The sequence below is a fragment of the Bradyrhizobium sp. LB14.3 genome (genome assembly GCF_040547985.1).
Lineage (GTDB): Bacteria > Pseudomonadota > Alphaproteobacteria > Rhizobiales > Xanthobacteraceae > Bradyrhizobium.
The window spans coordinates 1-112651 of record NZ_JBEPQT010000015.1; the positions used below are offsets into that span (position 1 = coordinate 1).

Annotated in this window: 104 protein-coding genes, 1 tRNA gene and 4 pseudogenes (1 of these 109 cut by a window edge); 57 read left to right on the forward strand and 52 right to left on the reverse strand. The window is 63.5% G+C overall.

The annotated features are described in order from the left end of the window. Both ABIB00_RS24445 and panE read left to right on the forward strand, forming a co-directional pair. Positions 1–186, forward strand: a 186-nt coding sequence (locus ABIB00_RS24445; protein ID WP_354106131.1) for a hypothetical protein, incomplete at its 5' end; no start/stop codon positions are given. Beyond that, on the forward strand, positions 183–1112 hold the full coding sequence (panE, locus tag ABIB00_RS24450; protein WP_354106132.1) for a 2-dehydropantoate 2-reductase: 930 nt from the start codon (positions 183–185) through the stop codon (positions 1110–1112). The genes ABIB00_RS24445 and panE, both read left to right, overlap by 4 nt. On the opposite strand, the gene recG is transcribed toward panE, so the two are convergent. Further along, positions 1109–3217 carry an ATP-dependent DNA helicase RecG gene (recG, locus tag ABIB00_RS24455; protein ID WP_354106133.1) on the reverse strand — a complete coding sequence of 703 codons (2109 nt, stop codon included), beginning with the start codon at positions 3215–3217 and terminating at the stop codon, positions 1109–1111. The two genes, panE and recG, sit on opposite strands and share 4 nt — an antisense overlap. Before the next feature lie 184 nt (positions 3218–3401). Between recG and ABIB00_RS24460 the strand changes: the two genes are divergently transcribed. From ABIB00_RS24460 to ABIB00_RS24480, 5 genes are all read left to right on the forward strand, one after another. Next, complete coding sequence (locus ABIB00_RS24460) at positions 3402–3692, forward strand: FAD assembly factor SdhE (RefSeq protein ID WP_354106134.1); 291 nt, start codon at positions 3402–3404, stop codon at positions 3690–3692. Beyond that, the gene (gene mfd, locus ABIB00_RS24465) at positions 3689–7207 is read left to right on the forward strand and encodes a transcription-repair coupling factor (RefSeq protein ID WP_247444386.1); all 3519 of its coding nucleotides are present in this window, start codon (positions 3689–3691) and stop codon (positions 7205–7207) included. The genes ABIB00_RS24460 and mfd overlap by 4 nt, the downstream gene beginning before the upstream one ends. A 249-nt stretch (positions 7208–7456) precedes the next feature. Next, the gene (locus ABIB00_RS24470) at positions 7457–7666 is read left to right on the forward strand and encodes a cold-shock protein (RefSeq protein WP_247346851.1); all 210 of its coding nucleotides are present in this window, start codon (positions 7457–7459) and stop codon (positions 7664–7666) included. A 216-nt stretch (positions 7667–7882) separates the two neighbouring features. Next, the gene (locus tag ABIB00_RS24475) at positions 7883–8011 is read left to right on the forward strand and encodes a hypothetical protein (RefSeq protein ID WP_256467602.1); all 129 of its coding nucleotides are present in this window, start codon (positions 7883–7885) and stop codon (positions 8009–8011) included. A gap of 76 nt (positions 8012–8087) precedes the next feature. Next, on the forward strand, positions 8088–8324 hold the full coding sequence (locus ABIB00_RS24480; RefSeq protein WP_247346852.1) for a hypothetical protein: 237 nt from the start codon (positions 8088–8090) through the stop codon (positions 8322–8324). A gap of 67 nt (positions 8325–8391) precedes the next feature. Here the strand turns inward: ABIB00_RS24480 and ABIB00_RS24485 are convergent, their stop codons facing one another. From ABIB00_RS24485 to ABIB00_RS24495, 3 genes are all read right to left on the reverse strand, one after another. Next, complete coding sequence (locus ABIB00_RS24485) at positions 8392–9615, reverse strand: GGDEF domain-containing protein (protein ID WP_354106135.1); 1224 nt, start codon at positions 9613–9615, stop codon at positions 8392–8394. Between the two features lie 85 nt (positions 9616–9700). Beyond that, on the reverse strand, positions 9701–11203 hold the full coding sequence (locus ABIB00_RS24490) for an AMP-binding protein (protein WP_354106136.1): 1503 nt from the start codon (positions 11201–11203) through the stop codon (positions 9701–9703). A 4-nt stretch (positions 11204–11207) separates the two neighbouring features. Further along, entirely contained in the window at positions 11208–13070 is a 1863-nt protein-coding gene (locus ABIB00_RS24495; RefSeq protein WP_354106137.1) for an extracellular solute-binding protein, read from the reverse strand. A 268-nt stretch (positions 13071–13338) separates the two neighbouring features. Between ABIB00_RS24495 and ABIB00_RS24500 the strand changes: the two genes are divergently transcribed. After that, positions 13339–14157: an invasion associated locus B family protein gene (locus ABIB00_RS24500; protein ID WP_354106138.1), complete on the forward strand. Its 819-nt coding sequence runs from the start codon at positions 13339–13341 to the stop codon at positions 14155–14157. A 103-nt stretch (positions 14158–14260) separates the two neighbouring features. On the opposite strand, the gene hspQ is transcribed toward ABIB00_RS24500, so the two are convergent. After that, positions 14261–14593, reverse strand: coding sequence for a heat shock protein HspQ (gene hspQ, locus ABIB00_RS24505; protein ID WP_247346858.1), 333 nt, complete (start codon positions 14591–14593; stop codon positions 14261–14263). 106 nt (positions 14594–14699) lie between these two features. Here hspQ and ABIB00_RS24510 point away from each other — a divergent pair, with 106 nt between their 5' ends. Continuing rightward, complete coding sequence (locus tag ABIB00_RS24510; protein WP_247346931.1) at positions 14700–15653, forward strand: AEC family transporter; 954 nt, start codon at positions 14700–14702, stop codon at positions 15651–15653. Between the two features lie 3 nt (positions 15654–15656). Here ABIB00_RS24510 and ABIB00_RS24515 read toward each other — a convergent pair whose 3' ends face one another. Next, positions 15657–16841 carry a UbiH/UbiF family hydroxylase gene (locus ABIB00_RS24515; protein ID WP_354106139.1) on the reverse strand — a complete coding sequence of 395 codons (1185 nt, stop codon included), beginning with the start codon at positions 16839–16841 and terminating at the stop codon, positions 15657–15659. A gap of 87 nt (positions 16842–16928) precedes the next feature. Between ABIB00_RS24515 and pcsA the strand changes: the two genes are divergently transcribed. The 3 genes from pcsA (at position 16929) to ABIB00_RS24530 (ending at position 19477) form a co-directional block, all read left to right on the forward strand. Next, positions 16929–17696: a phosphatidylcholine synthase gene (pcsA, locus tag ABIB00_RS24520; protein WP_456663119.1), complete on the forward strand. Its 768-nt coding sequence runs from the start codon at positions 16929–16931 to the stop codon at positions 17694–17696. After that, positions 17693–18427, forward strand: coding sequence for a TerC family protein (locus tag ABIB00_RS24525; protein ID WP_354106140.1), 735 nt, complete (start codon positions 17693–17695; stop codon positions 18425–18427). The genes pcsA and ABIB00_RS24525 overlap by 4 nt, the downstream gene beginning before the upstream one ends. Before the next feature lie 75 nt (positions 18428–18502). After that, positions 18503–19477, forward strand: a complete 975-nt coding sequence (locus tag ABIB00_RS24530) for a quinone oxidoreductase family protein (RefSeq protein WP_247346867.1) — start codon at positions 18503–18505, stop codon at positions 19475–19477. An 88-nt stretch (positions 19478–19565) separates the two neighbouring features. Here the strand turns inward: ABIB00_RS24530 and ABIB00_RS24535 are convergent, their stop codons facing one another. Next, on the reverse strand, positions 19566–20756 hold the full coding sequence (locus tag ABIB00_RS24535; RefSeq protein WP_354106141.1) for an acetylornithine transaminase: 1191 nt from the start codon (positions 20754–20756) through the stop codon (positions 19566–19568). A gap of 522 nt (positions 20757–21278) precedes the next feature. On the opposite strand from ABIB00_RS24535, the gene ABIB00_RS24540 reads away from it, so the two are divergent. Then, the gene (locus ABIB00_RS24540; RefSeq protein ID WP_354106142.1) at positions 21279–22220 is read left to right on the forward strand and encodes a hypothetical protein; all 942 of its coding nucleotides are present in this window, start codon (positions 21279–21281) and stop codon (positions 22218–22220) included. A 10-nt stretch (positions 22221–22230) separates the two neighbouring features. Here the strand turns inward: ABIB00_RS24540 and rimO are convergent, their stop codons facing one another. Next, positions 22231–23556, reverse strand: a complete 1326-nt coding sequence (gene rimO, locus ABIB00_RS24545) for a 30S ribosomal protein S12 methylthiotransferase RimO (RefSeq protein ID WP_354106143.1) — start codon at positions 23554–23556, stop codon at positions 22231–22233. A gap of 111 nt (positions 23557–23667) precedes the next feature. Here rimO and ABIB00_RS24550 point away from each other — a divergent pair, with 111 nt between their 5' ends. The 5 genes from ABIB00_RS24550 (at position 23668) to ABIB00_RS24570 (ending at position 29494) form a co-directional block, all read left to right on the forward strand. Then, positions 23668–24258 carry an ANTAR domain-containing response regulator gene (locus ABIB00_RS24550; protein WP_247346876.1) on the forward strand — a complete coding sequence of 197 codons (591 nt, stop codon included), beginning with the start codon at positions 23668–23670 and terminating at the stop codon, positions 24256–24258. After that, a complete protein-coding gene (locus tag ABIB00_RS24555) occupies positions 24255–25418 on the forward strand; it encodes a CmpA/NrtA family ABC transporter substrate-binding protein (RefSeq protein WP_354106144.1) in 1164 nt (387 codons plus the stop codon). Before ABIB00_RS24550 ends, ABIB00_RS24555 begins: the two co-directional genes overlap by 4 nt. A 329-nt stretch (positions 25419–25747) precedes the next feature. Beyond that, positions 25748–27526, forward strand: a complete 1779-nt coding sequence (locus ABIB00_RS24560; protein WP_354106145.1) for a NirA family protein — start codon at positions 25748–25750, stop codon at positions 27524–27526. Next, positions 27523–29136, forward strand: a complete 1614-nt coding sequence (locus ABIB00_RS24565; RefSeq protein WP_354106146.1) for a sulfite reductase subunit alpha — start codon at positions 27523–27525, stop codon at positions 29134–29136. The genes ABIB00_RS24560 and ABIB00_RS24565 overlap by 4 nt, the downstream gene beginning before the upstream one ends. A 205-nt stretch (positions 29137–29341) precedes the next feature. Next, on the forward strand, positions 29342–29494 hold the full coding sequence (locus ABIB00_RS24570) for a hypothetical protein (RefSeq protein ID WP_247346884.1): 153 nt from the start codon (positions 29342–29344) through the stop codon (positions 29492–29494). On the opposite strand, the gene ABIB00_RS24575 is transcribed toward ABIB00_RS24570, so the two are convergent. Genes ABIB00_RS24575 through pxpB form a run of 3 tightly spaced genes read right to left on the reverse strand, consistent with a single transcriptional unit; the run spans position 29495 to position 32061 of the window. Continuing rightward, on the reverse strand, positions 29495–30265 hold the full coding sequence (locus ABIB00_RS24575; RefSeq protein ID WP_354106147.1) for a LamB/YcsF family protein: 771 nt from the start codon (positions 30263–30265) through the stop codon (positions 29495–29497). It abuts the gene before it with no gap. Positions 30266–30295: 30 nt separating this feature from the next. Continuing rightward, complete coding sequence (locus tag ABIB00_RS24580; protein ID WP_354106148.1) at positions 30296–31333, reverse strand: 5-oxoprolinase subunit C family protein; 1038 nt, start codon at positions 31331–31333, stop codon at positions 30296–30298. After that, positions 31330–32061, reverse strand: coding sequence for a 5-oxoprolinase subunit PxpB (gene pxpB, locus ABIB00_RS24585; RefSeq protein WP_354106149.1), 732 nt, complete (start codon positions 32059–32061; stop codon positions 31330–31332). Before pxpB ends, ABIB00_RS24580 begins: the two co-directional genes overlap by 4 nt. Before the next feature lie 247 nt (positions 32062–32308). Here pxpB and ABIB00_RS24590 point away from each other — a divergent pair, with 247 nt between their 5' ends. After that, a complete protein-coding gene (locus ABIB00_RS24590) occupies positions 32309–33007 on the forward strand; it encodes a ribonuclease activity regulator RraA (protein ID WP_247346892.1) in 699 nt (232 codons plus the stop codon). A 23-nt stretch (positions 33008–33030) separates the two neighbouring features. Next, entirely contained in the window at positions 33031–33435 is a 405-nt protein-coding gene (locus ABIB00_RS24595) for a (R)-mandelonitrile lyase (protein ID WP_279667380.1), read from the forward strand. Positions 33436–33503: 68 nt separating this feature from the next. Here the strand turns inward: ABIB00_RS24595 and ABIB00_RS24600 are convergent, their stop codons facing one another. From ABIB00_RS24600 to ABIB00_RS24610, 3 genes are all read right to left on the reverse strand, one after another. Beyond that, a complete protein-coding gene (locus ABIB00_RS24600; protein ID WP_354106150.1) occupies positions 33504–33854 on the reverse strand; it encodes a hypothetical protein in 351 nt (116 codons plus the stop codon). A 181-nt stretch (positions 33855–34035) separates the two neighbouring features. Beyond that, the gene (locus ABIB00_RS24605) at positions 34036–34932 is read right to left on the reverse strand and encodes a DUF2147 domain-containing protein (protein ID WP_354106151.1); all 897 of its coding nucleotides are present in this window, start codon (positions 34930–34932) and stop codon (positions 34036–34038) included. 170 nt (positions 34933–35102) lie between these two features. Further along, on the reverse strand, positions 35103–35885 hold the full coding sequence (locus ABIB00_RS24610; protein ID WP_354106152.1) for a transporter substrate-binding domain-containing protein: 783 nt from the start codon (positions 35883–35885) through the stop codon (positions 35103–35105). A gap of 126 nt (positions 35886–36011) precedes the next feature. Here ABIB00_RS24610 and ABIB00_RS24615 point away from each other — a divergent pair, with 126 nt between their 5' ends. Further along, positions 36012–36509, forward strand: a complete 498-nt coding sequence (locus tag ABIB00_RS24615; protein ID WP_354106242.1) for a DUF1993 domain-containing protein — start codon at positions 36012–36014, stop codon at positions 36507–36509. A gap of 2 nt (positions 36510–36511) precedes the next feature. Here ABIB00_RS24615 and ABIB00_RS24620 read toward each other — a convergent pair whose 3' ends face one another. The 6 genes from ABIB00_RS24620 to ABIB00_RS24645 form a co-directional block, all read right to left on the reverse strand. Beyond that, a complete protein-coding gene (locus tag ABIB00_RS24620; RefSeq protein WP_354106153.1) occupies positions 36512–36991 on the reverse strand; it encodes a hypothetical protein in 480 nt (159 codons plus the stop codon). Positions 36992–37161: 170 nt separating this feature from the next. After that, positions 37162–38151, reverse strand: coding sequence for a hydroxyacid dehydrogenase (locus tag ABIB00_RS24625; RefSeq protein ID WP_354106154.1), 990 nt, complete (start codon positions 38149–38151; stop codon positions 37162–37164). A 34-nt stretch (positions 38152–38185) separates the two neighbouring features. Then, a complete protein-coding gene (locus tag ABIB00_RS24630) occupies positions 38186–39286 on the reverse strand; it encodes an ABC transporter ATP-binding protein (protein WP_247444367.1) in 1101 nt (366 codons plus the stop codon). Positions 39287–39306: 20 nt separating this feature from the next. Next, entirely contained in the window at positions 39307–40218 is a 912-nt protein-coding gene (locus tag ABIB00_RS24635; protein WP_247346911.1) for a carbohydrate ABC transporter permease, read from the reverse strand. Next, positions 40218–41156, reverse strand: a complete 939-nt coding sequence (locus tag ABIB00_RS24640; RefSeq protein ID WP_354106155.1) for a carbohydrate ABC transporter permease — start codon at positions 41154–41156, stop codon at positions 40218–40220. Before ABIB00_RS24640 ends, ABIB00_RS24635 begins: the two co-directional genes overlap by 1 nt. A gap of 147 nt (positions 41157–41303) precedes the next feature. Next, complete coding sequence (locus tag ABIB00_RS24645) at positions 41304–42644, reverse strand: ABC transporter substrate-binding protein (protein ID WP_247346913.1); 1341 nt, start codon at positions 42642–42644, stop codon at positions 41304–41306. A gap of 462 nt (positions 42645–43106) precedes the next feature. Here ABIB00_RS24645 and ABIB00_RS24650 point away from each other — a divergent pair, with 462 nt between their 5' ends. After that, entirely contained in the window at positions 43107–43886 is a 780-nt protein-coding gene (locus ABIB00_RS24650) for a Spy/CpxP family protein refolding chaperone (protein ID WP_354106156.1), read from the forward strand. Between the two features lie 111 nt (positions 43887–43997). Further along, the gene (locus ABIB00_RS24655) at positions 43998–44375 is read left to right on the forward strand and encodes a response regulator (RefSeq protein WP_354106157.1); all 378 of its coding nucleotides are present in this window, start codon (positions 43998–44000) and stop codon (positions 44373–44375) included. A 61-nt stretch (positions 44376–44436) separates the two neighbouring features. Here the strand turns inward: ABIB00_RS24655 and ABIB00_RS24660 are convergent, their stop codons facing one another. The 3 genes from ABIB00_RS24660 to glk form a co-directional block, all read right to left on the reverse strand. Continuing rightward, positions 44437–44592, reverse strand: coding sequence for a hypothetical protein (locus tag ABIB00_RS24660; RefSeq protein WP_247346923.1), 156 nt, complete (start codon positions 44590–44592; stop codon positions 44437–44439). A gap of 141 nt (positions 44593–44733) precedes the next feature. Continuing rightward, on the reverse strand, positions 44734–44937 hold the full coding sequence (locus ABIB00_RS24665) for a hypothetical protein (protein ID WP_247346925.1): 204 nt from the start codon (positions 44935–44937) through the stop codon (positions 44734–44736). Between the two features lie 133 nt (positions 44938–45070). Further along, a complete protein-coding gene (glk, locus tag ABIB00_RS24670) occupies positions 45071–46042 on the reverse strand; it encodes a glucokinase (protein WP_354106158.1) in 972 nt (323 codons plus the stop codon). Between the two features lie 245 nt (positions 46043–46287). Between glk and pncA the strand changes: the two genes are divergently transcribed. The 8 genes from pncA (at position 46288) to ABIB00_RS24710 (ending at position 56177) form a co-directional block, all read left to right on the forward strand. Then, positions 46288–46926: a bifunctional nicotinamidase/pyrazinamidase gene (gene pncA / locus ABIB00_RS24675; protein ID WP_354106159.1), complete on the forward strand. Its 639-nt coding sequence runs from the start codon at positions 46288–46290 to the stop codon at positions 46924–46926. A gap of 16 nt (positions 46927–46942) precedes the next feature. After that, positions 46943–48058, forward strand: coding sequence for an alpha/beta fold hydrolase (locus tag ABIB00_RS24680; protein ID WP_354106160.1), 1116 nt, complete (start codon positions 46943–46945; stop codon positions 48056–48058). A gap of 155 nt (positions 48059–48213) precedes the next feature. Then, the gene (locus ABIB00_RS24685) at positions 48214–50247 is read left to right on the forward strand and encodes an NAD(+) synthase (protein ID WP_247444389.1); all 2034 of its coding nucleotides are present in this window, start codon (positions 48214–48216) and stop codon (positions 50245–50247) included. A 505-nt stretch (positions 50248–50752) separates the two neighbouring features. After that, entirely contained in the window at positions 50753–52603 is a 1851-nt protein-coding gene (gene ilvD / locus ABIB00_RS24690; RefSeq protein WP_247343467.1) for a dihydroxy-acid dehydratase, read from the forward strand. A gap of 238 nt (positions 52604–52841) precedes the next feature. Continuing rightward, on the forward strand, positions 52842–53165 hold the full coding sequence (locus ABIB00_RS24695; protein WP_247343463.1) for a hypothetical protein: 324 nt from the start codon (positions 52842–52844) through the stop codon (positions 53163–53165). Between the two features lie 288 nt (positions 53166–53453). After that, positions 53454–53543, forward strand: a tRNA-Ser gene (locus ABIB00_RS24700). Positions 53544–53699: 156 nt separating this feature from the next. Next, positions 53700–54902, forward strand: a complete 1203-nt coding sequence (locus ABIB00_RS24705) for a tyrosine-type recombinase/integrase (RefSeq protein ID WP_354106161.1) — start codon at positions 53700–53702, stop codon at positions 54900–54902. A 342-nt stretch (positions 54903–55244) separates the two neighbouring features. Then, positions 55245–56177, forward strand: a complete 933-nt coding sequence (locus ABIB00_RS24710; protein ID WP_354106162.1) for a hypothetical protein — start codon at positions 55245–55247, stop codon at positions 56175–56177. Between the two features lie 1999 nt (positions 56178–58176). Here the strand turns inward: ABIB00_RS24710 and ABIB00_RS24715 are convergent. The 5 genes from ABIB00_RS24715 to ABIB00_RS24735 all read right to left on the reverse strand — a co-directional run bounded on the left by ABIB00_RS24715 (position 58177) and on the right by ABIB00_RS24735 (position 61167). Beyond that, the gene (locus ABIB00_RS24715) at positions 58177–58767 is read right to left on the reverse strand and encodes a hypothetical protein (RefSeq protein ID WP_354106163.1); all 591 of its coding nucleotides are present in this window, start codon (positions 58765–58767) and stop codon (positions 58177–58179) included. A 130-nt stretch (positions 58768–58897) separates the two neighbouring features. After that, complete coding sequence (locus tag ABIB00_RS24720) at positions 58898–59260, reverse strand: hypothetical protein (RefSeq protein WP_354106164.1); 363 nt, start codon at positions 59258–59260, stop codon at positions 58898–58900. Next, positions 59257–59706: a hypothetical protein gene (locus ABIB00_RS24725; protein WP_354106165.1), complete on the reverse strand. Its 450-nt coding sequence runs from the start codon at positions 59704–59706 to the stop codon at positions 59257–59259. The genes ABIB00_RS24720 and ABIB00_RS24725 overlap by 4 nt, the downstream gene beginning before the upstream one ends. A gap of 189 nt (positions 59707–59895) precedes the next feature. Further along, the gene (locus tag ABIB00_RS24730; RefSeq protein ID WP_354106166.1) at positions 59896–60591 is read right to left on the reverse strand and encodes a hypothetical protein; all 696 of its coding nucleotides are present in this window, start codon (positions 60589–60591) and stop codon (positions 59896–59898) included. Positions 60592–60876: 285 nt separating this feature from the next. Beyond that, complete coding sequence (locus tag ABIB00_RS24735; protein ID WP_354106167.1) at positions 60877–61167, reverse strand: hypothetical protein; 291 nt, start codon at positions 61165–61167, stop codon at positions 60877–60879. 126 nt (positions 61168–61293) lie between these two features. Between ABIB00_RS24735 and ABIB00_RS24740 the strand changes: the two genes are divergently transcribed. Continuing rightward, entirely contained in the window at positions 61294–62097 is an 804-nt protein-coding gene (locus ABIB00_RS24740; RefSeq protein ID WP_354106168.1) for a hypothetical protein, read from the forward strand. 1039 nt (positions 62098–63136) lie between these two features. On the opposite strand, the gene ABIB00_RS24745 is transcribed toward ABIB00_RS24740, so the two are convergent. Both ABIB00_RS24745 and ABIB00_RS24750 read right to left on the reverse strand, forming a co-directional pair. After that, positions 63137–63307, reverse strand: coding sequence for a hypothetical protein (locus ABIB00_RS24745; RefSeq protein ID WP_354106169.1), 171 nt, complete (start codon positions 63305–63307; stop codon positions 63137–63139). Next, on the reverse strand, positions 63304–63534 hold the full coding sequence (locus ABIB00_RS24750) for a helix-turn-helix domain-containing protein (RefSeq protein WP_354106170.1): 231 nt from the start codon (positions 63532–63534) through the stop codon (positions 63304–63306). Before ABIB00_RS24750 ends, ABIB00_RS24745 begins: the two co-directional genes overlap by 4 nt. A 402-nt stretch (positions 63535–63936) precedes the next feature. On the opposite strand from ABIB00_RS24750, the gene ABIB00_RS24755 reads away from it, so the two are divergent. Next, complete coding sequence (locus ABIB00_RS24755) at positions 63937–64977, forward strand: ATP-binding protein (RefSeq protein WP_354106171.1); 1041 nt, start codon at positions 63937–63939, stop codon at positions 64975–64977. A gap of 217 nt (positions 64978–65194) precedes the next feature. Here ABIB00_RS24755 and ABIB00_RS24760 read toward each other — a convergent pair whose 3' ends face one another. Then, complete coding sequence (locus ABIB00_RS24760; RefSeq protein ID WP_247353321.1) at positions 65195–66709, reverse strand: arylsulfatase; 1515 nt, start codon at positions 66707–66709, stop codon at positions 65195–65197. A gap of 323 nt (positions 66710–67032) precedes the next feature. On the opposite strand from ABIB00_RS24760, the gene ABIB00_RS24765 reads away from it, so the two are divergent. Both ABIB00_RS24765 and ABIB00_RS24770 read left to right on the forward strand, forming a co-directional pair. Further along, positions 67033–67350, forward strand: coding sequence for a hypothetical protein (locus tag ABIB00_RS24765; RefSeq protein WP_247353323.1), 318 nt, complete (start codon positions 67033–67035; stop codon positions 67348–67350). A gap of 1081 nt (positions 67351–68431) precedes the next feature. Beyond that, positions 68432–69175 (forward strand): DUF7168 domain-containing protein, encoded by a 744-nt coding sequence (locus ABIB00_RS24770; protein WP_354106172.1) that lies wholly within the window; start codon positions 68432–68434, stop codon positions 69173–69175. A 144-nt stretch (positions 69176–69319) separates the two neighbouring features. On the opposite strand, the gene ABIB00_RS24775 is transcribed toward ABIB00_RS24770, so the two are convergent. Continuing rightward, the gene (locus ABIB00_RS24775; RefSeq protein WP_354106173.1) at positions 69320–69778 is read right to left on the reverse strand and encodes a hypothetical protein; all 459 of its coding nucleotides are present in this window, start codon (positions 69776–69778) and stop codon (positions 69320–69322) included. A gap of 273 nt (positions 69779–70051) precedes the next feature. Between ABIB00_RS24775 and ABIB00_RS24780 the strand changes: the two genes are divergently transcribed. The 3 genes from ABIB00_RS24780 (at position 70052) to ABIB00_RS24790 (ending at position 73235) form a co-directional block, all read left to right on the forward strand. Further along, complete coding sequence (locus tag ABIB00_RS24780; protein WP_354106174.1) at positions 70052–72085, forward strand: VTT domain-containing protein; 2034 nt, start codon at positions 70052–70054, stop codon at positions 72083–72085. Continuing rightward, positions 72085–72765, forward strand: a complete 681-nt coding sequence (locus tag ABIB00_RS24785) for an endonuclease/exonuclease/phosphatase family protein (RefSeq protein ID WP_354050481.1) — start codon at positions 72085–72087, stop codon at positions 72763–72765. The genes ABIB00_RS24780 and ABIB00_RS24785 overlap by 1 nt, the downstream gene beginning before the upstream one ends. Before the next feature lie 278 nt (positions 72766–73043). Beyond that, positions 73044–73235: a hypothetical protein gene (locus tag ABIB00_RS24790; protein ID WP_247353488.1), complete on the forward strand. Its 192-nt coding sequence runs from the start codon at positions 73044–73046 to the stop codon at positions 73233–73235. 48 nt (positions 73236–73283) lie between these two features. On the opposite strand, the gene ABIB00_RS24795 is transcribed toward ABIB00_RS24790, so the two are convergent. After that, positions 73284–73508 carry a hypothetical protein gene (locus ABIB00_RS24795; RefSeq protein WP_247353331.1) on the reverse strand — a complete coding sequence of 75 codons (225 nt, stop codon included), beginning with the start codon at positions 73506–73508 and terminating at the stop codon, positions 73284–73286. A gap of 258 nt (positions 73509–73766) precedes the next feature. Here ABIB00_RS24795 and ABIB00_RS24800 point away from each other — a divergent pair, with 258 nt between their 5' ends. After that, positions 73767–74084, forward strand: coding sequence for a DUF1476 domain-containing protein (locus tag ABIB00_RS24800; RefSeq protein WP_354106175.1), 318 nt, complete (start codon positions 73767–73769; stop codon positions 74082–74084). A gap of 14 nt (positions 74085–74098) precedes the next feature. Here ABIB00_RS24800 and ABIB00_RS24805 read toward each other — a convergent pair. Next, positions 74099–74179, reverse strand: a pseudogene (locus ABIB00_RS24805) (YqhA family protein); the annotation flags it as partial. A gap of 52 nt (positions 74180–74231) precedes the next feature. Here ABIB00_RS24805 and ABIB00_RS24810 point away from each other — a divergent pair. After that, a complete protein-coding gene (locus tag ABIB00_RS24810; protein ID WP_354106176.1) occupies positions 74232–74522 on the forward strand; it encodes a hypothetical protein in 291 nt (96 codons plus the stop codon). Positions 74523–75250: 728 nt separating this feature from the next. Continuing rightward, entirely contained in the window at positions 75251–76168 is a 918-nt protein-coding gene (locus ABIB00_RS24815; RefSeq protein ID WP_354106177.1) for a septal ring lytic transglycosylase RlpA family protein, read from the forward strand. Here ABIB00_RS24815 and ABIB00_RS24820 read toward each other — a convergent pair. Beyond that, a complete protein-coding gene (locus ABIB00_RS24820) occupies positions 76165–77118 on the reverse strand; it encodes an alpha/beta fold hydrolase (protein ID WP_354106178.1) in 954 nt (317 codons plus the stop codon). The two genes, ABIB00_RS24815 and ABIB00_RS24820, sit on opposite strands and share 4 nt — an antisense overlap. 153 nt (positions 77119–77271) lie before the next feature. Between ABIB00_RS24820 and ABIB00_RS24825 the strand changes: the two genes are divergently transcribed. The 9 genes from ABIB00_RS24825 to ABIB00_RS24865 all read left to right on the forward strand — a co-directional run bounded on the left by ABIB00_RS24825 (position 77272) and on the right by ABIB00_RS24865 (position 87050). After that, positions 77272–78534, forward strand: a complete 1263-nt coding sequence (locus tag ABIB00_RS24825) for a D-alanyl-D-alanine carboxypeptidase family protein (protein WP_354106179.1) — start codon at positions 77272–77274, stop codon at positions 78532–78534. Positions 78535–78536: 2 nt separating this feature from the next. Then, complete coding sequence (gene tmk, locus ABIB00_RS24830) at positions 78537–79223, forward strand: dTMP kinase (protein ID WP_247445720.1); 687 nt, start codon at positions 78537–78539, stop codon at positions 79221–79223. Beyond that, complete coding sequence (locus tag ABIB00_RS24835) at positions 79220–80266, forward strand: DNA polymerase III subunit delta' (RefSeq protein WP_354106180.1); 1047 nt, start codon at positions 79220–79222, stop codon at positions 80264–80266. The genes tmk and ABIB00_RS24835 overlap by 4 nt, the downstream gene beginning before the upstream one ends. 47 nt (positions 80267–80313) lie before the next feature. Beyond that, positions 80314–82359 carry a methionine--tRNA ligase gene (gene metG, locus ABIB00_RS24840; protein WP_354106181.1) on the forward strand — a complete coding sequence of 682 codons (2046 nt, stop codon included), beginning with the start codon at positions 80314–80316 and terminating at the stop codon, positions 82357–82359. Between the two features lie 13 nt (positions 82360–82372). Beyond that, complete coding sequence (locus ABIB00_RS24845) at positions 82373–83149, forward strand: TatD family hydrolase (protein ID WP_354106182.1); 777 nt, start codon at positions 82373–82375, stop codon at positions 83147–83149. A 13-nt stretch (positions 83150–83162) separates the two neighbouring features. Continuing rightward, positions 83163–83960 (forward strand): MBL fold metallo-hydrolase, encoded by a 798-nt coding sequence (locus tag ABIB00_RS24850; protein WP_354106183.1) that lies wholly within the window; start codon positions 83163–83165, stop codon positions 83958–83960. A 165-nt stretch (positions 83961–84125) separates the two neighbouring features. After that, the gene (locus tag ABIB00_RS24855) at positions 84126–84719 is read left to right on the forward strand and encodes a TRAP transporter small permease (protein ID WP_247353350.1); all 594 of its coding nucleotides are present in this window, start codon (positions 84126–84128) and stop codon (positions 84717–84719) included. Between the two features lie 2 nt (positions 84720–84721). Next, entirely contained in the window at positions 84722–86035 is a 1314-nt protein-coding gene (locus ABIB00_RS24860; protein ID WP_247353352.1) for a TRAP transporter large permease, read from the forward strand. Positions 86036–86072: 37 nt separating this feature from the next. Beyond that, positions 86073–87050, forward strand: a complete 978-nt coding sequence (locus tag ABIB00_RS24865; protein ID WP_247353354.1) for a TRAP transporter substrate-binding protein — start codon at positions 86073–86075, stop codon at positions 87048–87050. A gap of 59 nt (positions 87051–87109) precedes the next feature. On the opposite strand, the gene ABIB00_RS24870 is transcribed toward ABIB00_RS24865, so the two are convergent. From ABIB00_RS24870 to ABIB00_RS24880, 3 genes are read right to left on the reverse strand one after another with little or no spacing between them, the layout of a single operon-like run. Continuing rightward, the gene (locus ABIB00_RS24870; RefSeq protein WP_354106184.1) at positions 87110–88759 is read right to left on the reverse strand and encodes an acyl-CoA synthetase; all 1650 of its coding nucleotides are present in this window, start codon (positions 88757–88759) and stop codon (positions 87110–87112) included. A 23-nt stretch (positions 88760–88782) separates the two neighbouring features. Beyond that, the gene (locus tag ABIB00_RS24875) at positions 88783–90672 is read right to left on the reverse strand and encodes a TRAP transporter large permease (RefSeq protein ID WP_354106185.1); all 1890 of its coding nucleotides are present in this window, start codon (positions 90670–90672) and stop codon (positions 88783–88785) included. Positions 90673–90687: 15 nt separating this feature from the next. Next, positions 90688–91707 (reverse strand): TRAP transporter substrate-binding protein, encoded by a 1020-nt coding sequence (locus ABIB00_RS24880; RefSeq protein ID WP_354050506.1) that lies wholly within the window; start codon positions 91705–91707, stop codon positions 90688–90690. 454 nt (positions 91708–92161) lie between these two features. Here ABIB00_RS24880 and ABIB00_RS24885 point away from each other — a divergent pair, with 454 nt between their 5' ends. After that, positions 92162–93358: a M24 family metallopeptidase gene (locus ABIB00_RS24885; RefSeq protein ID WP_354106186.1), complete on the forward strand. Its 1197-nt coding sequence runs from the start codon at positions 92162–92164 to the stop codon at positions 93356–93358. Here the strand turns inward: ABIB00_RS24885 and ABIB00_RS24890 are convergent. Beyond that, positions 93355–93998, reverse strand: a pseudogene (locus ABIB00_RS24890) (hypothetical protein); the annotation flags it as partial. The gene ABIB00_RS24885 and the pseudogene ABIB00_RS24890 sit on opposite strands and share 4 nt — an antisense overlap. A 35-nt stretch (positions 93999–94033) precedes the next feature. After that, positions 94034–94157, reverse strand: a pseudogene (locus tag ABIB00_RS24895) (LysR family transcriptional regulator); the annotation flags it as partial. 117 nt (positions 94158–94274) lie between these two features. On the opposite strand from ABIB00_RS24895, the gene ABIB00_RS24900 reads away from it, so the two are divergent. Continuing rightward, a complete protein-coding gene (locus tag ABIB00_RS24900; RefSeq protein ID WP_354106187.1) occupies positions 94275–95024 on the forward strand; it encodes an SDR family NAD(P)-dependent oxidoreductase in 750 nt (249 codons plus the stop codon). 78 nt (positions 95025–95102) lie between these two features. Here the strand turns inward: ABIB00_RS24900 and ABIB00_RS24905 are convergent, their stop codons facing one another. From ABIB00_RS24905 to ABIB00_RS24925, 5 genes and pseudogenes are all read right to left on the reverse strand, one after another. Then, a complete protein-coding gene (locus tag ABIB00_RS24905; protein ID WP_354106188.1) occupies positions 95103–95768 on the reverse strand; it encodes a methionine ABC transporter permease in 666 nt (221 codons plus the stop codon). Continuing rightward, positions 95758–96924, reverse strand: a complete 1167-nt coding sequence (locus tag ABIB00_RS24910) for a methionine ABC transporter ATP-binding protein (protein WP_354106189.1) — start codon at positions 96922–96924, stop codon at positions 95758–95760. The genes ABIB00_RS24905 and ABIB00_RS24910 overlap by 11 nt, the downstream gene beginning before the upstream one ends. Before the next feature lie 240 nt (positions 96925–97164). Then, positions 97165–98637 (reverse strand): annotated as a pseudogene (locus tag ABIB00_RS24915) (DASS family sodium-coupled anion symporter). A 113-nt stretch (positions 98638–98750) separates the two neighbouring features. Beyond that, positions 98751–99557: an enoyl-CoA hydratase/isomerase family protein gene (locus ABIB00_RS24920; RefSeq protein ID WP_354106190.1), complete on the reverse strand. Its 807-nt coding sequence runs from the start codon at positions 99555–99557 to the stop codon at positions 98751–98753. A gap of 33 nt (positions 99558–99590) precedes the next feature. Continuing rightward, positions 99591–100349, reverse strand: a complete 759-nt coding sequence (locus tag ABIB00_RS24925) for a PA4824 family protein (RefSeq protein WP_354106191.1) — start codon at positions 100347–100349, stop codon at positions 99591–99593. Positions 100350–100411: 62 nt separating this feature from the next. On the opposite strand from ABIB00_RS24925, the gene nthA reads away from it, so the two are divergent. The 3 genes from nthA to ABIB00_RS24940 are packed head-to-tail and all read left to right on the forward strand — an operon-like array spanning position 100412 to position 102071. After that, a complete protein-coding gene (gene nthA / locus ABIB00_RS24930) occupies positions 100412–101038 on the forward strand; it encodes a nitrile hydratase subunit alpha (RefSeq protein WP_354106192.1) in 627 nt (208 codons plus the stop codon). Beyond that, positions 101035–101694, forward strand: a complete 660-nt coding sequence (nthB, locus tag ABIB00_RS24935) for a nitrile hydratase subunit beta (RefSeq protein ID WP_354106193.1) — start codon at positions 101035–101037, stop codon at positions 101692–101694. The genes nthA and nthB overlap by 4 nt, the downstream gene beginning before the upstream one ends. Beyond that, a complete protein-coding gene (locus tag ABIB00_RS24940; protein WP_354050519.1) occupies positions 101694–102071 on the forward strand; it encodes a nitrile hydratase accessory protein in 378 nt (125 codons plus the stop codon). Before nthB ends, ABIB00_RS24940 begins: the two co-directional genes overlap by 1 nt. A gap of 184 nt (positions 102072–102255) precedes the next feature. On the opposite strand, the gene queC is transcribed toward ABIB00_RS24940, so the two are convergent. Next, positions 102256–102969, reverse strand: a complete 714-nt coding sequence (gene queC / locus ABIB00_RS24945; protein ID WP_354106194.1) for a 7-cyano-7-deazaguanine synthase QueC — start codon at positions 102967–102969, stop codon at positions 102256–102258. Between the two features lie 126 nt (positions 102970–103095). On the opposite strand from queC, the gene mazG reads away from it, so the two are divergent. After that, positions 103096–103947 (forward strand): nucleoside triphosphate pyrophosphohydrolase, encoded by an 852-nt coding sequence (mazG, locus tag ABIB00_RS24950; protein ID WP_354106195.1) that lies wholly within the window; start codon positions 103096–103098, stop codon positions 103945–103947. Positions 103948–104085: 138 nt separating this feature from the next. Here the strand turns inward: mazG and hflX are convergent, their stop codons facing one another. From hflX to ABIB00_RS24970, 4 genes are all read right to left on the reverse strand, one after another. Next, positions 104086–105465, reverse strand: a complete 1380-nt coding sequence (hflX, locus tag ABIB00_RS24955) for a GTPase HflX (protein ID WP_354106196.1) — start codon at positions 105463–105465, stop codon at positions 104086–104088. A gap of 11 nt (positions 105466–105476) precedes the next feature. Further along, positions 105477–105722 carry an RNA chaperone Hfq gene (gene hfq / locus ABIB00_RS24960; protein WP_247353387.1) on the reverse strand — a complete coding sequence of 82 codons (246 nt, stop codon included), beginning with the start codon at positions 105720–105722 and terminating at the stop codon, positions 105477–105479. A 236-nt stretch (positions 105723–105958) separates the two neighbouring features. Beyond that, positions 105959–107329: a nitrogen assimilation response regulator NtrX gene (gene ntrX, locus ABIB00_RS24965; RefSeq protein WP_247353389.1), complete on the reverse strand. Its 1371-nt coding sequence runs from the start codon at positions 107327–107329 to the stop codon at positions 105959–105961. 17 nt (positions 107330–107346) lie between these two features. Further along, complete coding sequence (locus ABIB00_RS24970) at positions 107347–109740, reverse strand: sensor histidine kinase (protein WP_354106197.1); 2394 nt, start codon at positions 109738–109740, stop codon at positions 107347–107349. Positions 109741–109923: 183 nt separating this feature from the next. Here ABIB00_RS24970 and ABIB00_RS24975 point away from each other — a divergent pair, with 183 nt between their 5' ends. Further along, on the forward strand, positions 109924–110070 hold the full coding sequence (locus ABIB00_RS24975) for a hypothetical protein (protein ID WP_247353393.1): 147 nt from the start codon (positions 109924–109926) through the stop codon (positions 110068–110070). Positions 110071–110239: 169 nt separating this feature from the next. Here ABIB00_RS24975 and ntrC read toward each other — a convergent pair whose 3' ends face one another. Further along, the gene (gene ntrC, locus ABIB00_RS24980; RefSeq protein WP_007610301.1) at positions 110240–111682 is read right to left on the reverse strand and encodes a nitrogen regulation protein NR(I); all 1443 of its coding nucleotides are present in this window, start codon (positions 111680–111682) and stop codon (positions 110240–110242) included. A 9-nt stretch (positions 111683–111691) separates the two neighbouring features. Further along, positions 111692–112651, reverse strand: the 3' portion of a protein-coding gene (locus ABIB00_RS24985) for a two-component system sensor histidine kinase NtrB (RefSeq protein ID WP_247353395.1). 216 nt of this gene lie beyond the right edge of the window; the window shows 960 of its 1176 coding nt (coding positions 217–1176); its start codon lies off the right edge, out of view; it ends in the stop codon at positions 111692–111694.

Below are 112651 nucleotides of genomic sequence, written 5' to 3' on the forward strand. Positions count from 1 at the left end.
ATGATCGAGCAACATCGTCGTCTCCAGGTTGGGTGGTATTGCAACCTCAGTCTGGCCTCAGACTTGGTCGCTATCCACTCCCCATGGAATCTTCGCTGCGCTCGCAATGACGAGGAGGAGACGTCGCGAGGTTCATCTGTTATTATTTCTGCGGAAGCGGTCACTCTGCAATGGGAGTTCGAATGAGAGTGCTGGTGATCGGCGCGGGAGCGCTCGGAGGCTATTACGGAGCTTGCCTGGTCCGAGCGGGCGCTGACGTGACCTTTCTGGTGCGGTCCGGGCGGGCGGAGCAATTGCGGCGCGATGGATTGAGGATCGTGAGCCCGCACGGCGACTTTGCCGTACAGCCGAAGCTCATGATGGCGAATGATCTCAGGGAGCCGTTCGACGTCGTGCTCGTCGGCGTGAAATCCTACTCGCTCGAGGACGCGATGAGCGAGTTTGCACCGGCCGTTGGCGCCAGCACGATGATTTTGCCGATCCTCAACGGGTTGAAACATATCGACGCGCTGACTGCGCGGTTCGGCGCCGCGCAGGTCCTCGGCGGGCTGGCGAACGTCAGTGCCGGGCTCGATTCGGATGGTCGTGTCGTTCAGTTCATGGCCAATCAGACCATCGTATTTGGTGAGATCGAGGGATCGTTCAGTGAGCGCGCGCTCGCGCTGCAGTCACTGCTCCAGATCCCCGGTATCGACGTGCGCGCCAGCGAATCGATCATACAGGACATGTGGGAGAAATTCGTCCAGCTGAGCACGCTCGCCGGTATCACCTGCCTGATGCGTGCAAGCATCGGAGACATTCTGACGGTGCCAAAGGGCGAGGAGTCCATCTTCCGGCTGTTCGCGGAATGCTGTGCCGTGGCGACGGCCTCAGGTTTTGAGCCACGAGCGCCGTTCATCGAGTTCGATCGGAATCTCTTCACAACGGCGAACTCTCCGCTCAAGGCGTCTATGCTGCGGGACATCGAGCGCGGCTCCGAGACGGAGGCGGAACATATCCTTGGCGATATGGCCAACCGGGCCCGTGCGCTGGGTATCGATACGCCGCTATTGAATTTAGCGCGCGCGCATGTGGCGGCCTATGAGGTTGGGCGGCAGAGAGCGGCCAGCTAGCCCGCTCCGATCAACGGAATCGCCTCGTCCCGTTCGTACAGATACAGCAGGGATCGCAGCGCCTCGCCGCGCTCGCCCTTGAGCTTGGGATCGTCCTTCAGGATACGGAGCGCCTCGTCGCGGGCCTGCGTGATGAGCTGGCCGTGCACCTCCGGGCGGGCGATGCGGTAGCCAGGCAGGCCGCTCTGGCGCACGCCAAGCACGTCGCCTTCGCCGCGTAGCTTCAAATCCTCCTCGGCGATCCGAAAACCGTCAGTGGTCTCGCGGATCACCTTCAGCCGCGCCTTCGACATCTCGCCGAGCGGCTCGGAGTAGAGCAGGAGACAGGTCGAGGCCTCCGAGCCGCGGCCGATACGGCCGCGCAATTGATGGAGCTGGGCGAGACCAAAGCGTTCGGCGTTTTCGATGACCATGATCGTCGCCGCCGGCACGTCGACGCCGACCTCGACGACGGTGGTCGCGACCAGCAGGCCGATCTCGTGGGCGGCGAATTGGCCCATCACGCGGTCCTTCTCGGTACCCTTCATCTGGCCGTGGACGAGGCCGACGCGGTCGCCAAACCGCTTTTGCAGGCTTTCGAAACGCTTGGTCGCATTGGTCAGGTGTTCAGTGCCCTCGGCCTCGGACTCCTCGACCAGCGGGCAGATCCAGTAGACCAGTTTGCCTGATAGAAGCGCGCGGCCGATGCTATCGGTGACCTCCTCGATACGGCTCATCGATATGGTGCGGGTTTCGATCGGCTGGCGGCCGGCCGGCTTTTCGCGCAATTCGCTGATGTCCATGTCGCCGAAATAGGTCAGCACCAGCGTGCGCGGGATCGGCGTGGCGCTCAGCACCAGCACGTCGACGGCTGCGCCCTTTGACGTCAGCGCCAGCCGCTCGCGCACGCCAAAACGATGCTGCTCGTCGACGATGGCAAGCGCGAGGTCGTTGAAGATCACATCGTCCTGGATCAACGCGTGGGTGCCGACCAGCAGGTCGATCTCGCCGGCTTCGAGTTGTGCCAGCAGCTCCCGCCGCTCCTTGCCCTTTTCGCGGCCGGTGAGGATCGCGACCCGCATTCCCGCGCGCTCGGCGAGCGGGGCGATGGTCTTGATGTGCTGGCGCGCCAAAATTTCGGTCGGCGCCATTAGCGCCGCCTGCTTGCCGACCTCCGTGACGGCGGCGGCGGCCAGCAGCGCGACCACGGTCTTGCCCGAGCCGACGTCGCCCTGCAGCAGGCGCAGCATGCGCACCGGTTGTTGCAGATCCTCGGCGATGGCCGCCGCGGCATCGCGCTGGGAGATTGTCAGCGCATAGGGCAGGGCGTCGATGATCTTGTTGCGGAGGTGCCCGTCGCCGGCGTTGCGCACGCCGGCCGGGCGGCGCAATTGCGCGCGAATCAGGGCGAGCGCGAGTTGTCCGGCCAGGAGTTCGTCGAAGGCGAGGCGCGACCAGAACGGCTGGTCAGGCAGAATGTCGGTGAGTTCGATCGGCTGATGCACGCGGGTGAGCGCCTCAGCGATCGGCGGGAAGCTGCAGCGGCGCAGCACCTCGGGGCTGATCCATTCCGGCAGCGCCGGCAGCTTCTGCAGGGCCTGCGCGACCGCGCGACGCAGCGAGCCGAGCGCCAGCCCTTCCGTCAGCGGATAGACCGGATCGATGCCCGAGAGTTTTGAAACCGCCTCCTCGTCCAGCACCCGGTCGGGATGCACGATCTGCGGGATGCCGTCATACATCTGCAGCGTGCCCGAGACGTAGCGCTTCTCGCCCACCGGCAGCAGCTTTTCGACATAGCCTGGCTTGGCTCGGAAGAAGGTCAGCACGACGTCGCCCGTGTCGTCGCTGGCGTGGACGAGGTAGGGCGCGCGCGCATTGCGGGGCGGAGGCGGGCGGTGGCGGTCGACGGTGACCTCCAGCGTCACCATGGTTCCCTGAACGGCGTCGCGAATCTTCGGCCGCGCGCGGCGGTCGATGACCTGGCTCGGCAAATGCAGCAACAGATCGACCAGCCGCGGCGTCTCGTTGCGGCTGAGCAGGTACTGCAGCAGCTTGTCCTGCTTCGGACCGACGCCGGGCAGGCTGGTCACGGGGGCAAACAGCGGATTGAGCAGGCTGGGGCGCATCAGGCGAATCTAGGATCGTTTCGACCCGTCATGCCCGGCTTTATGTAAGGCATCCACGTCTTTTTTCGCATCCCCGCGCGGGCAGCGGGCCATGATAAATCGAGGGCTGACATGGACGGTCCGAGTGGCTATACCACCCCCGCCCGGCACGTCCGGGCTTTCGGCGTTTGACTGGAATAAAGACATGACGGGCACGACACGATCGAGCAACGGCCTGGACGACCGCCGCAAGCGGCTTCTGTTCCGCTGCTGGCACCGCGGCACGCGCGAGATGGACCTTATTCTCGGCCGCTTCGCGGATGCCGAGATCGGCAATCTGTCCGATGACGAACTGACGCAGCTCGAGATCCTGCTCGAGGTCAACGATCCCGATCTCTATGCCGCCATTATCGGCGACAAGGTGCTGCCGGCTGATGTCACCGGCGCGCTGTTTGCCCGCGTCAAGGCCTACCCGATCGCGGACAGCGACGTATGAAGCAGGGGATGAAATCTCCGGCCGAGCTGCTCACGCCCGGCCGCGCGCTGACGCTTGCCAATGTCGCCGAGGGCGCCGAGGGTCTCGTCGTCTCCGATCTCGCGCGCGCCATCGCGGCGCGGCCGAAGAAGCCGGCCGTCAGTCTCGCGGTGATCTGCCGCGACGGGCCGCGGATGCAGCAGCTCGAACGCGCGCTCCAATTCTTCGCGCCCGACCTGCCGGTGCTGACCTTCCCGGCCTGGGACTGCCAGCCCTATGACCGCGTCTCGCCGCATGGTGGCGTCCTCGCCCAGCGCCTGACCACGCTGGCACGGCTGGCGTCCCTGACCGGCAGCGACAAGCCGCTGATTGTGCTGACTACGGTGAATGCCGCCGTGCAGCGCGTGCCCTCGCGCGATCTCGTCGCGGCGCAGGCGCTGTCGGTCGCGCCCGGCAACGTCGTGCCGATGAACACCATCATCGCCTGGCTCGAGCACAACGGCTACAACCGCTCCTCGACCGTGCGCGAGCCCGGCGAATACGCCGTGCGCGGCGGCATTTTGGACCTGTTTCCGGCCGGTCTCGACCAGCCCGTGCGTTTCGACTTCTTCGGCGACAGCCTGGAATCGATCCGCACCTTCGACGCCGAGACCCAGCGCACGCTGCTGGACATGCGCGCACTCGACCTCGTTCCGATCTCCGAATTCCAGTTGGTCACCGACACCATCCGCCGCTTCCGCATGGGCTATGTCGCCGAATTCGGCGCGCCCGAGCGCGACGATGCGCTGTACGAGGCCGTCAGCGAGGGCCGCCGCCATCCCGGCATGGAGCACTGGCTGCCGCTGTTCCAGGACCGGATGGACACGCTGTTCGACTATCTGCAAGGCGCGGCCGTCGCGATCGAACCGCAGGCCGAGGATGCCGTCCGCGAGCGCTTCAAGCAGATCCTCGACTATTACCAGGCCCGCCGCGATGCGATGGAGCATCCGGGCGGCGGCGCCATCTACAAGCCGCTGCCGCCTGACAGGCTCTATTTGACCGACGAGGAATGGACCAGGCGCGAAGGCGACATGCCGCTGGTGCGGCTGACGCAGTTTTCGGTTCCGGCTGATGGTACGAGTGTCGTCGATGCCGGTGCGCGTAAGGGCCGAGACTTCGCGCCCGAACGCAACGACACCACCGTCAATGTGTTCGAATCCGTCGTCAGTCACGTGATGGCGCTGCACGCCCAGCGCAAGAAGGTCGTGATCGCGCTGTGGAGCGAAGGCTCGCGCGACCGCATGATTTCGATGCTGCGCGACCACAAGCTGACCCACACCACCAGCGTCAACAGTTGGCGCACGGTGCAGGCGACCCCGCGCAACGAGACCATGCTCGCTGTGCTCGGCCTCGAAAGCGGTTTCGAGACCGACGAGATCGCGCTCATCAGCGAGCAGGACATCCTTGGCGACCGTCTGGTGCGGCCGCGCAAGGCGAGCCGCAAGCTCGACAATTTCATCTCGGAGGTGACGAGCCTTGCCGCCGGCGACATCGTCGTCCACGTCGATCACGGTATCGGCCGCTTCATCGGCCTGCAGACGCTCGACGTCGCCGGGGCGCCGCATGACTGCCTCGAGCTGCATTATGCCGCCGAGACAAAGCTGTTCCTGCCGGTCGAGAACATCGAGCTGCTGTCGCGCTATGGCTCCGACCAGACCACGGTCGAACTCGACCGCCTCGGCGGCTCGGGCTGGCAGACGCGCAAGGCCAAGCTGAAGAACCGCATCCGCGAGATCGCAGGCGAGCTGATCAAGATCGCCGCGGAGCGGCATCTGCACGAAGCGCCAAAGCTGCCGGTGCAACCCGGCCTCTATGACGAGTTCTGCGCGCGCTTCCCCTATGACGAGACCGAGGACCAGCTTGGCGCGATCGAATCCACCCTAAAAGACCTCGAACTCGGCCGTCCCATGGACCGGCTGATCTGCGGCGACGTCGGCTTCGGCAAGACGGAAGTCGCGCTCCGTGCCGCCTTTGCCGTCGCGCTCGAAGGCAAGCAGGTCGCGGTCGTGGTGCCGACCACGCTGCTCGCTCGCCAGCACCACAAGACGTTCACCGAGCGTTTCAAGGGGTTTCCGGTGCAGGTCGCGCAGGCCTCGCGGCTGGTACCGACCAAGCAGCTCAACCTGGTCAAGAACGGTCTCACCGACGGCTCGGTCGACATCGTCGTCGGCACCCATGCGCTGCTCAGCAAATCGATCAAGTTCCGCGACCTCGGCCTGCTTATTGTCGACGAAGAGCAACACTTCGGCGTCACCCACAAGGAACGGCTGAAGCAGCTCCGCGCCGAGGTGCACGTGCTGACGCTGTCGGCGACACCAATCCCGCGTACGCTCCAATTGGCGCTGACTGGCGTGCGCGAGCTCTCGATCATCGCTTCGCCCCCGGTCGACCGCCTTGCGGTCCGCACCTTCGTCGCCCCGCACGATCCCTTGATGATCCGCGAGGCGTTGCTGCGCGAACGCTATCGCGGCGGCCAGGCGTTCTACGTGGCGCCGCGCATCGACGACCTCGCCGAGGTCAAGGATTTCCTCGACAAGAACGTGCCGGAGATGAAGGTCGCGGTCGCGCACGGGCAGATGCCGCCCGCCGTGATCGAGGACATCATGACCGCGTTCTACGACGGCAAGTTCGACATCCTGCTGTCGACCACGATCGTGGAATCCGGCCTCGACATCCCCAATGCCAACACGCTGATCGTGCATCGCGCCGACATGTTCGGCCTGGCCCAACTCTATCAGCTCCGCGGCCGGGTCGGACGCTCCAAGCTGCGGGCGTATGCGCTGTTCACGCTGCCGGCGCAGCAGAAGATCACCGCGCAGGCCGAGCGTCGCCTCACCGTGCTGCAATCGCTGGAGACGCTAGGCGCGGGCTTCCAGCTCGCCTCGCACGACCTCGATATCCGCGGCGCCGGCAATATCCTGGGCGAGCAGCAGTCCGGCCACATCAAGGAAGTCGGGTTCGAACTCTACCAGTCGATGCTCGAGGAGGCGATCGTCAACCTCAAGGCCGGCGTCTCCGAGCCCGCGGCCGACCGCTGGTCGCCCTCGATCACCATCGGCATGCCCGTGCTGATTCCGGAGGACTATGTCGGCGATCTCTCGGTGCGGTTGTCGCTCTACCGGCGCCTCGCCGATCTCGACAGCGAGGAGGAGATCGAGAACTTTGGCGCCGAGATGCGCGATCGTTTCGGCGTGCTGCCGGACGAGGTGCGCTATCTGTTCAAGGTCGCCGCGATCAAGGCATTCTGCCGCCAGGCCAATGTCGGGAAGATCGATGCCGGCCCGAAGGGCGCCGTCATCGCCTTCCGCGACAATTCCTTTGCGCATCCCGATCGCCTGGTGACGTTCATCCGCAGCCACGGCCAGGCCGCGAAGGTGCGGCCCGACATGAAGGTGGTGTTCCTGCAGGATTGGGAAACGCCGGAGGAGCGTCTCGCCGGCACCACGGAGATCATGCGGCAGCTGGCGCAGCTCGCGCACAGCAAGAAGGCGGCGTAGGGCCTGTGGCGTTTCCGGAGGCGGCGTAGCGCGAAACGATGCTCCGCACCCTGATCAAAAATAGCGACGTGTGCCCACTTGCGGAATGACCGAACCGTAGTTACGTTCATTTTATCGAGTTTCGGCCGAACGACTTGGCCTCGCCGCTGAAAAGCGCGCCTGACTGACGACTCTCCCTCCAGATCTCGACGACACAGACCGCGCTTCTGAGCGCGGCCAAACGCTTATCTATCTTAAAGGACGACCCCCATGACGACGGGAACTGTGAAGTGGTTTAACAGCCAAAAGGGCTTCGGATTTATTCAGCCGGACGAGGGCAGCCAGGATGTCTTCGTTCACATCAGCGCCGTTGAACGCGCCGGCATGAACACCCTCAACGAGGGGCAGAAGGTTTCTTTTGAAGTCGTTGCAGACCGCCGGACCGGCAAGTCTGCTGCTGAGGATCTGCGCGCTGTGTAAGCTGCGCGATTAGTGCTATGTCGCTTTGACCACGGATGTACTGGCAGAGCCTCTGGTTCTTACGACCCGCGACCGGTTCACCGGCCGCGGGTTTTTTATGACCCCGTATGCAGAGGGGCCCGATCATCCTCCGGAGCGAATAGTGGCGTTTAGCGCGAGCATCCCCATATAAGGGGCATGGCAAACTGGCAGAAGTCGAGCGCGCGGCAAGCTCCCATGACGAAGGCTGAGCTCCGCCAGATGCTGACCGAGGCCGTCCGCAACACGCAGCCCCGCCTCGAGCATAGGCCGAAGCGCCTGGCGAAGGCCAAGACGATCGCCACTGGGACCGCCTGCGTCGACTAGATGTGGTCATTCCGCCGGTTCGCTGAACCCGCAGATACCAAGCGAATTCATTCGAAAAATTCTACGCAGGAGCAGTATGCGCAAGCTTCCCGAACCCACCGAACAAGAGACCATTGAAGGCCCCCAAGCCGTGTCCTTTCAGATCGCGAATGGGAACGCTCGACAGAGCTGCATTTTGCAAACCACCTTCCCGACGAAATTGCAGGCACAGAGATATCTTCTCGCGAATTGGCCAGCCATCGACAAGATGGCTCGCGACGCTCTCGCGATGGGAAGCTTTGAAGACGGTCAGATCAAGCTCATGATGGCCTGAACAGCCCGAGCTCTACGGCGAACGTTCAAAAAGGGCATGAGATCAGCGAACCGAGGCTGCTCGTGCTCTACGACGCCGCGCGGGACGCCTCGGCGGACAGCCGCCCGAGCAGCGACCTTGCCGTATCCGACGGCGACAGCGAGTCCACCGAGACCACGGGATCGCTGCGCATCTCGTGCTTGCCGTTCGACGTGTGCCGCATCACCGCGGAGAGGCGGCGGGCGATCATGTGGGCGGTGCGGAAGTCGGTTTCCGCGAACGCGACGATGACCGAACCGTCCTTCTGTGCCGCGCCAAAATCCATCTGCCTCATCAGGCGGCTGAGAATGCGGGCGGCATCGAGCTGGGCGCGGGAATTGCCGGGGTCGAAGGCGAAGCGCGCGACCGAGAGGCCGCCGCCGCGGGCCAGCGTCTGCTCGACCGCTTTGGCGAAATCGCGGGCAAAAGCTTCCACCGTGAGCAGGCCGCTGCGCGGGTCGAGCCAGCCGCCGGCATCGATCGAGCGCAGCGTGCGGCTCAGTTGCGCTTCCATCGCGTGCTGGCGGATCAAGGGCAGCGCGTTGGCGGCGACTTTCGCCGGGTCGCCCGGGATCAGCTCGAGATTGGGCAGATCGTAAGTCTGCGTCAGCTGGTGCGCAGTCAAGATCACGGGCAGGCTGCGGAACCGGGTATCCTCGGCGAGCACCGTGAGGAAGGCATCCGTCACGCGGGCCGTAAAACCCTCGGCCAGCACGACGCCGTCGAGGTCGCGGGTGTTGAGATGTTTGGCCGCGGCCTCGATCGAGAGCGCGCCGACGACCCCGACGCGCTCGCCGAGCGCGACAGAGAGCGCAGGGTAAGCCGCGCCGCGGCCGATCAGGAGCACCGTGGCATCACGTGCGGGGTCGGCCTCCGGCAGCGCGACTTTCACTTCCGGCAGCCGGCGCAACACCGTGGCATGAAGTGTGCGAATGCGTAGCGCGGCGCGAAGCCGCGCGATCAGGCGATCGGAATGGCCGCCGCGCGAGGAGAAGGGCAGGGCATTGTGCGGGAGCGCGCCCGCCGCATCCAGTGCCACGAAGGGAAGGTAAGGCGATTGCTCCGCGATCTTCCTGGCGAGCGGCGCCAGATGCGGCTCGTGCCCGGCATGCATCGCGGCGAGAACCACGGCCGGCTGCAGTTCTTCGACCGCGCGCGCCGCGCCGGCCCAGCCGGCGTCGACCACGGGGAAGAATCGCGCCTCGTCCAGCGTCGCAATGAAAGCCGGCCGCTCGACGTTGGACACAAACAGGATCGGGCCGGCCTGGGACATCGAGCAACTCTGATCATGCAATCGATGCTGCGCAATCTAGTCCGCCCGCCTTAATGCAGCGTCAATGGATTAGTCGAAACTGCGCCTAGACCGGCCCGGAACGGTCGCGAAAAGCTTCGACCATCAGGGGGTTAAGCCCGAGTTCGTTGAGCGCTTCGCGGGCGCGGGCATTGTCCTGGGCCCGGCCCGCCAGCCGGTGACCGGAGAGCCGGTCGGGCAGCGCGGTGAGGAGGGCGCCCTGGCCGAGCCGGCGCGCCCATTCCTGGAGGTCGTTGGAGAGGAAGCGGTAGCCGCCGACGGCCATGATGCCGGAGGGCGGCGCGGTGATGCAGATCGCCCCGCTGGGGCGGTCGAGCCGCGCGGCATAGCCGGTGTCGACATAGTCGCGTGGGGGCTGCGCGATCAGGGTGTCGCCGACCGGCGGCGGCGGGGCGTACGCCGCGATCGGCACCATCGGGCCGCGCAGGCCGAGCGTGCCTTTCGGCGTCAGCAAAATCTCGCCGGCGATCGACGAGCCCGACTGCTCGCGCGGCGCACCGTGCGGTCCCGGCATCACCGGCACCGGCATGCCGTCCTCGCCACGCCGAGCGCCGAACAATCCGGCCTCGCCGAACAGATAGACGTCCGTGAACGGCGCATGCGCCGCGATCCAGGCCTCGCTCGCCGCCACCTGCTCGGGGGCGCGCCACAGGCCGATGACATTGCGCAAGGTGGGCATCCGCGCCGGCATATCGGAATCGCCGAGCCGCTGGGCAAACTGCGCCGGCGCGATCAGCACGTCGCATTCGTGCTCGTTGATCTGCTGCTCCAGCACGTCATGCTCGAACGGATGATGCAGCGCCAGCGCGCCGCCGCACAGCAGCCACACCGCAAGCGAGGAGGCGAGGCCGGCAAACGACATCGGCGTGAATGCCGCCATCACGGTCGCGCCCTGCTTGATGTCGGCTTCTAGCGACATCGCGAGCCCGGCGGCGATCAGGCTGAAATGCGGGCGCGGCACCGGACGAAAGCCTTCCGCGGTAACGTCGAAGGAGATCATCGCCGCCTTGCGGCCATCCTGGATCACGGTGCGCGCGATGCCGGGCGGGCGGGCCAGTACATCGTCGAGCGAAGCCATGCCTTCGGGCAGGTCGGTGCCGAAACCGCAGACATGGCGGATCGAGAAGGCTTCAGCGGCCGCATGCATTGCGAGATCGGCATAGCTGACGCCGTCGACCGTGCTCATGGTGACGATGGCGCGCGCCGCGGTGCGGTTCAGGGCGGCGGTCAGTTCGGCATGGCGCCAGAGCAGCGGCAGCACGGCGACGACCAAGCCGGCGCGATGGGCGGCCAGCACCGTGAGCACGAACTCGACCGTATTCGGCAACTGGATCGCGATGACGGAATTGGCCGGCAGGCCCGATTCGACGAAATAGGCCGACAGCGCCTCGATGGCCGTGTCAGCCTCGGCATAGCTCATACGCCGCGGCTGGTGCCCGGTCACCCGGAACTTGTTCAGGGGGTCGAGCAGAGCGAGCGCATGCGGCTGCCGCGTCAGCGTGCGCTGAAACAGCGTGTCGAGCGTCGGCGATACGGCTGGCTGGTTCACGGCGTCACTTTGCTTGATCAGCTTGCGGCTGCCCCTTCGACCACCACGTCTCCGGCAGGTAGCCGGACAGCGATGTGGCCTTTGGCCGTTCTATCCGATTCCAGCGCGCGATCCATTGCTCGGATACGTTAAACAGGGGGATTGTATAGAAACCGGAGATCAAAGCGCGATCGAGCGCCCGCACCGCCGATGCGAAATCCGTATGTTCACGGGCCTCCAGCAGCGCCGCGATCATGGCATCGACCGCGGGATCCCTGGCACCCATGTAGTTGCGGGTGCCCGGATTGTCGGCGGCAGCGCTCCCCCAGTAGAAATATTGCTCGTTGCCGGGCGACAACGACTGGTCCCAGCGATTCTGGATCATGTCGAATTCGTAAGAGAGCCGGCGCTGGTCGAACTGGACGGGATCGACCGAGCGCACGCTCGGCTCGATGCCGGCGCGCTTGAGGTCCCGTTGGAAGGCAAGCGCGATGCGCTCCTGGTCGCGGGTCGTGACCAAAATCTCGAAGGTGAAGGGCGCCTTGGTCGCGCGATTGCGAAGCAGCGTGCCGTCGAGATCGTAGCCGGCCTCCGACAACAGCTTCAGGGCCGCGCGCAGCGTCGTCCGGTCGCGCCCGGAGCCGTCGGTCACCGGCAGGCGATAGCTGCCGTCCAGGATGTCTGGCGGGATCTGCGTGGCGAACGGCTTGAGCAGTTCGCGCTCGCGCGCATCCGCAGGCTTGCCATACGCCGAGAGGTCCGAGCCGGCAAAATAGCCGGCGACGCGCGAGTAAAGGTTGAAGAAGTAGTTGCGGTTGACCAACTCGAAATCGAACAGCAGCGTCAGCGCCTGGCGTACCCGGATGTCGGCGAAGATCGGCCGCCTCGTGTTGAACACCAGAAATTCGGAAGGTTGCGGCACGCCCGGCTTGATGGTGTCGCGGATCACTTCGCCGGTTTTCGCCGCGGGAAAATCGTAGCCGTCGTGCCAGCGCAGCGGCTCGTGCTCAATGCGGAAATCATAGAGGCCGCGTTTGAACGCTTCGAACTGGCCGTTGGCCTCGCGAAAATAGTCGAGCCTGATCTCGTCGAAATTATAGAGCCCGCGATTGATGGCGAGGTCGCGGCCCCAATAATCGGGATTGCGGGTGAGCGTCACGCTGGCGCCGGGCTTCACGGCGGTGACGCGATAGGGGCCGGAGCCGACCGGGCCCGTCATCGTCGTCTCCTCGAATGCCGCGACATCGACCGCATGCTTCGGCAGGATCGGCATCAGGCCGAGGATCAGCGGCAGTTCGCGGTCATTGGCCCCCGCGAGGTCGAAGCGGACCGTGAGGGGATCTGGGGCCTCGGCACTTGCTACCTTGCTGTAATATTGCCGGTGGTTGGGGCGGCCGTGGTCGCGCAGCAGCTGCCAGGAGAACAGCACGTCCTCGGCGCGCAGCGGCTTGCCGTCGGAGAAGCGGGCCCGGGGGTCGATGTGGAACGTGACAAAGCTCCGCTCGTCGTCGGTCTCGACCGATCTGGCGAGCAGGCCGTAGAGCGTGAACGGCTCGTCATTGCCGCGCGCGAGCAGGCTCTCGAACACGTAGTTCCGCATCTGCTGCACGGCCAGTCCCTTGACGATGAAGGGATTGAGGCTGTCGAAGGTGCCGAGAACGCCCCAGGTCAGCCGGCCACCCTTGGGGGCATCAGGATTGACGTAGGGCATGTGGGTGAAATCGGCAGGCATCGCCGGCTTGCCGTGCATGGCGATGGCGTGGGCTTCCTCGGCCCCTGCGCCGCTTGCCGAGAACCCCAAGGCGAACGGGAGCCCCAAGGCGAAAGCCAGGACGCAGAGGCGGACGCACAGACCTTCAGGACGGCCCTCCATAAGGCGCTGGAACATTGAACATCTGCACACGTTGATTCGAGGACCGGCGGGGCCTGAATCCTATCACAGGGAATTTCCCGGGGACGCACGTCAGGGCGCGGTCAAAGACGCTTGTCGGCATTGATCTTTTCGTCGGCCACGTTAAGAAGGCACGCAATCGCGCAAGAGCGCCGAGCCCGTCACGTGTCCGCCTCATTTGACGGGGACAGAGCCGCGCCCAAGGCGGCCATGTTCGGTGCGTCGAAGCGGTCGGGCACTTCCCGTTCAGAAAGGGTTTTCCGCAATGAATTTCCGTTACTTGGCCGCGTCCGTCCGGCCGCGCGGGCGACTTCTCGCCTTGTTGACGGCGACGGCGACGGCGTTGGCCGTCCCGTTTGCCGCCGAGGCTCAGGCCCCGGCTCCGGGCGCACCCGCGCCCAAGGCAGCCCCGAAAGCCGCTCCGAAGGCTGCCCCAAAGGCCCCGGCGCCGGCCGCTCAGGCACCTGCCCAGCAGCCGCCCGCTCAGGGCGCTCCGGCGCAGCAGGGCGCGGCCCAGCCGGCGGATCAGCAGATCCAGCTGATCTACGCCCCCTGGACCAAGTTCTGCCTCAAGGGCCAGGACGCCAATGCCAAGCAAGTTTGCTTCACCGGCAAGGACGGCCGTATCGAGTCGGGCCAGCCGGTCATCGCGGCCGTCATCATCGAGCCGGAAGGCGAGCCGAAGAAGATCCTGCGCGTGACGCTGCCGCTCGGCATGCAGCTGGTGCACGGCACTCGCATCATCGTGGACAACAATCCGCCGTTGCAGAGCCCGTATGTGATCTGCTTCCAGAACGGCTGCATGTCCGATTACGAGGCCACGCCCGAGTTCATCAACAACATGAAGAAGGGCCAGAACCTCGTTGTTCAGGCGATCAATGCCAACGGCGCGCCGCTGACCCTGCCGCTGCCGCTCGCCGGCGAATTCCAGAAGGCCTATGACGGTCCGCCGACCGATCCGAAGGTGTTCGAGGAAACTCAGAAGAAGCTTCAGGAAGAGCTTCAGAAGAAGGCTGACGAGCAGCGCAAGAAGCTCGAGCAGCAGGGTGGCGCGCCCGGCGCACCTCCGACCGCTCAGAAGTAATCGGGACCCAATCCCGGACATGAAAAAGGCGCTCGGTTCGAGCGCCTTTTTTTCTGACCCATATTATTTTATTTGTCTGAGCGAAGATGTGTCCGAGCGAAGATCAGTTCAGCGACGGGTTCCGCGGACGATAGCCGCCGGCCTTGTCCTTGATGAAGATCTCGGTGACCTGGGAATGCCGGACCGGCTCGCCGGAATCGTCCGGCACCAGGTTCTGTTCGGAGACGTAGGCGACGTATTCCGATTCCGCGTTTTCGGCGAGCAAGTGATAGAACGGCTGGTCCTTGTGGGGCCGCACCTCCTCGGGAATCGACAGCCACCACTCCTCGGTGTTGTTGAATTCCGGATCGATGTCGAAGATCACGCCCCGGAACGAGAAGATCCGGTGGCGCACGACCTGTCCGATCTGGAATTTGGCGGTCCGCGCTTTAATCATTCCCCGTCGATAGACCAGGATTGTGGCCGATGCTAGTGCCCTGATCTGGAATTAACCCGCGCTTACGGGGCAGATAGCCCCCATGTCCTCAGAAAACACTTCATCAATGGTCGATATCCTCAATCTCGCTCTACCTTATTTCGGCTTGATCTTCGTTGGATTCGCCTGCGGCAAGGTCAAATCCCTGCCGGAATCGGGCCTCGCCTGGATGAACTTCTTCCTGCTCTATGTGTCGCTGCCGGCGCTGCTGTTTGCGATCATGTCGAAGACGCCGTTCTCGGAATTGAACAACCCGCCGTTCCTGATCGCGACCACGCTGTCGACGGTTGCGGCATTCACCCTGGCGCTGGTCGTCGGCAAATTTCTCGGCCGCCTGACGCTGCGCGAGGCGACGCTCGCCGGTCTCTCCGGCGGCTACGGCAATATCGGCTACATGGGGCCGGGGCTCGCGCTCGCCGTGCTCGGAACCAAGGCGTCAGCGCCGACCGCGCTGATTTTCTGCTGCGACAGCATCTTCCTGTTCACGATCGTGCCGTTGCTGATCGAGCTCTCCGACCGCGATCATCCCTCGATCGTGCACGCCTTCGGCGTCGTGTTGAAGCAGATCGTGCTCAACCCGCTGATCATGTCGGCCTGCTTCGGCGCGGCCTTCGCATCGCTCCATATCGAGATGCCGGTCGCGCTCGACCGCACCATCACCTTCCTCCAGAACGCAGCCGCCCCGACCGCGCTGTTCGTGCTCGGCGTGACGGTGGCGCTCCGCCCTTTCGACCGCGTACCCTGGGAAGTGCCGGGCGTGATCGCGGTCAAGCTCCTGATCCATCCGCTCGCAGCTTTCGGCCTGATGTTGGCGTTCGGTCCGTTCGCGCAGCCCTGGGCCGCGACCGCCGTGCTGATGGCGTCGCTGCCGCCGGCACTGAACGTGTTCGTCATCGCCCGGCAGAACGACGCCTGGATCGAATCTGCCTCCGTGGCGGTGCTGCTCGGAACGTTTGCGTCCGTGGTCACGCTGACCAGCGTGATGTGGGCGATCCAGACCGGCCGGCTGGCGTTTCCTTAAACCTTAGCGCCGCCACGTCGGCGTCAGGCCCTCGCGCATCGCAAAACGCCGGAGCGGGCCGAACGCGCCGAGCAGGTGCATGCCGACCGCACGGACCGGCTGGAGCGGGAGGAAATCGTTGAGCAGGGAGCGGTTGGCGATGTCGATCGCAAAGGTCCGACTCAGAATGTCCGGACGCCGGGCCCGGTCGTAGCGTTTGAGCACGTCGGCTGCGCCGGGATCCTGACTCGATGCGATGGCGTCGCCTGCGAGCCTGGCAATGTCGGCGGCATCTCGCAGGCCGAGATTGAGACCCTGGGCGCCGATCGGGGGAACCACATGGGCGGCTTCACCGACCAGCGCGATGCGGTCGCGGCCGAAGGATTTGGGGCGTTCGATTGCCAGCGGGAAGAGGTTGCGCCCGGGCTCCACCGTCATGCGGCCTAAAATGGAATGCGATTGCTTCTCGATCGCGGCGGACAGCTCCGCGTCGCCCAGGCCGCGAAGCCGTTCGGCGTCCGCAGGCGCCGAGACCCAGACAACGCTGGAGCGGTCGCCGGGCAGGGGCACGAACACGCAAGGGCCTTGCGGCGTGTGGAACTCGGTCGAGACGTTGCGATGCGGGCGCGCGTGGCCGACGTTGAAGGTCAGCGCCGTCTGGGTCAGCTCGCGCCGCGTCACCGTAGTGCCGGAGGCTTCGCGGCAGAGCGAATGGCGGCCGTCGGCGCCCGCCACGAGACGGGCAGAGAGGAATTGCGCGGCGGCGGTGCGGATCGCGACGTCGTCGGCTTCGATGACAACGGTTTCGGCCTCGTCATCGAAACGGACGAGACCGGGCAACTCGGCCGCGCGCGCTTCCAGCGCCAGCATCAGCGAGTGGTTGTCGATGTTGTAGCCGAAGGCATCGAGGCCGATTTCGTGACAGGAGAACCGGACCTCCGGCGCGCGGAACAGCCGGCCCGTGTCGTCGACGAGCCGCATGATTTCGAGAGATGCCGCCTTGTCCTTGCAGCGCCACCAGACATCGAGCGTTTCCAGGAGACCGACGGAAGCACCGAGCAGGGCGGTGGTGCGGTTGTCGGCATAGGGCACGCGCCGCGCCACCAGCGCGGTCCGTGCGCCCGCCTGCGCCAGTGCGATGGCCGCGCTAAGTCCCGCCGGTCCGCCGCCGATCACGGCCGCGTCAAAGAGTGTCGATGCATCTGTCATGGAATGACATTTGACATGCCCCACGGCAAATTCAAGCCCACTCATATTTCCCTGATTTTATGACGAATTGTGCGACCGGGCGCCGCAATGGCTTATGTGCAAACCGGTGTCATTCTGATAGCAGAAGCCATGGACAGCCAAGAGGATTCCCTGAAGCCCAGGCCCGCGATCCGCGCCGCCGCCTTCTCGGTGCACATCTTCACCGCGTTCGGTGCGGCGATCGCGCTGCTGGCAATGCTCGAGGCCGTGCGCGAGCACTGGGCGGCGATGTTTCAATGGCTGGGCGTCGCCCTCATCATCGACGCGATCGACGGGCCGATCGCACGCCGGCTCAACGTCAAGGACGTGCAGCCGAACTGGTCGGGCGACGTGCTCGATCTCGTGGTCGATTTCGTCACCTACGTGTTCGTGCCGGCCTATGCGATCGTGGCCAGCGGCTTGCTGCTGCCGGTCGCTGCACCCTTGCTAGGTGTCGCCATCATCGTCACCAGCGCACTCTATTTCGCCGATCTGCGCATGAAGGCCGACGACAATCATTTTCGCGGTTTTCCGGCGCTGTGGAATGCGGCGGCGTTTTATCTGTTCCTGCTGCACTGGCCGCCGCTGCTGTCGACGCTGCTGGTAGCAAGCCTGGTGGTGCTGACCTTCGTGCCGTTCCACGTGCTGCATCCGGTGCGTGTCGTGCGGCTGCGCTGGCTGACGATGTCGCTGATCGCAATCTGGGCTCTGCTCTCCCTCTACACGCTGCAGATGGACTTTCGCGTCGGCACCGGCGTGACTGTCGCGCTCTGCGCGATCGCGCTCTGGATCAGCTTCAGCGACGCATTGATACGGCTGACAAGATCCTTGGCATGATGCACCTGTTGACAAGCCCCGAAGCCTGGGCCGCGCTCCTCACCTTGACGTCACTCGAGATCGTGCTCGGCATCGACAACGTCATCTTCCTGTCGGTAATCGTCTCGCGAATCCCCGAGAAGCAGGCGCACCGCGCCCGCCAGATCGGGCTCGCGCTGGCACTGATCTTTCGCATTATCCTGCTCAGCCTGCTGGTCTGGCTGATCGGCCTGACCGCGCCGGTGTTTTCGTTTTCGGGTTACGGCTTCTCCTGGCGCGACCTCATCCTGATCGGCGGCGGCTTGTTCCTGATCGCGAAGGCAACGCACGAGATTCATGGTGAGGTCGAAGCCGATGACGGCGAGGGCGACGAGAACTCCCCTCGTAACGCTTTCTTCTGGGTCATCGTCCAGATCGTGATCATCGACATCGTGTTCTCGCTGGACTCGATCATCACGGCGATCGGCATGGCGCAGGACATCGAAATCATGATCGCGGCCGTCGTGATCGCCTGCCTGATCATGTACATTTCATCCGGGCCGGTGTCGCGATTCGTCGCGGAGCATCCGACCACGAAAATGCTGGCGCTGGCGTTCCTGGTGCTGATCGGTGTCGCGCTGGTGGCGGACGGATTCCAGTTCCACATCCCGCGCGGCTACATCTATTTCGCAATCGCGTTCTCGGCGGCGGTCGAATTCTTCAACGTGCTGGCGAAGCGCAACCGCAGGAAAACCGGCAAGCCGTCGGTCTAGCCATTCCAGCCGGTGTCGAGTTGACAAGGCGGGCGCGATGCCTTTCGCTGGCCTGCGAGAAGAGGAGGTCAGGCGATGACCAAAGCCGTCCGTGTCCACAAGGTCGGAGGCCCCGAGGTCCTGGTCTATGAGAGCGTCGATGTTCCGGCGCCCGGCCCGGGCGAGGTGCGCATCCGCCAGCATGCGGTCGGCCTCAACTTCATCGACGTCTATTACCGCACCGGCCTGTACAAGGCGCCCGGGCTGCCTTTCATCGCCGGCAACGAGGCCTCGGGCGAAGTCGTTGCTGTCGGGTCGGGCGTGACCAATTTTCATCCCGGCGACCGCGTCGCCTACTACTACAACCTTGGCGCCTATACCGGCGAGCGCAATATCCCTTGGGAGAAACTGGTCAAGCTACCCGACCACATCACCCACGAGCAGGGCGCCGTGCTGATGCTGAAGGGGCTGACCGTCTGGTATCTCCTGCACAAGACCTTCAAGGTCGAGCCGCATCATCGCGTGCTGATCCATGCCGCGGCCGGCGGCATCGGCCTGCTCGCCTGCCAATGGGCGAGGGCAATGGGCGCCCACGTCATCGGCACCGTCGGCTCGCGCGAAAAGGCCGAGCTTGCCGAGGCCAATGGCTGCGACCACGTCATCCTCTACAACGAGGAAGACTTCGTCGCGCGCGTCAAACAAATCAGCCGCAACGAGGGCTGCGACGTCGTCTATGACGGCGTCGGCAAAGCGACCTTCCCGGGCTCGCTATCCTGCCTCAAGCCGCGCGGCATGTTCGTCTCCTTCGGCAATGCCTCAGGCCCGGTGCCGCCGTTTTCGATCGCCGAACTCAACGCACATGGCTCGCTGTTTGCGACGAGACCGAAGCTCAACGACTATGTCGGCACCCGCAAGGAGTTGCTGGAAGGCGCCGACACGCTGTTCGCTGCTGTCATCAATGGCAAGCTGCACGTGCCGATCAACCACGCCTACGCGCTCAAGGACGCCGCCAAGGCGCATATCGATCTCGAAAGCCGCAAGACCACGGGCGCGTCGATCTTGAAGCCGTAGTTCTTCCGTCGTCATCTGCTCCCGTGTCCCGGCTTTGCAGCGCACCGCGAAGGGGCGCTGCGCTGCGTTCGGGGGTACGAGGCAGGCCTTACGCCACCCGCCGTGCCGCGCCGGCCCTGATCAAAATCCCGTCGAGGCAGCCGATCATCTCGGCGATCTCGGCCCGCGTGACGTTCAGCGCCGGCATGAAGCGCAGCGTGTCGACCTGCGGCGCGTTGAGGAGCACGCCGGCCTCGAACGCCTGCGCGACGATGCCGGGTGCGATCGGCAGCTTGAGGTCGAGCGCGAGCAACAGGCCGCGGCCGCGCACCTCGCCGAGGCCGTGCCGGGCGGAGACCTTTTGCAATTCGCTTTCGAGCAGCAAGCCTGTCTCGGTGACCGCCTTGAGGAAGTCCGGCTTGCTGACCTCGTTGAGCACCGCAAGTCCTGCCGCGCACATGATCGGGTTGCCGTTGAATGTGCCGCCCTGATCACCGTGCTCGAAGCAGGCCCCGCGTTCGGTCGCGAGCAGGGCTGCGAGCGGCACGCCACCGCCGATGCCCTTGCCGAGAGTCATGATGTCGGGCGCGATGCCCGTATGCTCGTAGTGGAAGAGCTTGCCGGTCCGGCCCATCCCGGTCTGGATCTCGTCGAAGATCAGCAAGAGACCGTGCGCGTCGGTGAGCGTGCGCAACTCCTGCAAGAACTGATCGGTCGCAGGCCACACGCCGGACTCGCCCTGGATCGGCTCGAGCATCACAGCGACGGTGTTGTCGTTGATCAGCTTTTCGATCGAAGCGATGTCGTTGAGCTTCGCTTTCTTGAAGCCGGCGACCTTCGGCTCGAACAGCGGCTCAAAGGCCTTCTTGCCCGAGGCCGACATCGTCGCCAGCGTCCGGCCGTGGAAGCCACCCTCGAAGCTGATGATCTCGAACGCGCCGCCTCTGTGCAGGCTGCCATATTTGCGCGCGAGCTTGATCGCGCCCTCGTTGGCTTCCGCGCCGGAATTGGCGAAGAACACCTGGTCGAACGCGCTGTTGGCGACCAGCGCCTGCGCGAGCTTCAGGCTGGGCTCGTTGTAGAAGGCCGGGCTCGGCGTCAACAGCCGCTTGGCTTGCGCGGCGAGCGCGTCGGCGATCGTGGGCGGGGAGTGGCCGAGGCAGTTGACGGCCCAGCCCTGCACAAAATCGAGATAGCGCTTGCGGCTGTCGTCCCAGAGGTAGGAGCCGGCGCCGCGGACGAACACGGCCTTGGGCCGAGCGGTGATGTCCATCAGCGCGTCATACGGGTGCGTGGTCATGTTGAACTCCTCTGGAGGCGGATCAAAAAGGCGCGCGAAATGCAAAAAGGCCGCACCTTGCGGGTGCGGCCTTCTCGAAAACTGGGCTGAATTCAGTGGTTCAGCGGCGTCGTCGGACATGGCGCACCCTCTCATCGTCGCGGAAGCGACGGCGGAGCATTTCGATGCGCTGATGGGTCCGAGCGTTGATCATGGGGCGCGGCAATACAGGCGAATGGCGGGGCTTGTCAAGCGGGCGTTTTACAGATCACCCGCCCAGCGTGCATGGGGCAGGTCAGATCCGTGGCTTGCTCGGCGTGTGGCGGTTGTGACGTCGCGGGTGACGAAGAGGCGCAACTCGTATGCGGTTGCGCGCGGCACGATGCGCCGGATGTCACTCGCACGATTGAATTTTATCGATCGTGCGCCTAGAAACTATCACGTCTCTGGCGCGTTTGTGATCGACCAACGCGAATTGGTTCGAACCGTACGCATGACGGTTCAGACCAAGAGGGGCGGGACCAACCAGATAGTTTTAAAGCCTTGTCCGACACGCCTTACCCGATCGACCTCGACAGCATTCGCGGCGCGTTTCCGCCGGGCATCGAGGCACCATCCCTTTTGGTCGACTTCGCCGGCTGGCTGAAGGGGCGCCCCTGGGGCAGCGTCGGCTGCTTCTCGCTGCAAGGCCAGTTTTCCGATCAGGCGCCGATCTTCGACGGCAGTCCCTTGCGCGACAGGTTTTCGCTGTTCATGCGGCTGCCGGATGGCTCGGCCGTCGGCGGCTGGTATGGCGCGGGTCTTGACCGCGATAATCCGCCGATCGTGGGGCTTGGCTCCGAGGGCAATTACGAGCTGCTGGCGCCGAGCCTCGATGGCCTGCTCGCGAAACTGACATCGCGGCAATTCGAGAAGGCGTGGCACGATCTGCTGCCGCATGACGACGTCGAATGCCAGACGGTCGAACTCGCGCAATGGCTCGCCGGACGGCCGACCGGGGAGGCGGCGCCGCCCGATGACAATTCGTCGGAGCTGCCCGATTTTCGCGGCTTCGTGGAAAAATGGAGCCGGGATCGCGAAGACTACTGGGCCAATCACCGCTTGATGGCCGAGCTCGGCTGGCGCCTTGCCGCGCATCTGCCTAAAGGCAAGAAACCCTGCGACAAGACGAACTTCGAGATCGCGATCGTCGGCAAGCAATACGAGGCGCGCGTCCTGACGCGCGGGCCGCAGCCGTTCGAAGAAGCCGGCTCGATCGAATCCCTGCTGCGCGATCTGCGTGAGGAGATGCGCTGCGCGCAGCCCGAGCTCGGACTGTGGCACGCGATGAAGTTCGGACTCTATGCCGACGGCCGGGTCATGCCGAACTTCGAATACGATGTGCGCCCGAGCATCGACGGCGAACCTGCGAAGCTGTCCGAGGCGCAGGCTGATCTTGCGCGGGCACCAAGGCCGGAGCGCTGGGTGCCGAAATGGTTGGCGTGACGAAGCGCCGTCAGAACCCCGCGACGCTGCCGTGCAGGTCGTATTGGTCGGCGCGCTCGATCTTCGCGGTGACGATCTCGCCAACGCGCAACGGGCGGCGGCTCGACAGGTAAACCGCGCCGTCGATCTCGGGCGCATCGGCCTTGGAGCGGCCTTTCGAAACAGTCGGACCGACCTCATCGATGATGATCTGCTGGCGCGTGCCGACCTTGCGCTTCAGCCTGCGCGCAGAGATTTTCTGCTGGCGGGCCATCAGCGCGTTGTAGCGCTCCTGCTTGATCTCTTCCGCAACAGGATTCCCGATCGCGTTCGACGTTGCGCCTGCGACCGGCTCGTACTTGAAGCAGCCGAGCCGATCAATCTCGGCCTCGTCGAGCCAGTCGAGCAGATAGGCGAAATCGGCATCGGTCTCGCCGGGGAAGCCGACGATGAAGGTCGAGCGCAGGGCGAGATCGGGGCACTCTTCGCGCCAGCGCTTGATCCGCGCCAGCGTCTTGTCCTGCGCGGCCGGGCGCTTCATCGCCTTCAGCACCTCGGGGCTTGCATGCTGGAACGGGATGTCCAGATAGGGCAGCACCTTGCCCTCATTCATCAAGGCGATGACCTCGTCGACATGCGGATAGGGATAGACATATTGCAGCCGAACCCAGGCGCCGAATTCGCCGAGTTCGCGCGCGAGATCGAGGAATCTGGCGCGGACCTGGCGATCCTTCCACGGGCTCTCGGCATATTTCAGATCGACGCCATAGGCCGAGGTGTCCTGCGAGATCACCAGCAGCTCTTTCACGCCGGCACTGACCAGGCGTTCGGCCTCGCGCAGCACGTCATTGGCCGGACGAGAGACGAGATCGCCGCGCAGCTTCGGAATGATGCAGAAGGTGCAGCGGTTGTTGCAGCCCTCGGAGATCTTCAGATACGCGTAGTGGCGCGGCGTCAGCTTGATGCCCTGCGGCGGCACCAGATCGAGATGCGCATTGTGCGCCGGTGGCAGTGCGCGGTGCACGGCGTCGAGCACGCTCTCATATTGCTGCGGGCCGGTGATGGAGAGCACACCGGGATAGGCCTGCTCGATCTGCTCGGGTTCGGCGCCCATGCAACCCGTCACGATTACCTTGCCGTTCTCGGCCATGGCCTCGCCGATCGCCGAGAGCGATTCCTGCTTGGCGCTGTCGAGGAAACCACAGGTGTTAACGATGACGATGTCGGCCCCGTCATGCTTGCGGGCGAGCTCGTAGCCCTCGGCGCGCAGGCGCGTGATGATACGCTCGGAATCCACCAATGCCTTGGGACACCCGAGCGACACGAAGCTGACCTTGGGCGCAGCCGTCTGATCCATATCCAAATCTGCCTGATTGACGGGCCTGAGCTAGTCCCAATTGCCCATAATTACAACCCTTTGCAGGGCCCTCCGGCGTGCTATGGGTGAATCACCTGCCGTGAGTGAGCTATGAGCGCCGAACAGTCACCCAAAATCGTGATCGTCGACGAAAGCCCGATCCGGGCTGCGATCCTCGAAGAAGGGTTGCGGGAGGCCGGATTCACGCAGATCGTTCATATCCGTGAAATGCAGAGCCTGCTCGCCCGTATTTATGCGGTCGACCCCGACATCATCGTGATTGATCTCGAGAACCCCAGCCGCGACGTGCTGGAGGCGATGTTCCAGGTTAGCCGCGCCGTGAAGCGGCCGATCGCGATGTTCGTGGATCAGAGCGATTCATCCTCGATCCAGGCGTCCGTGGAAGCGGGGGTCTCCGCCTACATCGTCGACGGGTTGAAGAAGGAACGCATCAAGCCGATCCTCGACCTTTGCGTGTCCCGCTTCAATGCTTTCGCAAAACTCCAGGAGGAGCTGGAGCGCACCAAGTCGCAGCTCGAGGATCGTAAGATCATCGAAAAGGCCAAGGGCATCCTGATGAAGGTGAAGGGCCTCACCGAGGACGAGGCCTATGTGCTGCTGCGCTCCACTGCGATGCGCGAGAAGAAGAAAATCGGCGAGATCGCGCAGTCGATCATCACCGCGTCGGAGATGCTGAAATGACCGCTCCTCTCCGCATCGGGTTCATTCCGCTGGTCGATGCCGCAGCGCTGATCGTTGCCGTCGACAAGGGCTTCGCCGCGGCCGAAGGGCTTGAGGTCGATCTGGTGCGCGAGGTCTCCTGGTCCAACGTCCGCGACAAACTCAATATCGGCCTGTTCGATGCCGCGCATCTCTTGGCGCCGGTCGCAATCGCATCCTCGCTCGGGCTCGGTCACGTCAAGGTGCCGATCGCGGCGCCCTTCAATCTCGGCATCAACGGTAACGCGATCACGGTGTCGCCGGCGCTTCATGCGGCGCTGATGGAGGAGATCGACGGCGATCGCTTCGATCCGCTCGCTACGGCAAAAGCGTTGGCACGCGTTGTCGCCAAACGGCGCAAGGCGGGAGCCGATCCGTTGACCTTCGGCATGACCTTCCCGTTCTCCACCCACAATTACCAATTGCGGTTCTGGATGGCGGCGGCCGGCGTCGATCCCGACGAGGATGTGCGCCTCGTGGTGCTGCCGCCGCCCTACATGGTCGATAGTCTTGCCAACGGCCACGTCGATGCGTTCTGCGTCGGCGCGCCCTGGAATTCGATCGCGGTCGATCTCGGCATCGGCCATATCCTGCATTTCGTCTCCGACATCCTCGCCCACGCGGCGGAGAAGGTGCTGGCAGTTCGCCAGGTCTGGGCCGACAAGCATCCCGACGTGGTCGCTAGCCTCGTGCGCGCCGCGGTGAAGGCGGCCGAGTTCATTGAGCATCCGGAAAACCGAACCGAAGCGGCGCGGATCCTGGCGCAGCCCGAACGGATCGGAGTCGACGCCCAAGTCATCCAGCGCACCCTCACGGGACGCCTCAAGATTTCGCCGGACGGCACCTTTCGCGAGAGTGGCAGCTACCTTCTGGTGGGACGCGAAGAGGCAGGGCGCCCCGATCCGGTCCAGGCCGCCTGGCTCTATGCGCAGATGGTGCGCTGGGGGCAGACGGCGTTGAGTTCGGAGGGCGTCAAGACAGCGATGGCGGTGTTCAGGCCCGACCTCTACGACGGCGCTCTCGGCCGACGGCCGCCCACGCAAGCCGCCGCGGCATTCGGCGCATTTGCCGGCCCCGCTTTTGATCCCGCGAATATTCGGGGGCATCTTGCGGCCTTCGAGGTGGGCCGCTGGAAGGCCTGATTCGCGTTTGCATTGTTTTTGACCGCTGGAGATCAGCGTCTAAATTTTAGGCCGACTGCTCGAATTTCATAAGAATTCCAGAGGCGCGAGTTCCCTAGGGCGCGCCTAATCATCTGATATTGCACCAAGTTTCATTTCATCAAAGCTGGCACGCAACTTGAATGTTGCAGTGCGGCCAGCCTGTCACAGGTGCCTGCTGAGCCAGTCCCGCAGCAACGAAGCTGATCGGACCGTTGGGTGCAGAGCCGGCTCTCGAGCCAGCCGAGTTCCTCGCGGGTCGTGCACTTTCCGTCGACACTCAGGTGGCCGCAGGAGCTTCGTTACTGACCATGAAAATCGACACCGTCTCAGTCGACTTTACCGACGACCAGAAACGTTATCTCGAAGGCTTCACGAGCGGTTTGCAGATCAGCCGGGTCGGCCGCGGTCTCGGCGGCGCCGGCAAGGCGAGCCCCAAACCGACCGGCCCCGATGCCGTGCACATCAAGGCGCAGGACAAGGTCATCGCCGCGGGCAAGAAGCTCGCCGACCAGGAGAAGATCAAGCGCGACGAGCATCCCTTCGATGCTTATCCGCGTCTCCGCCAGCAGGCGCTCGACAATACGCCGCCAAGCCCGGCGGACAATTTCCGCTGGCGGTACTACGGCATCTTCTACGTCGCGCCGACGCAGGACTCCTACATGTGCCGTTTGCGGATTCCGAACGGCATCATGAAGCACTGGCAGCTGTCCGGCCTTGCCGATCTCGCCGATGAAACGTGCGGGCCTTACAGCCACGTCACGACGCGCGCCAATCTCCAGCTTCGCGAAATCCCGCCGAAGAACGCCGTGAAGCTGATCGAGGGCGTTCAGGACCTCGGCCTGTGCTCGCGCGGCTCAGGCGCCGACAACATCCGCAATGTGACGGGGACACCGACGGCGGGCATCGATCCGCAGGAGCTGATCGATACGCGGCCTTATGCGCGCGAGTGGCACTACCACATCCTGAACGATCGCTCGCTGTACGGCTTGCCGCGCAAGTTCAACGTCGCCTTCGAGGGTGCCGGCAGGATCGCCGTGCTCGAGGAGACCAACGACATCGCATTCACGGCCTTTGAAGTGAAGGACGGTTTCGGCGTCGAGCCCGGAGTCTGGTTCCGCCTCGGCCTTGGCGGCATCACCGGACATAAGGATTTCGCCAAATATTCCGGCATCGTCGTCAAGCCTGAAGAAGCCACGGCCGTTGCCGACGCCATCGTGCGCATATTCATCGAGCACGGCGACCGCACCAACCGCAACAAGGCGCGGCTGAAATACGTGCTCGATGCCATGGGCCATGATGGCTTTCTCAAGCTCGTCGAGGAGCGGCTGAAGAAGCCGTTTACGCGCGTGCCGGAAGAGGCGTTTCTCCCGCGGCCGGCCGCGGACCGCATGGCGCATATCGGCGTGCACAAGCAGAAGCATGACGGTTTGAACTGGATCGGTGTGTCGCTGACGCTCGGCAAGATCAGCTGCGATCAGATGCGGGGCCTCGCAAAGGTGGCGCAGGACCTCGGCGACGGCGATATTCGCCTGACCGTCTGGCAGAACCTGCTGATTTCTGGGGTGCGCGACGAGAATGTCGAGCTTGCGATTGCGGCGATCAAGCAGATCGGGCTCGCGGTCGAGGCCTCGCACATCCGTGCCGGCCTGATCGCCTGCACCGGCAATGCCGGCTGCCGCTTTGCCGCGGCGAATACCAAGCGCCACGCCGCCGAGATCGGCGACTGGTGCGAGCCGCGCGTCGAGATGGACAAGCCGGTCAACATCCACGTCACCGGCTGCCACCATTCCTGCGCGCAGCATTACATCAGCGACATCGGCCTGATCGGAGCACGCGTGCCGGTGAACGAGGAGGACACGGTCGAGGGCTATCATCTCTTCACCGGCGGCGGGTTTGGCCTCGATGCCGACGTCGGGCAGGAGATCTATCACGACCTCAAGGCCGAAGACGCGCCGAAGATGGTCGAAGGGCTGCTCAAGGCCTATATCGCCCATCGCTCGTCTCCCGACGAAACGTTCCTGTCCTTTGCGCGCCGCCACGACGGCGAGACGCTGCGCAAGCTTGCCGATGCCGAGATGTCTTCATGAACCAGATCAGCCCTCCGCCGAAACTCGACATCATTCCCACGAGCGCTCCGTTCTCCGACGCGCAACGCTCCTGGCTGAACGGCTTCTTCGCCGGGCTTCTGTCGCCCGATGCGGCAGCGCCGCTGTCGGCCGAGCAGGGCGCCGCCGTGTTGCAAGGCGCAGCCGGTGACGGCGACGACGGCGAATCTCCGTGGCACGACCAGACCATGCCGATCGCGGATCGGATGAAACTCGCCGAGGGCCGTCCCGTGCGCCGCAAGATGATGGCGGCGATGGCGCAGCAGGATTGCGGCCAGTGCGGCTACAATTGCCACGACTATTCGGAGGCGATCGCGGGCCGCAGTGAAGCGCGGCTCAACCTTTGCGTCCCCGGCGGCAAGGAAACCGCGCGGATGCTGAAGTCGCTGTACGAAGAGCTGGACAAGACGCCGATGGCCAAGGCGTCCGACAAGCAAGACGCGGTGGCAGCCCCCGCCGTGACCGTGACGATTGCCGAGCCCGGCCGCTCACGCGACAACCCTGTTGCTGCGACCTTCCTGTCTCGTCGTCTTCTCAACAAGGGAAAGTCGGAGAAGGAAACCTATCACGTCGAGTTCGATCTCTCCGAGAGCAAGCTCGACTATACCGTCGGCGACAGCTTTGGCGTGTTTGCGCGCAACGAGGTCGGCCTCGTCGACCAGATCATCGCGTTGCTCGGCGCCTCTCACACCACGAAGGTCAATGGCAAGACGTTGCGCGAGGTGCTGATCGACGACGTCTCGTTGTCGCCGGCGCCCGACACGCTGTTCGAGCTGCTTTCCTTCATCACCGGGGGCGCGCAACGCGAGAAGGCGCGGGCGCTGGCGCAGGGCGAGGATCCCGATGGCGATGCCGCTACGCTCGACGTCATGGCGGCGCTGCAGAAGTTTTCGGGCACGCGTCCGCACCCCGAGGCCTTCGTCGAGGCGCTGGAGCCGCTCCAGCCGCGGCTCTATTCGATCTCCTCGTCGCACAACGCGACACCCGGAAAACTGTCGCTGACGGTGGACTCCGTGCGTTACATCGTCGGCAAACGCAAGCGCATCGGTGTCGCCTCGACCTTCCTCGGCGAGCGCATCGGCGAGGGCGAGAAGCTCAAGGTCTATGTGCAAAAGGCGCACGGCTTCGGCCTGCCGCAGGATCCGAAGACGCCCGTCATCATGATCGGCCCCGGCACCGGCATAGCGCCGTTCCGCGCCTTCCTGTTCGACCGCAAGGCGACCGGTGCGCCCGGCAAGAACTGGCTGTTCTTCGGCCACCAGCGCAGCGATTGCGACTTCTTCTACCAGGAGGAGCTCAACGCGATGAAGACCTCCGGTCTGCTCACGCGCATGTCGCTTGCCTGGTCGCGCGACGGCGAGAAGAAGTTCTACGTGCAGGACCGCATGCGCGAGGTCGGCCGCGAATTGTGGACGTGGCTTGCCGAGGGCGCGCATCTCTACATCTGCGGCGATGCCAAGCGCATGGCCAAGGACGTCGAGCGTGCGCTGGTCGACATCGTCGCCCAGTTCGGAGCACGTTCGACCGACGAAGCCGTCAGTTTTGTCGCCGAGCTCAAGAAGACCGGCCGCTTCCAGGCTGACGTGTATTAAGGCGCGGCAACGAGCACAGGCGGGCCGGTCGGTTCCGACCGCCTCGGACTTTAACGAATAAGATGCTCGGAACCCGCCCGTGAGGAGAATTTGCATCTTCGATTGGGCTTCTTAGGAGAACCCGCATCGCTATTTCCGCGGGTGTCTTGCCCACCACCCGGATTGATCCTTCATAATCCCGCAAATGCGGCGTTGGAGATCGACCATGCGCGAACTATCGGCGGAAGCCAGGCTGCACTTCTACGCGCGCTCGCTCTCGCGGCGGACCGCGGCGAGCATGCATCATGCCGCGATGTACAGCGCCTTCGCCGTCATCGCGGCCATCGTGTTCGGCACGCTCTCGGTACACCCGTTCTGATCACGTCCCGCGCTTGAACGGCGCCACTTCGATTCCCGCATTCTTCAAGGCCTGACGCAGGCCGCGCGCGATGTCGACTGCTCCCGGCGTATCGCCGTGGATGCAGACCGTGTCGGTGCGCATCTTGATGACCTTGCCTGTCACCGAGACCACCGCGCCATCCTGCACCATGCGCACCACGCGGTCGGCGATGGCCTTGGCGTCGTGCAGCACCGCGCCTTGCTTCTTGCGCGAGACGAGGTTGCCGTCGTCCTCATAGGCGCGGTCGGCGAACACCTCGTGCACCATCGGCAGATTGGCGTCTTCGCCGGCCTTCACCAACTTCGAATTGGCGAGCACGACGAAAATCAGGCCGGGATCGACCGCCTTGATGCCGGCTGCGATCGCCTTCGCCGTCATGTCGTCCTCGCAGGCGACGTTGGAGAGCGCGCCGTGCGCCTTCACATGCGTCACCTTGTGGCCGGCGGCCGTCGCGATCGCCTGCAATGCGCCGATCTGGTAGGCGACGAGGTTCTCGATCTCGGAGGCTTTTAGCCCCGCGATCGGATGCCGGCCAAAACCGTGCAGATCGCGATAGCCGGGATGTGCGCCGACCGAGACGCCGCGCGCCTTCGCAAGCTCGACTGTCCGGCGCATGATGTCGGGGTCGCCGGCATGAAACCCGCAGGCGACGTTGACCGAGCTCGCCAGCTCGATCATCGCAGCGTCGTTGCCCATCTCCCACGCGCCAAAACCTTCGCCGAGATCGCAATTGAGATCGATCGTCTTCATGGTGTCCTCCGCCTTTGGTCTTCTTGTGGTTTACGGCTCGGCCGCGACCTGCCAGGTCCCGGCGTCGACGGCACTTACAGCATAACCCGCGACGTTGGCATCGCTGAGCGCCTCGATGTTGAGCGCGACGGTGTCGGCAGAGCGCAGGCGATCGGGCAGGCTGCGGATGGTTTGCGCGAATTTCTTCGCCTCGTCTTGCGCCTCGGCCATGCCGACCGCCTTGAAGCGGAACGCCGTTCCTGCCGAGGTTTGCGCGAGGCGGCCCACATCGGCCGTGATCACGGTTGCGATCTTCGGGTAGCCGCCGGAGGTGCCGCGGTCCATCATCAGCGCGATCGGTGCGCCGTTGCCGGGCACCTGGATGCTGCCGTTGACCGTGCCGTCGGAGACGATGTTGTGGCCGTGCAGATGCTTGATCGCAGGGCCTTCGAGCCGGTAGCCCATGCGATCGGAGGTCGCCGAGATCTTCCACTCGCTGTCGAGGAACAGCGCCTTGTTGGCGTCGTCGAACTCGTCGTCCTGCGGTCCCAGCAGGACGCGGATCGGACCGCTCGATGGCTTCGGCAGTTCGATGCGCAGCTCCGGCGCACCGCTTGCGGCGCTGACAGATAATTCGTCACCGGTCTGGAGCGGGCGCGGGTAGGGGCTGCCGAGGCCGGCGCGGGCGTTGACCGCGAGACTGCCAAATACCGGCTCGCCCTTGATCCCGCCTTCGATCGCCAGATAGGTGAACGCACCGCTGCGAGCAAAACCCAGCGTCAGCGTCTCGCCGTCCTGCAGCGTCACCGATATGTCCATGGCGACCGGACTGCCGGCGATGTCCACATTGCGCGGCGCGCCTGAAATTGCGACCCGCACGGCCCCGTCGCGGGCGGTGAACGAGGCGCCGAACGGGCCGACCTCGATAGCGGCGGCGAACGGTTCGTTGCCGACAAGCGTGTTCGCTGCCGCGAGCGACAGGCGGTCCATCGCTCCGCTGACCGTCAGGCCATAGCGTTGCGCTCCGTGGCGTCCGCCATCCTGGACGGAGCTTGCAGGCCCGATGCTGGCGATCACAAGCCGGCTCATGCGACCACCTGCTCGGCAATGATCTCGCCGGCCTCGGCGGCGCGATCCTGTTCCTCGAACGTCTTATGGTCGATTGCGAAAAACGTCACGCGATCGCCGGGTTCGGTGAGGAAGGTCGGATTGCGGAGGAGCTGATAGGTCCGCACCGGCGTGCGGCCAAGCAGGTGCCAGCCGCTGGGCGCAGCCAGGCACTGGATTCCGGCCTGGATGCCGCCGATCGAGATCGTGCCGGCAGGCGTCAGCAGCCGCGGATTCTGTCGCCGTGACATCTGCAGGGATTTGTCGAGGCCGCTGAGATAGGACCAGCCCGGCGTGAAGCCGATCATGGCAACCTTATAGTCGCCGGCGACGTGGCGGGCGACGATGTCGTCGGGCGTGGTGTTCAGCGCCTTCGCGACATCCTCGAGGTCAATGCCGTGCTCGCCGCCATAGGCGACGGGAATGCGCCAGCGGCGCGCATTGGTGGCCGGCGGCAACGGTTGGCTGGCGAGCGCGAGCAGCTTGTCGCCGAGTGCGTCAAAGCCGATCTTGCCGGGGTCGTAGTGCACCAGCAGCGAGCGATAGGTCGGCACGGACTCGGTGACGCCGTCGATGGGGCTTGCTGCGAGCGCCTTGTCGAGTGCCAGCACGCGCTGGTTGGCGGCGTCGTCGATGGTACGGCTGAATTCAACCGTGACGGCGCTGTCGCCACTGGGCAGAAGGCGGGGCGGGGGAAGCGTCGCGGACATGGGCTGTCGAAATCGGGCTTCTGGAGATACGCGGGCTCGGCCTTGAGTTCCGCTTCTTCCTGCTTCGCGTAAATGCGCCCCCAAGTCCAATAAATTAATGCAGGGGAAGACGATAAAGCCTTGTTATCGCGACGCATAACAGCGCTGCGGCCCTGCATGATTGGTACCTTCTTGGCCCTTGACGGCACGCCCGCACCTCGCAAGATGCGCGCGTTCATTCCCGCCCATCCGGAGCTCGTCTGTTTCCATGTCGCTGTCCCCCGAAGCCCGCAAGACCCTCGCCGGCATCACCACCGCCACCATCACCACGGTCCTGCTGAAGAAAGGCCTACGCAACATCTGGATGCGCGGCGCGCGTCCGCTGCGCCCGGGTCTGCCGCGCCTGGTGGGACCGGCCTTCACGCTGCGCTTCGTGCCGGCGCGCGAGGATCTGGCGACGCCGGAATCCTGGTCGTCGCCGATCTCGACCCGCACCGCGATCGAAGCAATGCCGGAGGGCTGCATCGCCGTGGTCGACGCCATGGGGATCACCGATGCCGGCATCTTCGGCGACATCCTGTGCGCGCGCATGATGAAGCGCGGCGTCACCGCACTCGTCACCGACGGCGTCGTGCGTGACGTCGAGGGCGTGCTCGGCACCAACCTGCCGGTCTGGTGCGACGGTTATGCCGCACCGCCGTCGGTTGCCGGTCTGACCTTCGTCGGCTGGGGCGAGCCGATCGGCTGCGGCGGCGTTGCGGTATTCCCGAACGACATCGTGGTCGCCGACCAGGACGGCTGCGTGCTGATCCCGCAGGCGATGCTCGAACACGTGCTCAATGAGAGTGTCGAGCAGGAGCGGATGGAAGCCTGGATCGTGAACGAGGTGAACAACGGCGCGGTGCTCCCGGGCCTCTATCCCATGAACGCCGAGACCAAGGCGCGCTACGCCGCAAGCAAGAAGTAACAGACAGCAAGCGAGGTTACCCCATGGAGATCACTGTCGCAGGCACGCGGCCGACCCGCCGCGCGCCCAAGGAACACTTCACCGGCACGGTCCTTCAGGACCCCGTGATCATGGCGCCCGCGCCGGCGCGGCTGAACTGCTCGCGCGTGTCGTTCGAGCCGGGCGCGCGCACCAACTGGCATCACCATCCGCTCGGGCAGACGCTGTACGTCATCTCGGGCGTTGGCCGGGTCCAGGCCAAGGGCGGGCCCATCAGGGAAATACGTCCTGGTGACACCGTCTGGATTCCACCGGGCGAGTTGCACTGGCACGGCGCCACGCCGACCAACGGCATGACCCACATCGCCATGCAGGAAGCGCTCGACGGCGTGTTCTCGACCTGGCTGGAGCCGGTGACCGACGCGGAATATGGGGCGGCGGTCGGCTGACTCTCGTGCCCCGGAACAAGACGCATCGCGTACCGCGATGCGTCGCTGCTCGTCCGGGACACGGCACTTTACATCCTTTCCGCCGTCCACGTGCCCGTGCACATGGTGCCGCGCCAGGTGCCGGAGCCTGAGGTGCCGCTGAGCCGGCCAAAGCCGACGGCGCGCTTGATGCCGGTGCTCAAGGTGACATTGATGCGGCCGGCATCCGCGACGCGGCCGGACGCCGTCACTGCGGCGCTGCTCGACGCGATCTGACCATTGTTGATGCCGATCGAGACGGTCGAGCCGTTACCGCAGGTCTCGCTCGACGATGAGATACGGACATTCCATGCGCCGTCGAAAGTGCTGGCGCTTGCCTGCGCGGCCGGCAACGCGATGACGACGATCGTGGCGAAAAGACATTTGCGAAAACCGTTCATGACACGCCCCTGTGGTTGAGCCTGCGGGGATCCTGGCATGGGCGCCGTACCGGCGATGTGAGGGCTGTCACGCGCGCGACGGGCTCTACGACGTCGCGCACGTCGCAATCGATTTGGCGGACAAAAGCAAAGGGGCCCGCGTTGCGGGCCCCTTTGTCTCGGTCAGAGTGTCGTCTCGACGTCAGTTCAGACGCGTCCAGGTCTGGCCGCCGCAGAACATGCCGCCAAAGGCGCAGCCCTGCACGCGCAGCCGATCGGTGCCCTTCAGCGCGATGGTTGAATCGTAGGTCGAGCCGGAGTTCGGATCGAGGACGCGGCCGGACCATTTCTGGTCCTTGTTCTGATCCTTGCCGGGCTTCATGTTGATCAGGACCTGCTCGCCGTTCTGGTTCGATTTCGAATCGACCGAATAGCCGCAGAGATTGTTGCCGCATTGCTCGATCCGGATCTTGCCTTCCTTCTCCTCGGTGAGCCACACGCCGAGCGGTGAATTGAGATCGCGCGTGGGCGCGGCCGCGGGAGCCGGCGGTGCGACTGCAGCCGACTGAACGGGGGCAGGCGCAGGCGCCGGGACGGGAGGCGGAGCCGGAGGCGCGGCTGCGACCGTCGGGGCTGGCGGTGGAGGCGGTGCGGGCGGTACTGCGGCCACCGTTGGGGCAGCGCTCGGGGCCGGCTGAGGCGGCGGCACAAGCGCGTCTTCGGCCGGAGCATTGTTAGCCGTGGTGGCCGGAGGCGCCGGCGGGGCAGGAGGCGCCACGGCCGCGGGAGCCTGGACAGGGGCCTGCTCGATCGCCGGAGGTGCCGCGACGGGTGCGAGGGCCGTCGCCGGATTGGCAGGCGGCTGCGGGTCGGTCTTGGCTTGCTGCGGTGCCTGCGGGTCCGCTTTAGGAGCCCCCTTGGCATCGGCCTTGGTCTTCTTTGCCTTGCCCTGGCCGGTGTTGTCGTAGACGCCGGGAATTTGCACCGTGCCGCGGTCGGGATCGATGCGGATGGTGCGCCCGCCATAGTCGAAGGTGTACTGCGCCTGCGCAGCGGTGCTCGCCAAAAGGAATGCGGCCGTGGCCAACAGCTTCCTCATTTCCGTCTCCTGAAACAGGTGGTCCCCGCACCGACGCTTACGCCCCGGAGCGATCGCAAAAAGTGATCTAGATCACTGTCACCGTATGAGTCGTGCTCCGGCTGTTCCGGGTTCAATAACACCGGAGCCGGTCCAAAGTTTGGCCGGGGCAAGCGACAGGAGGACGCGCCCTAGTCGAACCAGGCGGCGTAGATCTTCTTGTAGCTGCCGTCCTCTATGGCGATGTGCAGCCATTGGTCGACAAACGCCTTCAGCGCCATGTCGCGCTGGAGCCAATAGGCCTTCTCGGAGAAATCGAACGGCTTTTCGGGATGCACCGCGCAGAGCACGCCAGAATGCTGCTTCTGCTGGTAGCGCGTCTCGGAGGCGTCCGTCATCATCAGGTCGGCATTGCCCTTGGCGATCTCATCGAAGATCACGGTATTGTCGGGGAAGACGGTGATGTCGGCGTCCTTGATGTTGGCACGCGCGAAGCGCTCGTTGGTGCCGCCGGGATTGACGATCACACGGGTGCCCTTTTTGTCGATGTCGGTGATGCTCTGGTATTTGCCGACATCGGCACAGCGCGCGATCGGCGTCTTGCCCTCGCGCATGATGGCCGTGGAGAAAAAGCCCTTCTTCTGCCGGTCGAGCGTGACCGAGATGCCGCCCATGGCGATGTCGAACTGATCGGCCTCGAAATCCTTCATCAGCTTTGGCCAGGCCGTCGGCACGAATTCAACCTTGACGCCGAGCGCCTTGCCGAGCGCCTCGGCCATATCGACGTCGAAGCCGCTGAACTGCTGCGTTGTCTTGTCGAGATAGGTGAAGGGCTTGTAATCGCCGGTCATACCGACGCGCAAAGTGCCGCGCTTGACGATCTCGTCGAGGCGGGAGGGCGCCGCCTGCTGTGCGTGGGCCGAAATGTTGGCCAGCAGGACCACGGCCAAAGCCGCCAAAATTCGAATGGTCATTCGAACGATCATCTCTTTTCCACCCATGCCCGAGCTGTCATTGTGCAGCTCTTGAGGCTTGGATTTAGACCAGATGCCCGTCGCTGGCGAGGCGGAATTGAAGGGAATTTTGAAGTGACGATCTCGATGTATGACGCCTCGGTCGGCATCTTCGTGCCTTACCTGCGCAACCTGTCCGCACTGCTCGACAAGGGCGTTGCCTATGCCGAAGCCCGGAAGTTCAATCCGGCGGTCCTGCTCGGCATGCGCATGGCGCCCAACATGTACGATCTGGCGCAGCAGATCGGCGAGGCCTGCCGCCATGCCACGGTCGCTTCGGCCTTGCTGGCCGAGCGCGAGCCGGTGACGCTGCCGGTGCTGGAGCACGACATGGCCGGTCTTCAGGCTCGCATTGCGACGTCAATCGAGTTCATCGAAAGCCTGCCGCGCGCGGAGATCGACGCCGCGGCGGAACGGAATGTCTTCTTCAGGCTGAAAAACGGGACCGAGCTGCCGTTCACCGGACGGACGCTGCTACTGACCTTCAGCGTCCCGCAGTTCTTCTTTCACGTGACGACGACCTACGACCTCTTGCGGCACGCAGGTGTCGAGCTCGTAAAGAAGGATTATCTCGGACGACGATAAGCCTAGGCTTCGCCCTTGCGCTCGTAGTCGGCGAGCGAGCTGCGGCCGGCGATCTCGCTGCGCAGCTCTTCGAAGCGCCGATGTGCCTCGTCCTCGTGCGCGTCGACGAAATGCACGGCAGCCTCGCTGGTCATCGGGCCGCTGATCACGGGCACGGACTGCTCGCCGATGGTCTCGTGGACGTAGAACTGGCTGTCGTCGCCGCGATGGACCGTCCATTTCAGACGGATCGCCACCATCGGCCCCGGACCGACCTTGCTGTAGCCGTCGGCATCGGTGTGCTCCGGCACCAGCGGCTGCTCCTCGACCACCGGATGCTCATCGACCATCGGGTGCTCGTCGGCGACCACATGCTCACCAGCAACCACCATTTCTGTTACGGTCACGGTCTCGGTCTCGCGCACGACGAGGACGGGCTCGGGGTGCTCCAAAATGCTGGCGATGGTCGCCAGCGTGTGGTCGGTCGGGTCGATCTCTGACAAGGGTTCATCCTCCAGCTCGACGCGGCCGGCAAGTCTGTCCCACTGCCGCCGCGGCCGGAGCTATTACGCGGGTTTGATTAAGGCTGAGTGAGGGCTCGATCTGCACCAAAATGGGACGCATTCTGGCGTTCCGAAGGCGGACGGGTTGGCCGCCCGCCCCGGAGGTCGGCTCAGCCCAGGACGTCCTGGTTGATGATGTTCTGCCAGATGGGATCGCCGTCCAGCACACTCAGAATATTGCGCGCGGTCTGCTCGCTCATGCGACTCACCGCCTCGACCGTGACACCGGCGACATGCGGGGCCATGATCACGTTAGGCAGCGCAAACAGCGCATTGCTCACCGGCGGCGGTTCGACCTCGAACACGTCGATGCCGGCGCCGGCGATCTTGCCCGAGACCAGGGCGTCGTACAGCGCGGCTTCCTTCACGATGCCGCCACGTGCGGTGTTGATGAGATAGGATTTCGGCTTCATCCGGCCGATCCGCGCCGCGTCGAACAGGCCGACGGTTTCCGGCGTCTTCGGGCAGTGGATGGTGACGAAATCGGCGTGAGGCAGCGCCGCGTCGAGATCGGCGACGGGCTCGCAGCCGGCCGCTTTGATATCTGCAGCAGGTTTGTAGGGATCGTAGACCTGCACGTTCATGTCCATCGCCAGGCAGCGCTTGGCGGTGCGGGTGCCGATCCGGCCGAAGCCGATGACGAGGACGGTCTTGCCGTAGAGATCGAACGGCAACATGCCGAGCCGGTCGGCCCATTTGCCGTCCTTGACGCAGGCGTGCATCTCCTGCGCGCGTTTTGCCAGCGTCAGCATCATGAACAACGCCTGCTCTGCGACCGAGGGCGAGTTCGCGCTGCCCGCGACCATCAGCGGCACCTTGCGGCGGGAGAGGGCGGGGACGTCGACGGCATCGTAGCCAACGCCGATCCGCGTCACCACTTTCATATCCTTCGACGCTTCGAGTTCGGTCTCGCCGAAGGCGGTGGCACCAAGCGCCACGCCATGGACCGGCGCATGGTTCTTCAGCAAGGCCTCGAAGTCCTTGGCGGAGATCAGGTTCGGAAACTCGATGAGTTCGATGTCATCTCGCTGGGAGAGGAGGGCGCGCGCACCTTGCGACAAAGTTTGTGTAACGAAAATCTTCTTTTTGTTGGTCGCCATTGCTCCCCGCCTGCTCGCGTTTCCAAAACCGGCGTCACAACACGACGCCGGTCTCTTCGTTTAGCAGGTGCATATTGTTGAGGTCCATCGCCAAACGCATGGGAGCCCCGTCCGCAGCGCCGGCATTGGGATCGACACGGCCGCAGACCGGCGTGCCCTCGAGCCCGAAATAGACCAGGGTCTCCATGCCCATCGGCTCGGTGACGTCGAGCACGGTGTCGAAGGTTTCGACACCCGGCCCCAGATGCGCGTGCGACTCGGTGAGATGCTCGGGCCGGATGCCGAGCAGGAGCTTGTCGGTGCGCGGCAGTGCGTTGTAGCGCGTGGCGCGGGCCGGCGGCAGCGCGAAGGCGATGCGGTCGGTCAGGCGGATCTGGAGTGTGCCGCCGGCGTCCTCCAGCCGGCACGGGAGGAAGTTCATCGCGGGCGAGCCGATGAAGCCCGCGACGAAGCGCGTCGCCGGCTTGTGGTAGAGCTCGTTCGGCGTGCCGATCTGCTCGATGCGGCCCTTGTTCATCACCACCACGCGATCGGCCAGCGTCATCGCCTCGACCTGGTCGTGGGTGACGTAGACCGTGGTGGTTCGTACCTTCTGGTGCACCTTCTTGATCTCGATCCGCATCTGCACGCGCAGCTTGGCATCGAGATTGGACAGCGGCTCGTCGAACAGGAAGACCTTTGGATTACGCACGATGGCCCGCCCCATGGCGACGCGCTGGCGCTGGCCGCCGGAGAGCTGCTTCGGTTTGCGGTCGATCAGGTCGGTGATGTCGAGGAGGCGGGCGGCTTCCGTCACCCGCGCCTTGATCTCGGCCTTGGGATAGTGCTTCAGGCGCAGCCCGAACGACATGTTCTCCGCGACAGTCATGTGCGGGTAGAGCGCGTAGTTCTGGAACACCATCGCAATGTCGCGGTCCTTCGGCGGCACGTCGTTGACGACGTCGCCGCCGATCATGATGTCGCCGTCGGTGATGTCCTCCAGGCCTGCGATCATGCGCAGCGTCGTCGACTTGCCGCAGCCGGAGGGGCCGACGAGCACGATGAACTCATGGTCGGAGATGTCGAGATCGATGCCGCGCACGGCTTCGACGTCGTCGTAACGCTTGATCACCTTGCGCAGGGAAACGTCGGCCATTGCAGTTCAACCCCTCGTTCTCAACCCTTCGTCGCGCCGGCGGTCAGGCCGGCAATGTAATAGTCCATCAGGAAGGCGTAGATGACCAGCGGCGGGGCTGCGCCAAGCAGCGCGCCGGTCATGATCTGTCCCCAGTTGAAGACGTCGCCCTTGATCAGTGTGGTGGTGATACCGACCGGCAGCACGAGCTGGTCGATGGATGTCGTGAACACCAGGGGATAGAGGAACTGCGCCCAGGACACGGTGAAGGCGAAGATGGTCGCGGCGATCAGGCCGGGCAGGGCTACCGGGATGAAAATCCGCGTCAGGGTCTGGAGCCAGGAGGCGCCGTCGATGAGGGCAGCCTCGTCCAACTCCTTCGGGATCGAGGCGAAATAACCGATCATGATCCAGGTGCAGAACGGCACGGTCAGGGTCGGATAGATGAACACAAGCACGTACCAGCGGTTGAGCAGAGTGATGCCGGTGAAGTCCTGGACCACCGCGAGCATCTTGAACAAGGGAATGAACAGGAGGCTGTCCGGGATCAAATAGGTGAGAAAGACGCCGGTCGCGAGCGTCGCCGAGCCCCAGAATTTCATCCGCGCCAATGCAAACGCGGCCGGAATGCTGATCAGCATCGTCACGATCACGACCACGATCGAGATCATCGACGAATTCCAGAAGAACCGCAGAAACTGGTTCGAAGTCAGCAGCTCGACATAGTTCGACAGAGTCGGGTGAAATACCCACCACGGATTGGTGGCGGCCGAGATCTCCGCGCTGCTCTTGAGCGAGGTGATCAGCATATAGACCGGCGGGATCAGGAAGAAGATCGCAAACAGCACCAGGAAGAAGTAGGACCAGCGCAGCGCCCAGGTGCGGTCGCGGCTCATGCTTCGCAGCTTGACCTTACGCGTCGGTCCGGTCTTGTCGATCGCGAGCGTGCTCATCAGGCTTCGTTCCCACGTTTGTTGACATCGCGCAGGATGAAGACCGCTGCGACGGCGAGGATCGGCACCATGAACAGCGAGACGCAGGCGCCGAGCGGAATGTCGCTGCTCTGGATGCCGACCTGGAACGCCCAGGTAGCGAACAGATGCGTCCGGTCCAGCGGACCGCCGGAGGTGAGGATACGTACGATGTCGAAATTGGCGAAAGTGACGATCAGCGAGAACAGCGTGGTGATGGCGATGATGTTGCGCATCATCGGCAAGGTGATGTGCCAGATCTTCTGCCACCAATTGGCGCCGTCGATCGCTGCGGCTTCGTAGAGCTGGTCAGGTACGGATTTCAGCGCGGCCAGGTACATGATCAGGAAGAACGGTGCGCCATACCAGACGTTGACGAGGATGACGGAGAAACGCGCCCAGAAGGTGTCACCGAGCCACGGGATCGGACCGATGCCGAAGAACGAGAGGGTATAGTTGAAGGCGCTGTAGGAGGGGTCGAACAGCCACAGCCATGCCAGCGTGCTCATCGCCGGCGGGATCACCCAGGGCACCAGCAGCATGCCGCGCCATTTACGTTGCTTCCTGCCGGGAATGTTGTGGACGAAATGCGCGACGATGAAGCCGATCAGCGCCTTGAAGACCACGGCGGTAATCGCAAAAATGCAAGACTGTCTCACCACCATCCAGAACGTCTCGCGTTTGAACAGGAAGGTGAAATTGCTGAGGCCGACGAACTTCGTCATCGCCTTGTTCAGCGTCGCCAGGTAGACCGAATAGAAGGCGGGATAGAGCACGAGCAGGGCGATCAGGAGGATCAGCGGCAGCGTCAGGAAGAACGCTACGGTCGATTTCCGTCCCATCGCATTGCGCAGGCTCGCGCGTTTGCGCGGCCTCGCAGCACGAGCGAGACGGCCTTGCTCAACGACGACATCGGCCATGACCTTAGCCTCTTTGCAGGACATGTAGCAGGACATGTTGAATGGCGAAGCCGGCGTAGCCGTCGGCTTCATTCGGCAAGCGGATCGAGCGAGGAGTGCCCCGGCGGCTCACGCGCGAAGCGTGAACCGCCATGGCACATACCCGTCTCAGGTCCGCATGAAGCCCTCGCACTCACCCTCCGCCCAGGCGAGCGCCGTTTCCAACTTCTCTCCTTGCGCAAAGCGCAGCGCCATTTTGGTCAGCGTTGCCTGGAAGTAGATCTGCTGGGCGATCTTCGGCGGCGCTGGAGACGCGGCGATCGACATCGTCTGCTGCTTGTAGGGATCCGGATAGTGGAACAGCGTGCCCTTCGGCGGCCCTTCCTCGGCCCAGGTCTTGAACTTCGTCATGTTCGCGTAGGCGGGGAGATCGTACCCGCCGCTTGCCGCGACGAACTTCTCGATCGCCGCTGGCGAGGACAGGTGAACGAGCAAGCTCTTGGCCGCTTCCTTGTTCTTGCCAAAGGCCCAGACGCCCCAGAAGTAGGGCAGGAAGGGCGCAAAACGTCCCTTCGGACCGGACGGGAAGCCGTGCGTCCAGCACTGTTCGGCGACTTGCGGCGCGTCGCGCTTGGCGACCGCCCAGGCACTCGGCGGATTCAGGATCATCGCCCCGCGGCCCGAGATCAGCCATTTGTTGTTGGACGCATCATCCCAAGACGGTGCGTCGGTGGGCAGGACGGCGATCAGCTTCTTGTAGAATTCGAGCGCCTGCCGCACCGCGTCGGTCTTGACGGTGATATCGCCCTTGGCGTTGACCAACTCGGCGCCGAATGACTGGAAGATGGCGCCGGCGGTGTCGACGCTATCGGTTGTCTCGCCGAGACCGATGCCGAAGGGGAAGCCGGCCTTGTGGCAGGCCTCGGCCGCCTTCAGGAAGGTCTCCATGGTCCAGTTGTCCGCCTTTGGCGGACTGCCGGCCGGATACATCTCCTGCACGTCGATGCCGGCGTGCTTCTTCATCAGATCTATGCGGGAGCAGGGGCCCTTGATCTGGCTTCCCGGTGTCGCAGGCACTGCCAGCCATTTGCCGCCCGACTGTCCGAGATATTTGACGGTGCCGTTCACCTCGCCGTTCTGCTTGATGAGCGGCTCCATGACGTCGTTGAGCGGCTCGAGATTCTCCGAATAGGCGTGTGGCCACCAGCTCGGCATCTGGAGAATGTCGTGACCGGACTTGGCCTGGGCTTCGGCCGCCGCGGTCAACTCGATCTTCTTGTTGTTGCTGGTGATGTAGTCGATCGAGACTTCGACCTTCTCCTTCTCGCCCCATTCCTTGACGAGGGCGGTGGAGGCATCGTTGGCGCCGGGCACCCAGTGGTCCCAGAAGCCGATCGAGAGCTTGCCGGCGGCGTAAGCGCCTCGGACATAGGGCGCGGTGATCAGCGCCGCAGAGGACATTGCAGTGGCAGCCACAAATTGACGTCGCGTCAGTGTCTTGCGTGACATCTCGTTTCCTCGCTTGGGTGTTTTATTGTTCTGGTGTTTCCTCTGAACTCTTCCGAGTTTTGCTTTTGATTTTCTTGTTGGGAGTTTCTTGTTGATCGTTCTTGCAGATTGGTAGCGCGATCAGATCATGATTGATCGCGTCTGTCGAGAAAACCGGACGGCTTGCGCCTAGAACTAACGTTGTGCCCCGGGAAGGTGGGATTGCCTTCGGTGTCGCGCGCCGGCCATGAACCGCGGTCGGTCGTTTTGCGACGCACACTTTGCGCCGCCCCGCCGCAGCGACATGTGCGCAATTACGCCGCAGTTTCCAACGAGCCTGCATAAGCGCCTCGCGCCAAACACTTTTCGGGCGTGGATAGCATTTGTCGGCGCCTAGACCTCGAAGCGGTGAAAACGATAGAGTTGCAACTGGCGGGTGGCTTCCACCCCGACAGGCCAATCAGATCGACCATGGAGACCAGAATGAAAAACCCGGCGCCGCCCGCGCGGCTTTACCTGCGACGATGGTTCGCGCTGGGGGCCGTTTTCGTGTTGCTGCTCGGCGCAGCCGCGGTCGCGAATGCACAAGGCCTAGTCAAAGGCGTTCAGGATGGGGCCGCGGCCGGCAACAAGGCAGCGGGCCCCGTCGGGGGCGTGCTGGGCGGTGCGATCGGCGGCGTGGTCGGCGTCTTCACCGGCGTGCTCGGCGTCAACAACAATAACGGCAATCAGGCGCCGCCGGCCGCCAAGGATTCTAGCAAGGACTCTAAGCAGCCCGGCGCCGGCAAGGACAAGGATGCCAAGAGCGGCAAGGCGGGCAAGGGCGCCAAGGCGAGCAAGGAAGCCAAGAATGCGCCGCAGGACAATAAGGACGTCCCCGTCCTCACCCAGACCGGCGCGCCGCAACAGACCGCCGAGCAAATCGTTGCCAACAGTGATTCCTATATCGAGCGGATCAAGACGGAACTGAACCTGACGCCCGATCAGGAGAAGCACTGGTTCGGCTTCTCGAGCGCCATGCACTACCTGGGGCACAATGGTGCGGAGCGGCTCAACCTGCGGGTTACCCGGGCCAAGCGGGATCCGCCGGACGACATCATCGAGCAGATGCGCAACGAGTCGCAGTTCCTGATCGATCGCGCTGCCGACCAGCGCAACGTCGCCGACGCTGCCGAGCCACTCTACTCGAGCCTCGATGACAAGCAGAAGCAGGTCTTCATACAGGAGATGGTGCACCTTAGCCACGAACGAGGATTGGATTGATCAAGTTGAATCGGATCGGGCGCGCCTGAATTAACGGCGCCCGCCACGAATTCGTGAATCCTCTCCGCAATTCGGTTATGCTTAGCTTCGTAAGCTGATTGCGGGGTTTAAATGGCGGACGCACTCTCCGTTTTCCTGGTCGAAGACGAGGCGTTGATCCGGATGATGATGGCGGACATGGTGGAGGAACTCGGCCATCACGTCGTCGCGGAAGCCGACAATGTCCGGGACGCCAGCGCTTTCGCCATGACCGCGCAGTACGATCTGGCAATTCTCGACATTAACCTCAAGGGCGTCTACGTCGATCCCGTGGCCGACCTGATCGAGCGCCGCGGGAAGCCGTTTCTGTTTGCCACGGGCTACGGGCCGGAGCTGCTGCCGTCCTTGCTCCGGCGTCGGCCGATCCTGCGCAAGCCGATTGGGATCGATCAGCTCAAGGCGATGATCGATTCAATGTTTCCGGAAGCGGGGGCGAAGACGCCGCACTGAGTGACGGCGAAAATGACCGCCCGTCAGGGGCGGCCATTTTGCGACGGAATTCGTCGCGGTCTCACATCAGGCCGGCGCCAAGATCGATGCCGCGCGCCATCAGGCCGAACGAGGCGACGAGGCCTGTGCAGCAGAACAGCAAGATGGTCGTGAAAGAAGAATCGGTCAAACGCGTTTCGATGGTGGCCGGCATCGCGGCGATCGAAATCATGCTCATGTTCATTCCCCCCTTTGTTGCCCCTGAATTGCATCAGGTGAGGGAAGCCTTAGAGCAAAAAGTTTGACGCGAGCTTTCGATGCATCGTTAACGGAATCGCAATCGGTCCCGTGTTTGCGCGCGCCATAACGAGATCACGCCTCAGTGGCGCCCGTTCTTCAGCACCGTGGCGATAGTGTGGGCTGTCATGGCCGCGCGGTCGGAAGCCCGCTGGGCGGCAAGGCGATCCCGCGCCTTTTCCTCGATCAAAAGCTCGATCAGGGCCAGCCGCTTGCCGTCGTCGTCCGCCTCGATCAGCAGGCGGTGATAGCGGTGATAGTCGAAACCAAAATCCTGCTTACGCATGTCACGCCCCCGCAACTACGCCACACACAACGCCGAATTGTTTCTGATCCGAAACATGCACGCAAGCACCATCCCGCATGGAACCGCGCGTTCGGTGCAATGAGCTGTGAATTACTGGAACTCGTATGAGATCTTAAGGCTGGTTGTGCTCGGCAAACATCTTCAGGCCGACGAAACTCGCGTCAGGCTTCGTGACCAGCCTGGTCGGGATGTTGCGTAGATAGTCCTGGAAGCGCCCCTTGGCTTCGAAGCGCGCCCGGAACGCGGAAGCTGCAAGGAAATCCGGAAAACGCGGCACGATTCCGCCGGCGATATAGACACCGCCACGGGCGCCGAAGGTCACTGCGAGATTGCCGGCGACTGAGCCGAGAATGGCGCAAAACATCCCCAGGGTCGCGCGGCTGAGTTCGCAACTGCCTTCCAGGGCCGCCTTGGTAATGGCGGCAGCATCGCGATGCGGCACCTGAGCGCCTTCAACTTCGGACAGCGCTTCGTAGAGGCTTTGCAGGCCGGAGCCGGACAGTGCGCCGCGCTCGATGGAGACATGGCCGAGGCGTCGGCGCATGGACGCGATCACGCGTTCCTCGTGCTCGTTCTCCGCCGGCAGGGTCGCGTGGCCAGCTTCGGTGACGACGGCCAGCCGTGCGCCATGGCGCTCGACCAGGCAGGAGACGCCAAAGCCGGTTCCAGGTCCGACCACCAGCAACGGCTCTCCGGGAAGGCCATCCTGTCCGCCGAGCGGGATCAGGTCGGCGGGCTGCAGGGCAGGCAGGGACCAGGCCACCACCTCGAAATCGTTGAGAACGTGAACGCTGCCGAAGCCAAGGGCCGGCTGGAGCTCGTTGCCGTCGATGACCCACGGGCTGTTGGTCATGACGCAGCGATTGTTGGTCACCGGACCCGCCACGGCCAGCACGGCCCTTTGCGGCGGTTCGCCGCCGGACCGGCGCCCGAGGACATCGACAATGGCTTCCCTGACGGTCGGGAAGTCTGCCACCTTCACATAGTCGATCGGTCCGGTCTGATTGCCCTGACTGAGCGCGAAGCGCGCATTGGTGCCGCCGATATCGGCGAGAAGAATCGGTCCTGTCTTGCCGATGGTCATGTGCATATGGCTGCCGCGGCCTTGCCGGCTGCGGGAACCTCTTCCTCCGTTCTATCGGATCGCAAGATGCGAACGGCTTTCAGAATCCGTCCTCGGGTGGATCTAGTCAACACGCACGAGGCCAAACCGTTGCATCCCTTGGGACTGATGGCGGCCATTCGCGCAGATCGCCGCACCTTGCGGTGGTTGCCGGGAAGATCGACATTGGAGGAGCGTTCGGCGCCGGTCGCGCGGGACGGCTTGAAATGGACCTTGCGATGAAGATTTCCGACCGCGACGTGCTGCTGGTGATCGACGTGCAGAACGATTTCTGCACCGGCGGGGCGCTCGCCGTTCCCAGCGGCGAGAAGGTGGTGCCCGCCATCAATCGAATCGCCCAAAAATTCGCCAATGTGGTGCTGACCCAGGACTGGCATCCCCGGGATCATGTCTCCTTTGCCTCGAACCATGCGGGCAAACAGCCGTTCCAGACCATCGCGCTTGACTACGGCGCCCAGGTGCTGTGGCCGAGCCATTGCGTGCAGGGCACCGCGGGCGCCGAATTTCATCGCGATCTCGACGTCACCCGCGCGAGTCTGGTGGTGCGGAAGGGGTTTCGGCGCGGCATCGATTCCTATTCGGCGCTGTTCGAGAACGACAAGAAAACACCGACCGGCCTGCTCGGATATTTGCGCGAACGCGAGTTGAACACCGTCTTCGTCGCCGGCCTCGCGCTCGACTTCTGCGTCCGCTTTTCGGCGGAGGATGCCCGCGAGGCGGGGTTCGATGTCGCCGTCATCGAGGATGCCTGCTGTGGCATCGATCTCGACGGCTCGATGGGCGCGACCCATCAGAGTTTTCGGGAGCGCGGCATTCCGGTCATCGGCCTCGAGGCATTCCTGTGAGAACGGTGACGTAGCCATGGCGGAGAAGACCGGCAAACAGCTGCGCGCACCGGGACAGGTCCCGGGTGACCCGGTGCTGTGGCCGTTCGCAGCGGCTCAGCTCGCCATGAACGCCTGGTTCGGATGGCTTGAGCGCGATCCGCCGGAGCAGGCCGACAGCAGCCTGCCATGGACCACGGCCAACTCCGTTGCTCTGGAGCTCGCGACCATGCGCTTGCGCGATTGCACGCGAACGGGGTCCGGCCAGCCGGCACTGGTCTGCGCGCCCTATGCGCTGCATCGAGCCCTGATCGCCGACTTCGCACCCGGCCACAGCGTGGTGCAGTCCCTGCAAAATGGCGGCATCGACCGGATCTATCTCGCCGACTGGCGGTCAGCCACGCCCGAGATGCGCTATCTCTCGATCGACAGCTATCTCGGCGATCTCAACGTCGCCATCGACGAGATCGGCGCGCCGGTCGATCTCGTCGGCCTGTGCCAGGGCGGCTGGCTGTCGCTGCTCTATGCGGCGCGCTTTCCCGCCAAGGTGCGGCGGCTGGTCCTGGTCGGCGCGCCGGTCGACCTCTCGATCGAGTCCAGGCTGTCGCAGCTCGCCCGCGACGCTCCCGAAATGCTCTATGACCAGCTCGTCGCATTGGGCGGCGGTAATGTCAGCGGCGAGGAGATGCTGCGTGTCTGGTCCAAGGCGCCGAGCCGCGACGACATCGCCGCGGCGTTGCAGGTGGACCTTGCGGCTGAAGGGAGCGCAACGCTGCTCGCGCGGTTCGAGCGCTGGAACGCCGAGACGCTCAATCTGCCCGGCGCTTATTATCTCGAGATCGTCAACTGGATTTTCCGGGAGAACCGGATCGCGAACGGCCAATTCGCGGCACTCGGCCGCGTGATTGATCTGAAGCACGTCAAGGCGCCGGTCTTCCTGCTGGCCGGGCTCGATGACGACGTCGTGCCGGCCGCGCAGGCGCTCGCCACCGCCGGTTTGCTCGGCACGCCACCGGCCTTCATTGCGGCGGTCTCCGAGCCCAGCAACCATCTCGGCCTGTTCATGGGCGCGCGAACCCACGCCCATGCATGGCCCGGGATCGCCGAGTGGCTGCGCGGCGATCTGTCCAACGTGCTGGCCCGTAGCGCCTGATCCGGCCAAGGGGCGTGCCGGCGCAGCTGCAAATCCGTTATGCATGACGGTGGATGGCCTGCACGAAGTCACGTCGATGGGTTAAATAGAGCCGGAGCAGGCGGCGTCCGGACGACGCCTCTCGATGCCGGAAGACATCAAAGGTGCTGAGCTCGATGAGTTTCCACTCGATCTATGCCCACGGATTTGCGCGCGTGGCGGCCTGCGTCACCACCTCGCATGTGGCGGATCCTTCGGCCAACGCAAAGGCCATCATGGCGGCCGCGCAGGACTGCCACGAGCAGTCGGTGGCGGTTGCCGTGTTTCCCGAGCTGTGCCTGTCCGGCTATGCGATCGAGGATCTGGTCATGCAGGATCCGCTGCTCGATGCGGTCGAGCGCGGACTTGCCGCGATCGTCGAAGCCTCCTCGGCGCTAATGACCGCGCTGATCGTCGGCGCGCCGCTGCGCCATGGTCATCGCATCTACAATTGCGCCGTCGTCGTTCATCGCGGCAACGTGCTTGGCGTCGTACCCAAGACTTACCTGCCGACCTATCGCGAGTTTTACGAGGGGCGGCATTTCGCCTCCGGCGCCGGCATCGTCGGCGAGACGATCGCGTTTGGCGGGCTGCATGCCCCGTTCGGCGTCGATCTCCTGTTCGCGGCCGAGGACGTCCCGGGCCTGACGATCGGTGTCGAGATCTGCGAGGACATGTGGATCCCGGTGACGCCGGCCTCCGAGCTCGCGCTTGCTGGCGCAAGCGTTCTTATCAATCTCTCCGGCAGTCCGATCACGATTGGCCGTGCCCGTTCGCGCGCGTTGCTGTGCCAATCCACCTCGACGCGCTGCCTCGCGGCCTACGTTTATTCCGCCGCGGGGGCAGGGGAATCGACCACGGATCTCGCCTGGGACGGCCAGACCTCGATCTACGAGAACGGCGTGCTGCTGGCTGAGGGCGAGCGGTTCCGCCAGGGCGGCCAGATCACGCTGGCCGACGTCGATCTCGACCTGCTCAGGCAGGAGCGCGCCTCGATGGGGACGTTCGACGACAATCGCCGCCAGCGCGAAGGTTTCTACCGAAGGATCACCTTTGCCCTGAAGCCGCCGGCCGCCGACATCGGCTTCCTGCGCAAGATCGAGCGCTTTCCGTTCGTGCCGAGCGACGAGAGCCTGCTCGAGCAGGACTGCTATGAGGCCTATAACATTCAGGTCGCGGGCCTCGTCCAGCGCATGCGCGCCACCGGCACCAAGCGCGTCGTCATCGGCGTATCGGGCGGGCTCGATTCCACCCATGCGCTGATCGTCGCCGCCAAGGCCGTCGATCTCCTTGGCCTGCCGCGCGAGAACATCCTCGCCTACACCATGCCGGGTTTTGCCACGGGCAGCGAGAGCAAGACCAATGCGCTGGCGCTGATGAAGGCGTTGCAGACGAGTTGGCAGGAACTCGACATCCGCACCACGGCGACGCAGATGCTGAAGGACATCGGCCATCCCTTCGGCAAGGGCGAGAAGGTCTACGACATCACCTTCGAGAACGTGCAGGCGGGCCTGCGTACGGACTACCTGTTCCGGCTCGCCAACCATCACGGCGGCATCGTGATCGGCACCGGCGATCTCTCGGAGCTCGCACTGGGCTGGTGCACCTACGGCGTCGGCGACCAGATGGCGCATTATAACGTCAACGCCGGGGTGCCGAAGACGCTGATCCAGCACCTGATCCGCTGGGTGATCGCCTCAAAACAGTTCAGCGATGACGTCAACCGGACGCTTGCCTCGATCCTGTCGGGCGAGATCTCGCCCGAGCTGGTTCCGGTCCAGCCCGGCGAGAAGGCACAGAGCACGGAAGCCTCCGTCGGTCCCTACGAGCTCCAGGATTTCAACCTGTTCTACACGCTGCGCTTTGGCATGCGGCCGTCCAAGATCGCCTTCATGGCGCTGCAGGCATGGAAGGACGTCGCTGAGGGCGAATGGCCGCCGGCATTTCCGACCGATAAGCGCAAGGCCTATGATCTCAAGGAGATCCGCCGCTGGCTGGAGGTGTTCCTGCGCCGCTTCTTTGCCTTCAGCCAGTTCAAGCGATCGGCGATGCCGAACGGGCCGAAGGTCTCGGCAGGCGGCTCGTTGTCGCCGCGCGGCGACTGGCGCGCGCCGTCGGATTCCAGCGCGGCGGCGTGGCTTGAAGATCTCGAACGGAATGTGCCGAACTGATCGGTAAGGGCTGATCGTGCAGCTGCCCAAAACGAAATCGCGCCGCGCGGCTCATGAGGCCGGCGGCGCGAAATCGCGTTCAATCCAGAAAGTCCCGAGGTCCGGAGTGCCTAGGAGTCCGGACCTCGTAACCTTGCCCCAGCCCTTGATCCCCCGCCCCATGCGGTCCCCCAACCCCATGTAGCGCGATCAGAGGGTGATGCCCTTGTAAGGCCGCCGATCGATGTCACGCGATGTACGGGACATCTGAATAGGACTCCATTCCGGATCACTACGGAGACGAACGTGTTCTGCCGTGAACACTCGCGCTTCATCGCCGTGCGGCCTTGCGGTGGGCAAGAATAGACCGCGCCGGGAGCAGGGGAGGCCTGCGAAAGGCCGATCCGGCCCTGTCAGGCCCAAGTTACCGTTGCGCCGGCCCATTCCGTGCGCTATCCGGCCGGAAAGGCCTGAGGCGGCTTCCATTTTTCTCGCCCGGCCAGCCAAACCGAGGACGGAAACCGCCATGCCAGCCTATCGCTCCCGTACCACCACCCACGGCCGCAACATGGCGGGCGCTCGCGGCCTCTGGCGCGCGACGGGCATGAAGGACGGCGATTTCGGCAAGCCGATCATCGCGGTCGTCAACTCCTTCACCCAGTTCGTGCCCGGCCACGTCCATCTGAAGGACCTCGGCCAGCTCGTCGCGCGCGAGATCGAGCAGGCCGGCGGCGTCGCCAAGGAATTCAACACTATCGCGGTCGATGACGGCATCGCCATGGGCCATGACGGCATGCTCTACAGCCTGCCGTCGCGCGAGCTGATCGCCGACAGCGTCGAGTACATGGTCAACGCCCATTGCGCCGACGGCATGGTCTGCATCTCGAATTGCGACAAGATCACGCCCGGCATGCTGATGGCGGCGCTGCGGCTCAACATTCCCGCCGTGTTCGTCTCGGGCGGACCGATGGAGGCCGGCAAGGTCACGCTGCAGGGCAAGACCAAGGCCGTCGACCTGATCGACGCCATGGTCGCCGCCGCCGACTCCAAGGTCAGCGACGAGGACGTCAAGGTGATCGAGCGCTCGGCGTGCCCGACCTGCGGCTCGTGCTCGGGCATGTTCACGGCCAATTCGATGAACTGCCTCACTGAAGCACTTGGTCTTGCGCTGCCCGGCAACGGCACGGTGGTCGCAACCCACGCCGACCGCAAGCGCCTGTTCGTCGAGGCTGGCCACACCATCGTCGATATCGTGCGTCGCCACTATGAGCAGGACGACGCCTCCGTGCTGCCGCGCAATGTCGCCAACTTCAAGGCGTTCGAGAACGCGATGACGCTGGACATCGCGATGGGCGGCTCGACCAACACCGTGCTGCATCTGCTCGCCGCCGCCCATGAAGGGCAGGTCGAGTTCACCATGCAGGACATCGATCGGCTGTCGCGCCGCGTGCCTGTGCTCTGCAAGGTCGCGCCGTCGGTCGCCGACGTGCATGTCGAGGACGTGCATCGCGCCGGCGGCATCATGGCCATCCTGGGCGAGCTCGACCGCGCCGGCCTGATCGACACGTCGGTCTCGACCGTGCACGCGCCGACCATGAAAGACGCGCTGGAGCGCTGGGACATCAAGCGCTCGAAGAGCGAGTCGGTCCGCACCTTCTTCCGCGCCTCGCCCGGCGGCATCCCGACCCAGGTCGCCTTCAGCCAGGAGCGCCGTTACGACGAGCTCGATGCCGACCGCGAGAAGGGTGTCGTGCGCAACCTCGAGCACGCCTTCAGCAAGGATGGCGGCCTCGCCGTGCTCTACGGTAATCTCGCGCAGGACGGCTGCATCGTGAAGACCGCGGGCGTCGACGCCTCGATCCTGAAATTCTCCGGTCCCGCGCGCGTGTTCGAGAGCCAGGACGCATCCGTCGAGGCCATTTTGGGCGGCAAGGTCGTTGCCGGCGAGATCGTCGTCATCATCTACGAAGGCCCGCGCGGCGGCCCCGGCATGCAGGAGATGCTGTATCCGACCAGCTACCTGAAATCGATGGGTCTCGGCAAAGCCTGCGCGCTCGTCACCGACGGACGCTTCTCGGGCGGCTCGTCGGGCCTGTCGATCGGGCATCTGTCACCGGAAGCCGCCGAAGGCGGCAACATCGGTCTGGTGCGGACCGGCGACCGCATCGCCATCGACATCCCAAACCGTAGCATCAGCCTCGAGGTCTCCGACGAGGAGCTCGCCAAGCGCCGCGCCGCGGAAGAGGCGAAGGGCGATGCCGCCTGGCAGGCGACGGGCCGCAAGCGCAACGTCTCGACCGCGCTTCAGGCCTACGCTGCACTCACCACCAGCGCCGCGCGTGGCGCGGTGCGCGAGGTCAAGCGTCGCTCGAAGTAGGAGCGTCTTGCGCGGGCGTGATCGCAAGCGTCGCGCATCGCGCATGGTCAACAAGTTCTGAACGGCCGGCGAAAGCCGGCCGTTCGCATTAAGGATGCCCCGACGAACTTCGGCAAAGCAAGGTTTTGCGGCATATACTGCCATCGACCTTCGCAAATCCATTTTGGGCAACTGGGGCACCACAATAATGTCTCGTACTCTTGCTGTCGTTTTCTCGACGGTCGTCGCTGCGATTTCCATGACGACTGCTGCTTCCGCCGGCTGCTACAATTGCTACACGCCGCCGCCGTGCACGACCTGCTACCAGCAGCAATATGTGCAGCCGCAATACCGCACCGTCGACGAGACCGTGATGGTTTCGCCCGGCTCCGTCGTGGCGCACCGCGCGCCGGCGCAGTACCGCACCGTGATGGTGCCGCAGACCGTGATGGTGGCGCCGCCGAGCGTCCAGTACGAACGCATCCCGCCGCAATACGCCACGCGCCAGCGCGTCGAGATGGTCCAGCCGGGTTATTCCTATTACGCCCCGGTGCAGATGGGCTGCGCCTCCTGCGGCTACTGAGCCGAGGCAGCAACGAAGAACTCCATGCGGCGCTCCCAACGGGGCGCCGTTTTGCTTTTGAGAGCAGCAAACGAGGCCCGGAAACGGAGATGAATCCAGACCGGGCCTCGCAACCGGCGACGCCCTGGGAGATGTCGCCAGTGTCCGGATGGCTGAGGCGTACAGGCTAAGGGAACAGGCTGACGCTCGCCTGACAGATCGTGTGCGGGCGAGGGGGTTTCGGGTCGGGCGCCAACTTCGCGTTGCCTTGGACCGTCGACTGCGTTAAGCGACAGCAATTCCGGACTTGGAAGGGTGGCCGAGTGGTTTAAGGCACCGGTCTTGAAAACCGGCGTGCCCGCAAGGGTACCGTGGGTTCGAATCCCACCCCTTCCGCCAGGACGCTCCTCACTAGCGTCCTCACCCGTCCACCGCTGTGCAGATAAGCGCTGGATTTCCCGGGCTTTCTTGCGGTTTCCGCTTTTCCGTGTTCTCTGGCGTTCACCGCAACCCAGCGACAGCGCCGGGGGCGCGTGATAGGGCAGGGAAAATACCATGGCACGGGAGATCGACCGGCTAACCCCACTCAAGGTCAAGGCACTCATCAAAAGCGGCAAGCCGGGCCGATATTCGGACGGCGCCGGGCTTTACCTCAACGTCAGCGACAACGGCGGCCGGAGATGGGTCCTGCTGATGCGCGTGAATGGCAAGGTGACGGAGCTGGGGCTCGGTAGCGCGCGCGAGGGCTATGTGACGCTTCAACAGGCGCGCCGGCTCGCGAGGCGAGCGCGCGAGAAGATCATGGACGGCGAAGATCCAAGGGAGAAGCCTGCAGTCGTCGTCACGTTCGGCGATTTCGCGGACAAGTTGGTCGAGAACCTGAAGCCCGGATGGCGGAATTCCAAACATGCCGCCCAATGGAAGAGCACGCTGTCCGACAACTACTGCCGCGCGCTGCGCAAGCTGCCCATCGACAAGATCACCACCGAGCACGTCCTCGATGTCATAGAGCCGATCTGGTCGACAAAGCCTGAGACGGCGAGCCGGCTGCGCGGCAGGATCGAGAAGGTGCTGGACGCGGCGAAGGCGAAGAAGTTACGCAGCGGTGAGAACCCGGCCCTCTGGAAGGGGCACCTCGTCCAACTCCTACCCAAGCGCAAGAAACTCACCCGCGGGCACCACGCCGCTATGTCCTACGTCGACGTGCCGGGCTTCGTGAGCGATCTGCAGGCACGAGAGGCGGTGGCGGCGCTCGCGCTTCAGTTCCTGATCCTGACCGCTGCGCGCACCGGCGAGGTGCTGGGCGCGCGGTGGACCGAGTTCGATCTTGACGGCGCGGTGTGGACGGTGCCGCCGGAGCGCATGAAGGGTGAGCGTGAACATCGTGTCCCGCTGTCCGACCGTGCGCTGGTGATCGTGAAGGATCTGCACGAGGTGCGGATCGGTGAGCACGTCTTCCCCGGGCAGGCGCGCGGCAAGCCGCTGTCGGGCATGGCAATGGAGATGGTGCTCCGCCGGATGAAGATCGAGGGCGCAACGGTCCATGGGTTTAGATCGTCGTTTCGCGATTGGTGCGGCGAGGAAACGAGCTTCCCTCGCGAGGTGGCCGAGGCAGCTCTGGCCCATGCGATCGGCGACCAGACGGAGGCCGCATATCGCCGCGGCGACGCGTTGGAGAAGCGCAGGGCGATGATGGTGGCCTGGGCGAACTACTGCGCCGGGCCGAGTAACGTGGTGCCGCTTCGACGCGAGGCGTGACGCCCGTGGGAGTCATGTGGACGTTCAAATTAGGGCTTACGCGCGATTCACGCTAGAAGGGCCGGCCCGACAGGTGCAGCAACACCTGTGGGCCCTAACGGTCTAGCGGACGCGTTGTCCGCCACATGGAAAGACCACGCTACTGAAATTCAAGCAATATCCTGTTGGCTGGCAGCGTGTGCCCTAGCGGCTGCCCAGCCGGCGAAAATGGGCGGGCGGCAGGAATCACTGTTCCCAATAAGCGCTTAATAGGCCATCCGCTCATACTCGCTGGATGAGATCGCGCTGTGGTTGTTGGGGCGTTGCTTGTGATATAGCTTTGAAGATATTGGGGGCACTCCTATGAATGCCGAACGTTATGGGGCAGCCACTAACGGGTGGATGCTGCGGGCGCAATTTGAAGAGATATGTAGCGTTGCAGTGCAGAACGAGGTTTCCGCGCTGCTCGGCCCTGACGATCGCTCCTATGGTGGGCAATACGGCGATCTTCTTCGCAGGATGAGCCAAGCGGCGCTCGAACATGCATTGGCCAACAATATCGAACCGCGTCTTTTTGAATATGATGCCTTGCGCGATGGTTTGAATGTTGTCGGCGCACTTCGATACGCGTTCATCAATGATCCGTCCAATCGGTCGCCAAATTTCTTAGACTACGGCAATCCAACTGATCTGATCAAGGCGGACAAGGTTCCGCGTATTGACCGGATGTCGCTCGAATGCGTCGTGGGTGACTACCTTGCCCTGCCTTATCGATCGCAGGCGATGGACCGGGTTCTCGTGCGGGCCTTGATCGCCGCTGAGCTGTACGCTTTTGGCGACGAAATGCTCAATGAAAAGACCTTCGGGTTATTTCCGGCTCGCTCTCCGATGAAGCAGCGTCATATGTTGCTTGGATATCTGCGCGGTCAACTCGTCAACGCCTTCACGTTTGGCGGAATTGCGGTGTTGGGCTTTGGGTTAAGCTCAGGCAACATCATCAGCGAGAGCGTTGCATGGTGGATCGCCGGGATATGTGTTTCCCTAATCTTGTTCTTTGCCGCGACGAGCACCATGGCGCTGCCATTCCTCTGGTTCAATCAAGCTAAGGCGCGCAGACGAGTCAGGGATCTTCTGGCGACCATGACGACGCTTTACAATGAGCAGCGGTCGGACGGTCCAATCAGTGCCCATTACGTTCGTGAACGCGCAGGCGATGCATCGAGGCAAGGCGTGGTATGGCCCGCGCCGCTGTTTGCCCTATTGGACGACATCATATCCCGCAGTGGCCGCTACTAAGCAGCGCAGCCGCACTCGTCACTCTGTGCGTGCCCGGCCTGGCTTGTCGGAGATGGCCTCTGCCAATTCGAAATCCGAAGCCGCTGAAGTCCATCAACAATTCTGTCGACCGGACGGCGGTGCCCTAACGGCTGCCCCTAATGGCTCTCCAGTCTCTTGCCGTGGCGCGTGGTGAGCGCCGCTGCAGTAGGTGGCGGCGCCTCTGCGCTTCAGGAACAAGGCATCTAGCTAGGGCGTGTACTCATAAAAGCACGACGTCGGCTTTTGGGATCTAAGCAGAAGTTTTCTGCTCAATCAGAGCATTGCCGGTTTTGACCCGTAGCGACCATCCGGCATGTCCTTAATGGCCTCCATTTGATCGGCTACAATCTCCCGCCCCGAGTCTCGGCGGCGGGGGATGAGGCGACGCGAGTTCACACTCGTCGGCGGCGTACCAATCCCAAGCGGTTGCCATCACGGCCCAATGCTGTGCCTCGATGAGAGTCAAGGCCCTCGCGGGTTAGTAGCAATAAAAGCTAGTCAAGCTCCACTGACTTAAATAAGCTGATCACATGCTAGCGGAGGTTGTCATGAAGGTATCCTTGCTCGCTCTTTGTTTTGCTTTCGTTTGTCTTCCTGTCTTCTCGCAAGCCGCCCGGTCCCAGCTCCTCTTTATTCCAACTTGCGTTGAAGTGACTGGCGCAGACATTCCGGTAAGTGCGCGCCGTAGGGGCGATGCTTCGGATTGCGACCCTTCGCAGGCTCGAAACCTAGCAACATTGCGTGCACGCGCGAATGCCAGCGCTGCACTTACACCGACATGCCTTAGCCGGGCTAGCCGTGCCATGGCCGCGAGAGCCTGTGCCAATATCGGCTTGCGTCCGGCCACCTCCCACGACGTAAATCAAACCGGCCCGGTGGGCACTACGGGCTCGACGACGCCGAACGCAGCTATCGGTATTGGGCAATCTGGTGTTGGTGGTTTGCGCCTATGCGCGGTCGTCCGGGATTTGCCCAACGAAGCAGCGACTTCGACTTCGCCGGCTGGCGCTGACCACGGATTTTGTATTTTCAACAACGGTCGCGTGACCAACTTCACGGCCAGAGCGCGGGCCCGCTGTGGAGTGACGTGCTCTTAATACGAGCATGCCACTAACTCGGGGCACCAGCAGAGCGAACGCGAGCCGGTTTCTTAGAGGCAAGTTTCTTACGACTACGCAATGCTTAGCTTCGACGAGCATACTGCGCGGTACGCAACCTAAGCCACCGAGCCATGCTATCGGCGCTACACGGGAACGTTAATGTCTCGGAGCACTACGGAGGTTGCAATGAAACGTTTGATTCTTTCCATCGCTATATTGCTAACGATGGTCGTGACAGACATTTCGCTCTGCCAGCAAGCATCCGCCCAGAATTTAAACATCATATGCGTCGAGGGAGGCTCTTCCACAAGTGCGAGGCGCAGGGCAACCCGAACAGATTGCAGCTTCAGTGCGGCTCAATCAAACGCCATAAGAGCAGCCAGGGTGAATGCATCCGCCGCGCTGAGCGCTACATGTATTCGGGACATACACTTCGAAGCCCAACGCGCCTCTATTTGCGAAGAGCAGGGCCTGTTTCGGTACGTCGGTCCCTCTCGGACCATTGACGATGTTCGTGCCAGGGATGGCGGCTCACCTGTCGATGGTGCAATCCCGATAAATTCCGCTCTGTGTACCGTGCTGCGCGATTTACCAAATGAATCCACCTTCACCACAACGCCGGATAATTTGTGTTTCCCGTTCTTCGGCGGGCAGCACACTACCTATGTTGCGCGATCTCGTGCTCATTGCGGAGTGATATGTGCTGAACAATTCTAATTTGTATGCCCGCGGCTCCTCTCAAATCCAACAAAGTATCCGGCACGGTAGTCTGCCAGTGAGCATTCAGAGTTGGGAATTCTTGGCCTTGTCTCCTCTTGGCCCTTCTCGGACCTCGTGCAATGCCCGCTTCTGCACCGCTGTTGATGGACGAGCGGACATCACCGCGGTGCCTGCCACGCTTCCCAAATGCGTTCCTGGGTGCCGTGGCGCTGGCGATATTCTTGCCGATCGCGCCACTCGCAAAACTTGATCGCCAGCCGCTTGAATGGCCGCGGCCGGCGTGGTGGCGGTGCGAAGGCGATCGGCGCGCGTACCGCGATGGCCGGCGCCAGGGTCGGCGCCAGGTCCTGGTCGATCGGCGCCACCTGGTCGACGGGATCGAGCGCCGCCCGTGCCCCGCGTTGCTGGCGGCTTCGTTCGCGTTGCGCATCGGCCGCGCGGATTTTGCGCGCTGCCGCGTTGGCTATCTTGCGCTCGGCGCGCGCGGCCAGCTCTTGCGCACGGATTGCTTCGAGTGTCTGGAGCACCTGACTGCTTGCCGCTGCGTTGGTGTCGTCTGCCTCAATTGCCTTTAACAATCGATCCCGGGTGCGAGCGCGTTCGGTCAGCTCGTTTTTGCAGGTTCTGCACTGCCTCTTGAAAAAACCCGGGCGCGTCGACTTGCAAAGCTTGGTGTTGGCCGCGGTGTATTCATGCCCGGCCGGGCAATGCGTCTTGGCTGACTGGAATTCATTCCCGGTGTTGGGCATGTGTGGTTTTCTCCCGTGGCGCGCGGTGCTGTGTCGGATCAGTCCTCCGCCATATTGGAAAAACAATAGCTGCAATTTAGTGGGCTGATCGTGCCGCGAGATTCGCGCCCAACCGGCTGCCCCATCACCATCACGATCGCCGCGCGTAGCCGGCCTTTTCTTCCGGCGGCACGTCCGAATAGTTCGGTTGGACGTACGCAAACCAGCTTTCGAAGTCCGCGAAGCCGGCCATCTCATCGGAGCGCGGCAGCCCGCCGATGTTGAGCGCCAGCTCTCCGGCGGCTTTGGCAGCATTAGCGCTGCGCTCTATGAAAGACTGTAAGCCTTCGTCAATCTCGCGTTGCCAACGGTGCACACCGGCATAGCTCCATCTGATTTCGCCGCAGCCGCCTTCGATCAGCAAAATATAAAATTTGCCGTTGGCGCCGGGCCTCATGTTGAGCTTCTCCTCGATCGCTGCAATGCGTGCCTTCAGGTTGTCGAGCTTGCTCATTCCTTGCTGTCCCTTTTCTGCTGTTGTTCGATTGCCACCACGCGCGCGGCAATCTCTGCGGTCTCGATCGCCTTCCGGTGTTGCTCGATCACGTTGGAGACTTCGTTGGCTTCGGCTGCCGTGATCTGACCGGCGCGACAAGCCGCCATGACAGCCGCTGATGCTGCGACGACGTCGGCAGCGGTGACGATGTCCGGAAGCGGAAACGACACCTTGCGCGGCGGCGGTGCCGGCGGAGGGATGCGCGGATGGATATAGGGCGCGACGTCTTTGGCGATGGCAGCCGCGCGCGTGGAATAATACTCGAACTTTTTGGCGTTGTTCGCGTGCCGATCGGCGAACGCCTCGAACGCGCGCATTGTCTTGATCATCATCGCGAGTGGTGTTGTCCCGCTCGCTGCCACCGCGGCCTCGCGCGCTAAGGTGGTTCTGTTTTTTCCGCCCATCTTCCGCCCAGAACCGGGCCGTTTTCCGCCGCTTGGCATGTCTCTGATTTTTCAAAAGTATCAAACCGCGGCGCGCTGCCGGGCTTCCCCTGTGTGTGATCTGGCGGCGCGCCAGCACCGGAAGCGTGCGCGCCGCCGTCACGATGCGGCTCCGGCTCAGACCAGTGCCGGCGCCGCATGTTCTTATCTTTAGTTGATCGAGCCGCCGGACGAATTGGGAACGCCAGGCCGGCCCAAACGCGGCTCGTTGTAGAAGCCGATCACCTTGCGAACCGGGCGCGACATGGCGCCCGCGAACGTGCCTTTCGAGCCAACAAACGAGGTGATGCGGTGGCCGCCGGGGCTCTCCGTTTTCACTTCGCGGAAAACGTACGGCTGCATATCAACCGGTTTGAGTCCGGCCTCGTAAGCATCGGCCCTGATGCCGTCGAGCACTGTTTGGAACGTCGACTGATCTCGCGCAATCACGGCCAGCTCCGATTTCGCAAACCGCTTGGAATGCTTCTGAAGCGGCCTGTGGATGCGACAGGCGTAGTCCAAGACGGTTTCGCCCTGCATCGGTGCCGGCGCGCTGCCTTCCCCCAAGCATCTATAAGAGACGTCCGCGCGGGCCTGCAGCTCAGCGAGGGCGTCACGGTCGGCGGGACCCCGGTCCAACTGTTTTACCGTCACGTCGTTCACCCGGTCTTGCAGGGCGCGAAATTCGCCGCGCGAAACGGAGTCGGCAGCGGTGCGTTCAGCCGCCGTGTCGTCGTCTTGGTCGGATTTCTTCGCCGCGAGCTTCGCGACCGAGTCCGCAAGCGCCGTGTGCTTCGCATCCATCTTCGCGATGCTGTCGGCCACGTCGGCGCGCAGGGCCTCGCCGAGCTCCGCGACTGCCTTCAAGATATCTTCCGGATTCACAGGATTCATCCTTTTGCTGTGGTGTGGCTTGGCTTGGATGGTCCCTGCAGCCGCTACCTTACACTCAGGACGCGCGCGCGAGATAGTGGGTAGCAAGCGATTATCCCTTGCGTAGTGGTTGTTACCGCGATGTGCGCATCATCGCGGCGCTCTATGATGCTGCACGCCAAGTGCCGCGCAAATGGAGCAGCGCTACGCCTGCGGCAGCGATGTCGGAAACGCTCTCCGCCATACCGGAAACGCGCGCCGCTGAAAATAAGCTACTTTCTATCGGGTGGCGGGGTCTGCCCTAGTCGCTGCTCCAAGTCGTCGCGGCCTGTTCGAGGCCATTCTTTCCACAACCAAGTAACCACCGGCAATCAAGCGCCCGCGCGTGCCGGCAAATCTCGTCATCGTCCATCCGCCTTGCTCCGGCATTTCACGCCGCACCTCGTCGTGGACGTCGAAGGCGCCGCCGCCATGACGAAAGCGCAGAAATTCGAGCAACAGAAACGCATCCGGATCTTTCAACCTCAAAGTTTCGGTGAACGCTGCTCGATCGATAATCACTCTCGGCATGTCTGCTTTCCTTTGGTTTCGCGGAGTTGCGCGCCGCCCGCAGATGGGCTCGGCGCCGCCGGATTCCTGCCGGCTGGCCAGCGGCTGGGTCTGGCGCGCGGTGATCGGTTCGCCTAAAAGCGGATCATGATCACGAATTTCCTGTTCATGGACGAGAAGTTCGCAGACGAAGGTGTTCCTCTGCGGGCTCGCGCGATATCGTTGACTGGCATCCTGATCTCGGCAGATGCGCACAGGGCGTTCAAGGGAAGGTTCTATGGCCTTGTGCATCGGACGATCGGGGATGAGCAGCACGTCATATCCCCGATGCCGGTGGTTCACGCGATGGACCTTTTCCCCGGGAAAGATGACGACACCCGTTTCCGTTTCCTTGAAGGTATAGTGCAGATTGTAGCCGATCTCGGCTTCCGAACTTACCGTGTCGGTTACCGGCCAACGCAAGAATTGCTGAAGATTGTTGGCGACAAGGAGGGGGTCCTCGGTCTGTGCTTCGCGAGTATGCTGCACTGTCTCGAGGGTGAGCTGGCCAAGTCGGTGATCTGGCCTGTCATGGAAATTGACCGCAACTCCTCGAAACAGGACCGCTCGTTCGCTGGCCTTGTGCAGAGTGTAGACTACATGACTTCGAGGCTCGGATCAGCTTCGATGTCCGTCCACAACGACAACCTGGGAGAACTTCTATACACGACGAAGAAGTCTGCCTATGGATCTCTGGTCGATTGCATTGCCTACCTTCTCCACCTGAGATTTTTGAGGTCGATTGGGCATTCGCTAACGCCTTTTAAATCTCGCCTAGCTGACATCGCATCAAGCCTTGAACCTGTGATCTCGTTCGACGAGGTCATCGAGATGAAGATGGAAATGCCGCCTGCGGGCTATCTTTCAAACGGGCCAGTGCGATTCATGGTTCCGGTCACTCCGCAGGATTGAACAACTCAGAACGTCCGTTGTTAGTTGCTGGTCGGTGGGTGTTCGTCTGTAACTGAACTTTGTTTGCGGCTTAGACCGTCGGGCACACTTCGCCCCTTTCGGGGACGAAGTGCCTTCTCGTGTCTGAACTTCATCTCGGGATGAGCCGTGCCCTTGCGGGCGACACAGTTGATCTACGATTTCCCTATTGGGGCGGGCCGGGGTCGCTCTGTCGGTCCTGATCGCGGCTTCATGCGGCGGCGGCGGCGCGCAAGCTGATCAACCAGCCGTGCGGTCGCGTGCAGCTCCTTGCGGGCTGCGTCCATATGTGCGTGCGAGCAATGCTCGCGCATTTTAATAGGTGTACACCGGCAGCCCCCGCCCAATCGCGGACCAACTCCGGCCTTCGTCCCCACGCGGTCTTATTCCCACGGTTGGCTCCGGCTGCTTTCACAGAGCTAAACGGCACACGCGCGCCGTCCCATCCTCGACGGGGAGCGAGCGACCGCACAGCGCTTGATAAAACGCGCTGCATGTGGCATGCAGAATCTTGTGAAGAGACTCCGCAAGGGCTGCTCCCCTTGTGTAGGCGCCAGTCGGACCTGTGAAATCCGACTGGCGTTTTTTTTATGCCGATGAGTCTCTCCGCGCGCAACTGTCTCCGCTTCGTCACCATCGTCAGCGCGGCAGCTTTGCCCAACAAAAAAACCTCCTATTACGCGCCATTCTGTAGCCGATGCGAGAAGTCCCCGTTTCATGCGGGTTTTTGCGATTTCTGTTTTTCGCACTCCGCAGAGTGTTCCTTGTTACGCGTGAGAAAACGTCATACATTTTTATTTTTGCTGCGCGGTGCGCCGGCGTGTTGTTACCCATCGCGCGATCATGTGCAGCGATGCGATGCGCGATTGAACACCGCAACGATGCGCGTTAGAGATCGAGGGCCGGCGCCGTGTATCCCTCTCGCGTCGCCGGCGCTTGGTGTGGTGTGCTGGAATTTAACGCCTTCTTCGCGCACTTCGGACCGGCGCCGCTTCCCCCGTGAGCGACGCCGGTTTGCGTTTCAGCGGTGCGCACGTGCCACGGCCTCCGCGAATTGACGGCTCTCGAACGGGCCTGCAGCGTCATCGTGCCAGCCGAGCTGATAGAGCCCGTCATCGCGTTGAATGATCGGCTCGGCGAGCGGCGTCGGATGATCCTGCTCGGCATCGCGCTCGTGCTTCGCTGCCGTCATTTCGCGGTCGCGCGCTTGGCCTTGGGGTCATAGACCGGCGGCAGCGCTTCCAACCACAACTGCAGATCGGTGCGCAGGACGATTGTTTTCGTGCCGAGCTTCCGCCCGAGGAGCGCGCCCGATTGCATGGCCTTGTACAGGGTGCCGCGCGAGATGTGCGCGAGCACGCACGCCTCGTTGATCGTCAACGTCAAAGTCTGGGGGGGTGGTTGGGTGTCCATGAACATTGCTCTCCGTCCCGGCCGAACCGGGGACGCGCAGATAGGCAAAGGACTTTTCTTGGACAGCCGTGACTAACCACGAAGACCCCATGGACGACAAGAGGCATCTATGCGCGGGCGTCGTGGCGATCGCCATAGCCACTAGCGGCAGATAGTGGGGCAGGCAGGGGTGCCCCGGAGGTGCTTCAATTCCAGATGTGAAATCAATGTATTAAGCGGCGGGACACCGTGGGTTCGGCTCCCACCCCTTCCGCCAGTCAAGGCTAAAAAGTCTTTTATTTCTAGGGGGTGGCCGTTTCACTAACCAAATGGCTCTCACCAATTGGCCACGCTTGTGGACAAGTATAGTGTAGTGAAACATGCTTGCAACTTTTGAGCGCGTCGAGTATCTCGGCGCGGGGAATTTGCTTGCTCAAGCTGCCGGAAAGTTTGGCGGATGTTCTAACGTTTGACGTTGACACGCTTTCCGTGTCCGGGCGCGAGGGTAAGCACCGCGAATTCAAGGTCGACTTCGCCCAGAAAGACATGTCTGACTACACGAAGGCGCTTGCGGCTTTTGCTAACGCCGACGGCGGTATCATCATATTTGGCGTTCGAGATCGGCCACGAGAAATCGTTGGCATCAAGGAGGTGATCGACGAAGCCCGGTGGGCTGATCGCCTACGGGAAGATTTTGCCCCCGAGATCGTTTTTTCCACGCGTACCTACGAAATAAAAGGAAAGATCCTTCTGGCAATCGGCACCAATGCCTCGCCCCATAGGCCGATCATCGCCAAGATCAACAGGTCCAAGAAATCAGCCGATAAGGACGGCAAGCCGATCATCACTGAGTCGATCCGCGAGGGCACAATTTATTATCGCTACGGAGGTCAAATCCGACCGATTGGGTACACCGAGCTTTCCACGATGCTAGCTGACCGTGAGCGAAACCGCATCAAGGCGATGATGGAGAACCTGAAGGTCGTCGAGAAGATCGGCATTCAAAACGTCGGCATTGTCGACATGAAGGAAGGCTCGTCGCACCTCTATTTGTCGAAGGAAACCGCTAGGGGACTGTCGTTCATTGACCGGGGCCGGTTCGTTGAGGAGGACGGCGCGCCGGCCTATGTCGTTCTGGGCAACGTCGACCTCAATCAGGTTATCCACCGCCCTTTAGAGGATGAGGACAAAAATCTTCCGATGGAAGTGGCCAAGCATCTGAAGCCAATTGTCCAAAAAATCTACGGGATCGAAATTCCCTTTTCGCCGGGCCAAGTATCTCAAATTCTGCGTCATCTGGGTGTGCTGGACGACAACACTCATTCGATCTGGGAGAAGAAATTGCGGCGCCGGTATATCACCCGCAAAGGCATCGAAGCGATCGAGGCTTTCGTCCTGGCGGCGCCTCTGGAAGCACTGCGGGCGTTTGGGTCAAAGGCGGTGATCGCTCAATACGAGGCGCTTCCCTAGCTATCTTGGATCGATGGCATTGCGTTTGAATTGACGATTGGTTAGCGGCGGTGGTGAGCGACGCGATTTCTCCAAGTGGCTCAACGCAGATTGCGGATGACGTTTCCGCCACTCGTCCGCTCTAGCGCGCTTTCCAGACATATCGGGCTCAACGTCGAGAGTCCGTAAAGGGCCAGACGCGGACATTTCGCTACGGCGCAGCAACGTGGGATATCAGTTAGCCACCACTGCGAAATTGCGTGATGTTCGGCGGGGGCGGATTTGGATATCTCTTGATCGTTGCCATGTACTCATCGACAGTTTTGAGCGCTGGACCCGATACCCAGCCAAACATTGCCGCTACAATGAGATCCTCGTGTGGGTCCATTTCAATGTTGTAAATCTTCGGGTAGCCGGCCATCGGAGCGCTGGCGGAGAACATACCGGGCTGCCGCTGCGGTCCAATGCCGGTCGGATGTACGTCAGTGAAGTAAATGCGCCACTGCTTCCAACGCGAGGCGACGAGGTCTCCGCCGATAAAGCTCAACATGCTTTCGCGACGCCCTAGGGCTGTGCTGCCGAACAAGACGTCGGTTTGATCGACGCCGTCAATCGCTCGGTCTGTTGGCATGGTGCCACCGACAATGTGGGCGAAGGTCGGCAGGAAATCCATGATCGAGAACATGGCGTATGTGGTTGTGCTCGGCTTGACCTTGCCGGGCCAACGGATGATTGCTGCCGTCCGTATCGCTCCTTCCGTCGCTTCGCCTAACTCTCCGCGAAACGGACCGGAATTTCCCATGTCCGGCGTCCCCTGGTTGCCATGTTCGCGTGCAGTTTGCCCTTGCGGGCCGTTATCAGAGGCGAAGACAACGATGGTATTGTCGTCGACGCCAAGTTCCTTCAGCGTGTCGAGGATCTGGCCGACGTGGTAGTCCCCTTCCATTATCTTGTCGCCGTAATTGCCGATCCGCGACTTGCCCTTGAACGGTTGCGAAGGCAGGTTCGGGAAGTGCCCCATCGAGAACGGCAAGTACAGGAGAAAGGGCTTCCCAGCGGCCTTCTGACGCCGCATGAAATCGATTGATTTATCCACCAACTCATCGTCGATGTTGGCGCGCACGTCCTCCGTAAATGGCTTCACCGTCTGCAACGGGCCGCCTGCCTTCGCCTCAACAATCTGCGGCCCCGTTCTCAGTAACGCTTCGTACGGCTCATTGCTGGAGTGCGTGAGGGCGATTGTCGCTGGATATGTTGCTGCATCCCAGCTGATATCGGGCGGAATACCGTAGAACTCATCAAAGCCGTGCGCGGTCGGCAAACTCTGAGGCGCACTTCCAAGGTGCCATTTGCCGAAAATCGCGGTGGCGTAGCCAACACTTTTGAACAACTCGCCCATGGTGAAGGCGTTGGCGGGAAGCGTATAAGGACTGCCCTCAATGGCGATCAGCGACAGACCGTTGCGGATGGAATATTGCCCGGTCATGAGCGCCGCACGGGAGGGGGTACAGGCTGGTTCCACTAGGAATTGCGTGAGACGCAATCCCTCCTGAGCCAGTGTATCAAGCCGCGGCGTCGGAGCCCCGCGCAACTCGCCACCGCCATATGACCCAAGATCGCCGTAGCCGACGTTATCGGCGAGAATGAAAACAACGTTCGGCCTATCGCTTTGTTGCGCAAAGGCAGTTGCCGAACCCATCAAAGCAACTAGCGTCACCGCTGAAGCGCAGCGCCTTAAGGCTGTGATTTTCATTGCGATAGCCTCCATAAGCCATACCGGCCGAAGCGTAGCCGCCGCATTCAACCTTCTCAAGTATATCTGAACGGACGCGCAGTGCTAATTTGTCCGCTCAGGGTCACAAGCCGACTTCCGAACCGACTTGAGCCTAGGTCGGCTTATCTCCTGACGGCAGACATAACGGCCCTGTCAGCGAACGGCGGCAACGGGCCAATAGGCGGCATTGAGCCCATCCCATCTGATTGCAAGGACGTACCTTTGAAAATGGCAATCGGAACCAGGAAACGTTGGGAAACTCGCGCGTTTAGCTGACCGGGGCAATGCACTGGAGGAGAGGCATGCGAACAGCAACTCTCGCGATGATTGTCGTTGCCGGAAGCGCGATTGCCTTCCAAGCAGCGGCGCAACAGCAAAAGGCCGCACCTAGTGAGCAAACTAAGGAGGAGATGCACGGTGATGTAGACAAAGGGCTCAAGACTAGCGAGCCCAATGAGCAGATGCAGCGTGAGGCAGACAAAGGGGTCAAGACGCGCAACTCCGGAGAATCCGGTTACGTGGCCGATCAAGACAAGCCGGGCGCTTCTGCGCATCCTCCGGGCCGACCGGGAAGTGAGCAGACGACGGGCTCGGGTAGCCAGACCGGCGCTCCAAAATAGAGCCATCAGCGCTCGCGTCGACGGCGAGTTGCGCCGCCGAGGTCGGCTTGACCGCGCGGCGCGCTCAGATTAACCGCCCACATTTCGCGGTTGGCCCCGGCTTAGCTAATCAAACTCGCCGCAGATCAAATGTCCGTTCGCGGTCATAAGCTGCCGATGATCGACCCAACCGGCAGCTTCCGCTTTATAACCGGAAGCCGACGTTTACGAGTACACGCCCTAGCTTAGCCCGGCGTGAATGATGCGACTTGCGTGTTCGACGCTGTGATGATCTGGGCCGGCCAGTCCTGCTTCAAGCTGGGAGCGAACTCGGCGTGTTGCAGAAGCCGCACAAGATCATCAAGTGCGTTCTTGTCGCGCAAGAAGGACAGCATAGGGGCCGACCCGCCGACATTGCGATTTTCGATCGTGCGGTCGAGAGCGGCGAGGTTATCGCGTGACGATTTCCACAGCCATATAAACCGCGATCGTTAGACAATTTGGTGAGCGGGCTAAAATCACAAGCGATGACAATGCGCCGGGAGGAGGGCGCGTCCGCCGCTCCACCGAAACATTCCCCGGACGCCTTGTGTACATCCGACAAGGCGTCCGGGGCCTGCCCATGAACCAGCAACGGAGAAGCGACTAACCTTTGCTGGGGCATTTCGATTAACGTTTGTCGGGGGAACGCTGATCTCGGAGATGTCGATCTCGCGATCCAGTACACGCCACGACGATCCACCCACATAGAGGAGGCTCAGCAGCGAGCGGAGCAGTCGGGCAAGTCGATGAGCAACTTCCTGCAGGTCATCACATACGGCACTTCGGAGATTAGACAGATACTGAAGAACAAAAGTCCTCACCTGTCGCTTCACGAGCACTCTGAGCCTGATCGACTTGGCGTAGCCTCCCGCGTGCTCTTCGCCGCACCTTGATCAAGCCAGCAATCGTTGCTACGGATCAGTGCTACGGTGCATCGTTAGGTGACCGTTATTTTCGTAATCGGATCAATGTCTTCGGCGTGTAGGTAGGCAGACCCACCCCTTCCGCCAGTACTATCCGGCCGAGGTCTGTCGGTTGGGCTTTCCCGGGCAGGTGATCGGTGAATCAGACGTTCAATCCGGCCGCGCTCGACAAGCTGAAGCTCCGTATTCAGGCGTTGCGCGCCAAGACGATCGCCAATGGTTGCACCGAGGACGAGGCGCTGTCTGCGGCCGCCAAGGTCGCCGAACTGTTGGATCGCCACGATCTGTCGCTCTCCGATGTCGAACTGCGTGCGTCGCCGTGCGAACGGAGGGTCTACGAGACCCATCGCAAGAAGCGAATTCCGCTGGACGACTGCATCGGCGCGATCGCTCATTTCTGCGATTGTCGGGTCTGGCGCGAGAAGAACGCGTCCGGCGAGAGCAGGTTTGTGTTGTTCGGTCTCGGCGCGGATGTCGAGGTCGCGCATTATCTGGCCGAATTGATCGACGGCGCCGTGCGCGCCGAACTTGGCCGCTTCAAGACCTCGGTCGACTACGCCCGCTTCCGGCACCAGGAGCGGCATCTGGCCAATGCCTCCTTCGCGCTCGGGATGGTGGCGTCAATCGCGGACCGGCTGCTGGCGATCAAGGCCAGTCGCGATCAGGTCAACGAAAGCACCGGCCGCGGGCTGGTCGTCCTCAAGACCTCGGTGGTCGATACCGAGTTCGGCAAGCTCGACCTCAAGATGCGCACCCAGCGCAGCACCAGCCGGATGGTGTCGATGACGGCCTATGAAGCCGGCGGCGCCGCCGGAGCGTCGCTGGCCATCAATCCCGGCCTTGGCGAGTCGCCGTCAAGGACCACTCCCAACGGAAGCTGAACGGATCGGGGGAGGGGCACGGCTTCGGCCGGAGCCGAGACACGGCGGTGTCATTCCGGTTCATCAGCTGCCGTCGGTCGTCTAGGCTGCCCATGCTAATAAAGTGCAGCGACGAGCATCCGGAACGCGATCGAATTTGAGAAATTAGCCCGGCAGGAGTTTCACACTGGGCAACGCATGTTCTTCATTTTCTCGAACCGACTGGGGTGTCTCGGCTCGCTGCTGATCTCCGGCGTGGTCACTGTCGCGCTGCTTGTCCTGTTCGCGATCGTCCGGTTTTGAATCCCGAGGTGAGGTGCAACTCTCGCCAGGCTCCAGGAACCTGGCCCTTGCTGGCCTGTTGTTCGCATTCTCGTCCAGCCGCGGAGCACGCCATTGGAAAGTACGATCATTGGAGAATTCGAGACGCGCCGCAGCGCTGAGCTTGCGGTCGAGCATGTCGTGCAGGAATGCGGCGTGCCGCGAACCGACGTCTTCGTCCAGTCCGCCGGCGGCGCGAACACGGTAGGGACACTTCCTGCCGGTGCTGACGTCAAAACCGCGCCTGCGCCGGCGGGGCATCAAAAACTGGGAGGTCTGATCGAAGTCTCCGTGGATTTTCACGGCGACGCCCCCGAGAAGATTGCAGACATCTTGAGGGACGCAGGCGCAAAGACTGTCCGAACCAAATAGCGGCAATGGGCGCCTGTGGCACCGGGATCCGCACGCACTGAACGGTCGCCTCTGGTCTGAAGGCGCCTCTGGTCTGAAGTCGTGGAACCCCTTGAGCGTTCAGAGCGTTTAGACGCGAATGCGAATTGCGAGGTCCACCTGCTTCAGAGTTCATCCACCCTGATTCCCGGCGACACCGTCTGGCGGCGGTGCAAGGTGCGGCGCGTGGCGGTTCTGAACGATGCTGCCGCTTATTTCTCGGCCCTGCGGGACGCGCTGCTGGAGGCGCGAGATCTCGTCTACATCATCGGATGGGATATCCATAGCGAGACCAGGCTGGTCGGCGCTTCCGGACAGGCGGATGACGGCCTGCCGGAACGGCTCGGCCCATTCCTGCGCGCGCTGGTTCAACGCCGTCCCGCCTTGCGGATCAACATTCTCGTCTGGGATTTCGTCTCGTTTTACGCTGCGGAAAGGGAGTGGAACTCCGCAGCGAAATTCACCGCCGCAACAGATGGCCGCGTCCGATTTCATCTGGATTCCACGCTTCCGTTTGGCTCGGCCCAACACCAGAAGATCGTCTGTGTCGATGGTTCACTGGCGTTCGTCGGCGGGCTCGATCTGACGATCAGGCGCTGGGACACGAGTGACCATCGCGCCAAGCACGCATCGCGCTGTGATCCCCAGGGCAAGCCATACCTGCCATTTCATGATGTTCAATGCATGGTCGACGAGGATGCGGCGGCGTGGCTGTTCGACCTCGCAGAGCAACGCTGGCGAGCGGCAGGTCAACAGCCTGATGATCGGCACGCGCCGAAGGGCATTCGGTGGCCGGCGAATGTGCCGGTGGAGGCCGAGCACTTGCCGGTGGGTATCGCCAGGACCGAGGTCATCGGTCCTGCAGGTCTAGGCATCAATGAGGTCGAACGCTCGTTGATCGCAGCGATCCGGTCGGCGACGAGCTTCGTCTATATCGAAAACCAGTTTACCAGCGCCATCAAGATCGCGCGTGAATTGGCGGAGCAGATGTTGCGCGTACCTTCGCTTCGGATTCTGGTCGTCGCTCCCAAGCTGCATTCCTCGTGGCTGGAATCCCAGGCCATGCAGAATGGCCGTGGTGCCTTCATCGACTGTTTCAGCGTGGCTGGCGTCGCAGATCGCATCCGCTTCGTCTACCCGGTCTCAAGCAGCGGGGATACGGAAGCAGCCGTGATGGTGCACAGCAAGCTGATGGTCGTGGACGATCGGATCTTGAGAATCGGCTCGGCGAACCTGAACAATCGCTCGATGGGCGCCGACAGCGAATGTGACCTGATCTTCGAATCGGCCTCCGACCAGCATCGGGAGTTCATCGCTTCGGTCCGCCGGCGCCTGATCGCCCATTTTTGCGGTCTCGACGAACAGACCGTAGCGCAAAACGAAGATCGTCTTTTCGCGCTCCTGGACGATGTCTCGATAGCCGATGGGGCGAAGACGCTGCGGGACGTGGAATCCTCGGTCCTGACCAGTACTCTGGCCATAATGGTTCAGCCGGTGGCGGACCCTGAGCGGCCTCTTCATCTGGAGCGGGCGGCATCTCGCATGTGGAGCACGAAGACGATCATCGGGATCGTGTCGATTGCCGTGGCGCTGTTTGGACTGGCGATGGCCTGGTCGTACACGTCCTTGAGCGATTTCGCCGATGCGGGGCGTATTTCGACGTTCCTGTCTGCCTACGCGCAGTCCATCTGGGGGCCACCATTCGCGATCGCGGTTTTCGTGGTGGGCGGCTTGGTCGTGTTTCCAGTTCTCGTGCTCATTGCGGCAACTGCTGCCGCACTCGGACCATGGCTAGGCTTCGTCACCGCAATGACGGGCGTCTTGCTCAGCGCCTTTGTCCTTTTTGCGATCGGGCGGGCACTCGGCCGCGAACGCCTCCAACTTTTGCTCGGACGACGTGCCGCGCGCATCCAGGAACGTGTTGTCGGCAAGGGAATCCTGGCTGTCGTTGTCATCCGGATGATTCCCGTAGCGCCGTTCTCGGTGGTGAACGTCGTGGCCGGTGCGAGCACGCTGCCTCTGCGTGACTTCCTGGTCGGAACCCTGCTCGGCATGACGCCCGGGATTCTCGCCATGGCAGTTCTGGGCGCTCAGATCGCAGATCTGGCCAGAAATGCGTCCTGGACCAACATATTGCTCCTCGCACTGGCGTTCTTAAGCTGGGTCGCGATCTGCGCAGGCGCGCAATTCGTCGCGACGTGGCTCGCCGGGAGGCGCTGATGCGCTTCATGACGTGGAATGTGCATGGCACGTTCAATCTCAATCCGAAGTTCGATCTGGAGGGGATCTGTTCCATCGTTCGCAAATGGGCTCCCGATGTCGTCGCGCTTCAGGAGGTGGATTCGCGATCGCGATCAGACGATCCGTTTGCGAAGCTGGCGAGTGTTGTCGGCGATCACCGTGTTCACGCCAAGTCGATCGTCACGGCGGATGGCGAATACGGCCAGACGCTCCTGAGCCGGTTTCCATTCTCCGGCCCGCCGGAGATCGTCGACGTGTCCTATCGTGAGCGGGAGCCGCGCAGAGCGATTGCGACGGGGCTGCTGACGCCGGTTGGCGATGTACGCGTGGTGGCCACGCATCTCGGCTTGAGTATCCACGAGCGCCATGCGCAAGCTCAGGCGCTGGTGAGCCTGGTGAAACCTGAAAGGACCGTCGTCCTCGGGGATTTCAACGACTGGTTTTGGGTCAAATCGGTGCGGCGCGTGCTCGCGCAGGTCTGCCCAAACCGTACGCGGCTGCGAACTTTCCCGTCGCATTTACCTCTTCTGCGGCTTGACCGGATCTATGCAACGTCCGACAGCCGGATCGGGAAAGTTTGGACCGACGAAGAGGCAAGGGCCTATTCAGACCATTTGCCGGTGATTGCGGACATCGAGATCTCCCCCGACGGGAGATGATCTGGTCATCTTCAGGATTTCCGAAGATCGTAGAATGCCACTGTTTTGCCCGACGCGTCAAACGGTTCGGCGCCGAGGGTCAAAAACGAGACATTGGAAAGCATTGCATTTCAAAGGGTTGGCTACTGTGCATGGGGTTGTTTTCGAGCGTTTATCGGAGCGGCCTTCGGCGGGTGAGGTCGTTCGATAAGCCCTTGAAGAGTTGCTTTTCCGGAATGGCTGAGGCGCGCGCGGGTTCGATTTGCGGAACTTCTTTCCCGCTTGCGCGTTGTCGTGGCATGACTGAAGACCTTTCCTACCGACGCAAACCCTTGACCCCTGAACAGCGCCAAGCGCGCGATGCCACACGCCGGATCGAGGCCGAAAAGGCCATGCGCGATCATGAAGAGGCGCAGAAGGCGTTTTATGCCAACAAGGAACGGCTGAGGGCCGAACGGCTGGCACGTGAACAGACGGGGGCGAAGGGCTGACCGAACGCGGCCGCCACGCCAAAGACGTCTCTGCCCCGAGCGCCGGCCTCAGTGCCGGTGGGGGACGCGCGTCACGCTCAACGCCTGCTTCAGTGCTTGAACGGCGCTTGCGAAAGGTTTCCGTGGCGATTGCGCCTCGATCGCTTCGGCTGCGACGCGACAATCGTCCGCGACCTTGAGCAACCCGCTTCGCGCGAGGTCCATGGTGGAGAGGGCTGCCTGCTCCAGGCAGACCCGTTCAAGCCGTCGAAACTCCCGCAACTCTTTGTTCATGCGTCAGCTCTCGATGTCCCGGGGCCATGCGGCGCTGAGTCTGCTTAATGAATGGTTAAAACATCTCTACCTAGCCGGGTTGGCTGGCGTAGAGCTGGTGCGTGCCGGTGCATGCGCCCGGTCTGCGGCGCGGCCCGGGCGGGCTTGACGGCATTTGTCTTCCGCCGGAAGCTTCAACGATCGGAAACTGACATGAACCACGGAGACGTTCGCTTCCAGCCAGTCCGATCATCAGCCAAAGCGAGAATGGAGCTGATCATGACCACGTTCGACAAGCGCGAGCAGGGCTTTGAGACCAAATTCGTCCACGACGAGGAGCTCATGTTCAAGGCCACGGCCCGGTCCAACAAGCTGCTCGGGCTCTGGGCCGCAAGCCAGCTTGGCCTCAGCGGCGATGCCGCGGCCAGCTATGCGACGGCGTTGGTGACGGACCATCTGGAAAGCCAGACGATGGACGAGATCCTCGACAAGGTGTCAGGCGATCTTGCGGCCAGGGGCGTAGCCCGCGAGCAGGTCGCGGCCAGGCTTCAGGAATGTTTGCATCAGGCGTTGCAGCAGCTTGAAGCTGACAAGTGAAAGAAGCCGGCCGCGATCGAGGAGATGCCGATGACGGCCATGGCGAGCTTGATCTTGAGGACGCTCGCAGTGACGTGGCTGAGCCATTCCGGCTCGCTTCCCGGCACCGTGCCGTTTCGTGCTACCGTGCCGAGCGGGAGGCGGGAAGTGTCTTGGAGCGGCTTCGGCAAGTGGCCCGGCGCGATCGCGCTCGCCGCTGCGATCCTGGTTGGCTGTAGCGGCGCTGAGGCGTCGGCGACGCCGCTGACGCCGTTTCGCTACGAGGCGCAGGCGCAGCGTCATTGCCCGCATGACCAGGTCGTCTGGCTCGATTTCAGCAAAGGCGTCTACTACGGCAGGCGTCAGAAGCCGTACGGCCAGGGTTATGACGGCAGCTTCGTTTGCCTGAGCGAGGCCCGCGACAGCCTCTATCGTCGCTCGTTGTTTGGGCTGCGCTAAAACGGGAGCAGGGCAATCCAAAACAGATCGCGTGCTGCATCGCGGTGGTGTCGTGGTTAGAAAAAGGAAAGTGGTGGTGGTGCTCAGCCGAAGGCCAATGCCACGAGGCTCGAGCAGAGCAGGACCAAACCGCCGGCGGTCAATGCCAGGAAGCTATCGGATACGAGGTCATGGTTGCGCATGGGACACCTGTCACTCTTGTCTTCGATGCTCGATCGGATCGATTAAGATTGTCCGAACGGGCCGTCTTGAAAGAGGTGATGCTTGCCGCCCGCGCGAGTGCCTCAGGCCCTCGTGCGGTAACCTTCAAACGCATGGGCCAAGAATATCCCCGCGCTTACCAAACCCATCAGTGCCGAAACCGTCTCGATCATCGTCCAATTCCATTCCGCCCTGCACGCGAGAAAACGCGGGCGGCCTTGCACAGTCAAAAGAATTCCGGTGAGCGACGCGACAATGGGGGTGGAGTGAGGATTTGGCGCAACAGAATGTCCGGCGGTGGCACAGAGCAGGGTGACCCCGACCCATAGTTCAGCGGCGAGAAGCAAACGCCCCGTTTACCATCCCGGCGTGAACGCTGTGGGCTCCCCATTTCCGCCGTGTTCGGGTTGCGTTATCGTTACTACTTCGGCGCGGTGGTGGGCCGCCTCGGATTAAAGGACCGGACAGCGCTTCCCCGTAGCCAAAGCGGGTTGGGTACGCGTCCGGCGAAATGGTATTTGGGGCGAATGGGGATCCGACGGTCAGATTCGGTTTTGCGGGCCGCGCGAGCTGTTGCGGCGGCCGCGGCCTGCCTCGCGCTTGCCAATTGCGCCTCCTCAAACAAATTCGCCAGCCGCGTCGATCCGAAATACGGCGTGTCCTCGAGCCCTCGGGTCGTGGCTTTGGGTGACCCGGTCCCGAAGGGCGGTGGCACTTACCGCGTCGGCAAGCCCTATGTGGTGGGCGGCCGGACCTATGTGCCCGAGGAGGACGTCAACTACCGCGCCGAGGGCATGGCGTCCTGGTACGGCGACGATTTCCACGGCCGCCTGACCGCCAATGGCGAGGTATTCGACATGGGCTCGCTGACCGCGGCACATCCGACCCTGCCGATGCCGTCCTATGCGCGGGTCACCAACGTCTCGAACGGCAAGTCGCTGATCGTCCGCGTCAATGACCGCGGGCCCTATCACGGCAACCGGCTTATCGACGTCTCGAACAAAGCCGCTGAACTCCTTGAATTCAAAGGCAATGGCGTCGCCAAGGTCCGTGTCGAATATGTCGGCCGGGCGCCGCTCGAAGGCTCCGATGACCGCCAGCTGATGGCCACCCTGCGGACCGGGATCCCGGCGCCGTCACCCTCGATGGTCCGGGTCGCCTCCGCGAGGCCCTTCGTACCGGAGCTGCCGTCGTCGAACCGCGGCGCCATTCGCGGCAAGGTTCCGACGCCGGAGGGACGACCCTACAATCTCGGCAACACCTCCGCCGACATGGCTTCACTCAGTGCGACCTCGGAAATGTCGGCTTCGAGCCGCAACCGGGGCCGGGCGCTCCAGAACGCGCGCGCCGTGTCCTATGACGGGGACGGCCGCTACGCCACCGAGAGCGCGCCTGACGGTGCCGCCGAGGCGCGCAGCATCCTGAGCGGCCGCGGCCTCTACTAGGCCGCGCTTTCCTTCAAGAACCTGACCAGCGCCGCATTCACCTCGTCGGGCCGCTCCTGCTGGACCCAATGGCCGGCGCCCTCGATGATCAGCTTTTGCGTCAGATTGGGCAGCACGCGCTCGAGCTCGTTGACGCGCTTGGCTCCGATCAGGCCGGTGATGACGGCGTCTTTCGAACCGGCAATGAAGAGCGAGGGCTGGTGGATCTGCGCATTCTGCCACGGCGCCGTCAGCTCCCAATTGCGGTCGAGGTTGCGATACCAGTTCAGTCCGCCGCGAAAGCCGGACTTGCGGAAGGCTTCGGTGAAAAAGGCGAGGTCCGCCACGCTGAGCCAGTCCGGCAGCGGTTCTTCGGCGGTCGCATGGCCGAGAAAGCCCATACCCTCCTGCACGAACATGGCCCCGGAGGGATCGGCAAGGCCGCGCCCGCCGAGCACGACGCGCATGGTGCGCGCGACGTCGTGCTCGAACTCGGCCTCGGCCACGCCGGGCGCCTGGAAATACTGCCAATAGAAATTGGTGACGCCGCCCTGGCGCAGAAGGTCGAGCGGCTTGCCGCGGCCGCGGAATGGTGGCGGCACGCTCAGGCCTGCGACCGCCGTGAAGATGTCCGGCCGGAACAGCGCCGCGTGCCAGGCCACCGGTGCACCCCAGTCGTGGCCGACCACCATGGCCTTGCTCTCGCCGAGTGCCTGCACGAGACCGACGACGTCGCCGACCGTGTCGAAGATCGAATAGGGGGCGACGTCAGGCGGCGCTGAACTTTGGCCATAGCCGCGCATGTCGGGAGCGACGACGTGAAACCCGGCCTCCGCCAGGGCCGCGATCTGATGGCGCCAGGAGTAGGAGAGTTCCGGCCAGCCGTGGCACAGCACCACCAGTGGACCCTGACCGGCTTCGCGGATGAACAGGTCTATCCCGTTGGCCTTGATCACGCGGGTGGAGGACATCGCTTTTCCGCCTTGTTTCAGGGGTTTGGTCAGAAAATCTCAGGTGCCACGATAGGGGCGCGACAAGAATCGTGCAATCTCGGGACACGCGACCGGCCTCGTGTTGTTCGCACCGATTCCAGCTGTTAAAAACGCCGCTCTCAGGGCTTGGCCATGGCATTTCGTCTTTTTTCGTTTGGTCGCACCCGGTTCAGCGCCGGAGCGCTGGCGCGCGGTCTGATCGCTGCGGCTGTGGTGGCGGGCATTGGCTGGGGCGGGGCGCTTTACGCCGCCAACCAGAGCGTCCAGGGCGCCAAGAAGTCGGAAGATTCCGGCTTCGACGGCGACGCCCCGACCGCGATCCTGATCGAAGCCTCCAGCGGCAGCGTGCTGTTCGAGAAGAACGCCGACGAACTGCGCGCGCCCTCCAGCATGATGAAGCTGATGACGGCGGAAGTCGTCTTCAACGCCATCAAGAAGGGCGACGTCAAGTTGACCGATGAGTACCGGATCAGCGAGAATGCCTGGCGCAAGGGTGGGGCGCCCTCCGGCGGCTCGACCATGTTCGCCGCCATCAACAGCAAGGTCTCCGTCGACGACCTCCTGCACGGCGCGATCATCCAGAGCGGCAACGACGCCTGCATCGCGCTGGCCGAAGGCATCGCCGGCAATGAGCGGATCTTTGCCGCCGACTTCATGACCAAGCGCGCCCGCGAGCTTGGCCTGACGAAGTCGACCTTCGGCAATTCCAACGGCTTGCCCGACCCCGGCAACAAGATGACGGTGCGCGAGCTCGGCATCCTCGCCCGGCACATCATTCTCGACTTCCCCGAATTCTACCAACTGTTCGGCGAGAAGGAGTACACTTGGAACAAGATCCGCCAGCCCAACCGCAATCCGCTGCTCAATTCCATGGAAGGCGCTGACGGTCTGAAGACCGGCTACACCAAGGAAGGCGGCTACGGCATGGTCGGCTCGGCAGTGCAGAACGGCACGCGGCTGATCGTTGTCATCAACGGGCTGGAAGACGCTGAAGATCGCGCCACGGAAGCCAAGAAGATGCTGGAATGGGGTTTCCGCAATTTTGAGACCCGCACACTGATGGCGGCCGATCAGCCGGTCGGCTACGCCAAGGTGTTCGGCGGCGAGAGCCGCTCGGTGAAACTGGTCGCCAAGTCGCCCGTGCAAGTGATGGTGCACAAGAACGGCGGCGACAAGCTGATCGCGCGTGTCGTCTATAGCGGCCCGGTGCGCGCGCCGATCGAGGCCGGCCAGAAGGTCGGCGTGATCAGGGTCTGGCGCAGCGGCAATATCGCGGTGGAGACGCCGGTCTATGCCGCTGACGCGATCGGCACCGGCTCGACCATGCGGCGTGCAATCGACGGCGCCAGCGAGCTCGTGATCGGCATGTTCCGCGCGGGCGCCGAGAAGCTCTGATCATGAGTGAAAGCGCGGTAAAGTGGCCGTCCGGACGCGGACGCTTCGTCACCTTTGAAGGCGGCGAGGGGACGGGCAAGTCGACCCAGATCAAGAAGCTCGCCGATCGTCTCAAGGCGGCAAGGATGCGCATCCTCGTCACGCGCGAGCCGGGCGGCTCGCCGGGCGCCGAGATCATGCGCCATCTGGTGCTGTCCGGCATGGGCAAGCTGCTGGGACCCGAGGCCGAGACGCTGCTGTTCGCGGCCGCCCGCGACGACCATGTCCGCACCGTGATCCAGCCCGCGCTCAACCAGGGCACCTGGGTGCTGTGCGACCGCTTCGCCGACTCGACGCGGGCCTATCAAGGCAGCCTCGGCCGCGTGCCGACGGCGCTGATCAACGCGATGCAGCGGGTCACGATCGGCGATCTCAAGCCGGACCTCACCATCATTCTCGACCTACCGGTCGAGATCGGCTTGCAGCGCGCGGCCGCACGCCGCGGCAGCGGCACGCCCGACAGGTTCGAGGCCGAGAAACTCGGTTTCCATCAAGGGCTGCGCGAGGCCTATCGCAAGATCGCGGCGGACGATCCCGCGCGCTGCGTGCTGATCGACGCCAATTCCGATCCCGATACGGTTGCCGGACGCGTCTGGACCGCGCTGCGGGATCGTCTGCTTCCGACGCCGGCATCGGTGGTGTCCCTATGAGCCCGCGTCAGACCGAGCGCGAATCCGCCATTCCTCATCCGCGCGAGACGAGTCTTCTGTTCGGCCATCGCGAGGCCGAGACCGCGCTGCTTGCCGCCTATCGCAGCGGGCGCATCCCGCATGCCTGGCTGATCGGCGGGCCACAAGGCATCGGCAAGGCGACGCTGGCGTATCGGATGGCGCGCTTCGTGCTCGCTCACGGCCAGCCGTTGGCGCCTTCCGTGCAACGCGCCGAAGATCTCGCCATCAATCCTGATAACGCCGTGGCGCGGCAGGTTGCGGCGAGCTCGCATGGTGGCTTGCTGACATTGGAGCGCACCGCCAACGACCGCGGCGTGATGCGCACCGTGATCACCGTGGACGAGACTCGCGAGACGATTGGCTTCTTCGGCTCGACCGCGGCGGCCGAAGGCTGGCGCGTCTGCATCGTCGACACCGTCGACGATCTCAATCCGAATGCCGCCAACGCGCTGTTGAAAATTCTCGAGGAACCGCCGCAGCAATCGCTGTTCCTCCTGGTGAGCCACGCGCCGGCCCGCGTCCTCGCAACGATCCAGTCGCGCTGCCGCAAGCTGCGCCTGCGCGCGCTCGCAACCGACGATGTGATCGGTGCAGCCGCCGCCACCGCCGATCTCGACCCGAACGATCCGGCGTTGCGCGAGGCGGCGGAGGCCTCCGAGGGCAGCGTCGCGCGGGCGCTGACGCTGCTCGGCGGTGATGCCCTGAAGCTCCAGCAACGAACGGCCGCGCTGCTAGCGCGACTGCCGCAGGTCGATCCGCGCGAATTGCACACGCTCGGCGATTCGCTTGGCACCAGCGACCGCGTTGCGCTTGCCGCCTTCATCGACGGCATCGATCGCTGGATCGCGGAACGCCTGCACGCCGACGAAGCCAATGCCAACCAGAACCTGCCTCGCCTTGCGCGTCTAGCTGAGGTATGGGAAAAGATCATCCGCGCCGCGCGCGACACCGAAACCTACAATCTGGAGCGAAAGCCCTTGGTTTTCTCGGTGTTCGGCTGGCTGGCGGACGCAACGCGCTAGGCGCAGGTTCGTTTCCAAATTTCGAGAAGCCGGTAAAGGAATTCGTCGTGGCAGCGCGAGCTAAGAAAACCGCTAAAGGCAAGAGCAGCAAGAAGAAGAAGACTGCGAAGAAAGCCGCGAAGAAGGTTGTAAAGGCGCTCGCGCGCAAAGCCGCCAAGAAGGTCAAGCAAGCCGCTAAGACCAAAAAGACGGTCGCCAAGAAGGGCATGAAGAAGAGCGCTGCGAAGACGGCAAAGAAAGCCGGCAAGAGGGTTGCGAAGAAGCAGACCGTTGCCAAGAAGGCGGTGAAGAAAGCAGCCAAAAAGCCAGCCAAGACTCCTTCAAGAACCAAGGCTAGTTCGAAAAACAAGATTCCTTCAAAAAACAAGGCTCCTTCGAAAAACAAGACTTCAGCGAAGCAGGTGATGAAGAGCGCGAGGGTGACTGCTTCTCCCGCGATCGCAGCACTGGCTCCCATCGCCACGCCGCCGAAAGTTGCCAAACCCAAGGCGGCGCGCGCACCGAAGCCCATCGCAGCGCCGCAAGCCACCACGCCCGTGGCCGCCCCCGCGCGCGACAACGTCTTCTACATCACGACCGCGATCGCCTATCCCAACGGCCATCCGCATATCGGGCACGCCTATGAGGCGATCGCCACCGACACCCTGGCGCGCTTCGCCCGGCTCGACGGCAAGGATGTGTTTTTCCTGACCGGCACCGACGAGCACGGCCAGAAGATGGTTCAGACAGCGACCAGTGAAAAAATGTCCGCCTCGGAGCTCGCCACCCGCAATGCGGCCCGTTTCAAGGAGATGGACGAACGCCTGAACGTGTCGTTCGACCGCTTCATCCGCACCACCGAGGCGCAGCATCATCGCTCCAGCCAGGAGATCTGGCGGCGCATGGAAGCGAACGGCGACATCTATGCCGACACCTATGCCGGCTGGTACTCCGTGCGCGACGAAGCCTATTACGCCGAGGACGAGACGCGCCTGAACGATGACGGCGTGCGGCTCGGACCGCAGGGCACGCCGGTCGAATGGGTCGAGGAGAAGAGCTACTTCTTCCGCCTGTCGTCCTATCAGGACAAGCTGCTCAAACTCTACGCGGATCGTCCCGAGTTCATCGGGCCGGATTCCCGCAAGAACGAGGTGGTGAGCTTCGTCAAAGGTGGCCTGCGCGATCTCTCGATCTCGCGCACCACGTTCGACTGGGGCGTCAAGGTGCCCGGTGACGAAGAGCACGTGATGTATGTCTGGGTCGACGCGCTCACCAACTACATCACCGGTGTCGGCTTCCCCGACGAAAGCGATAAGAACTGGCGCTACTGGCCGGCCGACGTGCACATCATCGGCAAGGACATCATCCGCTTCCACGCGGTGTACTGGCCCGCGTTCCTGATGTCGGCCGGCATTCCCGTGCAGAAGCGGGTCTATGCGCACGGCTTCCTGTTCAACAGGGGTGAGAAGATGTCGAAGTCGGTCGGCAACGTGGTCGACCCTTTCAACCTCGCCGACCAGTACGGCGTCGACCAGATGCGCTATTTCTTCCTGCGCGAGGTGCCGTTCGGACAGGACGGCAATTACAATCACGAGGCCATCGTCGCGCGCATCAATGCCGATCTCGCCAACGATCTCGGCAACCTCGCGCAGCGCTCGCTGTCGATGATCGCCAAGCAACTCGGTGGCGTGCTGCCGGAACCCGGCGAGTTCAGCGACAACGACAAGGCGATTCTGTCACAAGCCGACGGCATGCTCGCTGCGTCGCGCGAAGCGATGGCGGGTCAGCAGATCCATCACTGGCTCAACACCGTGTGGGCCGTGGTGGCGGAAGCCAACCGCTATTTCGCGGGCGAAGCGCCGTGGGCGCTGGCCAAGACCGATCCCGTCAGGCAAAGGACGGTACTCTACGTCACCGCCGAAGTCGTGCGTCAGATCGCGATCCTGGCCCAGCCGGTGATGCCGACGGCCTCGGGATTGCTGCTCGACAGCCTCGGTATCCCCGAAGGAGAGCGCAGCTTTGCCGCGCTCGCCGGCGCCAGCCGCATCGCGCCAGGCTCGACGCTGCCCGCGCCGACGCCTGCCTTCCCGCGCTACATCGAGCCGGCAGCCTGAAGGCATTCGCACCATGCTGGTCGACAGTCACTGCCATCTGGATTTCCCCGACTTTGCCGAAGATCTCGACGGGATCGTGTCGCGCGCGCGAGCGGCCGGCATCGGCCGCATGGTCACGATCTCGACGCGGGTGCGAAAGCTGAACCAGCTTCTCGCCATCGCCGAGCGCTACGACGACGTCTATTGCTCGGTCGGCACCCATCCGCACAACACGGATGAGGAAGACGGCATCGCGCCGGACGAGCTCATCGCACTGACGCAGCATCCGAAGGTCGTTGCACTCGGCGAAGCCGGGCTCGACTATTTCTACGACGACGGTTCGCCGGAGGCGCAGGCGAGGGGATTTCGTGCCCACATCGCCGCCGCCCGCGCCACCGGCTTGCCGCTGGTGATCCACACCCGCGAGGCGGACGAGGATTGCGGCCGCATCCTGGAAGAGGAAGCCGCCAAGGGATCGTTTCGCGCCGTGTTGCATTGTTACACTGGCGGGCGCGAGCTGGCATTGAAGGCGGTGTCGCTCGGGTTCTATGTCGGTTTCACGGGCATCCTGACCTTCAAGAAGTCGGAGGCGTTGCGCGCGCTCGCAGCCGAACTGCCGTCCGACCGGATTCTGGTTGAAACAGACTCGCCCTACCTTGCGCCCGGCAAGTTCCGGGGCAAGCGCAACGAACCGGCCTATGTGGTCGAGGTCGCAAAAGTGCTCGCCGAAACCCGCGGCGTGTCGTTTGACGAGATCTCGCGCCAGACAAGCGAAAACTTCTTTCGCCTGTTTTCAAAGGTGAAAGCTTAGGACTGGGAGTCGCATGACGCTGACGCTGACGATTCTGGGCTGCGGCTCCTCCGCCGGCGTGCCGCGCCCGGCGCTCGGCTGGGGCGCCTGCGATCCCAACAATCCCAAGAATCGCCGTCGCCGCTGCTCGCTGCTGGTCGAGCAGACATCGGGCGACGGCACGACGCGCATCGTGATCGACACCTCGCCGGACCTGCGCGAGCAATTACTCTCGACCGATGTCGACCACATCGACGCGGTGTTCCTGACTCACGAGCACGCCGACCAGACCCACGGCATGGACGATCTGCGTTCGGTCGTGATGCATATGCGCCGGCGGATTCCGACCTATCTCAATCAGACGACTGCGAACGACATCATGTCGCGGTTCTCCTATTGCTTCGTCTCGCCGGCGGGCAGCGACTATCCGCCGATCCTGACGGCGCATTCGATCGAGGCCGGTGAAAGCCAGATCATCCTGGGGAAGGGCGGCGCGGTGACGATGACCGCCTTCCTGGTGCAGCACGGCCACATTCCCGCGCTCGGCTATCGCATCGGCGATGCCGCCTACACGCCGGACCTCAACGACATCCCACGCGAGAGCTGGGGCGCACTGGAAAATCTGGACCTCTGGATCGTCGACGGCCTGCGCTACACCAGCCATGTCAGCCATTTCAGCATCAACGACGCGTTGTCCTGGATCGACCGCTTCAAGCCGAAGCGCGCCGTCATTACCAACATGACCGCCGACGTCGACTACGAAGTGATCCGGCAGTCGCTGCCCGCGGGTGTGGTGCCGGCCTATGACGGGCTGCGGCTGGAGACTCGCTGAGCCTGCGGTGGAAATTACGGCACAGGCCGGCATGCTCCTTGCTTACGTGGACGCCATCATGTTGATCTAACGTCTGAAAGACAAGCGCTGGGCAGGGGCGATATTCATGCAGGACCGGCACAGGACGTGCGATCGCCGGGACCGTTTGAATCGCCTCGTGTGAGGATGAGGATCGCGTTGGCAGGCAACGATGTAACGAGCCGGGGACCGGTGCGACGCGCGCTGGATCTCCTTTATCTCGGTGCGGGCTACGCCGCCGGCACCTTCATGGTTGCGATCTTTGCAATCATGATGATCATGTCAGTCGGGCGCCAGTTTGCGGTCAACATTCCCGCCGGCGATGATTTCGCCTCCTGGTGCATGGCCGCGATGGCATTCCTCGGCCTCGCACACACCTTCAAGCGCGGAGAGATGATCCGCGTCGGCCTGCTGCTGGAGCGTCTGCACGGGCGCACCAAGCAGGTTGCGGAGGTGGTGGCGCTCGGCATTGCCACCGCCTTCGTTCTCTATTTCACCTGGCATGCCGTGCAGATGACCTACGATTCCTGGCGCTTCAACGACGTGGCGCAGGGCGTCGTCGCGCTTCCGCTCTGGATTCCGCAGCTCGGATTTGCCGGCGGTCTTGTGATCCTGTCGATCGCGCTCATTGATGAAATGGTCGGTGTCGCCGGCGGCAACCGGCCGAGCTACGAGAAGGGCTCGCCGGACGAGACCCCGGACGAATTCATCGAGCGCATCTCGCAGGGCGGCGGAGGTTGACGATGGCCAATCTCGGCATGATCGAGCTGTCGTTCGTCCTGCTCGGCGTCATGATCCTGCTGCTGGGAAGCGGCGTCTGGATCGCGGTCTCGCTCGGCCTCGTCGGATTCGTGGCGATGGCGCTGACGACGAGTCTGCCGCTCGGCGCGGTGCTCGCCACCACGACATGGAGCGCCAGTTCGTCGTGGACACTGGCCGCGCTGCCGCTGTTCATCTGGATGGGCGAGATACTCTTCCGCACCAAATTGTCGGAAGAAATGTTCCGAGGCCTGTCGCCCTGGGTTCAGTGGCTGCCCGGGCGCCTGACTCATGTCAACGTGATCGGCTGCGGCATCTTCGCGGCGGTGTCGGGCTCGTCGGCGGCGACCTGTGCGACCATCGGCAAGATCGCGCTGCCTGAGCTCGACAAGCGTGGCTACGACAAGGGCCTCAGTCTCGGCTCGCTGGCGGGCTCCGGCACGCTGGGACTCCTGATCCCGCCGTCGATCCCGATGGTGGTCTATGCGGTCACGGCGAATGTCTCCGTGCTTCAGGTCTTCCTGGGCGGTTTTCTGCCGGGCGTGCTCGTGATGGTGCTCTATTCCGGCTACATCATCATCTGGTCGCTGCTCAATCCGAAGAAGATTCCGCCGCGCGACCCGCCGATGTCGTTTCGCCAGAAGCTGCGCGAGTCGGCCAGGCTTGCACCCTGCCTATTGCTGATCCTGGCGGTCTTTCTCTCGCTCGTACTCGGCTTTGCGACCGCAACCGAATGTGCCGCCTGGGGCGTTTCCGGCGCGCTGCTGTTGGCTTGGTGGAGCCGCACGCTCACACGCAAGAACTTCCTCGAGAGCATCATGAGCGCGACGCGCCTGACCTGCATGATCATGCTGATCCTGGCAGGCGCTGCCTACACGACCGCAGCGATGGCCTATACCGGCATTCCGGCGGCACTCGCCACCTGGGTCCAGGGCCAACAGCTCACGCCGGGCATGCTCGCGCTGTATCTGAGCATCATGTACATCATCCTGGGATGCCTGATCGATGGCATCTCGATGATCGTTCTGACCGCCGTGATCGTGCTGCCGATGGTCAGGCAGGCCGGCCTCGACCTGGTCTGGTTCGGCGTTTACCTCATCATTCACGTCGAGATGGCTCAGATCACGCCGCCAGTCGGTTTTAACTTGTTCGTGCTCCAGAACATGAGCGGGCGCGATACCTTGACCGTCGCCCGGGCAGCATTCCCTTTCTTTGTCCTGCTGCTCGCCGCCGTGTTCATCATCACGGAATATCCGCAGATCGTGATGTTTTTGCCCAAGCTCGCCTTCCCAGACTGAGCGTACCGCTTTCAAATTGACTGTGAGGAGAAGCCCGATGATCTCTCGTTTATTCCGCGCATCCCTGATCGCCGGCGCCGTGCTGGCTGCGACACCCGCTTTGGCTCAGACCAAATGGAATCTGCCGGCAGCGTATCCCGCCGACAATCCACACTCGGAGAATCTGGTCGCGTTCGCCAAGGACGTCGATGCCGCGACATCCGGCAAGCTCCAGATCACGGTTCATCCCGGCGCCTCGCTGTTCAAGGCACCCGATATCAAGCGCGCGGTGATGACCGGGCAGGCGCAGATGGGTGAAGTATTGCTGTCGATCCACGAGAACGAGGATCCGGTATTCGGAATCGACGTGGTGCCGTTTCTGGCGACCAGCTTCCCGGCTGCGATGAAACTGTATCAAGCGTCGAAGCCGCTGATTGCGAAGAAGCTCGATGCGCAGGGTCTCAAGCTGCTGTTCGTCGTGCCGTGGGCGCCGCAGGGCGTCTATGTCAGCAAGCCGCTTGCGACGATCGAAGACATGAAGGGCCTGAAATGGCGGGCCTATAACGTTGGAACCGCGCGCATTGGCGAACTGGTCGGCGCGCAGTCCGTCACCATCCAGGCCGCCGAGCTGCCGCAGGCACTTGCGACCGGTGTCGTGAACTCCTTCATGTCGTCGGGCGGCACGGGCTACGATGCGAAGGCATGGGAGTCGCTGAAGTACTTCTATGACGTGCAGGCCTGGATCCCGAAGGACTACACCTTCGTCAACAAGGCTGCGTTCGAGGCGCTCGACAAGCCGACCCAGGAGGCCATTCTCAAGGCCGCCGCGACCGCGGAAACGCGCGGCTGGAAGGCCTGGGAGGACAAGAGCACCTGGTACATCGACCAGCTCAAGGCCAAGGGCATGACGGTCGAGCCGCCGAGCCCGGCCCTCAAGGCTGGCTTCCAGAAGATCGGCGAGCAGCTCACCGCCGACTGGCTCAAGAAAGCAGGGCCCGACGGCCAGGCGCTGATTGACGCCTACAAGAAGATGTAGCGACGGAGAGGCCTTTCGCCCGTCGCCATCCGGCGGCGGGCGTCTGAGCCCGAACAGACTCAGGTCGAGATCGCCTTCGCCGATCCGGCTTCGTTGCGCAGCAGGAATTTCTGGATCTTTCCCGTCGACGTTTTCGGGATCGGCCCGAACATCACGGCCTTCGGCGTCTTGAAGCCGCTCATATGCGAGCGGCAGAAGGCGATGATATCGGCTTCGCTTGCGCTCGCGCCGTCCTTCAGTTCGACGAAGGCGCAGGGCACTTCGCCCCATTTCGGATCGGGCTTTGCGACCACGGCGGCGAACAGCACGGCTGGGTGCTTGTAGAGGATGTCCTCGACCTCGACGGAGGAAATGTTCTCGCCGCCGGAAATGATGATGTCCTTGGAGCGATCCTTGATGATGACATAGCCATGCGCGTCGAGCACGCCGAGGTCGCCGGTGTGAAACCAGCCCCCTTCGAAGGCGTCCTTCGTCGCCTTGTCGTTCTTGAGGTAGCCCTTCATCACGATGTTGCCGCGGAACATGACCTCACCGATGGTCTCGCCATCGCGCGGCACTTGCTTCATGGTCTGCGGATCGATGACGGTGACGCCTTCCTCCAGCGGGTAAGGCACGCCCTGACGGCGTTTCAGGCTGGCGCGTTCGGAGGCGGGCAAATCATCCCAGCCGGGTTGCTCGGCGCAGACCGAGGCGGGGCCGTAGACCTCTGTCAGACCGTAGACGTGCGTCAGCTTGATGCCAATGTTTTCGGCGCCTTCGAGCACCGCGACGGGCGGCGCTGCACCGGCGATCAGGCCGACGACGCGGCGCGCGGCACTGCCCTTCGGTGCGTCGGGCGCGTTGATCAGCGTGTTATAGACGATCGGCGCGCCGCACATGTGGGTGACGCCGTGCTGCTTGATCAGCTCGAAGATTTTGGTCGGCTCGACCTTGCGCAAGCAGACATTGACGCCGGCGGCGGCAGCAATAGTCCAGGGGAAACACCACCCGTTGCAGTGGAACATCGGCAGCGTCCAGAGATAAACCGGATGCTGGCCGAGATTGCCCGCGAGGATATTGCTGACGGCATTCAGATATGCGCCGCGATGATGGGTCACGACGCCCTTGGGATTGCCCGTGGTGCCCGACGTGTAGCTTAGCGCGATGGCGTCCCATTCGTCGCCCGGCGGGATCGCCGCGAAGTCAGGATCGCCTTGCGCGACGGCGGACTCATACTCGATCTCGCCGATGCGCCTGCCGCCCGTGAACGCGGCGTCGTCGACGTCGATCACGAACGGCTTCGGTCCGGTCATCTGCGCGAGCGCATCGGTGATCACGCCCGAAAACTCCGGATCGACCAGGATGATCCTGGCGCCGCCATGGTCGAGCTGAAACGCGATCGAGGGCGCATCGAGGCGGATGTTCAGCGCATTGAGCACGGCACCCGTCATGGGCACCGCGAAATGCGCCTCGTTCATCGCCGGAATGTTCGGCAGCATTGCCGCCACGGTGTCGCCGGCGCCGATGCCCTTGTTCGCGAGCCAGGACGCAAAACGCTTGCAGCGCTCATGCGTCTCGCGCCAGGTGAAGCTGCGCCCCTCGTAGACCGTACTGACGTGATCGGGATAGACCGCGGCGCTTCTCGCGAGGAAGCTCAACGGGCTCAGCGGCACGTAGTTGGCGGGCGTCTTGTCGAGGCCGATATTGTACTGGTTCTGCCGCTCGCTCATCGACACCTCCCTCACGCGCCGGCTTACAGGAATCCGATCGAGATCCACGGAAAGACAGCGACGACAATCAATCCCACCAGCAGCGCCAGCAGATAGCCCCAGATCGGCCGGATGCCTTCGGCCGGATCGACGCGTCCGATAGCGCAGGCGGCATAATAGCCGACGCCGAAGGGCGGGGCGAATAGCCCGATACCCATGGCGAGAATGATCACCATCGCATAGTGCACCTCGTGCACGCCGACCGCGCGCGCGATCGGAAACAACAGCGGCCCGAACAGCACGATCGCCGGGATGCCCTCCAGCACGCTGCCGAGGATGGTGAAGGCCAGGATCGAGACGGCGATGAAGGTGCCGGCGCCGCCGGGCAATCCGGTCATGGCCGACGCCAGCGAGCGCGAGAAACCGGACTGGGTCAGGCCCCAGGCCATGCCGGTCGCAGTGCCGATGATCAGCAGGATCGCGCCCGACAGCGCCGCGGTTTCGACCAGCATCGGAAACAGCCGCCGCCAGTCGAAGCGGCGGTAGACGAGCAGGCCGACCAGGGCGCCATAGACGATGCCGATGGTGGAGACTTCGGTGGCGGTGGCGATGCCCTCGACCACGGCGTAGCGGATCACGAAGGGCAGCGCGAGCGCGGGCAGGGCGATGATGAAGGTCTTGCCGATCTCGCCACCCGTGGCGCGGCGGACATGGCTCATGTCCTCGTGGCGGTAGCGCCACCACACCAGCATGCACAGCGTAATCGCGAGCACCACGCCGGGCAGGAGGCCGCCGGTGAACAGCGCGGCGATCGAGACGCCGGTGACCGATCCGATCGTGATCAGCACGAGGCTAGGCGGAATGGTCTCGGTCTGCGCGCCGGTGGCCGCGAGCAGCGCAACGAGATCGCCCGGCTTGGCGCCGCGCTGCTTCATCTCCGGGAACAGCACGGGCGCGACCGCCGCCATGTCGGCGGCCTTGGCGCCGGAGATGCCGGAGACCAGGTACATGGCGCCGACAAGGACGTAATGCAGTCCGCCGCGGACATGCCCGAGCAGGCTCGCCAGGAACGCCACCATGGCCCGTGCCATGCCTGTCATTTCGATCAGGAGTCCCAAAAATACGAACAGCGGCACCGAGAGCAGGATGAGGTGGCTCATGCCCTCGTCCATCCGCCCGACCAGCACCATGACCGGCGTGCGCGTGGTCAACGCCAGATAGCCGAAGATCGCGAGGCCGAATCCGAACGCGATCGGAACGCCGGCAAAGACGCAGAAGCCGGCGACGCCGACGAAGAAGATGACGAGGTTGAGATTGCCGAGCGGCCGTAGATAAGGCTGCGCCAGCCAGAACAGGCCGACAACGACAGCAACGGAGATCGCGGCCGTCAGCACCATTCGGTAATCGGCTGCGCGCAGCAGCCGCAACAGCGCGAACACCGTCATCAGGCAGATGCCGGCCGGCAGCGCCGCGGCGCGCCACATATTGGATATCTGCAGCGCCGGCGTGGTGATGAAGCTTTCCTCGTAGGCGTAGTCCCAGGACGGCCAGACGATCAGCGCCAGGAAGGCCAGCGCCGCGCAGGTCGCCACCAGATCGAGCCAGGCCCGCATCGCAGGCTTGGCGCTGGCGACGATCGCCGTCATGCGCATGTGCTCGGAGCGGCGGAACGCAACCGCCGCGCCCAGCATCGCGAGCCACAGGAACAGGATCGAGGCGAGCTCGTCGGACCAGATCAGCGGCCGGTGCAGGCCGTAGCGCGCGACCACGCCGGCAAACAGGATCGCGATCTCGGCGACGACCAGGATCGCCGCCGGGATTTCGACGAGGAGGCCGAGTGCGCGCTCCGTCGAGGCCAGCAGCGAAGGTCGGCGAGGGGACTGAAAAGTCGCCTCGCCCGCCACGCCGCTCACCCCGACCTCGATATGAGCCATGATGGCCCCAACGCGTTACGACAGCTTGCCGACGGCCTTTTCCAGCAGGTCCCAGGCCTGGTCGCCATATTTGCCCTTCCACTCGGCATAGAAGCCGGCGGACCGCAGCTTGTCGCGGAACGGCGCGACCGCGGGCTGGTTGAAGGTCAGGCCCTTGGCCGCGAGCTCCTGCTGGAGATTGGCATTGAGCTTGGCGGTGTCCTCGCGTTCCTTGACCGCTGCGGCATTGATGTTCTTGGCGACGACGGTGCGCACATCCTCGGGCAAGCTGCTCCAGGCTTTGCGGTTGGCCAGGAACCAGAAGCCGTCCCACATGTGGTTGGTCAGCGAGCAGTATTTCTGCACCTCGTAGAGCTTGGCCGTCGAGATGATCGCCAGCGGGTTCTCCTGGCCCTCGACGATCCGGGTCTGGAGCGCGGAATAGACCTCGGCGAAATTGATCGAGGCGGGCGCCGCATCGAACGCCTTGAACATCGAGGTCCACAGCGGCGAGACCGGCACGCGGATCTTGAAGCCCTTGAGGTCGTCAGGACCGGTGATCGGCTTGCTTGACGACGTGGTCTGGCGGAAGCCGTTGTCCCAGATCTTGTCCATGACCTCGAGGCCGGACTTCTTGATTTCGCCGCGGACGAAGGCGCCGAGATCGCCGTCCATGGCCTTCCAGACCGTGTCGTAGTCCGGGAACGCAAAGCCGATGCCGTTGATGGACGCCGCAGGCACCAGGGTCGACAGGATCAGACCCGACAGCGTGAAGAACTCGACGCCGCCGGAGCGGATCTGGCTCAGCATGTCGGTGTCGGACCCGAGCTGGTTGTTCGGGAAGATCTGCAGGTCGAACTTGCCCTTGGTCTCGGCCTTGATCGCCGCCGCCATCTCCTTGGCGCGCACGTTCATCGGATGGGTGTCCGGCAGGTTGTTGGCGTATTTGAAGGTGAACTCGGCGCTCTGGGCGCGGGCCACATGGGGCGCACCGATGCCGCCCAGGACCGCGGTCGCGGCGGAGGCCTTGAGAAGCGTGCGTCGGGAAAAGCTCATGGGTCTGCTTCCTCGGAAGGTTTGTTGTTGTTCTGAGATGCAAACCATACGGACGTCGGGTCAGAAGGTCATCTGCGATCTCGCGAAGCCTCGCTTATTGCAGCCGGACATCGTCACGGCAATATCGGCTTTCGGATGCATGGACCGGAATCTAAACTGCGAAAACAACCCCATGCACAGTAGCTGTCGAGAGCTGGGACGATATGCGACGGCCGGGCCGGAAATGACGAGGAGCGAAGGTGCAGTGGCAGGAATTGCGCCTAAGCATTTGATCTAATTGTATATAAAGATATTCCATAATATACCTTATGCGAATTACGGATATGGGTGTGCAGATCAGCCCGGCCTAATCGACGGCTACCGAGAACCCTGCTCCCGGCTCAGACTTGTACGCTAGGCAGGCAAGTCACCGGACGCAGCCAGACAAGCCGCGCCAGACATTGGGAGGTTCGTCATGCAGGAGAACGTCGCCCGCGCAGACCGCTCGCGCGCCATTCCGTTCAATGCCGCCAAGCTCGACCGTCTGATGGAGGCCGCAGGCCTCGACGTGCTGGTCGCGACCTCCAAGCACAATGTGCAGTACCTGCTGGGCGCCGAGCGCGCGATCTTCTTCGACTACATGGATGCGCTGGGCGTCAGCCGTTATCTGCCGGTCCTGGTCTATCCCAAGGGCGCGCCGGAGCACGCCGTCTATGTCGGGCACAGGCTGGAGACCCATCAGCGCGCCGTTGCGCCGCCATGGGTGGCACAGGTCCGGACCGAGTCCAACGGCTCGATCGATGCGATCACGCGGGCCGCAAGCCTGATCCGCGACGCCGGCGTGCCCTTGAAGCGGGTCGGAGTCGAGATGGCGTTTTTGCCGATGGATGCGGGCCGGGCGCTTAGTGACGCCCTGCCCGGCGCCGAGCTCAAGGACGCGCTGCTGGTGCTGGAGCGGCTGCGCTCGGTCAAGTCTGCCGAGGAACTCGCAAAGCTCAAGACCGCGTCCGAGCTCGTCATCGCGTCGATGCTGGAGGTGATCGCCGGGCACGGCCCTGGCACGACCAAGCAGCAATTGTCGGATGCATTGCGCATCGCCGAGGCCAATCGCGGGCTGACCTTCGAATACTGCCTGCTCGCCTGCGGCAACAGCCACAACCGGGCGCCGTCAGCGCAGCGTTGGGAGCAAGGCGAGGTGCTGTCGCTGGACTCCGGCGGCAATTATCACGGCTATATCGGCGATCTCGCGCGCATGGCGGTGCTCGGCGATCCCGATGCCGAGTTGAAAGACTGTCTGGCCGAGATCGAAGCGGTCCAGCGCGCCGCCTTCGCCGCGGTCCAGCCCGGTGCCATGGGCGGCGACATCTACGTCGCGGCCGAGCGGCAGCTTGCCCAGGTCAGCCAGCGCGACTGCACGGAGTTTTTGGCCCACGGCATGGGCCTCGTCAGCCACGAGGCCCCTCGCCTGACCGCCAAGGGCCCGATCCCCTACGACGACCCCGACGCCCGCCTGCCGCTCGAAACAGGCATGGTGGTGTCGATCGAGACCACGATGAAGCATCCCAAGCGCGGGTTCATCAAGCTTGAGGATACGGTTGCAGTCACGGCGACGGGCTACGAGATTTTTGGCGAAGGCGGCCGCGGCTGGAATTTGGGGAGCAGTGCGCTTTAGCGCAGCGGCAGCAGGTCGAGCTGAGCTTGCGCCTTCTTGACGACCGCTGCGAACCAGCTCTGGCTCGGCGCCGCCTTGGCGAAGCACTTGGTGAAAGCCGTCATCGCATTGTCTTCGCGGGTGATGTCGCCGCGCGGATCCTTCTTGTCGATGGGCCTGGCCATCATCTGCTTCCAGACTTTCTCGCAGGCCGGGATCTCAGCCGTCTTCACCGCGTCGCTTGCAGCGATGAAGAAGACCTTCTCGCCCTGAATCGCGACCACGTCGATTTCATGCGGCGGTCCCTTCAGGTCGCCATTGCCACGCACGCCCAGCACGGCGACCGCCGCGCTCACTCCCGCGGGCTTCGTGATCGGCAGCTCGGCATATTTGGCGAAGGCCGAGTCCTGGATCGCCTGATAGTAGAAGCGGTCCGACTTGAAGGCCGCGTCGATGCCCTCGGGCATGCCGTCCTCGCTGTGCTCGCGCAGCCAGTGCTTGAGCAGCGCAATGGTGGTCACGACGGCTTGCATCCTGTCGCCTTCGGAGACGAAGCCGAGCCCGTCGAGATGGCCGAAGCCGGAGTCGCCCTTGAGAGCGTGTCCGCGTTCGTCTTGCCGTCGGCCGGCAGTCCCTTGATCGCGACGGGGCCCACCATGCCGCTGGCTCGGTCACCACGATATCGCGCGCATCTCGTCAGTCGCGAGAGCTGGACAGTCGCGCGAGAAGTGGCGCGTAGCCGGCAAGGCGGTGGGATATGAACTCTGTGAACATCCGCACGCGCTTGGTCGCGCGCCTGGCCCTGGGTGAAAAGCCACAATCCGACCGGTCGAAAAACGCACCACCCTTGTGCGTAGTTCCGCACTGAACGGCTGATACGAACCGACCTAGTTGAGGTTCTCCGGACGAGCCGGGAACGCAAGCCAAGGGATGTGTCATGTCGAGATTGGAAGGCAAGGTCGCAGTGATCAGCGGCGGCAACAGCGGGATCGGGCTTGCCATCGCCCAGCGGTTCGTGAAGGAAGGCGCGCACGCGTTCATCTTCGGCCGTCGCCGGGAAGCGCTCGACAAGGCGGTGAAGCTCATCGGCGGCAACGTCACCGCGATCCAGGCCGACGCATCCAGCCTTGCGGATCTCGACCGCGTTGCGGACACCGTCCGAAGCACGAAGGGCAAGGTGGACGTGGTCGTGTCCAATGCCGGCATCACCGAGCAGGTGCCGCTGCGCGACATCACGGAGGAGCACTACGACCGCACGTTCAACCTGATGGCCAAGGGGCCTCTGTTCCTGGTGCAGAAGATGCTGCCGATGATGGGCGGCGGAGGATCGATCATCCTGGTGTCCTCGGCCATGCACTCCATGGGCCTGGCGAACCACTCGACCTATGCGGCCACCAAGGCGGCGGTGCGTTCGTATGTGCGGACTTGGGCGGCCGAGTTCAAAGACAGCGGCATCCGCGCGAACCTGCTGAGCCCCGGCCCCGTCGACACGCCCATCATGGACTCCCAAGCGTCGACGCCCGAGGAGGCCGCCGCCATTCGCAAGATGTACGCCAATTACGTTCCGATGCTGAGACTCGGGCGTCCCGAGGAGCTGGCGGCGGCGGCGGTCTTCCTCGCCTCGGACGAGAGCGCGTTCATGACAGGCTCCGACATGCTCGTCGACGGCGGCGTCAGCAACGTTTGAATTGAGCAAAGACAGGTAAGGAGAACAATATTCAGAACCACGTCAAATACCCGATGTGAGGGCCGCCCCCAACAGATGTCAGCGATGCCGCAGCCGGCGATTGACCCGGCGCGCGAGATAATCGCCGGCGCTCTGGACGAGCTGCACCAGCGCGATCAGCACCACGACGACGGCCAGCATCATCTCCGGCATGAAGCGCTGATAGCCGTAGCGGATGCCGAGATCGCCGAGCCCGCCACCTCCGACGGCGCCGACCATGGCGGAATAGCCGAGCAGGCTGACCACCGCGAGCGTCAGCGCCAGCAGAAGACCCGGCAACGCTTCGGGGATCAGCACCTTGAGCACGATCTGGATCGGCGAGGCCCCGAACGAGGACGCCGTTTCAATGAGGCCGCCATCGACCTCGCGGATCGCGGCCTCGACCAGGCGCGCGATGAACGGCGCCGATGCGATCGTCAACGGCACGATCGCGGCCGTCGATCCGATCGAGGTGCCGGCAACGAGGCGCGTGAACGGGATGATGGCCACGACCAGGATGATGAAGGGCGTGGACCGCGTCGCATTGACGACGATGCCGAGCACGCGATTGACGGCGGGCGCCGAGAACAGCTCCCCTTTCCGGCTGGTCGCGAGAAAGACGCCGAGCGGCAGGCCGATGACGGTGCCGATCAGCGCCGCGAGCCCGACCATGTACAGGCTCTCGCCGGTGGCCTGGATGATCAGGTTGATGAGTTCAGGCGACATAGCCGAGACGCTCCGCGGGGAATTGATATTGTGAGAGCCAGGCCAGCGTCCGCGTCGTCGCGTCGTCGCTGCGAGAAGTGCCGAGCGGAATACCCAACGTCAGCGAGCCCACATGCTGGCCGCCGATCTCGTCGATGCGGGCCGACAGCAGCGAGACGTCGAGACCGAGCTCGCGCGCGAGACGCGCCACCAGCGTGTCGCCGGCTCCTGCCCCACGCACCTGGATGCGAATCACGGCCTGTCCGCCCGCAGGCAGCTCCGAAACGATCCGGCTCGCCAGCGACACCGGCAAGCTGTCGCCGATGACTTCAGCCAGGAATGATTGCGTGATCGGATGTTCGGGATGGGTGAAGATATCCGCGACGTGGCCGCTCTCGACGACGTGGCCGGCGTCGAGCACCACGACGTCCCTGGCGAGCTGACGCACCACGGACATTTCATGGGTGATCAGCACGATGGTCACCCCGAGCTCGCGATTGATGTTGGCGAGCAGATCGAGGATCGCCCGCGTGGTCTGCGGATCGAGCGCCGAGGTCGCCTCGTCCGACAGCAGCACGCTCGGCCGCGTTGCCAAGGCCCGCGCGATGCCGACGCGCTGCTTCTGGCCGCCGGAGAGTTCTGACGGGTAGCGGTCGTGCTTGTCGGCGATGCCCACCAGCGCAAGCAACTCGGCCACGCGTGCGATGATGTCGGCCTTGGCCCAGCCGGCGATCTCGAGCGGAAGCGCGATGTTGGCGGCTGCCGTGCGTGAGGACAGCAGGTTGAAGTGCTGGAAGATCATGCCGATCGAGCGCTGCGCCAGCCGCAAATCGCGGCCCGCAAGCACCGAGATGTCACGGCCGTCAACGACGACGCGGCCGGTGGTCGGCCTCTCCAGTCCGTTGATGAGCCGAACCAGGCTCGATTTGCCGGCGCCAGAGCGGCCGATGACGCCTGTGATCGAGCCGCGTGGGATCGCGAAATCGATATTTTGCAGAGCATCGACGCCGGGCTTGCCGCGATAGGCCGGATAGGTCTTGGAGATGCCCTCGAAACGGACCATCGCGTCAGGCGCAGTCGCGGCAGGTGAGATCGCGTCACGTGAGATCGCGTCACGTGAGATCGCGTCAAGCTTTTCGATCGGCCGTCCGATCGCGAGCGATGGGTGGGCGTTCATGGAGGCGCCTTCATGCACAATTGTTCCGCTTGCCTCTGGGGCATCCGGGAACCGGGTCGCATCAAGCGACGGAGAATGAAACCGCGATGAGGGCTCGCGTGGAGCGCGCTGCACCGCAGCACGCACCATCGCCCTTTCAGGTCGGTCTTGCAATGTCACATATTTGCGGGGAATTGGACGAAGTTTTCCAAATCCCGCCCCGCCGAAGAAAATTCATCTGCCGGGGGACTCCGGCCTGGCTCAATGGACCTGCAACCAGGGCAGGACGATCAGCAGGAGCCCCGCGAAATAGAGCACTCCGAAGATCAGCCCAAAACCCCAGAACTGGCCCTTCCCGATATAGCCGCTGCCGAGATACATCGGCGCCGGTCCCGTCGCGTAAGGCGAGATCACGCCCATCAGACCGAGCGAATACATGCAGAGCATGGCGGCGTCGTGACCGGCAGGTCAGGGATTCCGGATCCGACCGCGAGCACCACCGGCAGCACCGCGGCGGCATGCGAGGTGATGCTCGAGAAGAAATAGTGAATCCAGAAGAACAGCGCGACCAACAGCAGCATCGCGGTGGACGGCGACAGCCCGGCGAGCGGCTTTGCGTATTCGGTGGCGAACCATTTGATGAAGCCGATCTCGTTGAGGCCCGAGGCCAGCGTCAGCAGCGAGGTAAAATAGAAGAACACCTCCCAGGCGCTCTTCTCGCTGACGATGTCGGCAAACTCGATCACGCCGGTCACCAGCATCAGCGAGATCACGATGAACACGACGGTGGTGGCGTTGACGAAGTTCGAGCCGAGCACGGGAACGCGAATGTCCGGGCTCGAGCCCGCGATCCACAGGAACATCGCGAGGATGATCAGCGCCAGCATGATCCACTCGTTGCGCGACATCGGGCCCATCTCCGCGAGCTCCCTTCCCGCCCATTCGGAAATTTCCGGGCTGCGCTTCACCTCGGGACGGTAGACCACGTAGCTGAGCAGTGGGACGAGCACCATCAGGAGGATGCCGAGCGGCGCAAAGCCGATGAACCACTGCGCCCAGCTCACCTCGACCCCGACAGTCTTCTTGGCGATGGCCAGCGCCGCCGCATTGGGCGCGAGCGCGGTGAAGAACAGCGAGCTGGTGACGGCGGTCGACGCGAACGCGGTCCACATCACGTAGGTGCCGATCCTGCCGGCGGTCGGCCCCGGCTCGGAGCCGTAGATGCGCGGGATGTTACTGATGATGGGATAGACGATACCGCCGCTGCGCGCGGTATTGGACGGCGTCGTCGGCGCCAGCAAAAAATCCGACATCGCCACCGCATAGCCGAGGCCGAGCGTGTTGCGGCCGAGCTTTTGCACCAGCACGAGCGCAATGCGCCGGCCAAAGCTGGCTCTTGCGATAGCCGATCGAGAACACGAAGGCGCCGACGATCAGCCAGACCGTGCTTTCGGCAAAGCCGGCGAGCATCCAGCGCAGCGATTTTGTCGGATCGGGATCGATATAACCGCTGACGCCTGCGACCGTCAGCCCGATCAGGCCGACCGCGCCGACCGGCATCGATTCCAGGATGAGGCCGGTGATGACGGCCGCGAAGACGGCAAAATAGTGCCACTGATTGACGTTGAGCCCCGCCGGCACCGGCCACAGATAGATCACCAGCCACACCGCGATCGGCGCGATCAGCTTCCAGCGAAACCCTTTCGCCTCAGGCGCCTGCGAGCTAGCGGTCATGGGCCCTCCCCCTCGATTGCCGTCATGTTCTGCCGGCCCGTTGATCGGGCCGCTTTTGTCCCAGCGCGGCGTATACGGATTGTCCGCGGCGCGATCAATGCCCTGGCCGGCGTCTACCGCCCTCTGAATTTCGGTTTGCGTCGCGTCAAGAACGCCTCGACGCCCTCCTTGTGGTCCTCGCTGAGGCTTGCCAGGGCGAACTGGTCGACGTCCATGTGGCTGGCGAGATTATCCAGCGCATGCGCCAGCCGGTTAACCGTGAGTTTCGTCATGGCAACGGAGAGTGGCGGCTGCGCTGCCACCTTGCGCGCAAGCTCCATCGCGGCATCGAACGCATGGCCGGGATCGACCACCTGCTCGACCAGGCCCCACTCATAGGCCTCATCCGCGCTGATGCGCTGATCGGCCAGGATCACCGCCTGCTTGGTACGCGCCGGGCCGATCAGATGCAGCATGCGCGGAATGCTCTGCCAGCTCATGTTCATGCCGAGCCCGATCTCAGGCACGCGCAGATGGGCATCGCGTCCCATGACGCGGAAGTCGAGCGCGACGGCCAGCGCCACGCCGCCGCCAACGCAAAAGCCTTCGATGGCGGCGATCGTGATCTGCTCCATCTCCTGCCAGGCGTGGGTCAAGCGCGGTCCGAGCTTGAGATGCTGCCGCAGCGTGCCGAGGTCCATGTCCTTGCGCGAGCGCCCTTCGGCATCCTTGAGGTCGAACCCGGCGCTGAACGCGTCCGCGCTGCCTGTCAGCACCACGACAGAGGTTGCGGCGTCATCCTCAAAACTGCGCGCGGCCGCGGTGAGCTGGCGCAGCGCCTCCGGCGACAGCGCGTTGATGCCGTCGCCGCGGTCGAACCGCACCACCGCAATCCGCCCCTCCGGCCCGAGGCCCTTCTCGATCTTCACATAGTCAGACAACGCAATCTCCCCTGTTCTTGGTTTTCTTGGTGCTCACAAATGCCCGGTGCGGTGGTGCTCGGGCTCGCTGCCGCGGACCGGAAACCGGACCGTGGTCCCGATGGTGATCCAGTTGCCGCTTTCGCCGGTGATGTTGCGGCCGTAGATCACGTCGACGGAGAATATCTCGTTCGGCCGGTAGCGGACGCCGGTCTGGAAACGCGGCTGGACGACGCTTGCGATCTCGGAGGCGCCAGCTTGCCCGTAAGCCTCGATCGTCCATTGCAACGTGTCGGTGAATTTCCAATCGAAGCCGACGCCGTAGGTCAGGTAATGACGATCGACCGTGCGATCCCACAGCCAGCCGCCATTGACATTGATGCGCATGGTCTCCGACAGGCGGAAGGTCGCGGGGATGACGACAAAGGCGGACATGGCATCGCCGCTCGCCGCGTCGAATGATCCGCCACCATACGCTGACAAGCCCCACCGGCCTATTCCAGTCGGGACGAAGTTCGTCTTGGCTTTTGGAGCGACGGTCGTGCTCCAGTCGCCATCGCTCCGGGCCCTGATGGTCTGCAGGCTCAGCTCGATCGGCCTGAAGGGATCGACGACACAGGAGGGATTGGCGACCGCCGAAAAATCCGTGTTGGTCGCGACCGACGTCCAGCTTTCCACTTTGCAGGAGCCGACCTCGGAAATGTCGGCGGCATCGACCGCATAGGCGCCATTCGCGGCGCGCGCACCCTGCGCCGCGAATGCGCCAAATGCTGCGATTGCGGCGGCTATTCCGGTTCTCGCAGCCCAGCCCATGGTGCGATGTTAGCAGAGTCTTCGTCTCGACAACGCCCGGATTCTGGGACTATCTTTGGCCCATGAGCGATCATCATCATCACCACGATCACGACCATTCCGAGCTGTCGGAGACAGAGCTGCGCGTTCGCGCGCTCGAAACCATCCTGACCGAAAAAGGCTATGTCGAGCCGGCTGCGCTCGATGCCATCATCCAGGCCTATGAGACCAGGATCGGCCCGCATAACGGCGCGCGCGTCGTCGCCAAGGCCTGGACTGATCCCGCGTTCAAGCAGGCGCTGCTGGAAGACGGCTCCAAGGCGATCGGCACCCTCGGCCATGTCAGCCGCGTCGGCGACCATCTCGTCGTGGTCGAGAACACGCCGCAGCGTCACAACATGGTCGTGTGCACGCTGTGCTCCTGCTACCCCTGGGAAATGCTGGGGCTGCCGCCGGTCTGGTACAAGGCTGCGCCCTACCGCTCCCGCGCGGTGAAGGACCCGCGCGGCGTGCTCGCCGATTTCGGCGTGCAGGTCGCCAGGGACATGGAGATCCGGGTGTGGGATTCCACCGCCGAAACGCGCTTCCTGGTGCTGCCGATGCGCCCCGACGGCACGGACGGCTGGAGCGAGGAACAGCTCGCCGAACTCGTCACGCGTGATTCCATGATCGGCACCGGCTTTCCCAAAACGCCGGGAGCGCCGTCATGAACGGCGTGCACGACATGGGCGGCATGGACGGATTCGGCAAGGTCGAGCCGGAGCCGAACGAGCCCGTGTTCCATGCGGAATGGGAGTCGCGGGTGCTGGCGATGGTGCGCGCGATGGGCGCGGCCGGTGCCTTCAATATCGACACCTCGCGCTTCTATCGCGAGACGCTGCCGCCGCATGTGTACCTGTCGAGCTCCTATTACAAGAAATGGTTCCTCGGGCTTGAGGAGATGCTGATCGAGAAGGGCTATCTCACCCGGCAGGAGGTCGCCGCCGGCCACGCGATGCAACCCGCAAAGGCGCTCAAGCACGGCAGGCTGGAGCGCGACAATGTCGAGCGCACCATGGTGCGCGGCAAGTTCGCCCGCCCTGCTCCGGCGCCGGAGAGATTTGAGATCGGCGACCGCGTGCGCGCGAAAAACATTCATCCGGCCACGCACACGCGGCTGCCGCGCTACGTGCGCGGCCATGTCGGTGTCGTCGAGCTGAACCACGGCTGTCACGTGTTTCCGGATTCGGCGGCGATGGAGCTCGGCGAGAATCCGCAATGGCTCTACACGGTGGTGTTCGAGGGCCGCGATCTCTGGGGCGCGGACGGTGATCCGACCCTGAAGGTATCAATCGACGCGTTCGAGCCCTATCTGGACCCGGCGTGATGAGCAGCACGGCCGCGGCCGCAGCAACTGCGGCCATACCGAGCATTCCGCGCGATGACGACGGCCCAGTGTTCCGCGCGCCCTGGGAGGCGCACGCCTTCGCCATGGCGTTGACGCTGCACGACCGCGGCGTGTTCACCTGGCCCGAATGGGCCGCAGCCCTGGCCTCCGAAATCAAGCGCGCCCAGGTCGCCGGCGATCCTGACACCGGCGAGACCTACTATCTGCACTGGCTCGCCACGCTGGAAGGACTGGTTGCGCGCAAGGGCGTTGCGTCTGCGGAAACGCTGCACCGCTACCGCGATGCCTGGGACCACGCGGCGGATCGCACGCCTCACGGCAAGCCGATCGAGCTAAAGCAGGAAGATTTTGGCTAGCTCGCGCCACACCCGTCATTGCGAGGACTTCGTGTCCCGGACAAGCTGCAACGCCTAAGCGTTGCGGCGCAGAGCTGGGACCCAGATGGCAACACGATAAGCTATGATGGATGGGCCCCGGCTCTGCAGCGCACCGCTGAAGGAGCGCTGCGCTGCGTCCGGGGCGCGAGAGAGGCGAGACGCGCTACCGTCCCGCCACATACTCCCGCCACCCCTTCGCCCGCAGGCTGCACGCCGGGCACTCGCCGCAGCCATAGCCCCAATCATGCTGCGCGCCGCGTTCGCCGAGATAGCAGGTGTGCGACTGCTCGCGGATGAGGTCAACCAGCCCCTCGCCGCCGAGATCGTGCGCGAGCTGCCACGTCGCCGCCTTGTCGATCCACATCAGCGGCGTATGCAGCTCGAACTTGCGGGCCATGCCCAGCGACAACGCGGCCTGCATGGCGCGGATGGTGTCGTCGCGGCAGTCGGGATAGCCGGAATAGTCGGTCTCGCACATGCCGCCGACGATGTGGGTGATGCCGCGCCTGTAGGCCAGCGCCGCGGCGAAAGTCAGAAACACCAGATTGCGGCCGGGCACGAAGGTGTTGGGCAGGCCGTCGGCACCCATCGCGATCGCGACATCGCGCGTCAGTGCCGTCTCGGACACGTCCGCCAGCGTCGGGATCGACAGCGTGTGGCTCTCGCCGAGTTTTGCGGCCCAATCCGCGCGCAAGCCCCTGATGCCGTCGAACAGCTGGTCGCGGCAGGCCAGCTCGATGGCGTGGCGCTGGCGGTAATCGAACCCCAGCGTTTCCACGCGCGCAAAGCGGTTCAGCGCCCAGGCGAGGCAGGTGGTGGAATCCTGGCCGCCGGAAAACAGCACCAGCGCGGTTTCTGATGAAAATGCGTCGCTCATGGTCCGCGCTTTAGCATTGCGCACCTCGGCCGCCAATCGGTGGAAATCGGCCTGTTCCGTCGCGCTACGCTGGGAACGGCGGCCCGCTTTTGGCATAAGTCTTGAGAGCCAGGAGACTGCCCCGCAATGACCCCTTCCCGCGACATTTCACGCCTGATCGAGATCATGGCGGCGCTGCGCACGCCGGTGACCGGCTGCCCCTGGGACCTCGATCAGAATTTTGCGACCATCGCGCCCTACACGATCGAGGAAGCCTATGAGGTGGTCGAGGCCATCGGCCGCGGCGATCTCGACGATCTCTGCGAAGAGCTCGGCGACCTCCTGTTGCAGGTGGTGTTCCACGCCCGGATGGCCGAGGAGCAGAACGCATTTGCTTTTGGAGATGTCGTCGAGGCCATCACCCGCAAGATGATCCGGCGCCATCCTCACGTCTTCGTAGACAAGGACGGCAACCTCGCCTCCTCCCACGTCAAGGAAGTCTGGAACCGCATCAAGGCCGAGGAGAAGGCCGAGCGCGCCGCACGCCGGCCACCGGAAGAGATTTCGCACAAATCGCTGTTGTCAGGCGTGAAGGCCGGCCAACCGGCGCTGACGCGCGCCATGGAGCTTCAGCGCAAGGCCTCTACTGTAGGCTTCGACTGGAACGACCCGCGCGCGGTGCTGGCAAAAATCCGCGAGGAAGCCGACGAAATCGAGGCCGCCCTCGACCGCAACGACAAGCATGAGATCGCGGAGGAAACCGGCGACCTGATGTTTGCGCTGGTCAACCTCGCCCGCCATGTCGATGCCGACCCGGAGGCCGCGCTGCGCGCGACAAACGCGAAGTTCGAGCGGCGCTTTGCCTATATCGAACGGGCGCTGGAAGCGCAGGGGCGAACGCTGGAGCAGGCGTCGCTGGAAGAGATGGACGCGCTGTGGAATGCGGCGAAGGCCGAGGAGAAGCCGGCGTCAGAGGGCCGCACGGAAGCCCGCCGCTAACTCCAATGCCGTGTTTGGGAGCGCACCTGGTTCGAGATACGACGCGATTAATATCGCGCACCAAATTGCTTCCTGTGGTTTTGGGGTGCGGATCTGCGCGCGCTTGGGGCGCGCTTGTCCGGGATGACGTGGGAGAGATCACGCCACGCGCGGCACGGCGTCGAACCGGTTCACCACGATGTCCCGCTTGGTCTCGTCCACCCGCACCGTCATGTCGAAGCGGCCGTCGTGCAGCTCCTTCGCCAACACCTCGGCATTGCGGTGCAGCCAGCTGATGCCGGCGCCGTCGGCCGCGTCGACCGAAAGGTCGAGCGTGGTGCGTTTTGAGGCGAGCCGTTCCTCGATCGCGGCGAGCAGTGCGTCGACGCCCTCGCCTGACACGGCCGAGACCAGCATCGCCGGGTGGTCTTCCGGTCTGCGCGCAGCGATGTTCAAAAGCTCTTCGCGCTGCTCGGCGTCGTAACGGTCGATCTTGTTCCAGACTTCGATGATGCGGCCTGAGTCATCGGGATTGATGCCAAGCTGGCGCAGCACGGCGTCGACGTCGCTCTGCTGCGCCTCGGCGTCGTCGTGCGAGATGTCACGCACATGCAGGATGACGTCGGCCTCCAGCACCTCTTCCAGTGTGGCGCGGAAGGCGGCGACGAGCTGCGTCGGCAGGTTGGAGATGAAGCCGACGGTATCGGACAGCATCGCCTTGCCGCCGTGCGGCAGGGTGAGCGCGCGCAGGGTCGGGTCGAGCGTGGCGAACAGCATGTCGGCCGCCTGCACATCGGCGCGGGTCAGGCGGTTGAACAGCGTCGACTTGCCGGCATTGGTGTAGCCGACCAGCGCGACCACGCGATACGGCACACGCTCGCGTCCTGCACGATGCAGACGCCGCGTCGCCTGCACCTTCTTCAGGTCGCCCTCGAGCTTGGAGATGCGCTCCTGGATCAGGCGGCGGTCGGCTTCGATCTGCGTCTCGCCGGGACCGCCCATGAATCCAAAGCCGCCGCGCTGGCGCTCGAGATGGGTCCAGGAGCGGACGAGACGCGAGCGCTGGTAGTTGAGATGCGCGAGCTCGACCTGGAGCGAGCCTTCCTTGGTCTTGGCGCGGCGGCCGAAGATCTCCAGAATGAGGCCCGTGCGGTCGAGCACCTTGGCCTGCAATTCCTTCTCGAGATTGCGCTGCTGGATCGGTGCCAGCGCGCAATCCATCACCACGAGCTCGACATCGAGGCTCTTGATCAGCCCGGCCATCTCCTCGACCTTGCCCTTGCCGATGTAAGTCGCGGGCCTGATCTGGTTGATCGGCGTGATGATGGCGTCGGCAACGACGAGATCGATGGCGCGCGCGAGGCCGGCGGCTTCATCGAGCCGGGCCTGGGCGTCACGCAGGATATGGCTTTCCGATTGCGCGTCGGCACTACCCGCGCGCACCCGCAAGTAGGGGCCGATGACAAGCACCCGCCCCGTTTGCTTGGCCCCTGCCGACCGCGGACGGTCGGCATCCCCGTCGAAATTCCGGGGTTCCAATCAGATCACTCTCAAGCCGGCTCCTCGCCGCCTTCGAACAACTGGATCGGAGCGCCCGGCATGATGGTTGAGATCGCATGCTTGTAGACGAGCTGCGAGTGACCGTCGCGCCGAAGCAGCAAACAGAAATTGTCGAACCAGGTCACGATGCCCTGGAGCTTCACTCCGTTGACCAGAAAGATCGTCAGTGGCGTTTTAGTTTTGCGAACGTGATTAAGGAAGGTGTCCTGCAGGTTTTGTGCGCGGTCTGCCGCCATTTTTTTTCTCGCTTTGAGTTTCTTTTTATTGCGCCGGTTGCGGCCCTCTTTCTGAAATTCGGCGCCTCTCCCGGTTGCCGTCCCTCATGAGATCCCCCTCGGAAGGAACAGCGGTACGATTAGAGGACAGGTGGGCTTATTAGGCAAGCCGCTTCACGCGCCAGCCCACGCCGTATGGCTCCGAAAAACTACGGAAATCGATGATTTTCCTCGCCTATCTCCGCCACGTCGCGGCGTCAGCCGACACCGAGCGCCTTCAATTTCCGGTGCAACGCCGAGCGTTCCATGCCAACAAACTCGGCCGTGCGAGAAATATTTCCTGAAAAACGGCTGATCTGTGCAATCAAATAGTCGCGCTCGAACACTTCGCGCGCTTCGCGCAGCGGCAGGCCCATGATGTGCTCGCCATTGTTGCTGGTCGGCATCGCCGGAACCATGGAGCCGACGTCCTGCGGCAGCATGTCGGCGGTGATGATGACCTCCGGGCCGCCCGCGGCCAGAATCATGACTCTCTCAACGTTGTTGCGGAGCTGGCGGACATTGCCGGGCCAGACATGCGACTGCAGCACCGCCATCGCGTCTTGCCCGATCTGACGCTTGGGGAGGCCGCTGCCCGCCGAAATCTGCTCCATGAAGTAGTCGATCAATTCCGGAATGTCCTCACGCCGCTCCGACAGCGCGGGCACGCGGATCGGCACCACCGAGAGCCGATGATAGAGGTCCTCGCGGAAATGGCCGCCCGCGATCTCCTCTTCCAGATTGCGCGCGGTGGAGGAAATGATGCGGACGTCGACCTGCACCTTGCCGTTGCCGCCGACGCGCTGGAACGACTGCTCGACCAGCACGCGCAAGATCTTGTTCTGGGTCTCGCGCGGCATGTCCGCTATCTCGTCTATGAACAGCGTGCCGCCATGGGCCTCTTCGAGCGCGCCGGACTTGCGCGCGTGCTCGCCGTTGGACTGCTCGATGCCGAACAGCTCGTGCTCCATCCGTTCGGGCGTGATCGCGGCGGCGTTGATGACGACGAAGGGGCCTTCGGCACGGCCCGAGGCCGTGTGCAGTGTGCGTGCGGTCAGCTCCTTGCCGGCACCGGCGGGGCCGACGATCAGGATGCGGCTGTTGGCCTTGGCCGCACGCTCGATGGTCTGGCGCAGCTGGTTCATGCTGGGCGAGCGGCCGACGAGCGAGCTTGCACTCGGCGCGAGCTGCTTCAGCTCCTTGACCTCGCGCTTGAGCCGCGAGTTCTCCAGCGCTCTGGTGGCGACCAGGATCAGCCGGTCGGTCTTGAACGGCTTCTCGATGAAATCGTAGGCGCCGCGCTTGATCGCGGCGACCGCGGTCTCGATGTTGCCGTGGCCGGAGATCATCACGACCGGCAGATCGGGGTTGTCCTTCTTGACCTGCTCCAGCAGCTGCAAGCCGTCGAGCTTGGAGCCCTGCAGCCAGATGTCGAGAAACACCAGATGCGGCCTGCGGTTGGCGATCTCGGCGAGCGCCGTATCGCTGTCGCGCGCGGTCCGGGTCACGAACCCCTCGTCTTCGAGGATGCCCGCAACGAGATCCCGAATATCGGCCTCATCATCGACAATCAGAATTTCACTTGCCATGGGTCGCGCCTGTTTTCTCAGCTGCCTGTTGAGGCTTCGGTTTTCGTTGAATCATTGGTCTTTTCAGCCGGCTCTTTGGTTTCGGTGGCCGGCGCTTTTGTTTCCGGATCCTTGACGGATTCCGTGACCGTTTCCCTGATGCCCGGCTTGGTCGTTGCCTCGGCCACCGGTTCGGCCCCCTCGCTTTTCGCGGGAGTGCCGGAGACCGCAAAACGCATCCGCATCCAGGCGCCGCGCTGGCCCTCGCGGAAGTCGGAGGCGTCCTTCAGTTCGATGCGCCCGCCATGGTCTTCCAGCACGCGGCCGACGATCGCGAGCCCAAGGCCGGTGCCCTTGGCGCGTGTCGTCACATACGGCTCGAGGAGGCGCGAGCGCGCCACCTTGGGCAGGCCGATGCCGTTGTCGACGACGTCGATCAGCACGTCCTCGCCCTCGCGCGACGCCACGACGTCGATCCGGCCTTTGCCGAGCTCCTCCAGGGGGACCTGCTCGATCGCCTCGGTGGCGTTCTTGACGATGTTGGTGACCGCCTGCGAGATCAGCCGCCGGTCGAACTGGGCGCGCAGCGGGTCTTCCTTGAACTCGGCCTCGATATCGATCTCGGGATGGGCGACCTTCATCAGGAACACCGCCTGTCGCACAGTGTCCACGACGTCCTCGCCCTCCATCACCGGCTTCGGCATCCGCGCAAAGCGCGAGAACTCGTCGACCATGCGGCGGATATCGTCGACCTGGCGCACGATTGTGTCGGTGCACTGTTCGAAGATCTGCTTGTCCTTGCCCTCGGTGATGTCCTTGCCGAATTTGCGGCGGATGCGCTCGGCGGAGAGCTGGATCGGCGTCAGCGGGTTCTTGATCTCGTGGGCGATGCGGCGCGCGACGTCGCCCCAGGCCGAGGTGCGCTGCGCCGAGACCAGATCGGTGATGTCGTCGAGCGTGATGATGTAGCTGTCGTGCGGCTGGCTGGTCTTCTCGGCGCTGACGCGGACCGACAGATTGCGTTCCTGCCCGTCACGCGTGATCGTGATCTGGCCCTGCACCAGGCGCTGGGTCCCTTCCCGCGCCGTCTTCATCATCTCTTCGAGCTCGGGCAGCACGTCGGAAAGCGGATGGCCGAGCGTCTCGGCTTCGGAGTGCCCGATCAGCTTTTCCGCGGAACGGTTGAGGATGCCGACACTGCCTGAGGTATCGACGCCGATAATCCCGGCGCTTGCGGAGGACAGCACGGCTTCGATGAAGCGGCGGCGGCTGTCGATGAGATCGCTGGCGTTGACGAGCTCGTCGCGCTGGCTGCGCAACTCCTGCGTCATCTTGTTGAAAGTCTCACCCAACTGGGCGAGGTCGCCTTCCGATTGGTGCACCGGCACTTTCACATGGAGATCGCCGGTCGAGACCGTCTGGGCCGCGTTCATCAACCGCCGGATCGGCGAGACCAGCGAGTTGGCGAAGTTGAGGCCGATGATCACCGAGGCCATGAGGATGGTCAGCGCGATCACCGCGAACATCAGTGCGAAGGCGACCTGGATGCCGAGCCGGCGCGACTCGATCTGGGCGTATTCGGCGACGCTGAGCTCGGTCTGCTTGAGCTGGTTGACGACGTTCGGATCGAGCGGCCGCGCGACGTAGAGGAAGGTGTCGCTGAAGGCACGCAAGCGAACCACCGCGGCGACGAAGCTCGCATCGGGCAGCACCGCGATCTCGGGTTCGGATTCGTTGACGTTGCTGAGGAAGTCCGGCGCCGGCGGCGAATAGGCCAGCCGCATGCCGGTGTCGGCGGATTCGAGAATGTTGGTGTTCTTATCGATGATCATCGCGCCCGGCAGGTTGCGCGAAGCGGCGCTGGACGTCAGCAGCTCGCGAAACGAGCGGCGATCCTGATCGTAGAGCGGCCGGGCGTGGGCGATGTCGTTGGCCATACCGAGGATGTCGCCGCGGATCAGCTGCGCATGGTCCTGCATGTAGGCCCGCGCGATCGTCAGCGAGTTCTGGATCACCTCCTTGGTCGGTCCGGAGAACAGGCGGTCGAGGCCGCGCTCGATGGTGACGTTGGCGACGACGGCGACCAGCACCGCCGGCAGCACCGCCACGATCGAGAACAGGCTGACGATCTGGACATGGAGTCGCGCCGCCGCCCTGCCCCGCCGCCGCGCCAGGATCAGCTGCCAGAGTTCGCGGATGATGATGCCGACCAGCAGCAGGATCGTGCCCGCATTGATCAGATAGAACGAGCGGACAACCGCCGGCGTTGGCTCGATTGACGTGAGGCCGGTCAGGACCATGAAGGTCAGGAACGCCGACAGGAGCGCCAGCGCCACGGCGAACGGCGCCAGCCAGCGTCGCGCCGACCAACGCCGGGGCTCTTCCGCTGGGGCCGTGTCAAAGGATGCGGCCGAGGTCTCTGCGCTGGTCATTCCGGCAATGGGTGCTGAAAACGGGATCCGCGGCGGGCGGATACTGATGTATTCGTACCACATTGTTGCCGAATTGCGACAATTCCGCGGCGTCCAGGCAGCGACCGACCGGCGCATCCACAGGCCGCTGTCGCAAGACCTCGCTTGCGGGAACGGTTTTCCGGCCCAGCGGCTTAACCGAGCATGGACAAGTTCTATCTCGCAATGATGGTGTCGGCCGTGCTGCTGCTGATTGTGGCCGCTGACCTCCTGGTCAACGGCCCCGGTTTGCAGGTGCCGCCGGCGAATGTCGCCAGCATGATGCCAATGACAGGCCGGCTTGTCAGATAGTGTCTGAGGCCGCGTCCCGCGGCTGAATGACCATTTTCAATGTTCCAGCGGAACATTTCAGTCCAATCAGGACTTCTGCCCACCGCGTCAGCCATAACGGCCAGCGCGATCCGGACAGGCTCAGCTCCCTTTGGTAGGGGGAGCTGAGCCACCGTCCGTTCCGGGAAGGCTAGCCCCCGCTTCGATAAACCTGGATATCGAGATCCCGGATCTTCTTCCGCAACGTGTTGCGGTTGAGGCCGAGCAGATCGGCGGCGCGGATCTGGTTGCCACGGGTGGCGGCGAGCGCGGCCGTCAGCAGCGGCACCTCGATCTCCTTGAGGATGCGGTGATAGAGGCCCGGCGGCGGCACGCCGTTCGGGAAGCCCTGGAAGTGCGAGGAGAGATACGCCTCCACCGCGCCGCCGAGATTGTCGACGCCATGCTGGACTGCGGCACCCGGGCTGACCGTGGGTGGCGCCAACTCGCCGTCGATGACGGAGCCGGTGATCACGTCCTGCGGATAGAGCGCCGCGAGGCGCCGCGCCAGGTTTTCGAGCTCGCGCACGTTGCCCGGCCAGCGGTGCTGCTTCATCCGCTCCAGCGCCAGCGTGTCGAGCTTTTTCGGCGGCAGGCCGTCCTTCTCGGCGAGCGCGAAGAAATGGCGGATGAGATCCGGCAGGTCCTCGATGCGCTCGCGCAAGGGCGGCAGCCGCAGCGGCACGACGTTGAGGCGGAAGAACAGATCTTCGCGGAACAGGCCCTGCTGGATCAGGACGCGCAAATCCTTGTTGGAGGCAGCGACAATGCGCACGTCGGTCTTGATCGGGGTGCGGCCGCCGACGGTGGTGTATTCGCCCTGCTGGAGCACGCGCAGCAGGCGGGTCTGCGCCTCCATCGGCATGTCGCCGATCTCGTCGAGGAACAGCGTGCCGCCTTCGGCCTGCTCGAACCGGCCGGAGGCGCGGGTGTTGGCGCCGGTGAAGGCGCCGCGCTCATGGCCGAACAGTTCGGACTCGATGAGGTCGCGCGGGATCGCCGCCATGTTGACCGCGACGAACGGGCCGTTGCGGCGCTTGCCGTAATCATGCAGCGCGCGCGCCACCAGCTCCTTGCCGGTGCCGGACTCGCCCGTGATCATCACGGTGAGGTCGGTCTGCATCAGGCGCGCCAGCACGCGATAGATTTCCTGCATCGCCGGCGAGCGGCCGACCAGCGGGATCGCCTCCATCTCGGCGTCCTCGTTCGGCGTCGAGACCCGTTCCTTCGGCTCGGCCAGCGCGCGGCCGACGATGGCGATCAGCTCCTTCAGGTCGAAGGGCTTTGGCAGATATTCATAGGCGCCGCGCTCGGAGGCGCGGATCGCCGTCATGAAGGTGTTCTGTGCGCTCATGACGATAACAGGCAAATTCGGCCGCATCTTCTTGATCCGCGGCAACAGGTCGAACGCGTTCTCGTCGGGCATCACCACGTCGGTGATGACGAGATCGCCCTCTCCCTGGCTGACCCAGCGCCACAGCGTCGCGGCATTGCCGGTGAGCCTGACTTCGTATCCGGCCCGCGACAGGGCCTGATTAAGAACCGTGCGGATGGCGGTGTCGTCATCAGCTACGAGAATGCTACCTGCGGGCATTGTTGATCCTCATTTTGCCCCCTGAGATGCAGACGACGACTTCCCGGCAGAGCCGTCGCGACTGCTGTGATCGGCATGTTTCACCGATGTGGAATACATCGGCATCAGCACGCGGAACGTGGTCTTGCGCGGCTGAGATTCGCATTCGATGATGCCCCCGTGATCCCCGATGATCTTTGCGACCAGCGCGAGGCCCAGGCCCGAGCCGGTCTGCTTGGTGGTCACGAAGGGATCGAACAGGTTGGTCAGGAGATCGTCCGGCACGCCTGGTCCGTTGTCCTTCACGCAAAATTCCAGCGGCAGGGATACACGGGATTTTTGACCGGGGACTGACAGGCGCACGCCGGGACGAAACGCGGTGGTGAGCTGGATCTCGCCGTCGGGAACATCGATCAGCGCTTCGGCGGCGTTCTTGACGAGGTTGAGGAACACCTGGATGAGCTGGTCCTGGTTCGCCAGCACCGGCGGCAGCGAGGGATCGTAATCCTCGACGAAGCGGATGTTGCGGGCAAAGCCGGATTGCGCCAGCCGTTTGACGTGATCGAGCACCGAATGGATGTTGACGGGACCGCGCACCACGGGACGTTCGTCGCCGAACACCTCCATGCGATCGACCAGCGTCACGATGCGGTCGGCCTCGTCGCAGATCAGCCGCGTCAGCATGCGGTCTTCGGAAGAGGCCTGCTGCTCAAGAAGCTGCGCGGCGCCGCGGATGCCCGAGAGCGGGTTCTTGATCTCGTGCGCCAGCATCGCGGCGAGCGCGATCACCGAGCGCGCGGCGCTGCGATGGGTGAGCTGGCGGTCCATCTTGTCGGCGATGGAGCGCTCTTGCAGCATCACCACGATATGGCCGGGCCGTTCCGTGAGCGGAGCAACGTGCAGATCGACCTGGCGGTCTCCGCCCATGCGCGGCGTGCCCAGATCGACCTTGTATTCGTTGACCGCCGCGTTCGACGAGCGCACCTGATC

Coding starts and splice junctions, on each gene's coding strand:
- ABIB00_RS24590 (WP_247346892.1), top strand. CDS start 32,309: ATGTCGCTGTCCCCCGAAGCCCGCAAGACCCTCGCCGGCATCACCACC.
- ilvD (WP_247343467.1), top strand. CDS start 50,753: ATGCCAGCCTATCGCTCCCGTACCACCACCCACGGCCGCAACATGGCG.
- ABIB00_RS24860 (WP_247353352.1), top strand. CDS start 84,722: ATGGCCAATCTCGGCATGATCGAGCTGTCGTTCGTCCTGCTCGGCGTC.
- ABIB00_RS24655 (WP_354106157.1), top strand. CDS start 43,998: ATGGCGGACGCACTCTCCGTTTTCCTGGTCGAAGACGAGGCGTTGATC.
- ABIB00_RS24940 (WP_354050519.1), top strand. CDS start 101,694: ATGAGCAGCACGGCCGCGGCCGCAGCAACTGCGGCCATACCGAGCATT.
- ABIB00_RS24625 (WP_354106154.1), bottom strand. CDS start 38,151: ATGGCGACCAACAAAAAGAAGATTTTCGTTACACAAACTTTGTCGCAA.
- ABIB00_RS24660 (WP_247346923.1), bottom strand. CDS start 44,592: ATGAGCATGATTTCGATCGCCGCGATGCCGGCCACCATCGAAACGCGT.
- ABIB00_RS24565 (WP_354106146.1), top strand. CDS start 27,523: ATGAACCAGATCAGCCCTCCGCCGAAACTCGACATCATTCCCACGAGC.
- ABIB00_RS24835 (WP_354106180.1), top strand. CDS start 79,220: ATGAGCCCGCGTCAGACCGAGCGCGAATCCGCCATTCCTCATCCGCGC.
- ABIB00_RS24820 (WP_354106178.1), bottom strand. CDS start 77,118: ATGTCCTCCACCCGCGTGATCAAGGCCAACGGGATAGACCTGTTCATC.
- ABIB00_RS24760 (WP_247353321.1), bottom strand. CDS start 66,709: ATGAAAATCACAGCCTTAAGGCGCTGCGCTTCAGCGGTGACGCTAGTT.
- ABIB00_RS24460 (WP_354106134.1), top strand. CDS start 3,402: ATGACGGGCACGACACGATCGAGCAACGGCCTGGACGACCGCCGCAAG.
- ABIB00_RS24745 (WP_354106169.1), bottom strand. CDS start 63,307: ATGACGGCAGCGAAGCACGAGCGCGATGCCGAGCAGGATCATCCGACG.
- ABIB00_RS24500 (WP_354106138.1), top strand. CDS start 13,339: ATGAATTTCCGTTACTTGGCCGCGTCCGTCCGGCCGCGCGGGCGACTT.
- ABIB00_RS24900 (WP_354106187.1), top strand. CDS start 94,275: ATGTCGAGATTGGAAGGCAAGGTCGCAGTGATCAGCGGCGGCAACAGC.
- ABIB00_RS24630 (WP_247444367.1), bottom strand. CDS start 39,286: ATGGCCGACGTTTCCCTGCGCAAGGTGATCAAGCGTTACGACGACGTC.
- ABIB00_RS24510 (WP_247346931.1), top strand. CDS start 14,700: ATGGTCGATATCCTCAATCTCGCTCTACCTTATTTCGGCTTGATCTTC.
- pncA (WP_354106159.1), top strand. CDS start 46,288: ATGGACCTTGCGATGAAGATTTCCGACCGCGACGTGCTGCTGGTGATC.
- ABIB00_RS24865 (WP_247353354.1), top strand. CDS start 86,073: ATGATCTCTCGTTTATTCCGCGCATCCCTGATCGCCGGCGCCGTGCTG.
- ABIB00_RS24910 (WP_354106189.1), bottom strand. CDS start 96,924: ATGAACGCCCACCCATCGCTCGCGATCGGACGGCCGATCGAAAAGCTT.
- mazG (WP_354106195.1), top strand. CDS start 103,096: ATGACCCCTTCCCGCGACATTTCACGCCTGATCGAGATCATGGCGGCG.
- ABIB00_RS24600 (WP_354106150.1), bottom strand. CDS start 33,854: ATGAACGGTTTTCGCAAATGTCTTTTCGCCACGATCGTCGTCATCGCG.
- hspQ (WP_247346858.1), bottom strand. CDS start 14,593: ATGATTAAAGCGCGGACCGCCAAATTCCAGATCGGACAGGTCGTGCGC.
- ABIB00_RS24580 (WP_354106148.1), bottom strand. CDS start 31,333: ATGAGCCGGCTTGTGATCGCCAGCATCGGGCCTGCAAGCTCCGTCCAG.
- recG (WP_354106133.1), bottom strand. CDS start 3,217: ATGCGCCCCAGCCTGCTCAATCCGCTGTTTGCCCCCGTGACCAGCCTG.
- panE (WP_354106132.1), top strand. CDS start 183: ATGAGAGTGCTGGTGATCGGCGCGGGAGCGCTCGGAGGCTATTACGGA.
- ABIB00_RS24635 (WP_247346911.1), bottom strand. CDS start 40,218: ATGAGCACGCTCGCGATCGACAAGACCGGACCGACGCGTAAGGTCAAG.
- queC (WP_354106194.1), bottom strand. CDS start 102,969: ATGAGCGACGCATTTTCATCAGAAACCGCGCTGGTGCTGTTTTCCGGC.
- ABIB00_RS24800 (WP_354106175.1), top strand. CDS start 73,767: ATGACCACGTTCGACAAGCGCGAGCAGGGCTTTGAGACCAAATTCGTC.
- ABIB00_RS24725 (WP_354106165.1), bottom strand. CDS start 59,706: ATGGGCGGAAAAAACAGAACCACCTTAGCGCGCGAGGCCGCGGTGGCA.
- ABIB00_RS24855 (WP_247353350.1), top strand. CDS start 84,126: ATGAGGATCGCGTTGGCAGGCAACGATGTAACGAGCCGGGGACCGGTG.
- ABIB00_RS24550 (WP_247346876.1), top strand. CDS start 23,668: ATGAGCGCCGAACAGTCACCCAAAATCGTGATCGTCGACGAAAGCCCG.
- ABIB00_RS24790 (WP_247353488.1), top strand. CDS start 73,044: ATGACTGAAGACCTTTCCTACCGACGCAAACCCTTGACCCCTGAACAG.
- ABIB00_RS24740 (WP_354106168.1), top strand. CDS start 61,294: ATGATCACGAATTTCCTGTTCATGGACGAGAAGTTCGCAGACGAAGGT.
- ABIB00_RS24640 (WP_354106155.1), bottom strand. CDS start 41,156: ATGGCCGATGTCGTCGTTGAGCAAGGCCGTCTCGCTCGTGCTGCGAGG.
- ntrC (WP_007610301.1), bottom strand. CDS start 111,682: ATGCCCGCAGGTAGCATTCTCGTAGCTGATGACGACACCGCCATCCGC.
- rimO (WP_354106143.1), bottom strand. CDS start 23,556: ATGGATCAGACGGCTGCGCCCAAGGTCAGCTTCGTGTCGCTCGGGTGT.
- ABIB00_RS24480 (WP_247346852.1), top strand. CDS start 8,088: ATGCGCAAGCTTCCCGAACCCACCGAACAAGAGACCATTGAAGGCCCC.
- ABIB00_RS24795 (WP_247353331.1), bottom strand. CDS start 73,508: ATGAACAAAGAGTTGCGGGAGTTTCGACGGCTTGAACGGGTCTGCCTG.
- ABIB00_RS24845 (WP_354106182.1), top strand. CDS start 82,373: ATGCTGGTCGACAGTCACTGCCATCTGGATTTCCCCGACTTTGCCGAA.
- ABIB00_RS24535 (WP_354106141.1), bottom strand. CDS start 20,756: ATGACCACGCACCCGTATGACGCGCTGATGGACATCACCGCTCGGCCC.
- ABIB00_RS24765 (WP_247353323.1), top strand. CDS start 67,033: ATGCGAACAGCAACTCTCGCGATGATTGTCGTTGCCGGAAGCGCGATT.
- ABIB00_RS24785 (WP_354050481.1), top strand. CDS start 72,085: ATGCGCTTCATGACGTGGAATGTGCATGGCACGTTCAATCTCAATCCG.
- ABIB00_RS24555 (WP_354106144.1), top strand. CDS start 24,255: ATGACCGCTCCTCTCCGCATCGGGTTCATTCCGCTGGTCGATGCCGCA.
- ABIB00_RS24665 (WP_247346925.1), bottom strand. CDS start 44,937: ATGCGTAAGCAGGATTTTGGTTTCGACTATCACCGCTATCACCGCCTG.
- tmk (WP_247445720.1), top strand. CDS start 78,537: ATGAGTGAAAGCGCGGTAAAGTGGCCGTCCGGACGCGGACGCTTCGTC.
- ABIB00_RS24605 (WP_354106151.1), bottom strand. CDS start 34,932: ATGAGGAAGCTGTTGGCCACGGCCGCATTCCTTTTGGCGAGCACCGCT.
- ABIB00_RS24495 (WP_354106137.1), bottom strand. CDS start 13,070: ATGTTCCAGCGCCTTATGGAGGGCCGTCCTGAAGGTCTGTGCGTCCGC.
- ABIB00_RS24685 (WP_247444389.1), top strand. CDS start 48,214: ATGAGTTTCCACTCGATCTATGCCCACGGATTTGCGCGCGTGGCGGCC.
- ABIB00_RS24715 (WP_354106163.1), bottom strand. CDS start 58,767: ATGCCCAACACCGGGAATGAATTCCAGTCAGCCAAGACGCATTGCCCG.
- ABIB00_RS24575 (WP_354106147.1), bottom strand. CDS start 30,265: ATGAAGACGATCGATCTCAATTGCGATCTCGGCGAAGGTTTTGGCGCG.
- ABIB00_RS24645 (WP_247346913.1), bottom strand. CDS start 42,644: ATGTCACGCAAGACACTGACGCGACGTCAATTTGTGGCTGCCACTGCA.
- ABIB00_RS24925 (WP_354106191.1), bottom strand. CDS start 100,349: ATGGGCTGGGCTGCGAGAACCGGAATAGCCGCCGCAATCGCAGCATTT.
- ABIB00_RS24720 (WP_354106164.1), bottom strand. CDS start 59,260: ATGAGCAAGCTCGACAACCTGAAGGCACGCATTGCAGCGATCGAGGAG.
- ABIB00_RS24610 (WP_354106152.1), bottom strand. CDS start 35,885: ATGACCATTCGAATTTTGGCGGCTTTGGCCGTGGTCCTGCTGGCCAAC.
- ABIB00_RS24650 (WP_354106156.1), top strand. CDS start 43,107: ATGAAAAACCCGGCGCCGCCCGCGCGGCTTTACCTGCGACGATGGTTC.
- ABIB00_RS24470 (WP_247346851.1), top strand. CDS start 7,457: ATGACGACGGGAACTGTGAAGTGGTTTAACAGCCAAAAGGGCTTCGGA.
- ABIB00_RS24595 (WP_279667380.1), top strand. CDS start 33,031: ATGGAGATCACTGTCGCAGGCACGCGGCCGACCCGCCGCGCGCCCAAG.
- ABIB00_RS24615 (WP_354106242.1), top strand. CDS start 36,012: ATGTATGACGCCTCGGTCGGCATCTTCGTGCCTTACCTGCGCAACCTG.
- ABIB00_RS24905 (WP_354106188.1), bottom strand. CDS start 95,768: ATGTCGCCTGAACTCATCAACCTGATCATCCAGGCCACCGGCGAGAGC.
- ABIB00_RS24825 (WP_354106179.1), top strand. CDS start 77,272: ATGGCATTTCGTCTTTTTTCGTTTGGTCGCACCCGGTTCAGCGCCGGA.
- ABIB00_RS24750 (WP_354106170.1), bottom strand. CDS start 63,534: ATGTTCATGGACACCCAACCACCCCCCCAGACTTTGACGTTGACGATC.
- ABIB00_RS24970 (WP_354106197.1), bottom strand. CDS start 109,740: ATGACCAGCGCAGAGACCTCGGCCGCATCCTTTGACACGGCCCCAGCG.
- glk (WP_354106158.1), bottom strand. CDS start 46,042: ATGACCATCGGCAAGACAGGACCGATTCTTCTCGCCGATATCGGCGGC.
- ABIB00_RS24570 (WP_247346884.1), top strand. CDS start 29,342: ATGCGCGAACTATCGGCGGAAGCCAGGCTGCACTTCTACGCGCGCTCG.
- pcsA (WP_456663119.1), top strand. CDS start 16,929: ATGGCTTATGTGCAAACCGGTGTCATTCTGATAGCAGAAGCCATGGAC.
- ABIB00_RS24485 (WP_354106135.1), bottom strand. CDS start 9,615: ATGTCCCAGGCCGGCCCGATCCTGTTTGTGTCCAACGTCGAGCGGCCG.
- ABIB00_RS24850 (WP_354106183.1), top strand. CDS start 83,163: ATGACGCTGACGCTGACGATTCTGGGCTGCGGCTCCTCCGCCGGCGTG.
- ABIB00_RS24680 (WP_354106160.1), top strand. CDS start 46,943: ATGGCGGAGAAGACCGGCAAACAGCTGCGCGCACCGGGACAGGTCCCG.
- ABIB00_RS24475 (WP_256467602.1), top strand. CDS start 7,883: ATGACGAAGGCTGAGCTCCGCCAGATGCTGACCGAGGCCGTCCGCAAC.
- hfq (WP_247353387.1), bottom strand. CDS start 105,722: ATGGCGGCAGACCGCGCACAAAACCTGCAGGACACCTTCCTTAATCAC.
- ABIB00_RS24870 (WP_354106184.1), bottom strand. CDS start 88,759: ATGAGCGAGCGGCAGAACCAGTACAATATCGGCCTCGACAAGACGCCC.
- ABIB00_RS24705 (WP_354106161.1), top strand. CDS start 53,700: ATGGCACGGGAGATCGACCGGCTAACCCCACTCAAGGTCAAGGCACTC.
- ntrX (WP_247353389.1), bottom strand. CDS start 107,329: ATGGCAAGTGAAATTCTGATTGTCGATGATGAGGCCGATATTCGGGAT.
- ABIB00_RS24880 (WP_354050506.1), bottom strand. CDS start 91,707: ATGAGCTTTTCCCGACGCACGCTTCTCAAGGCCTCCGCCGCGACCGCG.
- ABIB00_RS24815 (WP_354106177.1), top strand. CDS start 75,251: ATGGGGATCCGACGGTCAGATTCGGTTTTGCGGGCCGCGCGAGCTGTT.
- ABIB00_RS24885 (WP_354106186.1), top strand. CDS start 92,162: ATGCAGGAGAACGTCGCCCGCGCAGACCGCTCGCGCGCCATTCCGTTC.
- pxpB (WP_354106149.1), bottom strand. CDS start 32,061: ATGTCCGCGACGCTTCCCCCGCCCCGCCTTCTGCCCAGTGGCGACAGC.
- mfd (WP_247444386.1), top strand. CDS start 3,689: ATGAAGCAGGGGATGAAATCTCCGGCCGAGCTGCTCACGCCCGGCCGC.
- ABIB00_RS24695 (WP_247343463.1), top strand. CDS start 52,842: ATGACGACTGCTGCTTCCGCCGGCTGCTACAATTGCTACACGCCGCCG.
- ABIB00_RS24710 (WP_354106162.1), top strand. CDS start 55,245: ATGAATGCCGAACGTTATGGGGCAGCCACTAACGGGTGGATGCTGCGG.
- ABIB00_RS24525 (WP_354106140.1), top strand. CDS start 17,693: ATGATGCACCTGTTGACAAGCCCCGAAGCCTGGGCCGCGCTCCTCACC.
- ABIB00_RS24515 (WP_354106139.1), bottom strand. CDS start 16,841: ATGACAGATGCATCGACACTCTTTGACGCGGCCGTGATCGGCGGCGGA.
- ABIB00_RS24975 (WP_247353393.1), top strand. CDS start 109,924: ATGGACAAGTTCTATCTCGCAATGATGGTGTCGGCCGTGCTGCTGCTG.
- ABIB00_RS24735 (WP_354106167.1), bottom strand. CDS start 61,167: ATGCCGAGAGTGATTATCGATCGAGCAGCGTTCACCGAAACTTTGAGG.
- ABIB00_RS24875 (WP_354106185.1), bottom strand. CDS start 90,672: ATGGCTCATATCGAGGTCGGGGTGAGCGGCGTGGCGGGCGAGGCGACT.
- nthB (WP_354106193.1), top strand. CDS start 101,035: ATGAACGGCGTGCACGACATGGGCGGCATGGACGGATTCGGCAAGGTC.
- ABIB00_RS24560 (WP_354106145.1), top strand. CDS start 25,748: ATGAAAATCGACACCGTCTCAGTCGACTTTACCGACGACCAGAAACGT.
- ABIB00_RS24530 (WP_247346867.1), top strand. CDS start 18,503: ATGACCAAAGCCGTCCGTGTCCACAAGGTCGGAGGCCCCGAGGTCCTG.
- nthA (WP_354106192.1), top strand. CDS start 100,412: ATGAGCGATCATCATCATCACCACGATCACGACCATTCCGAGCTGTCG.